The organism is Alcaligenes sp. WGS1538 (genome assembly GCF_043187505.1).
Taxonomy (GTDB): domain Bacteria; phylum Pseudomonadota; class Gammaproteobacteria; order Burkholderiales; family Burkholderiaceae_B; genus Alcaligenes.
The window spans coordinates 3427426-3539145 of record NZ_CP171109.1 but is presented as its reverse complement, the minus strand read 5'-3'; the positions used below and the strand labels follow the sequence as shown (position 1 = coordinate 3539145).

The following is a 111720-nucleotide window of genomic DNA, read 5'->3' as shown; positions in this document are numbered from 1 at the left end:
TGTGGAGCTTATTCCAGCCTGGACCAGATGCGGGAGGTTGTGCGCTGGTTGCATGCCGCGGGCCAGGATGTGCAGTTGCACACGCACCCGGAGACCTTGCCCAAGTCGTTCTGGCGCGAGCATGGCCTGGAGGCCGTGCCCAGGTACATGAACCTGTACCAGGATCAGGCGCGGGCCGAGTTCGTGCTGCGCCACTTCGGGAACTTGATCACCAACATCACCGGCAAGCCTGTTCTGGCGCATCGCGCCGGGTCGTTTCGTTGGAACGCTGTGACGATACGCGCCCTTCAGGCGGTAGGGATTCCGCTGTCTTTCAATCAGTCCATGCGCGCCCTGGAGGGCGGGCGCTGCGTGCATGGAGAGCCGGATTGTCTGCCTTATACATGGTCCAACGGCGTGATCGAGGTGCCGGTGACCGAGCGCTGGGTGCCGGGCGTGAAGGGCTTCCGGCCGGACCGCTGGGTCAGCCTCACCTACCCGGAATCGCCTTATTTTCGTTTCGGTTCGCGCCCGCGGCCGTTCTGGAAGCACCCGCTTGCGCCCAAGCCGGCCGTGACGGTGGTGCTGCTGCATTCCTGGTCCTTGCTGGAGCGAGACCAGGCCGGCCATGCGGTCTACAAGGACGACCGTCTGCTGGAAGGGTACCGCCAGTTCCTGCGTCGGCTTGTCAAGGACTGTGAGGTCATCACGACCGCCGATTTTCTCGATCTGCGCGCGCGGGGTAAAATCCAGCCTTTACGTACAATCAACTTAGAGCAGGTGGAACACAGGGGATGAGGGATCGCTACGCAATGATCACGGTGGATACGGAGGCGCTGCCCAAGCGCGCGTCTGCGGATCATGTCAATCGTCTGATCTGGGGGCGATTTCCGAAGGGGACGGCAGGCGTTGCCGAAATGTGCCGCATCGGCGACGAGTTCGGCGCCAAGCATGTGTTTTTCACGGATTTCTGCGGGGCCTATTCCTACCTGGACGAGGTCAAGGAGGTCGTGCGCTGGCTGGATGCGCAAGGGCAGGACGTGCAGCTGCACACCCATCCCGAATACTTGCCGGACAGTTTCTGGGAAGAGCATGGGCTGTCCAACCGGCCGCAGTACATGAATCAATACACCGACCAGGCTCGGGCCGAGTTCGTCCTGCGGCACTTCGGCGACCTGATGTCCGGCCTGACCGGCAAGCCGGTGCTGGCGCACCGTGCGGGCTCGTTTCGCTGGAATGCCGATACGATCCGTGCGCTCAAGGCGGTGGGCATGCCGCTGTCGTTCAACAATTCGGTGTGCGCCGTGCATAACGAACAGTGTATCTACAGCGAGCCCACGAACGAGCCCTACGCCTGGTCCAACGGCGTGATCGAAGTGCCCATGACCGAAAAGCGGATTCTGCCCAAAGTGGGCAAGCCGGAATGGTGGGCCCGCCTGACGTATCCCGAATCCAGCTATTTCCGGTTCCGGCCCTGGTGGGGGCGCTTGCTGCTCAACGCGTTCAGCGGCAGTCCGCCATTTGCTGTATTTCTGCTGCACTCCTGGTCTCTGCTGTACTGGGACGAGAACGGCCTGGGTGAATATCGTGACGATAAGCGCCTGGAGGGGTATCGCAAGCTGTTGTCGCAGCTGACCAAGGATTATGATGTGATCACCACCGCGGATTTCCTGGACTTGCAGGCGCGCGGCAAGATTGCACCCACGCATACCGTGGATCTGTCTTTGGCGGAGTATGCGCCGCCTCCAAAAAAGACCAAGAAGAAAAAGGCCTGAGACAATAATGTCCGCAAAGTTCTTGCAAAGGCTGCTGGGCGAGCCCTGGCTGGCCTTCAATCGGCTATTGACGGTTCGCCTGTTGCGAAGAAAGACGCAACGGCGCGAGCAGGCCGAGCCCCCTTACGAGCCCGTGCCGGGCCGGCTGCTCTATGTGGCCGCCAGCGCCTTGCCCTATCACATCAGCGGCTATACGACGCGCACGCACGAGATCGTCCGGGCGCTGCAGCAGGCCGGCGGCGACGTGCGCGTACTGACTCGGCCGGGCTATCCCTGGGACCGCAAGGACAGGCTGGACGATGCCGAACACGAAGAAACCTGGGTGGATGACGTTTGCTATGGCCATGCGCGCCGTCCGGCCAACAACCGGCCTGTGCTGCAATTTGCCGTCGAAGCCGCCGCGGCTGTGGTGCAGGCGGCGATCAGGCATCGCGTGGCGGTCATCCACGCCGCTTCCAATCATGTCAATGCCTTGCCCGCATTGCTGGCGGCGCGCCAGCTGGGTATTCCGTTCCAGTACGAAATGCGCGGCCTGTGGGAGTTGAGCCGCGCTTCCCGCATGCCGGACTTCCGGGACTCCCAGGGGTTCAAGCAAGGCTTGCAGCTGGAAGGCCTGGTGGCCGAACAGGCGGATCGCCTGTTCGTCATTTCGGAACAATTGGGGCGCTATGCTCACCAACGCTGGGGCGTCCAGACCTCGCGCATGTTCCTGCTGCCCAATTGCGTCGATCCCGCTCGTTTCGAACCCGCGGATCCACAGGATGTGGCGCCGGACACCATCGTCTATGCGGGCTCCCTGATTGTCTACGAAGGGCTGGACGTACTGATCGATGCCATTGGCGATCTGCGTGACCGGGGCAGGCAGGTGACCTTGACCATCATTGGTGATGGAGAGGCTCGCGCCCAGCTGCAGGCGCAGGTGCAGCAACTGGGATTGGACGGCCATGTCACGTTCCTGGGGCGCGTGCCGCCGCAGGAGGCCCGCGCCTTGCAGGCGCGTTCCGCCTTGGTCTGCATTCCCCGCCGGCCCTTCGAGGTTTGCCAGATCGTGCCGCCCATCAAGCTGGTGGAGGCAATGGCCATGGGCAAGCCGGTCGTGGTGCCTGATCTGCCGGTGTTTCAGGACGAGGTCGGCGGATGCCGCTCGGTGCGTTTCTTCCAGGCCGGCGATTCCGCGGATCTGGCGCGTGTTCTGGATGCTGCCTTGCTGGACCGCCAGGCGCTGACGGATGCCGGCGCGCAAGCCCGGCAGGACGCTGTAAGTCGCCGCAGCTGGCGCGATTTTGTTGGCGATGTATTGCCGGTTGGACTGGATAAGGAAGAAAAATGATCGGTCGAGCCATCCGGGCGCTGGGTGCGCGGGTCTACACGCATCCCTCGGTCTCCGAAGAAGGAACGCCGCCGGGCCCCTTCGGGAAGCTGAAGATCGCTTTGGTGTCGGACTACTTCACGGCGGATTGCCTGTCCGCCGAGTGCCGCATTCGCGTGATGACGCCGACCAATTTCCGGGAGGTGATTGCGACCTGGAAGCCGGACCTGGTGTTTGTGGAGTCTGTCTTCCATGGGCTTGGGGGTGCCTGGCGCTACGAGCTGGCCAGGCAGTCGCGCTGGATGCGCCTGCGCAAGCCCCGCGCCATCTACCAACTGGTGGATTTCGCCCGGAGCCAGGGGGTGCCGACGATATTCTGGAACAAGGACGACGGGGCCTTCTTCGATGCGTTCATCGATGTGGCCCAGATATTCGATTATGTGTTCACCACGGACAGCGATTGCGTGGACCGTTACCGACAGCGCGTGCCCGCCCATGTGCCCGTGAACACGCTGAGCATGCCTTATCAGCCTGCCTTCCATAACTTCACAGGCTTTGGGTTCTTACGCAATGAAGGTTGCTTCACGGGCAGCTACTACCGCCGAATATTGAACGAGCGCCGAAGCTTCCTGGACATGGTGTTCGCCGCTTGCGAGGACGCGCAGTTGCGCCTGAATGTGTACGACCGGAACCATCATCGCATGTCCCGGCATTTCGAATTCCGCTTTCCGTCGGGGCCGCAGTTGCAGGTCCACGGCAGCGTGCCGCATCGCGAGACCGCGCGCATCTACAAGGAGCACGTGATGTCCTTGAATGTGAATTCGGTCACGGACTCGGACACCATGTGCTCCCGGCGTCTGCTGGAGATCCTGGCCTGTGGCGGGATCGTGGTGACCAATCCGGGCCGCGCTGTGGACCGCTATTTTCGCGACTACTGCCATGTGGTCCATACGCGCGAACAGGCGGTCGAGCTGTTCGCGCGCCTGCGAGACGGGCCTTCGTCCGAGGATTACGAGCGGGCCGCGGCCGGCGCGACCTATGTGCGGCAGTTCCATACCTGGGAGCATCGTCTCCAGGAGTTGGCCGACGTGGTTCGTTTCTAGGTACGGACGCCCATGATTGTCAGTTTGTTTTCGTATCTGGTCCAGGCCCTGTTCTTGCTGGTGGTCTGTGCGTTTGCCCTGTATGTGTTCCTGGAGCTTCGGGTCCTGCTGATTTCCCGGCGTGTGGAGCGGCGCAAGCTGACCGAGCTGGCGAATGCCCTGCCGGGAGCCGGGGACGCGTTTTTTCCTGCCGTCAGCGTGCTGCTGCCGATCTGCAATGAAGCGGCGGTGGTCGAGCGCCTGATCGATGCCGCCAGCCGCTTGCAGTACCCGGCCTCGGCCCTGGAAATCCTGGTCCTGGATGATTCGTCCGATGCCACTTCCAAGCTGGCGCAGCGCAAGGTCCGGCAACTGGCCGAGCAGGGCGTGCCCATACGATTCGTGCGCCGCAAGGATCGATCCGGCTACAAGGCGGGCAACCTGGTGCACGGCATCAAGCATTCGCGGGGTGAGTTCTTCGCCATCTTCGATGCGGACTTTGTGCCGCCCCAGGACTTCCTGCTCCGGACCATCCCGCAATTCAAGGATCCCAAGCTGGGCTTCCTGCAGACAGGCATAGGCTACGAAAACCGCGACGCCTCGTTCCTGACCCGCTTTCAGGCGATGGAAATGGGGCATCAGCAGTATGTGACGGTGGGCCTCAGCGAGGACGGCGACATGGCCTCGCTCAGCGGCAGTTCCTGTGTATGGCGCCGCACCTGCGTGGAGGCCCTGGGCGGATGGAACGCTTCGACGGTGACCGAGGACGTCGATCTAGGTTATCGCGCCCAGTTCGGGGACTGGAAATACGCCTATCTGCGCGATGTGGTGTCGATGTCCGTGCTGCCGGAAAGCATCAGCGCGTTCCGCGTGCAGCGCGAGCGCTGGGGGCGCGGGCTGATACATAGCGGCTTCAAGCACGTCGGCCAGATGTGGCGGCAACGCATGCCGCTGATGAAGCGGCTGCACGCCTTCTCCATGATGTTTTCCTCCGTGATGCTGGCCGCCATCTACGTGCTGGTGCTCTTGAGCCTGCCCTTGAACTACCTGGTCGATTTCGACACGGAAACCTTGCAGTGGGGGGCGCCGCTATTCTTTCTGCTGGTGGCGGTATGGGCCCTGGACAATGCCTTCGGCGCCCGCAAGGGGGCGCGTTTCGAGGATCGTCCGGGCGTGTTGAGCACCTTGTGGCATACCTATCTGTACGTGGCGATGTTTCCGCCCATGGCTTGGTATTATTTTGCCGGCGGGGTCCGGGCCTTGTTCGGCGTGTATGGCGAATTCCACCGTACGCCCAAGGGCAAGGACGAGCAACGCTCCCGCCAGCCCCGCATCAATACGGTGCTGCTGGCGGGCGAGGTCTTCACCTTCCTGTACTCGGCCCTGGCGCTGTGCGTGGCCGTGCGCATGGGCAACTACTTGCTGGTCCCCTTGAATGCGACCGTGTGCGTGGGGTTCGGCATGGTGCTGTACTGGTCCTATCGAGAAAGATATGCACGTGGACGCGACTGAAGCCGGCTGCCGGCGCATCCTGATCACCGGCGCCACCAGCGCCATCGGCTCGGCCTTGGCGGACTACTACGCCTGCGCGGGGGTGGAGCTGGTCTTGCACGGGCGCAATGAAGCCATTCTGGACCAGGTCGCCGAACGCTGCCGGCGCGCGGGAGCGCGGGTTGCCACGCAGCGCCTGGATCTGCGGGAGCTGGACGCCTTGCATCAATGGCTGTCTGAAAGCGAGGCCTTCGACCTGGTGATCGTGAATGCCGGCATGAATACCCATGTCGGTCCCCATGGCGAGCCCGAGCCGTGGCCGGAGTGCGAGGCGTTGCTGGACCTGAATGTGAAGGCGACGATGCGTCTGGTGCAATCGGTGCTGCCGGCCATGCGACGCCGCGGCACGGGGCAGATTGCCTTGCTCAGCTCCCTGGCGGCTTATTTCGGCCTGCCCTCCACCCCGTCCTACAGCGCCAGCAAGGCGGCCGTGAAGGCGTATGGCGAAGCCTTGCGCGGCTGGCTGGCGCCCGAGGGCATACGCGTCAATGTGATCATGCCGGGCTACGTGCGCTCTCCCATGTGCGACGACATGCCCGGACCCAAGCCGTTCCTGTGGTCGCCCGAGCGCGCCGCCCGGGTCATCGGGCGCGGACTGGCGCGCGACAAGGCGCGCATCAGCTTCCCCTTCCCATTGAATCTGGGGTGCTGGTTCCTGGCGGTGCTGCCGGCGCGTCTTTCCGTATACATCCTGGGCAAGCTGGGTTATGGTGCCTGACGCGGGTTTCTGGACCGCCATTCTGGCAGCCCTGGCCGGCCTTGGCCTGTCCGTGGGGATAGAGCGCCTGATGAGGCCGGCCACGCCCCTGGCCCGCCCCTGGGCGGCCTGGGCGCTGCATGCCGGGCTCTGGCTGCTGGCTTACGATGTGTTCGTATTGCTGCTGGGCCGTCCCGTGTTCGCCGTCGCGCTTGTGTCCGCTTTTCTGCTGATGCTCGTGCTGGTCAACAATGCCAAGTTCAAGGCCCTGCGCGAGCCCTTCGTGTTCCAGGATTACGAATATTTCACCGATGCCATCCGCCACCCCCGGCTCTACATTCCATTCCTGGGATGGGGCAAGTTCCTGTTGGCGGCGGCGGGATTCGTGTCCGCCGTGGCGATCGGCTTGTGGGGGGAGCCGGTTCCCGCGCTGCGCTGGTCCTGGTTTGGCCAGGGCGGGGCGCTTGCCGCACTGGGCGGGCTGTCGCTGGTCCTGCTGAGTTGGGGAAGCCGGCGGCGCCTGCCTGTCAGCCTGTCGCCTGAACGGGATCTGCCTGCACTGGGCTTATTGGCAAGTCTTTGGCGCTATTGGCAGCAAGGGCGCCGGCGTCCCGATGCGCAGTCCCCTATGGGAGCCCTGGAGGGGGCCGGGCATGCCCCGGTCCTGCCGCACCTGGTGTCCGTGCAGAGCGAGTCGTTCTTTGATGCCAGGACGCTGTGGGACGGCATCCGGCAGGACATCCTGGCCGAATTCGACCGTTTCAAGGCGGAAGCGGCTGTCCAGGGCGGCTTGCGCGTGCCGGCATGGGGGGCGAACACGGTCCGTTCGGAGTTTTCTTTCCTGAGCGGCATAGCCAACCATGCGCTGGGAGTGCATCGCTTCAACCCTTATCGGGCCGTGTCCGCGGGCTGGCAGGTGGAGACACTGGCTTCCTGGCTCAAAGGCCGGGGCTATCGCACGATTTGCATCCACCCCTATCCCGCCAGCTTCTATCAGCGCGATCGCGTCTATCCACGTTTCGGGTTCGATGAGTTCCTGGATATACGCGCCTTCGCGGATGTCGCCCTGACCGGGCCGTACGTGGGAGACATCGCCGTGGCTGAAAAAGTGGCGAGCCTGCTGAGCCAGGCTCGGGAGCCGGTCTTCATCCATGTCATCACCATGGAAAACCACGGTCCGCTGCATCTGGAAAAAGTGGCGCCGGAAGACGTGGAGCGCCTGTATTCGCGGCCGCCGGAGGCGGGGTGCGACGACCTGACCATTTACCTGCGGCACGTGCGCAATGCCGATGCCATGCTGGCCCGTTTGCGGCAAAGCCTGATGAACTGCGGCCGGCCCGCCAGTTTGTGCTGGTACGGCGATCACGTGCCCATCATGCCGTCGGTCTACGCGGCCTTGGGGACACCGTCTGGAGAAGTGGATTTTTTCCTGTGGAATACAGGCTGTGGAGCATCCACGCAAATACGGGCGGATCTGGACGTGCATGAGCTGGCGCAGCAGTGGATGCGGGCCAGCGGAGTATCAATCTGAGTATGTCCTAGCACAAATAGGGCGACACTTGTAGCTGTCAGATATGACATAAATGTCGCCGGCTTACGATTGAGCCGGCGCAAGCCTTGCCATTCTTGGCCATGGTCATATTTCCTCGCTGATCATTGCGTGGAGAATGACATGACTGTAATTCGGAATCTGGGGTTTTTTATTGCCTGGCTGATCGGCCTGGCAGGGCTGTGCGCGTCCGCCGCCGTGGCGGAGGGCAGACGGGCGGTGATGGATTCGGACCTGGGAGCCCCGGGGCGGCCTTATGTACTGGATGCAGCGCCTTTGTCCATCCAGGGCAGTTTCCGTACGGAACGCATCGCCTGGATCGCCGGAGCGGCAACCGTTGATGTGGCGCCGGGCGTGTGGTTCGAAAGCGCGGGCGAGCTTGGGACGGACGCCGTTTTCTATGCGCCGCTGCGCAAACAAGGGGGCGGACAGTGGATCATTTCGGCGCCCAACCGGGTATGGGGGCCTTTGCAATTGCTGGAAGGCGGTTTGTCTTTGCGTCATCCCCAGGCGGTAGGCCCGAATTCGCATCTGGACGTCATGGCGGGCGCCCGGCTGGAGTACGCCTCCGGCCTGCTTGCCGACTTTCCGGTGCAGGGGCATGCGCGATCGGGACAGCCCGCCATCGATTGGCATGTGGCCCGGGGCGAGGCCACGCAGCGCGGTCCCGTGTTCGGCAATGCTGTCTGGATGAAATCCGGGCAGGGCCTGCTTTGGCTGGATCAACGGCAAGGAGGCAGCTTGAACGGCCGCTTTCGGGTGCGGCAGGGCGCGCTGGGGCTGCGCGGCGATGTGCCCGCGCATGTGCAGGTGGCGGATGGCGCCGTCCTGCGGGCCCAGGATGCGCTGGTGCGCGCCCTGGCCGTGCTGCCGGGCGGCAGCCTGCACCTGGACAGTCCGGGGCGACCTTTGCGGGTGCTGGAGGACCTGCGGCTGGATTCGGGTTCCGTGCTGCGCATGCGCGTGTTGGGCGATGGCCGCTTCGATCAGTTGCATGTCCAGGGCAAGAGCTTGCTGGCCGGCGCCTTATGGGTGGAGCTGGCATCTGCGGGGCTGGATGGCGATTACCGCATTGTGCAGGCCGATGGCGGGCTGGCCGGTCGTTTCGAGTCCTTGCACCTGGATCGGGACGCCGCCCTGGCAGGACTGGACTACGATCCGCAGGGCGTGACCCTGCGTCTGCGGCCGCTTGGGGTCGAAGGCGGGCCGGCTGGTCCGCGCGTCTGGTTGCGTCACCCCCTGAACGTCTGGCGGGCGCAATTGATGCAGGACGCCGGGTACGCCATGCAGGCATGGCGCGATACATCGCACAAGCCCGCATCGGGAGGGGCATGGGCAAGCTATCGTCATGCCGGACAGCAGGGCCTGCAGGCGGCGGGCATGGAGCTGGACCGGCAACTGGACCAGTTGATCATGGGCGTGGAGCGTCCGTGGCGCCGGGGGCGCCTGGGCGGTATGGCGGTCTATCAGACTTCGCGCTTGCGGGCGCCTTAGAAGCGGTGCGCAGCGACACCCGTTCCTACTATATCGGCGTCTATGGGCAGCAGCCTTGGCATGGGCTGGAGACACGGCTGACCTTGATGGCGGGCCGTCATCTTGTACGGCATGCCTGGCCGCATCGGCAGGGGCGTGGTCGTGCCGACAGCGTCCAGCTGTTGCTGGGCGCGGCGTATCCGATATGGCGGCAGGGCGGGCACGCCTGGAGCGTGGAGGCTGACTGGCGCGCCATGCGCATCAGGCAGTCAGGATTGGAGCTGGAGGCCAGGGAGCGCTGGCAGGCAGGCGCCCAGCGCAATCACGCGCTGGATAGCCGGCTGCTGCTGACCTGGCGTTTCGACGATGAGGATTCGCAGGCTGCGAGTTGGCGCGCATGGCTGGGCTGGGAGCGCCAATGGAACCGGCCCGCCGCCACGCACGACTGGCAGGTGAACGGCTTGCCCGCCGGCGACGCAGCCCCGTATCGCAGCGCCCGTCACGCATGGCTGATGGGCCTGCGCATGCAGGCCCCCTTGTCGGATTCCTCCTGGCTGACCCTGTCCTATCAGGCCCGCCGCTCAGGACACCTGCAGGACCACGGCTTTGAACTGCAGGGGCGGTGGCTGTTCTAGCTTTTTTGTGCCTGCTACAGGCGTATCTGTTCAAACCGACCTGTGCCAAAACGCCATGGGACTCTGACGGCAGCACCACCACGCACGCGTTTCACATAATCTTCGATGGACGGCCACCAGCGAATCAAATTGTGCGCCTTGTCCCAGTAGGGTTGGCGGCTCCGCTGTCTGGACAGGACAAAGATGGGCAAACCGCATGCACGCAGAGCTTCCCTTTCCAGATCGTTCTTTCGGATGCCATCCTGGGAAACGATGGCCCATCCGCCCTCCGAGGCCAGTGCGTTGATCCAGATGTGGTCGGCGGTGGTTTGCGGGAATTTGGATTTGAGGTGATGGACCTGGTTGCCGGTCCCGCTACCGCGACACAATGCGTCAAGTCCCGCAGCCAATGCGGGAGAAAGATTGTTGTCCAGGAAGAACTTCAAGCGGCGAGCGGTTGCTCTTCGAATTTCACCGCTGCCCGCACATCGGCGACGGGAATTTCGAACTGGGCCGCAACCGCTTTGGCGTTATTGCTTTCGGCTCGCATGGCTTGAAGGATAATTTCCGTGGGTATCCCGAATTTTGTCAGCACTGGGCGGCCAAACGATAAGTCTGGATCCAATACGATGGTTTTGTGTTTTTCGGGAAACCATCGTACGGCAGCGCCGTCCGATGAAAATTCGATACCTTCATAAAGCTGGGGTCTGATGATCTGTTCAAAGACCAGTTGGCGCCGGACGAGATCTGTCATTTCCATGCTTTCGCGGTCAATCGCCTCATGGAAAATAGTACGTCCGTCGGTCAGGAATCGATGAGAGGTAAAGGGATAGTGGGCGCCAAAAATTTCCTGGGCATGTTTGAGTGCGGTTCGGATCACGCGAAGCGGAACGCCATGTTTTACAAAGGCTTTGACCACTCGCAGCTCCATCAGGTCCCGGAACCCAATGACTTTTTCGTCACAGCCTTCCAATTGGGTGGACCACAAAGGGGCGTGGACTTTGCCTTGACTGGTTTTGTACCCGAACAGCCAGCGGCTGACTTCCGGGGCTGAGGCTCCAGATAAGCGTGCCGCCTGCTGCAGTGTGTAGAGTCCAACCCCGATCAGCTTCATAAGTGTCCAAATGCCGGAAAATTGGCTTTAAAATTCTTTAACTCTACTTTAAATGGATTGAATAGGTAATATGGCCCGGTTAGGGGCCAAGTGCTTCGCGTCTTATCCAAACTTGTTCCACAGGCGCTCAAAGGCGGTGGCTGTTCTAGCCCCTGAAGGCGCGTATCCAGTGGCTGGTGGAGGCGTCGTGCTTGTTCTGCACGGGCTGTTCGCCGGACAGCTCGTCCATGATGCCGCTGGCCAGCACTTTGCCGTATTCCACGCCCCATTGATCGAAGGGGTTGATGCCCCAGATCAGGCCCTGGACGAAGATCTTGTGTTCGTACATGGCCAGCAGGGCGCCCAGGGCGAAGGGGGTCAGGCGAGGCAGCACGATCAGGGTGTTGGGGCGTCCGCCCGAGTGCACGCGGTGGTGCGCCAGCTGGGCGGCGTCTGCGTTTGCGCCGCCGTTGCGGCATTCCGCCAGGGCTTGCTCGTAGTTCTTGCCGCGCATCAGGGCTTCGCGCTGCGCCAGGCAGTTGGCCAGGAGCAGGCGGTGGTGTTCCTGGTTCTCGTGGTCGGCTTGCTGGCAGATGATGAAGTCGACCGGCGCGCCGTCGCTGCCCTGGTGCAGCCATTGGTAGAAGGTGTGCTGGGCATCCGTGCCGGCCAGACCCCACACCGCCGGGCCGGTCGGCACGCCTACGGGCTGGCCGTCCAGGGTGACGGATTTGCCCAGGGACTCCATGTCCAGCTGCTGGATGTAGGGCACCAGATTGCCCAGGCGGAAATCGTAGGGCGAGATGTTCAGCGAGCCATAACCCAGCACGCTGCGGTTGACGATGCCGGCCAGCGCCATCTGCACCGGCACGTTCTGGGCGATGGGCGCTTCGAGGAAATGCTGGTCCATGGCGGCGGCACCCGAAAGCATGCCGGCCACCACGTCGGCGCTGACAGCCAGCGCCGTGGTCAGGCTGACGGCGGACCACAGGGAGAAGCGACCCCCCACCCAGTCCCAGAACTGGAAGATGTGGCCTTGGGGCACGCCCCAGCGGGCCGCGGCGTCGGGCCGGGCCGTGATGGCTACGATCTGCTCGTAGGGGTTGGCGACGCCGGCCGCCTGCAGCCATTCCAGCGCGCGCTGGCCGTTTTGCAGTGTTTCGGTGGTGGTGAAGGACTTGGAGGCGATGACGACCAGGGTGTCGTGCGGGTCCAGCCCCGACAAGGCGTGCTCCAGGGCGTGTCCGTCGATGTTGGCCAGGAAGCGCACATTGCGCCAGCTGCGGCGGTAGCCGAAGGCCGCCAGGGACAGGCGCACGCCCCAGTCGCTGCCGCCTATGCCAATGTGCACGATGTTGCGCCAGCGGCGCTCCGAATCCGCGACGCGCACGAACTCGTTCATGCGTTCCCTTTCCTTGATCACCTCCGCAATGGGCGCCGGAGCGCGCAGCGCGCTGTGCCAGGCGGCGCGCTGCTCGGTCGGGTTGGCGATCCCGCCTTGCAACAGGTTGGCGCGCGCCGCTTCAAAATTGCGCGCCGCCAGCAATTGCGCGCCGGCTTGTTGCAGTTCGGGCGAATAGCGCTGGCCGCTCAGGTCCACCTGGATGCCGGCGGCCTTCAGGCAATGCAGTTCGAAGGCGTATTGATTGGCTTTATGAGCGGCGTCGCAGAAACACTCCCATTCCGGCAGGGTAGGCAAGGGAGGCGTGGGCCGCGTGACAGAAGGGGCGTCGGGCAGGGCGTCTGTATGTGCGTTCATGGCATGAGATTGTGCTGGCGTCGTCGCCATTGTACGAGGCTTTGCGGACTGAACGGCGATAGGATGTTGCGGGCCGTATCGCTTGTTGCCCAGATGTTTACATGGGCGGTATCTGCGCCTGCCGCACCAGTTCCCGGTTGCGTTCCTGGGTGCGTATGATGGTGCGGGCAAAGGCATCGGGACTGTCGCCGATGGGGCTGGCGCCCAGTTGTTCAAGCCGGTTCTGGACGGCGGGTTCGGCCAGGGTCTGCACCACGGCCTGATGCAGCAGCGCCAGCTTGTCGTCCGGCAGGCCTATGGGCGCGACCAGTCCGAACCAGGACGCGTCGTTCACGGCCTCCAGGTCCAGTTCGGCGAAGGTGGGCACGTCCGGCAGGGAGGCGACCCGTTCGGGCGAGGCCACTGCCAGGGCATTGAGCTTGCCGCTCTGGATGTGGGGCAGGGCGGAGGGCAGGTTGTCGAACATCAACTGGACCTGGCCGGCCAGGGTGTCGGTCAGCGCCTGTCCCGAGCCTTTGTAGGGCACGTGCAGCAGGTCGGTGCCCGAGGCCGATTGAAAGAGCTCGCCCATCATGTGGGCCACCGAGCCATTGCCGGCGGAGGCATAGCTGAGCTTGCCCGGTTCCTTGCGCGCGCGCTCCAGCAGGGCGGGCATGTCCTTGATGCCCAGCTTGGGCGTGGCCACCATCACATTGGGCACGGCGGCCAGATTCGTGATGGGCTGGAAGTCCTTCAGGGCGTCGAAGGGCAGTTTCTTGTAGACCACGGGATTGATGCCATGTGTGCTGACGGTGGCCAGGCCCAGGGTGTAGCCGTCCGGCTTGGCGGCGGCCACCGCGGCGGTGCCGATGGAGCCGCCCGCGCCGGCGCGGTTCTCCACCACGACCGGCTGCCCCAGCTTGCCGCCCAGGTGCTGGGCGACCAGCCGCCCGATCAGGTCGGTGGTGCCGCCCGGCGCGAAGGGCACGATCAGGGTGATGGGTTTGTCGGGATAGGCGGCCAGGCCGGTCTGGGCGGCCAGGGCAAGCACGGTGCCGCCCAGACATCGGATCAGGAAAGATCGGATCAGGAAAGAGGTGATTCGCATGGCATCTCCGCGGGTTGGAAGGCGGCGGGCCGCCCGTGGTCGGAAAAAGCAGCGTGGTCAAGCCTGCGTCAGCCCTTAGTAATAACAGCAAACCGGGGGCCAGGGAAAGGCCGGTCAGTCCTGGGTGATGCGGTTCCTGGCTCCATGCTGGACGATTCTGGGGTCGGGCGCATCGGCCACGCGCCGCCAATGCAGCGAGTTGTCCGCGCCGTCCAGGGCGATGTCGGCCTGCGAGGCGACTTGCAGGTTCACGCGGTGCCCCGCGCCCTTGATGCGGGCCTGAACGGCGTCCGAAGGCTGGCGCAGCGTCAGCTCCAGCGTGTTGTCCTTGCCGAAGGCCTCCAGTTCCTGGGCCGTGCCGCCGCTGACGTGGTGGCGTACGCCGTGTACGGCCAGACGGTCGGCCTGGGTGAAGCTGACGGTGTTGTCGGCCCCCTCCACCCGGATCTCGGCGCAGTGCCCCTGTATGGTGGCCGTGTTGCGCTCGCCGGCGATCAGCAGGGCGTCGTTCTGGCAGGTGATGGTCTGCGTCTGGTCCGAGCCGTGAATCTGGATTTCCGAGGCCTGCGCGCCGGCCTGGGCGCAGGCGAGCAACGTCAGCCCGAACGCGATGTTCTTGTACATGGTTCTGTCCTTCGGGTCCCGGGGCAGGACCCTCGCGCCGGCCATTATGGCCGCAAGCCCCGGCAGCGGGTGTAGCGTTTTGCTACCGGGCCTGCGCGGTCTGTTCCTGGGCCGCCGTGGCGCGCAGAGCCTGCACCAGCGCCTGTACGCTGCGGCGCGGCACGCCGTTCTTCAGGGTGACGATGGTCAGGGCGCCCAGGAGCTGGCCCAGCTCAAAGGGCAGGATGCGCAGCAGGCCTTGTTCTTGCAAGGCCTGGGCCGTGGTGCGCGGCAGGATGGCCAGGCACTGCATTTCCTGCAGCAGCACCTGGTTGAAGGACAAGGACACGGAATCGATGACCCGGCCGGGCGTCTGCTGGATGTTCTTGATGAACAGGCTGTCGATCACGTGCCGGATCGGCGTGGACCTGGGCGGCAGCACCCACTGTTCGTCCGCCAGTTCCCGGGCGTCGATCTGCTTGCGGCCGGCGAAGGGATGCCGGCAGTTGGCCACCACCACAAAGGGTTCGGTGCTGATGATGTCCACGTTCAGGTCGTGGTGGGAGGAGCCTGTGCTCAGCCGGCCCACCACCAGGTCCAGCTTGCCGGCGCGCAGGGCGTCGATCAGCATGTGCGATTCGCCTTCCTGCACGGAAATGTGCAGGCCGGGGTGCAAGCGCAGCAGGCGCGCCACGCTGCGCGGCAGGATCTGGCTGGCCGAGGACTGCACCGATCCCACCAGTATGCTGCCGGCCAGGCCCTGGTCCAATTGCTGGATTTCGCTTTGCGCGGCAAGCAGGTCGTGGATCATGCGGCGAGCGTAGCGGATCATCAATTCCCCCTCCGGGTTGGGGCGCAGGCCGTGCTTGCCGCGCTCGAACAGGGGCAGGCCCAGCAGCCCTTCGATGTGCTTGAGCATGCGGCTGGCCGCCGGCTGGGTCATGTGCGTGTGTTCCGCCGCCAGGCGCAGGTTCCGCAGTTCGCCGATGGCGTCCAGCAGCACCAGGTGGCGCAGCTTGAAGCGGGCGACCTGGTGCCAGCGTTGGCGCGCCTGCTGCAGGGCCGGATCCAGGGGCTCAGACATATCAATTCCGGTATGGATAAGGGTTGAAATGTAAATAGTCAGTCAACAAATCAAATTCTAGACTGATCCTGCGCAATTCAATAACGAGCATTCAGGAGACAAGCATGGCGCACTATCGGGATCAGTTTTTTCCCAATACGGAAGAGCTGGGCAAAGACGAGATGCGGATCACCGCATTGGGCACCGGACGCCCCTTTCTGCGGCCGTCGCAGGCCAATGCCGGATGGCTGGTGGAGCTGGGCAACGGCGACAAGTTCCAGTTCGATTTCGGCTATGGCACGCAGACCAATTTCGGCGCGCTGGAGATTCCCTACCAGAAGATGACGGCGTATTTTGCGACCCATCTGCACACGGATCACGTGGGCGATTTCGCGCAGATCTGGATCGGCAGCTGGGCGGGCGGCCGCACCCGCCCGCTGGAGGTCTACGGGCCGTCGGGGCCGATCGAAAAATATGGCATGAAGCACTTCGTGACCAAGCAGATGGAGTCCTACGCCTGGGACACCGACACGCGGGTGGGCCTGCTGCCGGCCGTGGGGGCGGAGGTGAACGTACACGAATTCGATTATTCCAGGGCGCACGTGGTCTATGACCGTAACGGCGTCAAGGTCACGAGCTTTCCGGCCGTGCACATCTACGATGGGGCGGTCAGCCTGCGCCTGGACTGGAACGGCCTGTCCTTCGTGTATTCGGGCGACACCACGCCCAGCTACTTCTTCGTGGAGAACGCGTGCAATGCGGACGTGGTGGTGCACGAGACTTTCAACACCCGCCAGCAGTTGATGGAGCGTTCCGGCTATGACGAGCGCACGGCCATCGGCGTGGGCAGCATGGCGCATTCGGATCCGGTGGAGGCGGGCAAGGTGTTCGCGCTGTGCGAGCCGCGTCTTGCGGTGGCCTATCATTTCTTCAATGATTTCGACACCGCGCCCGAGATGGAGCAGGCCATACGCACGCACTACAAGGGACCGCTGGCGCTGGCCAAGGACATGATGGTCTTCAATGTCACGCGGGAACGGATCGTGACGCGCATGGCGGTGACCAGCGCCGACGTCTGGCCCAACAAGGAGCATCACGAAGACTTCAAGAAAGCGCCTCGCAAGGAGCGCATGAAGATGTCGCCCTGGTTGGCCGAAAAGCAGATCTTCCCCAAGTTCTAGGAACCGTCATGACCAACACCCTCGTAGCGCTGCACCGTGCGGGCCGCCGGTGTGGTGTCGTCTTGCGCCGTCTTGCCCTGGCAGGCGGCATGGCCGTGTCCTGTACGGCGGCGCTGGCTGCCGACGCCTATCCAAGCCAGCCGGTGCGCATCGTGGTGCCCTACGGCGGGGGCGGCATTGCCGACCTGGTGCCCCGCCTGCTGGGCAATCAGTTGCAGCGCAATCTGGGACAGCCGTTCATCATCGAGTCCAAGCCGGGTGCGGGCGGGTTGATCGGCGCGGACCATGTGCTGCGCCAGCCCGCCGATGGCTATTCCGTGCTGTCGGCCGCCACCAACAACCTGGTGATCAATCAGTTCCTGTTCCCGGACCAGAAGCTCGATCCTCTGGCGCAGTTCGTGCCGGTTGCCAAAGTGGTGTCCGTCCCTTTGCTGATCGTGGTCAACGCCCAGCTGTCCATACGCTCGGTGGACGAGCTGGTGGCCTACCTGAACGTACAGAAGGGCAATGCCAATTATGGGTCGCCCAGCGCGGGCACCGTGCCGCATCTGGCCGGGGCGCTGTTCCTGCAGGCCGGCGGAGCCAAGGCCGTGCATGTGCCGTACCGGGGCGGAGGCGCCCTGGCCACGGCGCTGGGTGCGGGAGAGGTGCAGTTCGCCGTCATCGGCTATTCCTCGGTCCAGGCCTTGCTGCAATCGGGGCGTGTCCGGGCCCTGGCCGTGGTGGCGCCCCAGCGTCTGGCCATGCTGCCAAACGTGCCTACAGTGCAGGAGGCGGGGTGGGGCAAGCTGCTGCAGGCCATACCCGACAACTGGTGGATGCTGGTGGCGCGCAAGGACACCCCGCCCGAGCGCATCGCCGCCTTGTCCGCGGCGGTGCAGGCGGCCCTGAAGGAGCCGGAGCTGGTACGCCTGTATGAAGACGCCGGCCTGCAGGTCAATGCGCAGGTCGGGCCCGGCCTGCAGCAGGAGTTGCTGGCCGAGGCCCGGGCCTGGCAGGAACGGCTCAAGGGGCTGGAGTTGAATATGTAGATCGGAAGCTGCCAGGTCCTCAGTTCCGCGCGGCCGTCTCCTGCAGGCACTGCACTCCCGTCACGGCGATGACGTTGTAGATGTCCTGCGTGGAACAGCCGCGCGACAGGTCGTTGGCGGGCTTGCTCAGGCCTTGCAGCAAGGGGCCGATGGCGATGGCGCCGCCCAGACGCTCGGCCATCTTGTAGCCGATGTTGCCCGCTTCCAGGTTGGGGAAGATCAGCACGTTGGCCTTGCCGGCCACGGCCGAGCCGGGCAGCTTGCGGGCGGCCACTTCTTCGATCAGGGCGGCGTCCAACTGCACGTCCTCGTCAATGGCCAGGTCGGGGCGGCGCGCCTTGATCTGGCGCGCGGCCTGCACGACCTTGCTGACCCGTTCGTGCTGGGCGCTGCCGGCCGTGGAAAAGCTCAGCATGGCCACGCGCGGGGTTTCGTTCAACAGAAGCTGCGCGCTGTCGGCCGCGGCCAGGGCGATGTCGCACAGCTGCTCGGCATCCGGATCGATCACCAGACCGCAATCGCTGAAGATCAGTCCGCCCTTGCGCGGATGATCCTGCTTGCACAGCATCATGATGAAGAAGCTGGACACCAGCCTGGCGTGAGGCGCCTTGCCGATCAGTTGAAGGGCGGTGCGCACCACGTCGGCGGTGCTGTGCACGGCGCCCGCCACCGAGCCGTCGGCCAGTCCGGCATGCACCATCATGTTGGCGTAGCACAGCGGCTCGTCCAGCCAGCGCTGCGCCTGTTCGTCCGTCAGCCCCTTGTCCTTGCGGCGTTCCAGCAGGGCCGCCAGCAGGGCGGGCCGATTGGGCGAATTGCAGGGGTCTTCGATCCGGACATCCCCCGGATCCAGGCCGAGTTCAACGAAGCGGGCGGCGATGCGCCGGGGATCGCCCACCAGCGTGATGTGGGCGACGGCATCCCGGCTGGCCTGGCAAGCCGCTCGCAGGATGCGTTCGTCGTCGGCTTCGCACAGTACGATGCGGCGGGGCCGGGCCTGGGCGGCGGCGATCAGATGTTCGATGAGCTTCATGCCCTGTCTCCGTGGTATTCGTGTTTATGGAACTTTTTGTTTTGTTTTTCGAGATATATGGCAAAATCTAGCGGTAAAAGCCGAGACAGTCAATGATCGGTTCCATTTACTGGTATAGAATTTTGTGAAAATTGCCCCGATACGAGAGCTTCTTTATGTCCGAGATCCAAACCGACGTCGCTGAAGGCGCGCGCCTGAGCGGCGATACGCCCACCATGCGCCTGTTCGCGTTGCTGGAAGTCATGGCGGGCCAGGACCGGCGCTACACATTGCAGGACCTGGTGGAGCTGACCGGCCTGCCCAAGCCCACTGTGCACCGCATGCTGCAGCAGCTGGAAGGCAGCGGGCTGCTGCTGCGTGAAAGCGATGGCCGGCATTACGGGATCGGTTCGCGCCTGCGCCGCCTGGCGGAAAACCTGCTGCTGCACGATGCCAAGCACGGCGCGCGCCATGCCGTGCTGCGCCATCTGGTGGACGAGCTGGGCGAGACCTGCAATCTGACGGCCCTGTCGGGCACGGACGTGCTGTACCTGGACCGCGTGGAAACCGCCGCGCCGTTGCGCTTCTATCTGTATCCGGGTTCGCGCGTGCCGGTGCACTGTTCGGCCAGCGGCAAGGTGCTGCTGGCGCAGCTCAGCGCCGCCCAGCGCAAGCGCCTGCTGTCGCACACGCCCATGGAGCGCTACACGCCCAACACGCTGACTTCGGTCGAGGACTACGAAAAGGACATCGCCCAGGTCAAGCTCAACGGCTATGCCTTCGACAACGAAGAGTTCCTGTCCGGCCTGTTCTGCGTGGCGGTGCTGGTGCCGCGCAAGGACGGCAAGTCCAACATGGCCGTGGCCACCCAGGCGCCCATCATGCGCATGACGCCGGAAAAGGCCTTGCAGTGCCTGCCCGCCCTGCAGCGGGCCGCCGCCGCCCTGGCGCGCATCGAAGAAGACTTCTGATCTCGCGCGGCCCTTGCCGGGGGGCATGGGGCCGCCCGGCCCCGGTCCGTACCGCCTAGCGGAGCAGGCGGCGGGGCGCCAGGCTGGAGATGAAATCATCCAGGAATTGCTGGTCCAGCCCTTTCTCCATGTGGGCGATCAAGGTGTGCCGGTACAGCGCGCCCAGATCCAGCCCCAATCCTATGCCCGTGATTTCCACACCCTGGCGCTCGTAGGCGCGCATCACCTGCAGCAGATGCTGGTCCAGGTAGTCCGGGCCGTTGGCCAGCACCGTGGCGCTGTCCATGGGGCTGGCGTCCGAGATGACATACACCAGGCGGCGCCGCGCCGTCAGCGCCAGGCTGCGCTGGCAGGCCCAGGCCAGCGCCTCTCCGTCCACGCCTTCGCGGTACAGGTCCTGCTTGAGCAGTGCGGCGATGGCCGGACGCGATTGCCGCCAGGTGGATGCTGCGCTTTTAAAAATGCGATGGCTGATCTCGTTCATCCGGCCGGGCTGGGCGGGCTTGCCGCGCGCCAGCCAGCGGCGGTAGGGCCGCCCGCCGTTCCAGGCCTGCGTGGAGAAGCCCAGCACTTCGGTCTGTGCGCCGCTGCGCTCCAGGGCGCGGGCCAGCACGTCCACCATGACGGCCAGAGTCTGCGCCTGATCCTTCATGGAGCCTGAGCAGTCCAGCAGAAAGGTGACCGCGCACTGATTGCGCAAGGGCTCGTCCACCTGCTTGAACAGGCGGCGCTCCTGGGGGGAGCTGATCAACTGGGCCAGCCGCCGGCCATCCACCAGCCCCTCGGTCTGGCCGTACTGCCATTGATCGCGCACGGGCTGGCGCAGCACTTTGCGCATGCGCGCCACCAGCCGCGGCAGCGGAATGGCATAGGCGGCGATGGCCTGGTCCAGTTGCTCGCGCAACTGGCGCAGCAGGGGCGCCCGCACCAGGCAGGCCATGTGCTCTTCCTTGTCGCCGCTGCGGTCGAACACGCGATAGCCGCCCTGGGCCGCTTCCCGCGCGGCGCGGTCCTGGTCGTGGCGCACGCCTCCGTAGCTGGGTTCGTCGCTGTCGGGCAGCAGCAGGGCGAAGGCTTGCAGTTCGGGCGCATCCCCGCCTTCCTGGCGCGGCCTGGACGGGCGCAGCCCCTGCACGGTCAGGCCTATGCGTCCGGCCAGCTCCAGGGCGGCCAGCCCGTAGCGGTCCTGGTCGGGGGCGCTGCGCTTCAGGGTCTGCAACAGCCCTCCCGTCATGGGGGCGATGCCCGCGCGCGTGGATTCGATCAGGTCTTCGGTTTCTTCCAGGACGGGCCAGCCGTTGAGCCGGCTCCACACCATCTGCGCCACCGTGTAGACCAGCAGCCCCAGTTCGCTGCGGGTGTGGCCGTGGTGGTGGTAGCCGGCCGACCAGCGTTCGAAGCGCGCCCGCAGGTTCCTGCGCACGCCCGGCCAGTGTCGTGCGGCCAGGGTCTCGGTGCGCAGCAGTTCCAGCCAGTCGAAGAACAGGCGGGCCACGGGCTCGTCGGGCAGGCGCGCGGCATGCAGGGCGCGGTCGGTATGCAGCAGGCGCAGGGCCAGGCTGTCCGCGACGCCGCGCAGGCTGTGCGCATCGTCCTGCGGATCGGGGCGCAGGTGGGGCGCCAGGCTGGCCAGGCGCAGCTCGCCTCGGTAAAGCGCCTGCTGGCGGTGGTGGACCAGCGGGTCGTCCGTCAGCGCGCGGGCCACGGCCGCGCCCAGCTCGTGGGCGCGGTGCAGGCGGCGCAGGAGCGTGGGATCCCTCATCCGGCGTGCTCCCCGGCCAGAGGTTCCAGGGCCAGCTCCCGGCCAAAACAGCGTTGATAGTATTCCGCGATCAGCGCGTGTTCGGACAGGTCGCACTTGTTCAGGAAGCTCAGCCGGAAGGCCAGTTCCAGGTCGTGGAAGATTTCTTCGTTCTGCGCCCAGGTGATGACGGTGCGCGGGGACATCAGCGCCGACAGGTCGCCGCAGGCGAAGCCATGGCGCGTCATGGCCGCCAGCGCCACCATGGCTTGCACCTGTTCGCGCCCGGCCGGCGTGTCCTTGCCCGGCACACGCGCCAGCACGATGTCCGTTTCCTGGTCCGGATGCAGGTAGTCCAGCCGCGCCACGATGTTCCAGCGGTCGAGCTGGGCGTGGTTGAGCAGCTGCGTGCCGTGATACAGGCCGCTGGTGTCGCCCAGGCCCAGCGTGTTGGCCGTGGCGAAGATGCGGAATTGCGGATGGGGGCGGATGACGCGGTTCTGGTCCATCAGGGTCAGGCCGCCGTCCTGTTCCAGCAGTTGCTGCACCACGAACAGGATGTCGGGGCGCCCGGCGTCGTACTCGTCCAGGATCAGCGCCATGGGGCGCTGCATGGCCCAGGGAATCAGGCCTTCCTGAAAGCCCGTGACCTGCAGGCCGTCCTGGATCTGGATGGTGTCCTTGCCCACCAGGTCCAGGCGGCTCAGGTGCCCGTCCAGGTTCACGCGCAGGCAGGGCCAGTTCAGGCGGGCGGCGACCTGTTCGATATGGGTGGATTTGCCGGTGCCGTGGCGGCCCTGCACCAGGACGCGGCGGTTGTGCGTGAAGCCGGCAAGGATCGCCCGGGTGACTTCCGGATTGAAGCGGTAGGCCTCATCGCGCGCGGGCACCTGGGCGGCGCCGGCCTGCAGGGCCAGGGCCTGGCCGTCCAGGGGCAGGCCGAAGGTGTCGCGGATGCCGACCATGCGGTCGGGCAATGTGGTGATGGTCATGGAACCCCCATTTCGTGCGGGCCGGCGGGCGGCGCGGCGTGATTGTGCGTACGTCGATATGCAAAAATAAAACAAAAATCGGTACATTGAATATCGATAATTGAGATTCTATGTTGACACTGGGCATTTGTCTCGATAAAGTTCATGAAAAATCTCGAAAAACAAGATTTTTGACTTTATGACCGGGCCGCTCCTGGCCCGTCGCGCAATGGAGACTGAAACATGAGCCAGGCCAATACGGACAATCGCAGCGTGGTCAGCGGACCAACCAAGATGACGCCTTCCGAGGCATTTGTGGAAACCATGGTGTCCTACGGGGTCACCGATATGTTCGGCATCATGGGCTCGGCCTTCATGGATGCCATGGACATTTTTGCTCCCGCCGGCATCCGCCTGATCCCCGTGGTGCACGAGCAGGGCGCCGCCCACATGGCCGACGGCTACGCCCGCGTATCGGGCCGCCACGGCATGGTGATCGGCCAGAACGGCCCCGGCATCAGCAACTGCGTGACGGGCATCGCCGCGGCCTACTGGGCGCACAGCCCCGTGGTCATCGTCACCCCTGAAACCGGCACCAATACGCAAGGCCTGGGCGGCTTCCAGGAATGCAACCAGCTGCCCATGTTCCAGGAGTTCACCAAGTACCAGGGGCATGTGACCAACCCCAATCGCATGGCCGAATTCACGGCGCGCTGCTTTGACCGCGCCGTCAGCGAAATGGGTCCCACCCAGCTGAACATCCCCCGCGACTATTTTTACGGCGAAATCACTTGCGAGATCCCCAAGCCCGCCCGTGTGGACCGCGGCCCCGGCGGCGCGCGCAGCCTGGACGAGGCGGCCGATCTGCTGGCCCAGGCCAAGTTCCCCGTCATCATCTCGGGCGGCGGCGTGGTCATGGCCGACGCCGTGGAAGAGTGCAAGGCCCTGGCCGAGCGCCTGGGCGCGCCGGTGGTCAACAGCTACCAGCACAACGATTCCTTCCCCGCCAGCCACCCCCTGTGGTGCGGCCCGCTGGGCTACCAGGGCTCCAAGGCCGGCATGAAGCTGATTTCCCAGGCCGACGTGGTGCTGGCGCTGGGCACCCGTCTGGGACCATTCGGCACCTTGCCCCAGCATGGCATGGACTACTGGCCCAAGAACGCCAAGATCATCCAGGTGGACGCCGACCAGAAGATGCTGGGCCTGGTCAAGAAGATCGCCGTGGGCATCTGCGGCGACGCCAAGGCGGTGGCCCAGGAACTGGCCGAGCGCTTGAATGGCCGCGATCTGGCTTGCGACGCCACCAAGGCCGAGCGCGCCGACAAGATCGCCTTGGAGAAGGCCGCCTGGGAGAAGGAGCTGGACGAATGGACCCACGAGACCGACCCCTACAGCCTGGACATGATCGCTGAAAACGCCAAGGAGAAGCCCTTCAGCGGCGGCGAATACCTGCATCCGCGCCAGGTGCTGCGCGAGCTGGAAAAGGCCATGCCCAAGGACGTGATGGTGTCCACGGACATCGGCAACATCAACTCGGTGGCGCACAGCTACCTGCGCTTCGAGCGTCCGCGCAGCTTCTTCGCGCCCATGAGCTTCGGCAACTGCGGCTACGCGCTGCCCACCATCATCGGCGCCAAGACGGCCGCGCCCGAGCGTCCCGCCATTGCCTACGCCGGCGACGGCGCCTGGGCCATGAGCATGATGGAGATCCTGACGGCCGTGCGTCATGACATCCCCGTGACGGCCGTGGTCTTCCACAACCGCCAGTGGGGCGCCGAGAAGAAGAACCAGGTCGAGTTCTACAACCGCCGTTTCGTGGCGGGCGAACTGGACAGCCCTTCTTTCGCCGGCATCGCCCAATCCATGGGCGCCGAAGGCATCGTGGTGGACAAGCTGGAGGACGTGGGCCCGGCCCTGAAGCGCGCGATCGACATGCAGATGAACGAAGGCAAGACCTGCGTCATCGAGATCATGTGCACCCGCGAGCTGGGCGACCCGTTCCGCCGCGACGCCCTGGCCAAGCCCGTGCGTCTGCTGGAGAAGTACAAGGACTACATCTGATCGTGTCCCTGGCCTGGCCGGCTCCGCCGGCCAGGCGCTTGATTCATCTGTAGGAGCAGGGCCATGAACGACCCATTGATCATTGCCGGCAAGTCGTACCAGTCGCGCCTGCTGGTAGGAACAGGCAAATACAAGGATTTCGAGCAGACCCGCGAGGCCATCGAGGTCAGCGGCGCGGAAATCGTCACGGTGGCCATCCGGCGCACCAATATCGGCCAGGATCCGGGCGAGCCCAGCCTGCTGGATTACGTGAGCCCCGAGCGCTACACCTACCTGCCCAACACGGCCGGCTGCTTCACCGCGGAAGACGCGGTGCGCACCCTGCGCCTGGCGCGCGAACTGCTGGACGGCCACCCGCTGGCCAAGCTGGAGATCTTCGGCGACGCGCAGAACCTGTATCCCAACATGCCCGAGACCCTGAAGGCGGCGCGCACGCTGGTGCAGGAGGGCTTCCAGGTCATGGTGTACTGTTCGGACGATCCCATCCAGGCGCGCATGCTGGAGGACATGGGCTGCGTGGCCATCATGCCGCTGGCTTCCATCATCGGTTCCGGGATGGGCATCCTCAATCCCTGGAACACGCGCCTGATCATAGACACCATTTCGGTTCCCGTCCTGCTGGACGCGGGCGTGGGCACGGCTTCGGACGCGGCCATCGCCATGGAGCTGGGCTGCGACGCGGTGCTGATGAATTCCGCCATTTCCTATGCCCAGGATCCGGTGCGCATGGCGCGCGCCATGCGGCGCGCGGTGCAGGCCGGGCGCGACGCCTACCTGGCCGGGCGCATGCCGCGCAAGGCCTACCAGGCCCAGGCGTCCTCTCCCATGACCGGCTTGATAACCCCGGCGACGACCTAGCTGTTTTCCCCTTGGCGGCGGAAACAGGATAGTGTGTCGGACTCACAAGAAAAACACATCCGTCCAGAGACGCTGTACATGGCAAGGAGGAGACATGAATTCACGATCCAGCGGCATCATGTGGCGCCAGCTGTTCCTGCGCGGCGCCGATTCGGGCCTGAGCCTGCAAGGCCAGATCCGGCAGATGATGGTTTCCCTGGTGCTGGACGGCCAGCTGCCCGAGGACCTGCCCATTCCGTCCAGCCGCGACATGGCCGCCATCCTGGGCGTGGCGCGCAACACGGTGGTGATCGCCTATCAGAACCTGGTGGACGAAGGCTATCTGGTCTCGCGCGAGCGCCGGGGCTATTTCGTCAATCCCATGATGCTGTCGGGTCATGTGCCCGTTCCCTTGCCGCCGGCCGCCGCCCCGCAGGGATTGGCGCCCGACTGGGAGAGGCGTTTTCGCTTCGCGCCCGCGCGCCAGCGCAACATCCGCAAGCGCGCCAACTGGCGCAGCTACCCCTACCCCTTCATCTACGGCCAGTTCGACGCCGACCTGTTTCCCATCTCCGCCTGGCGCGATTGCTGCCTGCGCACGCTGAGCGCGCTGGAAGTGGGCGAGTGGGCCCAGGACATGATCCTGCGCGACGATGATTCCCTGATCAAGCAGCTGCGCAGCCGCGTACTGCCGCGTCGGGGCGTGTGGGCGGGCGAGGACGAAGTGGTCATCACCGTGGGGGCGCAGCACGCCCTGTACCTGATCGCGGACCTGCTGCTGGGACCGGACACCCCGGTAGGCATCGAGGATCCCGGCTACCCCGATGCGCGCAATATCTTCGCCAGCCGCAGCAACAAGCTGGTGCTGCTGCCCGTGGACGAGGACGGCCTGATTCCGGGCGAGGCCCTGCGCGGTTGCGACTACGTGTATGTGACGCCCAGCTACCAGTGCCCGACCACCGTCAGCATGTCGCTGGAGCGGCGCCGGCAATTGCTGCAGATGGCCGATGAATTCGATTTCGTCATCATCGAGGACGACTACGAAAGCGAGTACCGCCTGGACGGCGAGCCCCTGCCGTCGCTCAAGAGCATGGACACCAGCGGGCGGGTGATCTACATCGGCAGCTTCTCCAAGCAGCTGGCCCCGGGCGTGCGCCTGGGCTATGTGGTGGGCTGCTCCGCCTTGATCGAGCAGCTGCGCGCCGTGCGGCGCCTGAACATACGCCATCCCACCGCCTACCTGCAGCGGGTCTTCGCCCTGTTCATGTCGCTGGGGCACCTGGATGCGCTGCTGCGCCGGCGGGCCGGCGTGCAGCAGGAAAGGGCGGTCATCCTGATGAGCGCGCTGGATCGGTATTTACCCGGCCTGCGCTATACGCCCATACGCGGCGGGGCCTCCTGCTGGGTGGAAGGGCCGGCCTGGCTGGACGCGGCCGCGCTGGCGGCGCGAGCCGAGGAGCTGGGCGTGCTGATCGAGTTGGGAGAGGTGTTTTTCGCCGACGATCAAGCCAATAAACGGTTTTTCCGCCTGGGATTCGCCTCCATCCCCATGTCGCACATCGAACCCGGCATCGCCCGTCTGGCGCAGGCGCTGCGGGACATTGCGCCCATGGCGGACAGGCCTGCTTCCAGGCCCGTTCTGCTGGACCAATAGATAGCATCCAGCTGGTGCTATGGGGCTTTGCGCGAATTGCGTATCTTGCTCAAAACATCTCTTCAAACGCTAGAGGTTGAAGGATGAACAAGATACACATGGAGGAAACAATGTCCCAACAAGAACAGCTTCTGCAACTGCTGAAGGATTTTGGAAAAGCCTGGAACGACCATGACCTGGATGCCTTGATGAGCATGGTCACCGAGGATTGCGAGTTCCACACCGTGGCCGGCCCCGGCGTGCTGGGCGCCAGCCACAAGGGCGCCCAGCAGGTGCGCGCCGCCTTCGAGCAGGCCTGGATCACCTTCCCCGATGCCGCCTGGCTGGACGGCGAGCATTTCGTGACGGGCGATCGCGGCGTGTCGGAAACCACGTTCCAGGGAACCGCGGCCGACGGCTCCCGCGTGCAGGCCCGCATGGTGGACGTATTCACCTTCCGCGACGGCAAGATCGCCGTCAAGAACGCCTTTCGCAAGCAACGCCCCGTATTGCCAGCCGGGAAATGAGCCATGGATCTTGCCGACAAAGAAGTGGCCCGGACCCTGAGCGCCGCCACGGCGCCCCGGGCGGCCTACGACCCCGCCTATGACCCCTTGCTGGATGCCACGCCCGGGCAGGGGCGCGACTACGCGCCCACGTACTGGATAGGAACGGCGGGCGAGCCGCCGGGCGATGACGGCCCGGTCACGAAGGACATGGATGCCGACGTGGTCATCATAGGCTCGGGCTTCACCGGGCTGACCACCGCCATCTTCCTGGCCCAGGAATACGGCATCAAGGCCACCGTCCTGGAGGCCAACCGCACGGCCTGGGGCTGCAGCACGCGCAACGGCGGCCAGGCGCAATGCGCTTCCGGACGCCTGAAGCGCTCGCAGTGGATCGCCCGCTGGGGCCTGGACACGGCGCTCAAGATGCACCGCGAATGCGTCGAGGGCATGGAGAACTTCAAGGAGCTGATCAAGGACATAGACTGCGATCCGCAGCCGGGCGGCCACTTGTATGTGGCGCACCGGGCCAAGGTCATGCCTGTACTGGAAAAAGAAGCCGCGCTGCTGCGCGAGACCTTCGGCTACAACGCACGCATCTTCGATGCGCAGACGGTACGCAATGAATGGGTGGACGATCACGAAGCCCAGGGCGCCATGCACGAGCCCGAGGGCATAGGCGTGCATGCCGCCAAGCTGGCCTTCGGCTACCTGAAGAAGGCCCGGGCGCTGGGCGTCAAGGTGCACCCGGCCAGCCCCGTGCAGGGCTGGGAAACCCGCAACGGCCAGCACTACCTGCGCACGCCCGGCGGCATCGTGCGGGCCCGCGCGGTCGGCGTGGCCACGGGCGGCTACACGGCCAACGCCCTGAACCCGGAATTCCGCAACCGCCTGTTCCCCATCCTGTCCAATTCCATGGTGACGCGGCCGCTGACCCAGGCCGAGATCGAGGCCTGCAATTTCCGCACGCACCAGGTGCTGACCGATACCCGCGTGCTGCGCAACTACTATCGGCTGCTGCCGGACAATCGCCTGCAGATCGGCAGCCGCAGCGCGATCACCGGCCGGGACGCGCCCCAGGCGCAATACCGCCGCAACCTGGAAGAGGCCATGGCGCGCAAGTTCCCCGCGCTCAAAGGCATCCAGATCGACTATTCCTGGTGGGGCTGGGTGGATGTCAGCCATGACATGATGCCGCGCATCGTCCAGCCCAACAAGGACGAGACCCTGTACTACGCCATGGGCTACGGCGGCAACGGGGTGATGTACTCGGCGCAGGCCGGCCGGCGCCTGGCCCAGCTGATCGCCGGCAAGGGCGGCGAGCTGGACCTGCCCATCTTCCAGTCCCGGCTGCCTTTCCCCAACGTGCGCGAGATGGTGACCTCGGAGGTGTTCGCCCCCTTCCGCCGTCTGGGCCAGCGATTCCTGTACCGCTGGTATTACTTGAAGGATGAAGTCTTGTAAGCAGTCATTCCCTGTTGTTGCGCCTCATACCATCAATAAATAAACCTCCCAAGAGGAGGACGGAGACAAGTATGAAATTTGTGCGAAAAATGATCCTGCCCGCGCTGCTGGCCGTGGGCGCCGCGATGGCCGTTCCGGCCGCCCACGCCGCCGCGTTCAAGGTGGCCATCGGGGACGCCGCCGGCGGCACCCAGTACGAGCTGGGCAAGGCCTTTGCCGAAAGCCTCAAGGCCAAGACCAACGGCCAGGCCACGGCGGACCTGTTCCCCAACAGCCAGTTGGGCGATGAGCAGGATACGGTCAACAACGCCGCCATGGGCCTGCTGGATTTTTCCATCCTGGCCATCAACAACATCACGCCCTTCTCGCCGTCCGTGGCGGTGCTGACGCTGCCCTACGTGATCCAGAGCCCGGAAGACGCCCGCCAGCTCACGCAGGGCGAGGTGGGCAAGCAATTGACCGAGAACACCATACGCGATGCGCAGGTGCGCATCATAGGCTGGTCGTATTCGGGCTTTCGCGTGCTGACCAACTCCAAGCGCCCGGTGTCCACCCTGGACGATCTGAAGGGCCTGGTGATCCGCGTGCCCAAGAACGAGCTGATGATCGCCACCTACAAGGCCTGGGGCATCAATCCCAGCCCGCTGGCCTGGTCCGAGACCTTCACCGCCCTGCAGCAGCGCGTGGTCGATGGCCAGGACAATCCCTACATCACCGTCTCGGCCATGAAGTTCAACGAGGTGCAGAAATACATCACCCCGATCCGCTATCTGTTCTCGCTGGAACCCCTGATCGTCAGCGAGCAGGTCTTCCAGTCGCAAAGCCCCGAGATGCAGAAGGCCATCCTGGCAGCCGGCCAGGAGGCGACGGAGCATAGCTTCAAGTACCTGCAGGACACGGAAGAGCGCATCAAGAAGGAGCTGGTGGCCGCGGGCATGGAGATCACCGAACCGGCCGACGGCGAGAAGGCCTGGATCGAGGCTGCGCAGACCAAGGTCTGGCCGCAGTTCTACGATGCGGTGGGCGGCAAGGAAAAGCTGGACGCCGTGCTGGCTTCGCTCAAGCGTTAAGACTGGACGCCCCGGCCCGCTGCGGCGGGCGGGGCGCCCCGGATCCCCCTTCACTGAAGATCGTTGCAGGAGGTCGCCATGAGTCTTAAGCGCGTCTTGATTCACCTGGTCAACCATATCGAAGAATACGTCTGCGGCCTGTTGCTGGCTGCGTTTGTCACCTTGTTGTTCGTGCAGATTCTGGTGCGCCAGTTTTTTGCCTACTCCATTCCCTGGGGCGAGGAAGTCGCCACCTATATGTTCGTCTGGTTCGCCTATCTGGGCGCCGTGGTGGCGGCCAAGATGCAGGCGCACAACCGGGTCACGTTCCAGTTCATGTTCTTTCCGCCCATCGTGAAAAAGGTGTCCGAGGCCCTGGCCGACCTGATCTGGGTGGCGTTCAACCTGTATTTCGCCTGGCTGGCCTATGACTTCGTGTTCAATCGCATGAACCTGTTCTGGAAGTCGCAGACCACGGGCATCCCCATGAAGTATTTCTTCATGATCCTGCCGGTCGCCTTTGTGCTGATGTCGCTGCGCATCCTGTGGAACAACTACCTGACCCTGTTCAAGTCGGTGCGGATCGTTGATCCCGAGCAGGCCGAGATCGAGGCCATCAAGCGCGCCGCGGCGCAGCAACAGCCGGCGGCCGGCCTGCAAGGAGGTCAATGATGGAACAGTCCGTCGTAGGCATCTTGTTCGGCAGCTTCCTCGTCCTGCTGCTGATCGGCGCGCCCATCACCGTGTCGCTGGCCGGCGCGGCCATGGCGGCCTTCCTCATCCTGGGCAAGAACCCCATTTCCTTCGTGCAGATCGCCTTCACGTCCGTGGGCAGCTTCCCGTTGATGGCCCTGCCGGCCTTCGTGCTGGCCGGCGCCTTGATGGAGGCGGCGGGCATATCGAAACGGCTGGTGGACATTGCCGAGAGCCTGGCCGGGCCCATTACCGGCGGCCTGGGCGTGGCCACCGTGCTGGCCTGCCTGTTCTTCGGCGCCATCTCGGGTTCGGGCCCCGCCACCACGGCCGCCGTGGGCATGCTGATGATCCCGGCCATGACGCGCCGCCAGTACGACCTGCGCTACGCCTCGGCCGTGACGGCTTCGGCGGGCGGCCTGGGCATCATCATTCCCCCGTCCATCCCCATGGTGATCTTCGGCATCTCGGCCCTGGGCATGGCCCCGCCGCCGGACGCCATCGCCAAGCACGGCGCCTTTGCATCGGTGTCCATCTCCAAGCTGTTCATCGCCGGGGTGATCCCGGGACTGGTCATGGCGGCCAGCCTGCTGATCCTGAACTACATCATTTCCCGCAAGCAGGGCTACAAGGGCCTGAGCGAAGGCTGGAGCCTGGGCGAGGTGGGACAGGCGCTGCGCCGCGGCGTGTGGTCCATCCTGGCGCCCGTGTTCATCCTGGGCGGGATCTACGCCGGCATCTTCACGCCCACCGAATCGGCCGTGGTCGCCATCTTCTACACCTTGTTCGTGGGCCTGTTCATCCATAGGGAGCTGACCTTCAAGTCCCTGTTCAATTCGCTGCGCACGACCACCTGGATCACCGGTCGCGTGCTGCTGATCCTGTTCGCGGCCACGGTGTTCGGCCGCCTGCTGGTCGAGCAGCGCATCCCCGCCACGATCGCCGATTCGCTGCTGGGCTGGACGGACAATCTGTACCTGATCTGGGTCATCCTGATCGTGTTCCTGCTGTTCGTGGGCATGTTCATGGAGACGCTGGCCGCCATCATGATCCTGGTGCCCGTGCTGCTGCCGGTCACCTACATGCTGGGCGTCGATCCCACGCACGTCGGTATCGTGGTGATCTGCGCATTGTCGGTGGGCTTCATCACGCCGCCGCTGGGCGAGAACCTGTTCGTGGCCTCGGGCATAGGCGGGGCCTCGGTCGAGTCCATCGTGGGCAAGGCGCTGCCGTTCATCTTCGCGCTGACCGTGGCCATCTTCATCATTGCTTTCGTGCCCGCCATTTCCCTGTGGCTGCCGACGAAAATGGGGTACTGACATCATGAGCACTGATTTTCGCAAGACCTGGCTGGCCGGCGCCGCGTTGTCGGCGGGCCTTGGGCTGGGCGGCGCGGCCTGGGGGCAGGAGGCGCCGCAGGCCGCGCCACAGGCCGCCGCGCCGGCCGGCATCGAGCAGCGCGTGCAGGACCTGCTGGCCCGCGCCGTGGAGCACGTGCGCAAGAACGGTCCGGCCGCCGTCAATGACTTCAATCGCGACGCCCGCTTCACCGACAAGGACCTGTACGTATACGCCTTGAGCCGCGACGGGATGATGCTGGCCAGCGGCGGCTGGTCGGCCACGCTGATCGGGCAGTCGGTGCTGGAGGAAACCGACGCGCGCAACCGGCCTTTCTTCAAGGAGATGCTGGAACAGGCGCAGCGCCAGCCGGCCGGTTCCCTGGAGTACTACTGGTTCAATCCGGCCGAAGGCCAGCCCGAAGTGAAGCTGGCCTACTACCAGGACGTGGACGGTGTCGTGGTGGCTACGGGCTACTTCCCCGCGCGCGCCACCGAGAACCAGGCCAAGGAGCTGCTGGACCAGGCCGTCAGCAGTTATTTCCAGGATCCGGAGCAGGCGCTGCGGCGCTTTGCCAACCGCCAGGGCCAGTTCACGCGGCGCGATCTGTACGTCTTCGTGCTGGACATCCCCAGCCGCACGGTGGTGCTGAACGGCGCCAACCGCCGTTTCGACGGCAAGCCCATCGCGGACTTCAAGGACCTGCACGGCAAGGCCTTCCTGGAGGACATGCTGGCGGACGTGGATCGCAACGTCATCCATGCCATCGACTACGACTGGATGAATCCGCAGACGCGCCGCGTCGAGCGCAAGCGCGCTTTCTACCAGCGCGTGGGCGATGCGCTCATCGGGGTGGGCAGCTATTATCCGGGGGGCGTGGCGCCCAAGCCGTGAATGGCCGCTAGAAAAAAATATTGATGCTGTTTGCTTTCTGTTTGTCGCGGGCGCAAGCCTGTTGACCGCCCCTGCTTCAGGGGCGGCTTTTTTTTATACGCTGATCACCGGGCGCGTCTTATGAATTCCGGCGCAGGTAGTCCAGCACGGCGGGGGCGTCGCCCTGGAAGATCACGCGGCCGGCTTTTTGCTGGCGCTGGTAGGCGTACATGGGGTCGTAGTATTGGATCAGCAGGCCGCTGATCCAGTCGCGGTGTCCGTCCACCATGCCGCTGCGCCTTTGCTCGGCCAGGGCGGCGTCCATGATGGCGGCCAGCTGCTCGTGGCGCTGGCGGCCCAGGCGCTTGACGATGCGGTCCAGACTCTGGCGCAGACGCTGGGCGAACAGCTCGAACCCGGCATCCTCGCCGTGGGCGGCCGTGAATTCGGCCCGCAGATCCACCACATAGTCGCGCAGGATGCGCTCGATGCGGTTCTCCAGGCTGTCTTCCAGCCAGACGATGGGCCATTCCTGCATGCCCCGGTACAGCTCCAGGGGCAGGCTGCAGCTGCCGATGAGCTGGCTTTCGTCTTCCAGCACGAAGTGCCGGTGGCCGCGGGCGGATTTCTTCAGCATGTCGATGGACAGCCGGTTTTCGAAGTCGATCTGGGCCGGCTGCGGCGCGGCGTGCTTGCCGAAGCTCGATCCGCGGTGATGGGCGTGGCCTTCCAGGTCCAGGCTGTGGTCCAGCTGCTTGAGCACGTCCGTCTTGCCGGTGCCCGTCATGCCGCCCAGCACGGTGAAGCGGGCGGCGGCGATGGTTTGATCGATATTGTCCAGCAGGAAGCCGCGCATGGCCTTGTAGCCGCCGATGACGCGCGGGTAGGCCACGCCGGTCTCGGCCAGCAGCCAGGCCTGCGTGATCTGGGAACGCAGGCCGCCGCGAAAGCAGTACAGGTAGCCGTCCGGGTGCGCCTGGACGAATTGCGCCCAGGCCTGGAGGCGCCGGCGCTTGATATCGCCGCTGACCAGCTGGTGGCCCAGCTCCATGGCGGCGTTCTGGCCGTGCTCCTTGTAGCAGATGCCGACCTGACGGCGTTCCTCGTCGTTCATCAGGGGCAAATTGACGGCGTTGGGAAAGGCGCCCTTGCTGAATTCGATCGGCGCGCGGGCGTCCATCAGGGGAACGTCGTTCAGGAACAGCTCGCGGTAATTCTGGGTGTTCTGGCGCATCAACGGACTTCGACGGCGTGGGCCTGTTGCCGAACCAGTTCGCCGATGGGCTCCAGCGCCAGGCCCAGTTCGGCCGCCGCGGCCAGGAACTCGGCCTCGCCGGACGGCTCCACGGCCACCAGCAGCCCGCCGCTGGTCTGCGGATCGCACAGCAGGTCGACCTGATCCTGGCTGATGGCGGCGATGCGGTGGCCGTAGCTGTCGAAGTTGCGGCCGGTGCCGCCGGGCACGCAGCCCTCGGCCAGGTAATGTTCTATGCCGGGCAGGCGCGGGACGCGGTCCACGTCCAGGCGCGCGGTCAGGCCGCTGCCGTCGGCCATCTCGACCAGGTGGCCCAGCAGACCGAAGCCGGTCACGTCCGTCATGGCCTTGACGCCGGCCAGGCGGCCGAAGCGGCTGCCGGGCTTGTTCAGGGTGCACATCCAGTCGCGCGCCAGGTTGACGTCCTGCGGACGCAGCTTGACCTTCTTCTCCGCGGTGGTCAGGATGCCGATGCCCAGCGGCTTGGTCAGGTACAGCCGGCAGCCTTCGGTGGCGGTGTCGTTGCGCTTCATGCGGGCCTTATCCACCACGCCGGTCACGGCCAGGCCGAAGATGGGTTCGGGAGCGTCGATGGAGTGGCCGCCCGCCAGCGCGATGCCGGCGGCGTCGCAGGCGGCCCGGCCGCCGCGCACCACTTCGCGGGCCACTTCCGGCGGCAGCACATTGACCGGCCAGCCCAGGATGGCGATGGCCATCACGGGGTCGCCGCCCATGGCGTAGATGTCGCTGATGGCGTTGGTCGCGGCGATGCGGCCGAAGTCGAAGGGATCGTCCACGATGGGCATGAAGAAGTCCGTGGTCGAGACCACGCCGCGTTCCTCGTCCAGCCCGTACACGGCCGCGTCATCGCGCGAGGCGTTGCCCACCCACAGGCGCGGATCCAGGTTCTGGGCGCCGCTGCCCGCCAGGATCACGTCCAGCACCTTGGGCGAAATCTTGCAGCCGCAGCCGGCTCCATGACTGTATTGGGTCAGGCGAATGGGAGTATCCATGAGGTGTGCACGCAATGAGTGGGGTGAAGTTGAAATGATACTAAATTGCTTGCCTTCCAGTTTGGAAACAAATTCCTCTACTTGACACATTGTGTCTTTGAAAGAAGAATGTGTCTTGAACAATTCAAAATTCAAAAGTTCAGGAGACATCACATGAAGAAGACTGTGCGGATGCTGGCGGCCGGGTGGGCGGTCGCCATGGCCATGGGGACGGCGCAGGCCGCGGAATTCCCGAGCCAGCCCTTGAGGCTGATCGTGCCCTTCGGGGCCGGCGGCATCACGGACCTCATCGCGCGCCAGCTCGCCCAGCAGATGGGGCAGCAGCTCGGGCAGACGGTGATCGTGGAAAACAAGGCGGGCGCGGGCGGCATGATCGCCGCCCAGGCGGCGCAGAGCGCCAAGCCGGACGGGTACACCATATTCATGGGCACGGTGGGCACGCAGGTGGTCAATCCCCTGATCATGTCCAGGGTCAGCTACGATCCGCAGGCCTTTGCGCCCATAGGCATGGTGACGGGCTCGCCCTACGTGCTGGCGGTGCGCTCGGACCTGGGCGTGGACAGCTACGCCCAACTGGTCGACAAGGCCCGCCATGCGCCGGGCAGTCTCAATTTTGGTTCGGCCGGGGTGGGCAGTTCGCCGCATCTGGGCATGGAACTGTTCAAGCTGACCGGACAGGTCGATGTGCTGCACATTCCGTTCAAGAGCGGCGGCGAAGCCGTCAGCGCCGTGGTCGGCAGGCACGCGGACATGGTGATGGACGCCATTCCCGTGGTCATGCCGCAGGTCCAGGCGGGCAAGCTCAAGGCCCTGGTGCTGGCCGACGGGCAGCGTTCCGCGGCTGCGCCCGAGGTGCCGTCCAGTGCGGAACTGGGCGCGCCGGACCTGCAGATCAGCTCCTGGAATGCCTTGCTGGCGCCGCCGGGCACGCCGCCGCAGGTCGTGGCCGCGTTGGGCCAGGCCCTGCAGCGGACCCTGGCCGATCCGGATTTCAAGGCGCGCATGGCGCAGCAGGGCAGCCAGGTCTATGCAGGCACGCCCCAGGAATACCAGGACTTCATCGCCGCCGAGCGCCGCAAGTGGCGGCACATCGTGCAGACGGCCCGGATCACCCTTGATTGAGGAACGAGTCATGACGACACCCGTCCTGGAATTGGTCGACACCGTTTATTCCGGCAATGGCTGGAAGGTGCGCCTGCTGTGCGGCTACCTGGGCTTGACCGTGCGGCGCCGCAGCCTGTCCATCGTGGACGGCGACCTGGAAACGGAGGATTTCCGACGCATCAATCCCTGGGGACAGGTGCCGGTGCTGCGCACCGCCGAGGGGCCATGGCTGGCGGAATCCTGCGCCATCCTGTGGCATCTGGCCCAGGACACGGACTTCCTGCCCAAGGACAGGCTGGGCCAATCGCAAGTGCTGCAATGGCTGTCCTTCGAGCAGACCCAGCACATGGTCAATCTGGCCCAGCCGCGCCTGTGGGTGCATCTGCGCCGCACCATGTCGCCGGATGATCCACGGGCGGTGGCGTGGCGGGAGCAGGGCCGCCGGGCCCTGGCGCACATGGACAGCCATCTGCGGACCCGTTCCTGTTTCGTGGGCGAGGCGCCCAGCATCGCGGACGTCGCCTTGTTTCCCTACACCTATATGGCGGGTGAAGGCGGCTACGATCTGCAGCCGTATCCGCACGTGCGCGACTGGCTGGCGCGCATGCAGGCCCTGCCGGGCTATGTCCCGCTGCTATGAAGACCTTGAACAGGTTTCAAGACATCCATTTGTTGAAGGAGTTGATATGAACGACACCATGAGCCTGCCCAAGTCGGTATTGATTGCGCAGGCGCAAAGCCAGATGCAGGCCCAGTTCGAGATACCCGAACGTAGCGTGCGCGAGAAGCTGGCCCTGACCTGCCGAATCCTGTTCGACGGCGGCCACGATTCAGGGCTGGCCGGGCAGATCACGGCCAGAGGCGAGCAGGACGGCGTCTATTTCACGCAGCAGCTGGGCTTGGGGTTCGACGAGATAACCGCATCCAACATCCTGCTGGTGGACCAGGACCTGAACGTGCTCGAAGGTCGGGGCATGCCCAATCCGGCCAACCGCTTCCATTCCTGGATCTACCAGGTCCGGCCGGACGTCAATTGCATCATCCACACCCATCCCCTGCACGCCGCCGCCTTGTCCATGCTGGAAGTCCCGCTGGAAGTGTCCCACATGGACAACTGCCCCTTGTACGAGGACTGCGCTTTCCTGAAGGACTGGCCGGGCGTGCCCGTGGGCAATGAGGAAGGCCGGATCATCTCGCAGGCTCTGGGGGACAAGCGGGCCATCCTGCTGTCGCACCACGGCATGCTGGTGGCCGCTGAGTCCATCGAGGAGGCCTGCGTACTGGCCCTGCAGTTCGAGCGCGCCGCTCGCATGCAGTTGCTGGCCATGTCGGCGGGCCGCATCAAGCCCATCGCGCCGGAGCTGGGGCGGGAGGCGCACGATTGGATCCTGAAGCCGCGGCGCTCGCAGATCGGGTTCGAGTATTACGCCCGGCAGGCTTTGAAACGCCACGCGGACGTTCTTGAGTAGAATAAGAGGCTGCTTTTTACACGGGCGCCCCGGCCGGCCTGTTTCAGGCCGGCGCCGGGCGCCATGCCTTTTGTTCGCCCATGACCAATCTTCCTTTCCGGCTGCGCGCCCTGCGCCGCCAACACAGCTTGTCGCTGGAGCAGCTGGCCCAGCGCACCGGCCTGACCAAAAGCTATCTGTCCAAGCTGGAGCGGGCCGTCAGCGCGCCATCCATCTCCACCGTGGTCAAGCTGGCCCAGGCGTATGGCATGGGCGTCTCGCAGCTGATCGGCGAGGCCGACCTGGATCAGGACGAAAGCGTGTGCATCGTGCGCCGGGCCGACCGCCTGCCGCTGCCGGGCCATCGAGGCCAGGACGCCTATCGCTACGAGGCCATGGCGGGGCGGCGGCGTTTCCGCCTGATGAATCCCTTCATCATCTATCCGCCCCATGAAAAGCAGGAGCAGGCTTCCACCTTCCCGCACTCGGGCGAGGAGTTCGTCTTCGTGGTCGCGGGGCGGATCCAGGTCACCATCGCCGAGCACAGCTTCACGCTGGAAGAAGGGGATTCGGTGTACTTCGATTCCGAGCTGCCTCATAGCGTGCTCAGCCTGGGGCCCGAACAGGCCCAGGTGCTGGCGGTCACCTGTTCAGAAGCTGGCGCAATAGGGGGGCCTGCGACGGGCGGGGACGATCAGGCTCAATTGGCGCCCTGATCGTCCAATCCCAGGTAGGCGGCCAGGGCCGGGTCCCGGACCGCCAGCACCTCGAATAGTCCCAATGCCTGCAGCGCGGGCAGGATGGCCCGCATGTCCCGGCCGGCGCGTCCGCGTTCCGGTTCAGGGGCGGCGGGGTCGGCCCACAGTCGGGCGCTGGCCAGGAACGCGCCCACGCTGCCTTTGCGTATGACGACGCCGTTGCGGCTCACGTGATTCTGGTCGTCGGGCAACATGTCTTCGGCTCGCATGATGTTCTCCACTGAAAAAGATTCCATCATGTTAGGTAGCAGGCCATGGCTTGTGTGCGTTATAAAAGCCAATCTATAGCTCATTCACGCCAATTCATGACTTTGCCGCTTATTTCGCCTTTGCTGGCCGGTTCCGAAGATGGGCCCGCCGTGCTGGCGGTGGCCCGGCAATCCGGCGAGCAGCGCGCCACGCCGGCGCATCGCCATGCGCGCGGCCAGTTGCTGGGCGCATCGCAAGGGCTGTTGACGGTGGAGGCGGGACGCCACCGCTGGGTGGTGCCGGCCACCCATGCCGCCTGGGTGCCGCCGGGGATGATGCACAGCCTGCGTTCGCATGGTCCGTTCGCCGGCTGGAGCGTCTATGTGCAGCCGCAGGCGTGCCGGCTCCTGTCCAGCAGCGCCTGCGTGCTGCAGGTGTCCGGCTTGCTGCGGGAGGCGGTGATCCGGGTCGCGACCTGGGAAGGGCAGGCCTGGACGCCGGAGCGGCAGCGTCTGGCAGCGGTGTTGCTGGACGAGATACGCGCTTTGCCCGAGCAGGACCTGGGCTTGCCCCTGCCGGCCGATGCGCGCCTGCTGCGCATTGCCCAGGCCTTGATCGACCGGCCGGGCGATGACCGCAGCCTGAACGCCTGGGCGCAGTGGGCGGGCTTGGCGCCGCGCACGCTCAGCCGTCGTTATGTCATGGAGACCGGCTTCAGCCTGACGGCTTGGCGTCAGCGCGTGCGTCTGTTGCGCGCGCTGGAATTGCTGGCGCAGGGCCGGGCGGTGGGAAGCATTGCCCTGGAGCTGGGCTATGACAATATCAGCGCCTTCATTGCCTTGTTCCGGCGAGAGTTCGGCGTGACGCCGGGCCGCTGGCGTGAAGGGAAAGTTGGCGGAAAGCAGCAGGAGTCGAACCTACCTGGGAACGTCTGACGCCCCCAACCGGGTTTGAAGCCCGGCCGTGCCACCGGGCACGGATGCTTTCCGCGAAGCCCACATCATACTTTAGGGCAGGTCGGCCTTCAAATTCGTCTCGGGCTTATCCGGCCAGGCCTCGCCGCGCAGGACGTGGCGATCGCGCAGGCGGCGGGTGTAGCCGATGCGGTCGAAAAACTCCAGGATCTGGATGGCGCGCTTGCGGCCCAGGCCGGTGGCGTCGCGAAACTGCGCGGCGCTCACGCCCTTGCCCGCGTCCAGCTCGGCGACGACAAGGGCCAGCCGCGCCGTCTGGTCGCGGTGGTAGAACAGGTCATGCACGATCTGGAACAGCTCGCCCTGGCGCACCAGCCGGCGCAGCAGGGCGCGCACGCGCTCTTCCGGCTCGCCCAGCTCGCGGGCCAGGTCGCGCATCCAGGGGGGATCGAAGCCGCCGGCCTCGATGCGCGGCAGCAATTCTTCCGCCAGGGCGGCGTCCTCGGCCGTCAGGGCGACGCGGTGCCCCGGACGATGCAGCCAGGCGCCTTGGCGGACCAACCGGCCCTGGGCCAGCAGTTGTTCGCAGACCAGCTGCCAGACGGCATCGGGCATGGTGGGAGCCGCCATGCGCCGCAGCCGGCTGGGGGACAGGCCGGGCTCGTCGGGGTTGCGCTCATGGAAATCCAGCGCGGTGTTTTCCACCTGTGCACAGAGCGCCTCCAGGCGCGCATCGCTCAAGAGGATGCGCTCGCCTTGCGGGCGGGCGGGTTCGTGCCACCGCGCCCGAGGCGGCGGGGCCAGTCGGTCGGCGCGACCGCCCGCCAGGCGCAGCAGGGCGGATTCCTCCAGCCCGTAGGGCGCCTGGTCCAGCAGGCCGGCCAGGTCGCCGCCGCGCGCCCAGCCCGCCAGGGCGTCCAGCCAGGCCAGCCGGCCCGCGGAGCGGCGCTTGCGGTCCGGCGCGCCGGGGTCCAGCACGATGCCGCCGCCCACGGTCTCGCGGGCCTGTGCGTTGCGCAGGATGAAGCGTTCGCCCGTCACCGTGCAGATCGCCCGTTCAAAAACCAGTTGGACCTTGCCGGTCTGGCCGGGCTGCAGCGCCTCGCCGACCAGCGGCACGGCGTGCGCGGTCAGGTGGGCGGCCCCCAGATGCACGTGCCAGGGGGACCAGGCGCGCAGCGGACCGTCGGCCTTGTCCAGCAGCGTCAGCTCCACGTCGATGCGCGCCGATGGGACGAAGCAGCGCGCATCGGCCAGCCAATCCCCCCGCGAGATGTCCTGCACGTCCACTCCGCCCAGGTTCAGGGCGCAGCGCTGGCCGGCCACGGCCTGGCGGGCCGGCCGGTTCTGGGCATGGATGCTGCGCACGCGCACGGGCCTGCCCTGGGGCATCAGGCGCAGGTCCGGAAGCGGGCCGTCCAGGTCCAGCAGGCCGCCGTGCACGGTGCCGGTCACGATGGTGCCGTGCCCCTGCAAGGTGAAGACGCGGTCGATGGCCTGCCGGAAGTAGCCTTCCCTGCCCTGCACGGCCGACTGCATGGCGCGCTCGTGCAGGTGGCGGCGCAGCGGCTCCACGCCGGGCGCGCCGCTGGAGACGGCATCCACCACGAAGACAGGCGCATCCTGCAGAAACGTCGATTGCACCAGCGCGGCGACCTCGGAGCGTACCTGGGCGATGCGCTGTTCGTCGGCCCGGTCGGCCTTGCTCAGCACGATGGCGCCTTCCCGCAGGCCCAACAGTTCCAGCACGGCCATGTGCTCGCGCGTCTGCGGCATCACGCCGTCGTCGGCCGCCACGATGAGCAGGCCGAAGTCTATGCCCGTGGCCCCGGCCACCATGGTGTGGACCAGGCGTTCGTGGCCGGGCACGTCGATGAAGCCCAGCACTTCGCCGTTGGCCAGCGGCGTGTAGGCATAGCCCAGTTCGATGGAGATGCCGCGTTTCTTCTCTTCCTGCAGCCTGTCGGTGTCCACGCCCGTCAGGGCGCGCACCAGGGTGGTCTTGCCATGGTCGATGTGTCCTGCCGTGCCGACGATCATGTGCTTTGTTCTGCAGTCAGTTGCGCGGTGAAATCGGGCTCCTGGCTTTCTTCCAGGCAGCGCAGGTCCAGCCACAGCGCATCGTCGGCGATGCGTCCGATGACGGGCCTGGGCAGTTCGCGCAGCCGGGTTTCCAGGCGTGTCAGGTGCCGTCCCGGACGGCCCGGCCCCGCATGGCGGATGCGCAGGCCGCAACTGGGCAGCACGTCCTCGGGCAGGGCGCCGCTGCCGATCTGGCTGAACAGCGCGGCCGGCTCCACGGCGAAGTCCGCGCCCGCCCAGGATTGCAGGACGGGCGCCAGGCGGGCGGCCTGTTCTTTCATGGCCGAGGAGGGGCGGGTGAACAGGCGCAAGGTGGTCAGGCGTTCGGGCAGCAGCTCGGGCGCGCGGTACAGGGCCAGCACGGGCTCCAGGGCGGCCAGGGTCAGCTTGCCCACGCGCAGGGCGCGCTTGAGCGGGTTTTTCTTGATCTTGCGGATGAGTTCGGCGCGTCCCACGATCAGGCCGGCCTGCGGGCCGCCCAGCAGCTTGTCGCCGCTGAAGGTGACGATGTCCGCGCCCGCCTGTATGGTTTCGCGCACGGTGGGCTCGGGCGGCAGCCCCCATTGCGCCAGGTCCACCAGCGTGCCGCTGCCCAGGTCCACGCTGGCGGGCAGGCCGCGCGCATGCGCGATGTCGGCCACCTGGCCCACATCCACGCTCTTGGTGAAGCCCTTGACCGCGTAGTTGCTGCAATGGACTTTCATCAGCATGGCCGTGCGTGGGCCGATGGCGTTTTCATAGTCGGCGGCATGGGTGCGGTTGGTCGTGCCGATCTCCACCAATCGCGCGCCCGCGCGCTTCATGATGTCGGGAATGCGGAAGGCGCCGCCGATCTCGACCAGTTCGCCGCGCGACACCACGCTTTCGCGCCGGTCGCTGAGCGTATTGAGCATCAGTAGAACGGCGGCGGCATTGTTGTTGACCACGGTGGCGGCCTCCGCGCCGGTCAGCTCGCACAGCAGCGGCTCGATCAGGTCGTCGCGGTCGCCCCGTCCGCCGGTTTCCAGGTCGAATTCCAGGTTGGCGGGGGAGGTCAGCGCGCGGACCACGGCCTGCACGGCCTGGTCCGGCAGCAGGGCGCGGCCCAGATTGGTGTGCAGCACGGTGCCGGTCAGGTTGTAGACCGGGCGCAGCCGGGATTCGTTGCGGGCCGCCAGGCGGGCCTGCAGGGCCCGGGCCAGGGCCGGCGCGTCCAGGGCGCGCCGGTCCAGCTTTCCTTGCAGGGCGGCTTCGCGCAGGTCCTGCAGGCAGGCGCGCATGAGCTGGCCGACCTGGGTGTGGCCGTAGGCCTGGAGCAGCGGTGCGAACTCGGGCGAGCGCAGCAGGCGATCCAGCGATGGGATGTCTTTGGCGCCGGCCGGCGCCTCGGGGGAAAGAGTCGCAGTGTTCATCGTGCAAAGGCTACCACGGAGTCCGGGGCAGATCGACCTTCAGGCGCGCCGTGCGCGGCCTGCAGGCCGACTCATCTCAGGACTGCTGCCACAGCAGGGGATTGCCGCTGGAGCGGGAGTAGCCTTCCTCGCCCATGAGCACGTCCAGGGCCAGGCTGGCCAGGTCGTCGGCCACCGGGTCCACGCCTAGCTGCTTTTCCTGGTAGAAGATCTTGCGATAGGTATGGCAGTTGTCGCAGGATTCGGCCTTGATGCCTTCGGGGCCGTCCTCGATGGCATGGTAGGCCACGCTCTTGGTGCTTTCGCAATGCGAGCAGGTGACGCGCACCAGGTGCCATTCCAGCGAGCAGCGCGGGCAGCACAGATAGCGGCATCCGTCCTCGCGTCCGCCCACGCGCACGATGCTGGCCACGGGCAGGCTGCCGCAGGCCGGGCAGACGCCGAAGGGGCTGGTGACCGGGAGCTGGCTTTCGTCCAGCGAGCAGGCCAGGTGGGTCCAGTAGACCTGCAGGGCCGCCATCACGAAGGGGGCGGCGGCGCCCTGGTCCTCGGCCAGTTGTTCGGCCAGCAGGGCGTCGGCCAGTTCTTCAATGGCTTGCGGCTGCTCCTGCAATTGCGCCAGCAGGCCCCGGCACACGTTCACGGCGGCTTCAGGCACGCCCGGCGCCTGCGTCATGTGGGTCAGCAGGCCGGTCAGGATGGCGCGCCACCGGGCGTCGCGCTTCCAGCCGGAGGCCAGCAGCGGCGGCATGCCGTGGGTGCGGGCGGTCTCGATCAGCTCGGCCGGCAGCGGCGTGTCGGGCAGGGCGGCCAGTTCGCGGTGCTGGCCGTCCACCAGGACGGCCAGCAGGTTCAGGTAGGCGCCGGCGGGATTGTCGGCGGCCAGCTGGCGCAGGCGGGCGGCCCGGTCGGCAAAGACGCTGGCCCGCACCGGCAGGCGCAGCCGGGGGATGGACGTGTGGTCCAGACTTTCGATCTCGCCGCGCGGAAGGATGCGTTGCAAGGCAGACTCCTGAAACAAGGCAGCCATGCGCGCATGCGGGCATGGCTGCCGGTGGTCGGCCCGGGATCACCGGGCCGGTGACGACCTACTTGGGCTGGCGGGTGGGGCGCTTGCCCACTTCTTCGCGGAACCAGGCCCTGTGGTGCTTCCAGGCCCAGCCGCGGCTGACGGTGCCGCGCGTCATGGCCTTGACCGAGCCCTTGACCCAGATGCCGGCGTAGATGTGCACGATGATCGCGCAGATCATCAGCAGCGCGAAGACCGCGTGCAGCACCGAGGCCAGGCGTATGGCCCAGATGGGGAAGTAGAGCGAGAAATACTCGCGCCACATCACCACCCCGGTCACCAGCAGGCCCAGCACCAGCAGCACCAGCGCGAAGAACAGGACCTTCTGGCCGGCGTTGTAGCGACCCACGTCGGGGATGCGCTCGTCCCTGGCGTTGAGCACGTCGTTGAAATGGCGCAGCCAGGTCGCGTCGCCGCGGTCGAAGGTGTTGTGGCGCACCATGCGGGCGGCGAACACGAAGAAGCACACGAACAGCACCACGCCGATGAACGGGTGCAGGATGCGCGTCCAGGGGCCGCCGCCGAACAGGTTGCTCAGCCAGAACAGGGAAGGGTGGAACAGCGCCAGCCCCGACAGCGCCAGCAGCACGAAGCTGATGGCGATGATCCAGTGGTTGATGCGCTGGCCGGCGGTGTAGCGCACTATCATTCTGTCGCGTTTATGCTCAGTCATGATGGACCTCCTCGATCCGTCGTGCTTCCTCATCGGCGCGGCGTTCGTCTTCCTCGTCCGTCTCGTTCGGGCCGGTGCGGATGTAGTGGAAGAAGCCGAACAGGGCGGTCAATGCCATCGCGGCCACGCCCAGGGGCTTGGCCACGCCTTTCCAGAGCGAGACCATGGGGCTGATCTGCGGGTCCTTGGGCAGGTCGCTGTACAGTTCGGGCTTGTCGGCGTGATGCAGCACGTACATGACGTGCGTGCCGCCCACCCCGGCAGGGTCGTACAGGCCGGCGTTCTCGAAACCGCGCGACTTCAGGTCTTCGATGCGTTCGGAGGCGTGCTGCTTCATGTCCTCCTTGGTGCCGAAGACGATGGCCCCGGTCGGGCAGGTCTTGGCGCAGGCCGGTTCCTGCCCCACGGCCACCCGGTCCGAGCACAAGGTGCACTTGTAGGCCTTCTTGTCCTTTTCCGAGATGCGCGGGACGTCGAACGGGCAGCCCGTGACGCAATAGCCGCAGCCTATGCAGTTCTCCTCGTGGAAATCCACGATGCCGTTGGTGTACTGCACGATGGCGCCCGGCGAGGGGCAGGCCTTCAGGCAGCCCGGATCCTCGCAGTGCATGCAGCCGTCCTTGCGGATCAGCCATTCCAGGTCGCCGGCGGGGTTCTCGTACTCCGCAAAGCGCATGATGGTCCAGGACTTGTCGGTCAGGTCCGCGGGGTTGTCGTACACCCCCACGTTCTCGCCGATTTCGTCGCGCACGTCGTTCCACTCCATGCAGGCGACCTGGCAGGCCTTGCAGCCTATGCACTTGCTGGTGTCGATGAGCTTGGCCACCTCCCCGCCCACGGGCTCGCGCACGCTGGGCGAAGGGGTGGTGGTGGCGGAGCGCCGCTTGATATCCAATGATTGCAATGCCATGGCTTACTCCTATACCTTTTCAAGCTTGACCAGGAAGGACTTGGTCTCGGGGGTTTGCGAGTTGCCATCGCCCACCGGCGGGGTCAGCGTGTTGGCCAGGAAGCCCGGCTTGGCCAGCCCCACGAAGCCCCAGTGTATGGGAATGCCCACCTGGTGCATGGGCTTGCCGTCCACGGTCAGGGCCTTGATGCGCTTGGTGACCACGGCCACGGCCTTGATGTAGCCGCGGTTCGAGGACACCTTGACGCGGTCGCCGTGCGCGATGCCCACCTCCTTGGCCAGTTCTTCGCCGATCTCCACGAACTGTTCGGGCTGCACGATGGCGTTCAGGCGCACGTGCTTGGTCCAGTAGTGGAAGTGCTCGGTCAGGCGGTAGGTGGTGCCCACGTAGGGGAACTCCTCCACCTTGCCCATGGAGGCCAGGTCGTCCTTGAAGACGCGTGCGGCCGGATTGCTGACGGCGCGCGGCTCGTCGGGACTGAGCGGGTTGTAACCCAGCGGAGTCTCGAAGGGCTCGTAGTGCTCGGGGAAGGGGCCTTCGGCCATGCCCTTGCGGGCGAAGAAGCGCGCCACGCCTTCGGGGTTCATGATGAAGGGGGACATGCCGCCGGCCGGATCCTCGTCGATCTTGAAGTCGGGCACGTCGGCGCCCACCCAGCGCTTGCCGTTCCAGTTCACCAGGCTGCGGCGCGGATTGAAGGGCTTGCCTTCCAGGTCGCAGGAGGCGCGGTTGTACAGCACGCGACGGTTGGCCGGCCATGCCCAGGCCCAGTTCAGGGTCTGGCCTATGCCGGTCGGGTCGCTGTTGTCGCGCCGCGCCATCTGGTTGCCCTGCTGCGTCCAGGCGCCGGCGTAGATCCAGCAGCCGCTGATCGTGGTGCCGTCGTCGCGCAGTTCGGCAAAGCCGTCCAGCTGCTCGCCGGCCTTGCGCGTGACGCGGGTCGGATCGTTCGGATCGGTCAGGTCTGCAAGGGCGCGTCCCGAGTATTCCTTGGCCAGTTCGGCGGCGCTCGGGTCGTCCGGGTTCGAGTACGGCCAGTACAGGTTCAGGATGGGGTCCGGGTAGGCCCCGCCTTCTTTCTGGTACATGGCCCGCAGGCGGGTGAACAGCGTGCCCATGATCTCGATGTCGCTCTTGGCCTCGCCGGGCGGCTCGGCCGCCTTCCAGTGCCATTGCAGCCAGCGGCCCGAGTTCACCAGCGCGCCTTCCTCTTCGGCAAAGCAGGTCGTGGGCAGGCGGAAGACCTCCGTCTGGATGGAGGCGCTGTCCACGTCGTTGTGCTCGCCGTAGTTGCGCCAGAATTCCGACGTTTCCGTGACCAGCGGGTCCATGATGACCATGTACTTGAGCTTGGAGAAGGCGCGCAGCAGCTTCTTCTTGTAGGGCGCGGCGGCCAGGGGGTTGAAGCCCTGGCAGATGTAGCCGTTCATCTTGCCCTGGTCCATGAGCTCGAAGACCTGCAGCATGTCGTACAGCTTGTCCAGCTTGGGCAGGTAGTCGAAGGCCCAGTTGTTCTCGGCCTGCGCGGCATCGCCCCACCAGGCCTTCATCAGGCTGACGTGGAACTTCTTGTAGTTGCGCCAGTAGCTGAGCTGGTTGGGCCGCAGCGGCTGCTGGGCGCGCGCGGCGATGTAGCCGTCGAATTCCTTCTCCGCCTGGTTGGGCAGCGTCAGGTAGCCGGGCAGCAGGTTGGACATCAGCCCCAGGTCCGTCAGGCCCTGGATGTTGGAGTGCCCGCGCAGCGCGTTCATGCCGCCGCCGGCGATGCCGATGTTGCCCAGCAGCAGCTGCACCATCGCGCCGGTGCGGATGATCTGCGAGCCGATGCTGTGCTGCGTCCAGCCCAGCGCGTACAGGATGGTGCCGGCGCGATCGGGCGAGGCCGTGGAGGCCAGCATTTCACAGACCTTCAGGAACTTGTCCTGCGGCGTGCCGCAGACACGCTGCACCATCTCGGGCGTGTAGCGCTCGTAGTGCTTCTTGAGCAACTGGTACACGGTGCGCGGATGCTGCAGCGTGGGGTCGGTCTTGACGTAGCCGTCCTCGCCCAGTTCGTAGTCCCAGGATGTCTTGTCGTAGCTGCGCTTTTCCTCGTTGTAGCCGGAGTACAGCCCCTGCTCGAAGTCGAAGTCCTCGCGCACGATGAACGACATGTCCGTGTAGTTGCGCACGTATTCGTGCTGGATCTTGTCGTTGTCGAGCAGGTACTTGATGACTCCGCCCAGGAAGGTGATGTCCGTTCCGGTGCGTATGGGCGCGTAGAAGTCCGCCACGGACGCCGACCGCGTGAAGCGGGGATCCACGACGATGAGTTTCGCCTTGTTGTGCGCCTTGGCCTCCGTGACCCATTTGAACCCGCAAGGGTGGGCCTCGGCGGCGTTGCCGCCCATGATCAGCACGATATCCGCGTTCTTGATGTCGACCCAATGGTTCGTCATCGCGCCACGGCCAAACGTCGGGGCAAGACCTGCCACCGTCGGGCCGTGTCAGACACGAGCTTGGTTGTCGAACGCCAGTACGCCGAAGCTGCGGATGACCTTGTGCGTGATGTAGCCCACTTCGTTGCTGCTGGCCGAGGCGGCCAGCATGCCCGTGGTGAGCCAGCGGTTGACCACGGTGCCGTCGGCGGCGGTGGCCTCGAAGTTGGCGTCGCGGTCTTCCTTCATCAGGCGGGCGATGCGATTGAACGCATCTTCCCAGGAAATGCGTTCCCATTTGTCCGAGCCGGGGGCGCGGTATTCGGGGAACTTCAGGCGGTTGGGGCTGTGGATGAAGTCCACCAGGCCGGCGCCCTTGGGACAGAGCGTGCCGCGGTTGACCGGGTGATCCGCATCGCCTTCGATGTGCACCACGCTGGGCTGGGCGTTCTTGGCGCCGTCGCCGCGGGAATACAGCAGCACCCCGCAGGCGACTGAACAATAAGGACAGGTGTTGCGCGTCTCTGTCATGCGGGTCAGCTTGTATTGCCTGACTTCCGCCATGGCGGGGGTGGGCGCGGCGCCCAGCAGCACCATGCTGGAGCTGGCCAGCGAGGCCCCCGTCACTTTGAAGAACTGACGCCGACTCATGTTGACCATGCGGCTCTCCAATAGAGTGATTATTGGTGTTTCAAAATCGGACGGGCGCGGCCTTGTGAGCGTTGCAACCCGTTTCATGGTTAGACAGTATAAGCCTGGGGCAGTCGGAAAACGAAACGGCAGGGGTTTTCCTGTACTGAAAACGGCATTGATTTAATTGATGTTTTTGCAATTGGGAATCAATTGCATTGGTCTGCCGGTTATTGTCCTATGTTTTATAAGGACATTTGCTGTTTCATTCTGTCCTTTTACGGAATCCGATATATAACCGCCCGGAAGCTCGACCTGGACGCGGCAAACCGCCGGAGACTGGATCCCGGCGCTCAGCACGACGTCGATGGACGCCTACCTGGTCATGATGATCGCCGGAGCCCTCAACGTGGTGCTGGCGCCGCGGGTGCGGCAGTTGTTCTTCTAGCCCGCAGCGGTGCGCGCAACGTCCATGAAGGGGATGAAGCGGTCCAGGATGACGGCGTGGTCCTCGAACAGTTCTTCCTCGATCTCGGACAGGCGTTCCACGGGCCACCAGACGGCTTCCTTGGCGTCGTCCTCGCCGCGTACCTCGGGCAGGCGGTTCAGGGCCTGCCGGAAGTGGAAAGCCTTGGTGACCAGGCGGCCGCGCGGGCTGCGGGTCGGGTCGTCGAAAACGGCCTGGGCCTGCAGGGCGGCGTCCATGGTGGCGCGCAGGGGCTTGTAGCCGGTTTCCTCGCTCAGTTCGCGCAGGGCGGCCCGGTAGAAAGTCTCGTGCGGGTCGACGAAGCCGCCGGGCAGCGCCCATTGGCCGTGGCCGATGTTGCCGCCGCGCCGGATCAGCAGCACGTGGCCGTTGATCTCCAGCACGCTGTCCGCCGTCAGGTAGCAAGGCCCGGTGTACCTGGCCCTGTAGGCGTCCACCGCCTTCTTTTCCTCCAGCCGCTCTCGGTATTCGGGCAGGGCTTTCCAGGCCTGCAGGTAGGCGATCACGCCCGGGTGCACATAAGGCGCCAGGACGCGGGCAAAATCCCCTTCGCTGAAGAACACGTCGCGCAGGGCGGCGCCGTCCACTTTCATGGCGCTGCCCGAATCCACGAAGCGCCAGTTGGGGAACAGGTCCAGGTAGTAGCTGGATTCATTCTTGTTGAAGCCCACCAGGCAGATGTCCGGGCGGGGCGCCGCCTCGCGCGCCGCCAGGGCCTGCACGCCTTGCTGGACGGCGTGCACCCAGCGCTTGTCGTCGTAGTAGTCGCGCACCGGTAGAAAGCGCACGCGGGCGCGCTGCTCGTCCTCGAGCATGCTGTCCAGCATGGCCTGGCGTTCGACGGCCGTGAAGGGGTTCTTGGGATTGCGGGAGCGCCGGGCCGAGCCGATGACCACCACCACGGTATCGGCCAGCTCGAAAGCCTTGCGGATCAGGGCCAGATGGGCCAGGTGGGGCAATTGCCAGCGGCCTATGACCACGGCGATGGAATGCGGGTTGCGCATGGGGGTTCCTTATGTGCGCCGGGCTCAGAGCGGGTGCTTGAAGACCTGGCTCAGGTAATTCAGGAAAGTGATGTCGTCGCACAGCGTCTTGCCGGGCGAATCGGAAAGCTTGGCTACGGGCTGCTCGTTGCATTGCACCAGCTTCATGACGATGTTCAGGGGCGTGTGGCCCAGATCGTTGCTCAAGTTGGTGCCTATGCCAAAGCCCAGTTGCACGCGATCGCCGAAGTGGCGGTAAAGCGCCAGGGCGGTGGGCGCGTTCAGCCCGTCCGAGAAGGTCAGCCGTTTGGTGTGGGCGTCGATGCGCAGCCTGGCGTAGTGCGCCAGGGCTTTTTCGCCCCACAGGACGGGATCGCCCGAATCGTGGCGCAGCCCATCGAAGAGCTTGGCGAAGTACAGGTCGAAGTCGGCCAGGAAGGCGTCCATGCCGACCACGTCGGTCAGCGCCGTACCCAGGTCGCCGCGGTACTCCTGCACCCAGGCCTCCAGGGCGGCCTTCTGGAAGTGGCGCAGCTGGATGCCGACGGTCTGGAAGGTCTGCAGATATTCGTGCGCCATGGTGCCGATGGGCACCAGGTCGAACTTCCGGGCCAGGTATACATTGGAGGTGCCGCGAAAGCAGGCGGGCAGGGCGTCTTTCAGCGTGCCCACCACTTCTTCGTGCCAGGGGCCGCTGTAGCGCCGCCGCAGGCCGAAGTCGAAGAACTCGAAAGGATGGCGGCGCTGGTTCGCGGGATCTTCCAGCTCGCCGCGCAGCAGGGCGATTTTTTCCTTCAGGCGGATGCGGCCCGTCTCCAGGGTCTGCTCCTGGCTGTCATGCGTCAGACGCCTGAAGTAGAGCTCGTTGACGATGGCCAGCACGTAGATCTCGAACAGCATCACGTGGATCTGCGGGCCTTTGGCGACGATTGCCAATGCGTCGCCTTCGGCGCGCGCCTGGATGAAGGGGCGATGCAACTGGAAGATGCGCAGGAACTGGATGAAGTCGGGCTTGATGTAGCGGCGTTCGGCCAGGTAATCGAGTTCGTCGGGGGCGAAGCGCAGCGAGCACAGGTGGTCCAGCTGCGCATTGACCGCCTCGGCCAGCTCGGCCAGCGGGAAGGCCGGCGTGCTGCGGCATACGAAGCAATACTCCGCCGTGTTCATGGGGTAGGCGTGCAGGATGGCCTGCAGCATGGTGAACTTGTACAGGTCCGTCTCCAGCAGGGAGCGGATGACGGGAAGGTACAGGTCGGGCAAGGTGGCAGGCGCCATGCGCGCTCCTTCGGATAAGGTATCTTCACTATACCCGGAAGCGCCCGGGGATTTGCGCCGGTTCTCGAAGGAACAGGTCCCGGCTGCATGGCTATAGGCGTCGCAGGCTGATCGCCACGCCGGCCAGCAAGGCGGCCCCGGCCGCCCAGAGCGAGCCGTCCAGCGTCCCGTTCACTGCGAACAGGGCGTTGGCTGCCATGGGCCCCACGATCTGCCCTATGCCGTAGACCAGCGTCATGGCCGCCATCAGGTTCCCCCGCGCCTGGTCGGCCAGGCGTGCGGCGGGCATGGCGATGGTCACGGTCCCCATGAAGGTGCCGCCGACCAGCAGGGCGCTCAGCAAATAGGCGGCGGCATGATGCGCCGCGACGGGCAGCATGACTCCCAGGGCCTGCGCGCCCAGGTTCGTCGCCAGCGCGGAGCGCGTGCCAAGACGCATGTGCAGGCGATGCCAGAGAAAACAGGACGGCGCCGCGCCCAGTCCGAATACCGCCCATACATGCGCGGCGTCCAGCTCCGGCAGGGCGGCCCGCGCCAGCAGCGGCAGATAGGTTGCAGTGATGATGTAGCCGAAGCCGGCCAGGCCGTAGATGGCGACCAGGGGGCCGGGCCGCACGGGAGGCGGCGTCTGTGCGGCGGCAAGCCGTGTCGTCCTGCCGGGCGCGGCCCCCGACAGCAGGCCTGGCGCGATCGCCGCGCTCATGGCGGCGCTGACGGCGCCCAGCAGGAGCCACAGTGCCTTGCTGTCCAGTCCCGCGCCCGCGCCGGCGGCCAGCAACTCCGACGACAAGGCGATGCCTAGTCCGACCCCGGCATACAGCAGCGGCGCGCGGTGCATCTGCTGCTGGCGCTCCAGCAGCCATAGCGATGCCGCCACAATGGCCAGCGCGCTGAAGACGCCCGCCAGCCCGCGGACCGCCAGGATGATGGCGACCGATTCGACCGCTCCCAGGACGGCCAGGCAGGCGGCCGTGCCTGCGCTGGCCCACAGGCACAGGCGGTGGGCCGTGCGGGCTCTGAGCCTGAAGGCCAGCAGTGCGCCGAGCAGATAGCCGGCATAGTTGGCGGAGGCCGCCAGGCTGCCGTCGCGCAGGCTCAGCAGGTTTTCCTCGACCATGTGCGGGTAAATCGCCGTGAAGGCAAAGCGCCCGAAGCCCATGCCGATCGCCATGACCAGGGCGGCCTCGATGGCGGGGCGCCAGTTGGGTTCATGGACGGCGGCTGCGCGTCTCATGCCGGAATGCCTTCCAGCTGCTCGAGCAGATTCCGTAAGGCGGGCGTGTCGTAGCCTGTGCGCCAGGCCAGCCAGGTATGGGCGTGCCGGATGCTCAGGCACGTCAGGTCCGGCGGCATGCGGGTCAGTTCCAGCACGCTTCTGGGCAGGAGCGCGACGCAGGCGCCCGCGGCCACGCAGGCGACCATGCCGTGATAAGACCCGACCTCTTGAACCGACCATTCGGCGCTGCCGGCCATGCCCAGCCATTCCTCGGCCATGGCCCGGTAGGCGCAGCCTTGCTTGAACGCCGCCAGCGAACGGATCCGGATGTGCTTTGCGGTGCGCACCGGGGCGTGGCCGGCGGGCAGAAGCATCACCAGTTCTTCCTGCCAGACCTGTCTGGCCGACAGGCCCAGGTCGGCCAGCGCTTGCGCCTCGTCCAGAGGCGGCGCCAGGGCGACGAAGGCGCAATCCAGCCTTCCGTTGCGCACCTGCTCCAGCAACTGGCGGGACGGACCGGTATCGACTTCCAGTCGCGTCGCGGGAAAATGGGCATGGTAGCCCGCCAGCAGGTCAGGCAAGCGGCTGGCGGCCGTGCTTTCCATGCTGCCCAGATGAAGGACGCCGCCGTGCCGGCCGCCCGTCACCACTTGGCGAGCTTCTTCCTCGAGGGCCAGCATGCGTTGCGCATAATCCAGGAAATGTTCGCCGGCCATGGACAGGGCCATGCGCTTGCCGGTGCGCACGAACAGTTCGACTCCCAGGTCCGCCTCCAGCTGCTGGACGCGGGTGGTGACGTTGGACGGCGCGCGACCCAGCCGGGCGGAAGCTTGCGTGATGCTCAGCTCGGCAGCCACGGCCTTGAATATTCGGAGGGATTCCAGGTCCATTTTGTTCTTAAAAAAAGAATAATATTGAACTAATATTATCTAAACAAGAACAAAAAGGCAAGCTGCTTCGACAGGGCCATCTTGCCGCGGTCAAGAATCAGGGGGCGGGGTAAAAGTTCTGCCGGGCGCCTGCCGCAGCCGGCGCCCGGCAGAAGGCCTCAGCGCGCTTGCTCAGGCGCGTCTTCAGCCTGGAACTTCACGGCCTGCTTGGCCCGGGTGTCGACGTGCAGCGAGAAGATGTCGGGGCGGGAATAGTGGCCGCACACGTCGAAGTCCAGGTTGCCCTGTTTCAGCAAGCCCATGTCCAGCTCGGCATAGAGCTCGGTTTCCTCGTCGTAGACGGGGCCGGCCAGGACCTCGCCGACCGGACTGACGATCATGCTGCCGCCGTGCATGATGTAGCCGTCTTCCGATTCATGACCAGGCAGGTCGAACTCCCGACGGAAGGACTCGGGGTAGGCCGACAAGCGGATGGCCTGGCAAGCCGACAGTACGAATACCCGTCCCTCCAGCGCGATATGGACCATGGAACTGGGCCAGGTCTTGCGGTCGTCGGCGGTGGGGGTGCAATAGATTTCCGTGCCCTGGGCGTACATGGTCTGGCGCAGCGCCGGCATGTAGTTCTCCCAGCAGATCACATTGCCGATGCGGCCATGCGGCGTGTCCACCGTGCCCATGGTCGAACCATCCCCGAATCCCCATACCAGCCGCTCCTGGCCGGTGGGCATCAGCTTGCGGTGCAGGCCCACCACGCCCTTGCCGGGCGCCAGGGTCAGGGCCGTGCAGTACAGGGTGCGACCCATTTTTTCGATGACGCCCATGACGGTATGCACGCCGCTTTGCGTGACGGCGTCGGCCAGGGCCTGCAGCTCGGGGCCGTCCAGGGAGACGGCGCCGTCCACATACATCTGGTAGAGTTCGCGCCCTTCGGGGCGGCGGTTGCCCACGACGCTGCCAAAGCTGATGCCTTTGGGGTAGCCGCCCAGGAACGCTTCGGGAAAGACGGCGATGCGGGCGCCGTTCCCGGCCACGCGGTGCAGGATGTCGGCCGCTTTTTCCACGCTGCGGGCGGAATCGAAGGGAATGGACGCGGCTTGCACGACGGCGACTTTGGTCATAGTGGTCTCCATGGTTGATCAGCCTGCGGAAAGATCGATGTCTCTGGTTTCGGGCAGGCGGGTATACAGAATCAGAAAGCACACCAGGGATACGGCGGCCAGATACCAGGCGGGCACGTTGGGGTTGCCGGTGTACTGGATCAGCGCCGCCGCGATGAACGGGCCGGGGCCGGCCAGCAGCGCCGAGGATACGTTGTGGCCCAGGGCCGCGCCGGTGGAACGGATGGATGCCGGAAAGACTTCCACCAGCAGCACGACGTTCATGACGGCCGAGATGCTCACCAGGAAGGCCAGGATGATCAGGCCCAGCAGGATCAGGCCGGTCTTGCCGGAGTTCAGCATGAGGAAGACGGGGTAGGCCATCACGGTCAGCCCCAGCGCCGCGAACAAGGCCGGCTTGCGGCGGCCGTGGCGATCCGAGAAGCGCCCCACCAGCGGATGCAGCACGCAATACGCCACCAGCGAAATGCTGCACAGCCACAGCGCCGAGGTCTTGCTCATGCCCAATATGGAGACCAGATGATTGTTGGCGTAGGTGATGAAGTAGTAGAGCGAGACCAGGAACAGCGCGGAAAAGGCAAAGGACAGCAGGAAGGCATTGAACTTGTCTTTGCGGGAGACGCGCTCCAGGGTGTTGTTGGCTTTTTTCTCCTGCAGCTCGTGGTAGACCGGCGTATCGGACAGCTTGCGCCGGATGAAGACGGCCACGAAGGTCATGACGATGGACAGCACGAAGGGCAGGCGCCAACCCCAGCTGATGAGTTGTTCATCGCTCAGGGCGGTGCTGATCGCGGCGGCGGTTGCCGTGCCGGCCAGAAAGGCAATGCCGGCGGTGAAGGTCACGACGCTGGCGGCGCTGGCCCGACGGTTGGCAGGAGCGCTCTCCACCAGGAAGATGCCGGCGGCGGACCATTCGCCGCCCACCATCATGCCTTGAAGAAAGCGCAGGATCACCAACAGGATGGGCGCGGCGATTCCGATCGTGGCATAGCCGGGCAGCAGGCCGATCAGGGTGGTGAATACGCCCATGCCGAATACGGTGATCATCAGGACGATCTTGCGGCCGAAACGGTCGCCGATCGGGCCCAGGATGAGCGCGCCGAAGGGACGGGACATGAAGCCGACGGCAAAGACGGCCAGCGACGACAGCAGGGATACCCCGGCTGCGTCCGAGGGGAAGTAGATGCTGCCGATGATGGCGGCAAAGTAGCCATAGATGGCGAAGTCGAACCATTCCATGAAGTTGCCGATGCCGACCGCGACGACCTGTTTTCTGTTCAGGCCGGGACGGCCTGGGGCGGCGGCGGCGCCGTGGCGTGGGGCAGCAGTGATGCCCATGATAGTGCTCCTCGTGCAGAACAAGTTTGGGATGGCCTTTGTTGTGGTTGTGGCCGATTTTCAGTCTAATCACGTCAGGTAATTATTCAAACTAATTCGATAAATGACCTCGATAAACATTGCTAATATCAGGCGAGTTGATCTGAACCTGCTGCTGGTTTTCCAGTGCCTCATGAACGAGCGCAGCGTGACCAAGGCGGCCAACGTCCTGTTCGTGACGCAAGGCGCCGTCAGCGCTTCCTTGCGCAAGCTGCGCGTGATGTTCAACGACGAGCTGTTCACGCGCGGCTCCCACGGCATGGCGCCCACGCACAAAGCCCTGGAGATCGCGCCGCAGATTTCGGAGGCCTTGAAGAGCATCTCTGCGCTGGTGACGCCGGAGCAGCATTTCGACCCGCAACGCTCCAGCCGGGTATTTCGCATCGCCTTGTCCGACGATCTGGAGAACATGCTCGCCAAGCGCATGATCCGGGCCGTGGACCAGCGCGGCTGGTCCATCAGTTTTTCCTTCTATCAGACCAATAGCTATGTATGGCCGCAAAGCATGGCGGAGCATGATGCGGACCTGGTCATCTGTTCCAGTCCCAAGCACCTGAGCGCCGTGCACAAGTCACAGGTGTTGTTCTCGGCCTCTTACGCTTGTTTGTACGATCGCGAGTCGACGAACTTTTCCACGCCCATCAGCAAGCAGGAGTACCTGGAGGCGCAGCACGGGCGCGTCTCCTACGACGGCTTGCGCGGCTTTGTCGATGAACTGTTCGATGCCGAACATGTCCAGCGCAAGGTCAAGGCTTCGTTCACCCATTTTTCCGGCGCCGTCAATGCGGTGATCGGCAGCCGGCTGGTGCTGACCTTGCCGGATTACGCGGCGCATTCGTTCGCCGAGTCCAATCGCCGCCTGGCGGTGTCGGCGACGCCGCTGCGCGTGCCTTCCTTCATCGTCTCCATGATCTGGGACATCAATGCGGAACATGACGAGGAGAACCGCTGGCTGCGCCGTTTCGTCCTGGAGTTGACCGGCGAGCCCGCCGGGTCTTATTAAAATGAAGAAGAGGGGCGTCAGGCCCGGTCCTGGCTTTGTGGTTTTGCAGATGAACATATGGATTCGAATCGCCATCGGCTTCCCCTATCTGCTGTTTCGCTTGTCGAGTATTCCCTATCCCACGCTGGTGCTGGGGGTCAGCCCCGGCGGCATCGCGGAGATGGCCATCACCGCCAAGGTGCTGCAGCTCGGAGCGCCCATGGTCACCTCCTTCCAGGTGGCGCGCATGGTCTTCGTGCTGGTGCTGACCGGCCCCCTGTATCAAAGCGCGGCGCGGCTGTTGCGCGTATCCTGAGCGCGCGGCGTCGTCAGTCGCGCCGGCCCTTTTGCAAAGCCCAGTCCGCGGACTGGGCTTTTTCGTCGAGGGCATGGAACTTGCTGGTCTGGCAGTCGTTTCCGGGCCTATCGGCCGGCGTGTCTGTACTGGCTAAGCGGCATCTGGCAGGCATGGACGCGGCGCGGGCCGTCAAAGAGAACCAGGCCCCTGGTTTTGGGGTTTTGCACATGAATATATGGATTCGGGTCTGCATCGGCGTTTTCATAGCGCTGCTCGGCGCTCTGGGCGCGGGCCGGCTCCATATACCCATGCCCTGGATGCTGGGGGCGCTGGTCCTGACCGCCGTCGCCAAGATGGCGGGCAGCCCCGGCGTCTGTCTGCCGACGTTGCGCAATGCAGGTCAGTGGGTCATCGGCGCCTCGCTGGGACTGTATTTCACGCCGGCCATGGTGCGACTGATCGCCGGCAATGCGCCTTTCATCATGATGGGAATGCTGTTCGCTCTGGTGCTGTGCTGCCTGGGCACCTTCATGCTGACCCGCTTCGCAGGCCTGGATTTGCGCACGGCCTGGTTTTCCAGCGCGGTGGGGGGAGCCAGCGAGATGACCGGTCTGGCCGAACGCTATGGCGCGCGGCCCGACATGGTGGCCTCGGCGCAAGGCCTGCGCGTGCTGATGGTGGTGTTGATCATTCCTTTTGTCTTCGAGGCTCTGGGGGTTTCGGGCGAGCAGGCCGGCGCGTTGGTCAGGCCGGACTTCCTGTATCTGCCCGGCCTGGCGCTGCTGATGCTGCTCGGCGGCGCCGCAGGCTGGCTGTTCCAGGTGTTGAGCCTCCCCAATCCCTGGGTGCTGGGGCCTTTGCTGGTCGTGGCCTTGCTGACCGGCAACGATGTGGTGCTGTCGGGCCTGCCGGTGGAGATGACCAATCTGGGCCAGCTATGCATAGGCTGGTCGCTGGGCGACAAGTTCGGCTCGGACTTCTTGCGCCGGGCGCCGCGCTACCTGGGCGTGGTCGCGGCGGCCAACGTGCTGAACCTGGGTCTGGCCTTCGGCTTCGCCTACCTGCTGTTCCGTCTCTCGGACATTCCCTATCCCACGCTGGCCCTGGGCGTCAGCCCCGGCGGTATCGCGGCGATGGCCATCACCGCCAAGGTCCTGCAGCTCGGTGCGCCCATGGTCACGTCCTTCCAGGTGGCGCGCATGGTCTTCGTGCTGGTGTTGAGCGGCCCCTTGTATCAAGGCCTGGCGCGGCTGTTGCATGCGGATTGAGCGCAAGGCGCCGGCCGGCGCGCCGGTCCCTCGGAAAGTCCGGCCCCCGGGCCGGGCTCTGTCATCCAGGGCATGGAACTTGCTGGTGTGGCAGCCGTGCGCACCATGACCGCTATTTCAACCAGCAGGGAGAGAGTCTATGAGTTTATTGAACAATGTATGGGACCAGCCCGGCACGCCGCTGGACAGGCAGAAATTCACCTGGCGGGACATGGTGGGCCAACCCATCAGCAAGCTGGACGACGACGCCTTCACGCGGATCCGCATCATTTTGCTGAATGGGCTGGAGCTGGACGCGTTGCGCCTGAAGCACATCGCCTCGCGTTTCAACCGGGACCTGCGCTTGCCGCTGGCTCGCCTGCGGCGGGTGGAACAGCATCAGGCCACCCTGGTGAACTGGCTGCTGTCGGCCGACCATTCGCCCCTGGAGACCACGATCGCCTATGAGCAGGTGGCCATCGAGGTCACCGCCGCCGTCGCCAAGGCCGAGCTCGATCCTTACCAGGCGCAGACCTACCGCTTCGGCCTGTTGGAGGACTTCGACCACTTGTACCGCTACAGCGCCATGCTGGACAGGCTGGAGGGCAAGGACGCCAACAACATCATCCAGGGGTATACCGACATCGTGCCGGGAAGGCCCACTGCGGACGAGCACCGTCATCCCGACGACGACGTGCGTCAGCCTTATGATCGCGCGCAGGCTCATATCCTGACCAAGGTGCACGCCACGCTGATTACGGCGTCCGAGTATCAGACCCATGATTACTACATGAACATCGGTCCCTTGTTCGCCGATCCGGTGGCGCGCCAGCTTTATGCCGAGATCGCCTCCATCGAGGAGCAGCACGTCACGCAGTACGGCTCCTTGCAGGACCCGGAGGAGTCCTGGCTGGAGAAGATCCTGATCCACGAGGCCACCGAGGTCCACACCTACTACAGTTGCGTGGAATCCGAGACCAATCCGCGCATCAAGGCCATCTGGGAGCGTTTCCTGGATTATGAGCTGGGCCATCTGACGGAAGTGTGCGAGCTGTTCAAAAAGCATGAACGCCGCGATCCGGCCGAGGTGCTGGGTACGGCCATGCCCGCGCCTCTGGGTCTCAAGCCGCAGCGGGAATTCATCCGCGGCGTGCTCGAGGCCGAAGTGGACCTGCGCGCCAAGGGGACGAACTACGTGCCCCTGGAGCAGGAAAGCCCCCAGTCCCTGCGCCAGCGTGCCATTCTGAACGCCGACGGCTCGCCGACCAACACGGTGTCGGCCGGATATCAATGGGCGCCGGGTACGCAGTTGAACCATCGCATTCAGATCGATACGACAAGGAGCTGACATGGAAAACCAGACCAAGGTAGGGATGAATCGCACCGGCATCCAGATGGCGCCGGTCATGGGGCCCGATCAGATCGAGTATGCTCGGACCTGGCCCGCCCAGCCTCTGGAGGGCGATGAAGACGCCATCGCCGCCCTGCGGGGCGACTACATCCGTCACGCCGAACGCGTGGGCGCGGTGCCCATGCCCGTGACCGGCAGGGGAATCGCCACCACCGCGGTGGGAGAGCTGATGGGCCGCCGCCCCGCCGTCCTGTTCGACAAGCTGGGCGAGCGGGCGGCCTACGAGCGCAGCGGCGTACGGCTCTACCAGGCCATGATAGGCAAGGTGAAGGCGTGCGAGTATGCCGAGAAGACGGCCCTGCTGGCCGACCTGCACTACATCATGAACGAGGAGCTGCATCATTACCAGCTGGTGGTCAGGGCGATCAAGGAGCTGGGCGGCGACCCTACCGCGCAGACTCCGTCGGCCGACGTGAGCGCCGTGGCGTCCATGGGCATCATCCAGGTGCTGACCGATCCGCGCACCACGCTGGCGCACGGGCTGCAGGTTCTTCTGACGGCGGAGATGACGGACAAGGCCTGCTGGGAGCTGCTGGTCGAACTGGTGCGCGAAGCGGGCCAGGAAGATATGGCGGCTTTGTTCCAGGACGCGCTGGAGATCGAGCGCGAGCACGAGATCCGGGTCAAGCGCTGGCTGCAGGTGCTGCTGAGCGACGAAGGCGCGTAAGCGGGCGACTGCGAAAACGGAACAGCCCAGCTCGACGGCTGGGCTGTTCGGGCTGATTCCGGGCAAGTCTAGTCGATCTTGCCGTGCTTGCCCATGTCGGCGGGACGCTCGCCCATGATGGCGGCCTTGACCATCTTGGCCATCTGGGTCAGCTTTCCTTCTTCCACATTCCAGTATTCGGCGGAATGGATCTGCACGCAGACCAGGGTCAGGTCGGGATCCTCGATGCCTTTGGGAAACCAGGCCTCGGTCATGGTATTCCAGAAGCGTTCCTTGTGGTCCATGTCGTCGACCAGGCTGGCCCTGCCGGCCACGGAAACGTAGGTGTCGTGCCTGCTGTCCGCATAGCTGACATTGACGCGCGGGTCGGCCAGCAGCTCTGCCACGGGCTCGCTCGAGCGCGACATGAAGAACCAGAGCTTGTCGTCGTCGTCCGGCCGCTCCACCTTTGCCTTCTGGGTCGTCATGGGCCGGGCATGCAGGACATCGCCGGCGCCGTGAGTGGTGAACATCGCGAAACGGATGTCCTTGATGAGGTCCTGCAGGCGTTTAAAAGAAGCTTCCACTTGTCCGTTCATAACGTCTCCTTGGAGAGGTTGAAAAAAGTCGGACGCCTATTTTTCAATGACGCCGCACGCGATCCGGCCGGCGCCTCCGCCAAGCGGTTCGGGATGGTCGGAATGGTTGTCGCCGCCTTCGTGGATCATCAGGGCGCGGCCGCGGATCTGATCCAGCGACTTCAGGCGCGGAGCCAGCACGGGCGTTGTCGCCGTCCCATCCGCGCCGACGTACAGCGCCGGCAGGTCGCCCAGGTGGCCATCGCCCCAGGGAAAGCCATGCTTGCCCGTCTTTTCGGGATCCAGGTGACCTCCCGCCGCCCCGGCCGGCGTCACTTTGCCTTCTTTTTCGGCAGGATCGCAGTCGGGTTTTTCATGGACGTGGAACCCATGTATTCCGGGTTTCAGCCCCTCGAGCTCCGGCGTGAAGACCAGGCCGTAGTTCGTCTGGCTGACGGACACCTGCCCAATCTTGTCCGCAGATCCATCCTTGGTGGCCAAGGCCATGGGAATCGTGATGTCGTCGGCCAGGGCCGGCGCCGCCAGCCCCAGGCTTGCGGCCGCGCCAGCCGCGACGAATGCGTGTCGAACATAGACTGAAAAAAGACGCATGATTCTGGCTCCTCTTGAAAGGCAAACAGATATCAGGCCAGCCTAGCATCGATCGCAGCCGCACATTTAAGTAGACGTTTCTCTTTGTCAGCAAAGCCCGAATCGGGGGCGGCCTTACTCCAGAGTCTGAGGCGGGGCCGTTGCGTTAAAACGCGAACTTCGTTCTTCCAGGAGATCGGCATGGCCAGTAGCAATGTGTCGAGAGGCGGATGATCGAAGCCCTCGCCAGCCAGTTTTCCCGTCGCCAGGAGTACACGAGGAGCATCTGGCGGCAGTGCTTTCAGATCGTCCACCAGTGCTGCTCGCTGCTTTTTCGACATGCGGCCGCGCAAGACAAAGGATGCTGGTTTCAAGTTGTCGAGTTCGACTCATGGCATTGAGGTGCTCCGTGCGTTCGTTCAGAACCAACACCTTCCGATCCTGCATGCGCGCATCGCGGATTTCGGCTGAGATGGCTGCTGTGTACCGGAGAACCCGCACCAACTGGCGCAGCCACTTTGGCCAAATGGGGTTGTACCTGAGTTGGCCCTGAAGACGCCACAAAAACTTGAAAAAGCGCTTCTCTTGTAGTAATGTACCTACATGTCATTTTGGTGCAGGAGACATCGCCATGACCATCACGACCCTATCGAGCAGAGAGCTGAATCAAGACGTGACCCGTGCTAAGAAAGCAAGCAAAAGCGGCCCCGTGTTCATCACGGATCGCGGTAAACCGGCGCATGTGCTTTTGAGTTTCGAGGAGTACCAACGGCTGACCAAGCAGCGACGTAACATCGCAGATGCGCTGGCAATGCCAGATGCAGCGGACATTGATTTTGAGCCGCCGCGTGCAGACCTTAGGATCCAACCGGCTGATTTCTCATGATGTATGTGCTCGATACCAATGTGGTGTCCGAATTACGCAAGGTGCGACTTGGCAAAGCGGATGTGAACGTTGCCGCTTGGACGGAAAGTGTCGATGCAGCAGACCTCTTCGTGTCAGCCATCACCATCATGGAGCTGGAGCTTGGCATTCTGTCCATCGAACGCAAGGATCCAATCCAAGGTGCCATGTTGCGTTCTTGGCTAGAGCAACATGTCTTGCCGGAGTTCTCCAGCCGCACGTTGCCGGTTGACACAGCCGTAGCGCAACGCTGCGCCCGATTGCACGTGCCTGACAAGCGAGGTGAGCGCGACGCGCTGATTGCGGCAACGGCGCTCGTTCATGGCATGACGGTCGTTACGCGCAATGTGCCGGATTTCAAAAATACCGGCGTGACCATTATTAACCCCTGGGTATGAGCGCATTGCGCCAGGCGGTCCGAGAGAACGACCGCATGCTGGTCTTAGCCCAGTGCGGCTGTTTATGGGGTAGAGCCAAAGTCAGCCCGAGCCGATCAAGCTGACAACAAAAAGCCCAGCGGTTAAGCTGGGCTCTTTGAAGCGATTCTGGTGGCCTGGGGCGGAATCGAACCACCGACACAAGGATTTTCAATCCTCTGCTCTACCGACTGAGCTACCAGGCCATGTGCTGCTCGGTAAAAACGAAACTATAACACAGGTTTTGAAGTGTGCGTGCGAAACAACAAAAAATTTTGCGCTTTCCTTGTTTCGCTTCCTGGAGAAGGTCGATCGTGACGTCAAACCGGTCCTTTCGCAGGAGGGCAGATTATAATCATAAAAAACGGCGTCGCGGAGCATTTTTGTCAAAAAGCATCCCGGCGGCGTAAAATCAGGTGCATCGCACGCGGCTTGCCCAGGCAGGGCCGCCTGTTTCGGTCTTTTCAGGGCCTCGGCCCCTATCGCTCATGTCAGTAGATGTCCTCACCTTCGGTCTGAATCACGTGTCCGCGCCGGTCTCCGTGCGCGAGCGCGTGGCGTTCCCGATCGACGTGTTGAAGCCGGCGCTGGACACCTTGCGTTCCACGTTCGGCAACGGCGTGCGCGAAGCGGCCATCCTGTCCACCTGCAACCGCACGGAAATCTATTGCGCAGCCGAGCCGCATGTGGCTGAACGCCTGCCTGAATGGATAGCGGACTTCAACAGCCTGCGTTCCACCGAACTGACTCCGCACCTGTACCGTTACAACCAGAACGAAGCCGTGCGCCACGCCTTTCGCGTGGCCAGCGGCCTGGACTCCATGGTGCTGGGCGAGCCCCAGATCCTGGGCCAGATGAAGGACGCCGTGCGCGCCGCCAACGAGGCCGGTTCGCTGGGCACCTTGCTGCACCAATTGTTTCAGCGCACCTTCTCCGTCGCCAAGGAGGTCCGCACGCAGACCGCCATCGGCGCGCATTCGGTGTCCATGGCGGCCGCCGCCGTGCGCCTGGCCGAACGCGTCTTCGGCGACCTGTCCCAGGCCAAGGTGCTGTTCATCGGCGCCGGCGAGATGATCGAGCTGTGCGCCACCCACTTCGCGGCGGTCAACCCCTGTAGCATCGTGGTGGCCAACCGCACGCAGGAGCGTGCGGAAACCCTGGCTTCGCGCTTCCTGGCCACCACCATGAAGCTGGCCGACATCCCCGACCGCCTGGCCGAGTTCGACGTGGTCGTCTCCTGTACGGCCAGCACCCTGCCCATTCTGGGCCTGGGCATGGTCGAGCGCGCCGTGCGTTCACGCCGCCACCGTCCCGTGGTCATGGTCGACCTGGCCGTGCCGCGCGACATCGAAACCGAGGTCGGCCGCCTGGACGACGTCTATCTGTACACGGTCGACGACCTGGGCCGCCTGGTCCAGCGCGGCACCGACGCCCGCCGTGCCGCGGTGGTGCAGGCCGAAGCCATCATCGACACCCAGGTGCAGCAGTACATGCACTGGCTGCGCAACCGGGCCATCGTGCCCACCATCCTGGATGTCCAGCAGTCGGCCGAGCAGGTCCGCCAGCACGAGCTCGACCGCGCCCGCCGCATGCTGGCCCGCGGCGACGATCCCGCCGACGTGCTGGAATGGCTGGCCCACGGCCTGACTCAGAAGTACCTGCACGGCCCCATGGCCGAACTGACCCGCAGCGAAGGCGCCGAGCGCGAGCAGCTGCTGGGCCTGTTGCCTCGCCTGCTGCCTTCCACCACGCGTCGGCGTTAGCGTTTCTGGCGGCTTGTTTCACCGACTTCCTGCGGTGCAGCCAGATGTGTAGCGTCGCCCTGCGCCCAGGCCTTCTGATTTCCCTTTAGGCTTTTCCCCTATGAAAGACTCTATGCGCAGCCGGCTGGAGCAACTGGCCCGCCGTCTCATCGAAGTGGATGCCATGCTGGCCGAGCCCGAGATCGCCGGCAACATGGACGAATTTCGCAAACTGTCGCGTGAGCGTGCCGAACTGGAACCCGTGGTGACCGCGTTTTCCGCCTATGAATCGGCCGAGCAGGACCTGCAGGCCGCCCAGGACATGATGTCCGATCCCGAACTGAAGGAAATGGGCGAGGAAGAATTCAAGCTGGGCAAGGAACGCATCCAGCAACTGGAAGACGAACTGCAGATCCTGCTGCTGCCGCGCGACCCGGACGACACCCGCAACGTGTTCATCGAGATCCGCGCCGGCGCCGGCGGCGACGAAAGCGCGCTGTTCTCGGGCGATCTGCTGCGCATGTACATGCGCTACGCGGAGAACTGCGGGTGGCGCACCGAGATCATGTCGGCCAGCGAGGCCGACCTGGGCGGCTACAAGGAAGTGGTGGTGCGCATCGAGGGCCAGGACGTCTACGGACGCCTGAAATTCGAGTCCGGCGCCCATCGCGTGCAGCGCGTGCCGGAAACCGAGGCGCAAGGCCGCATCCACACGTCCACCTGCACCGTGGCCGTGCTGCCCGAGGCCGAAGGCCTGAGCGAGATCGTCATCAACCCGGCCGACCTGCGCGTGGACACCTTCCGTGCCAGCGGCGCGGGCGGCCAGCACGTCAACAAGACCGACTCGGCCGTGCGCCTGACCCACCTGCCCACCGGGCTGGTGGTGGAATGCCAGGACGACCGCTCCCAGCATCGCAACCGCGAGAAAGCCATGCAGGTGCTGGCGGCCCGCCTGAAAGACAAGCAGCAGCGCGAGCAAGCCGACAAGGAGGCCGCCCAGCGCAAGAGCCTGGTGGGCACGGGCGACCGTTCCGAGCGCATCCGCACCTACAACTTCCCGCAGGGCCGCATGACGGATCACCGTATCAACCTGACGCTGTACAAGCTGGGATACATCATGGACGGCGATCTGGACGAACTGATCAAGGCCCTGTTGTCCGAGCACCAGGCCGAGCAACTGGCCGCGCTGGCGGAGGCATGAGCCTGACTCTGCGCGCCTTGCAGGCGGACAGCGCCTTGCCGCGCCTGGAGCGGGACATGCTCTGGATGCAGGTGCTGGGCGTTTCCCGTTCCTGGCTGATCGCCCACGACACGGACGAACTGCCGCAGGACAAGGTCCAGGCCTATCGCCGCCTGGAAGCGCGTCGCCTGGCGGGCGAGCCCATGGCCTACATCGTCGGCGTGCGCGAGTTCATGGGCCATGAATTCCTGGTCTGCCCGGACGTGCTGATTCCCCGTCCCGATACGGAAACCCTGGTGGAACAGGCGCTGGAGCGCCTGCGGGACGTCACAGCGCCGCGCATCCTGGACCTGGGCTGCGGCAGCGGCGCCATCGCCGTCTCGCTGGCCCTGGCCCGGCCGGATGCGCAGGTGGTGGCCACGGACATCAGCGCCCCGGCGCTGGAACAGGCCCGCCTAAACGCCCAGCGGCTGTGCGGGAAAGTCGAGTTTTGTCTGGGGAGTTGGTACGATGCCGTGTCGGGTCTGCCGCCCTTTGACCTGATCGTGTCCAATCCGCCGTACATCGCGGCGGACGATGCGCACCTGGACCAGGGCGACGTGCGCTTCGAGCCGCGCCATGCCCTGACGGACGGGGCTGACGGCTTGACGGATTTGCGTACAATAGTTCAAGGGGCCGGGTTGCATTTGCGCCCGGGGGGCAGTCTTCTCATGGAACACGGCTGGGATCAGGCCGACCATGTGCAGAATATGCTGCGTCACGCCGGATTCACCCAGATCGCCAGCCATGCCGATCTGGCCGGGATACGGCGGGTCACAGGCGGTCAACGTTAATTCTTTTCTTACGAGAACATCATGAGTGAAGTTCAAGATTTCATCCGCGAAACGGTCACGGAAAACCCTGTCGTCCTGTTCATGAAGGGCACCGCCCAGGCTCCCCAGTGCGGCTTCTCCGCCCGCACCGTGCAGATCCTGCGCGCCGTCGGCCTGAGCCAGGTGGTCATCGTCAATGTGCTGGACGACGCGGAAGTGCGCCAGGGCATCAAGGATTACTCCAACTGGCCCACGATTCCCCAGCTGTACATCAAGGGCGAATTCGTCGGCGGTTCGGACATCGTGTCCGAAATGTACGAGAACGGCGAACTGGAAGCCATGCTGCGCGAGGCCGGGGCCCTGGAGTGAGCGCCAGGCGACGCCTTGTCGTCGGCATGACCGGGGCCACGGGGGCCGTCTACACCGTGCGCCTGCTCCAGGTGCTGAAGACCTGTCCGGATGTCGAGACCCATCTGGTGATCTCGCCTTCCGGGGTGCTGAACATCAAGTACGAGCTGGACATAGGCCGGCACGACATCCAGGCCCTGGCCGACCAGGTCCATAATTTCCGGGACGTGGGCGCGACGCTGGCCAGCGGCAGCTTTCCCACGGCCGGCATGGTCATCGTGCCCTGTTCCATGCGGACCCTGGCGGCGGTGGCCCACGGGCTTTCGGACAATCTCATCACCCGCGCGGCGGACGTCACCCTGAAGGAGCGCCGCCGCCTGGTCATGATGGTGCGCGAGACGCCGTTCAATCTGGCGCACCTGCGCAACATGACGGCGGTCACGGAAATGGGCGGCATCATCTTCCCGCCCATGCCGGCCTTCTACCTGCGCCCCAAGAGCATAGACGACATCGTCGACCACACAGTGATGCGGGTGCTGGAGCTGTTCGACATCCAGGTGCCCGGCGAACGCTGGGACGGCTCGCAGAAGCCGGCCTGAAACAAAAAAACCTGGCCTTGCAGCCAGGTTTTTTTGTCTGCCGATCGGCCTATTGACCTGATCGACGCTTGCTGACGAAGATCATCTTCTGCTCGCCCGCGGCGGCCGGCTGGGCCGGGGTGAAGGCGTCCCTGCGGGCGTCCTCCTCGTCGGCCAGGACGGCAGGGCCCAGGCCCGCGGGCAGGTGGTCGTCGAAGTAATCCTGGTCGAAGCCCGTATCGCCGTCCGGATCGGCCTGGCCGGTCACCTTCAGATCGGTGAAGTTGTACAGCTGCGAGTCCATCAGGTGCGAGGGAATGACGCGCGTCAGCGCGCCAAAGACGTTCCAGGAGCGGTGCGGGAATTTCTTGTCCCATTCCGCGATCATGCGGTTGATCTCCTGGCGCTTCAGGTTTTCCTGCGAGCCGCACAGATTGCAGGGAATGATGGGAAACTGCTTGAGCTTGGCGTAGGCGATCAGGTCTTTTTCGGGCACGTAGGCCAGCGGGCGGATCACGATGTGCTCGCCGTTGTCCGACATCAGCTTCGGAGGCATGCCTTTCATGCGCCCGCCGTAGAACAGGTTCAGGAAGAAGGTGGCCAGGATATCGTCGCGGTGGTGGCCCAGGGCGATCTTGGTGGCGCCCAGCTCCTTGGCGACGCGGTACAGGATGCCGCGGCGCAGGCGCGAACAGAGCGAACACATGGTCTTGCCTTCGGGGATGACGCGCGTCACCACCGAATACGTGTCCTGGGTCTCGATGTGATAGGGCACGCCGAGTTTTTCCAGGTAGTCGGGCAGGATGTGGTCCGGGAAGCCGGGCTGTTTCTGATCCAGGTTGACGGCCACGATGTCGAATTTGATGGGCGCGCGCTTCTGCATGGTCATGAGCACGTCCAGCAGGCCGTAGGAGTCCTTGCCGCCGGACAGGCAGACCATGACTTTGTCGCCGTCCTCGATCATGTTGAAGTCCCCGATGGCGCGGCCCACTTCGCGCATGATGCGCTTGCTGAGCTTGTTGTCATCGACGCGCTGCTTGCGTTCGGCCTTGGTGGCGAAGGCGAGGGCGTCGGTCTCGGGAGCGGGAAGGGTGCTGGTGTCTTGGGACATAGGAAAAGCGATAGGAGTGTCATTCGCCCCGTCCCGCCGGCGGGCGGGGCGTACGCGCGCAATCAGCGGCTGCGTTCGATTTCAATGCCGACGGCGTCGCAGTCGGGGAAGGCCTGGGGCTTGCTGACCCGGATTTTAACGCGTTCTATGGCCGGAAATTCGTTCTGTATGCGGTCGGCCAGTTGTTCGACCAGGGTTTCCAGCAGATTGGTGTGATGCAAGGTGCTGACTTCGATCAGCGTCTGGCGCAATTGCCGGTAGTCCAGCACGCTGTCTATGTCGGCGTCGTCCACGGTACGGGTGATGGCGGCGTCGAATTCGGCGTCGATGTGCAGGGGCTGGCGGTGAGCCAGTTCGTGGTCCAGGATGCCGATGGAGGCGTCCACGACCAGGTTCTTGATGAAAATGCGGCGGGTGGGCATGAAAGGCAGGAAGCGGGAAGGGCGGCCGGGGAGACGGCCGCCGGGGTTGATCATCAGGCCGGCAGGCGGGCCAGGACGCATTCGTCCTGGGCGGGGCGGGCCAGCTGCAACGTGAAGCAGCGCAGCTCGTCACGGCGGAAGACGTGGATCTGCACGGTCTGGCCGGCTTCATAGGCGCCCAGCAGCCGCTCCAGGCCGGCGCTGTCGCTGATGCGCAGGCCGTCCAGCGCCACCAGCGTGTCGCCGGCCGACAGGCCGGCCTGGTGGGCTGCGCCGTCCGTGAATACCGTGGCCAGCTGGCACTGACCGCCGTTCTGGCGCAGGCGCGCCTGCAGGCTGGGCAGTTTCGAGGCGGCTTTCCAGTCCAGCTGCACGCCTTGTTTGGCCAGCCATGGCTTCAGGGGCAGGTCCTCGCGGCCGTCCACGTAGCGGGCGATGAAATCCGTCGCGTCAAAGCCCGTGGCCTCCAGGATCAGGGCGGGCATGGCGTCTTCCGGCATGCCTTGCGGCTTGCCTTGATAGAAATCGCGGCCATAGCGCTCCCACATCAGCCGCATGACGTCGTCCAGGCTTTTTTCCTGGCCGCTGTGGGCGCGTATGCACAGGTCCAGCCCCAGGGCGATCAAGGCGCCCTTGGTGTAGTAGCTGACCAGGGCGTTGGGGGAGTTCTCGTCCTGCTTGTAATAGCGCGTCCAGGCATCGAAGGAGCTCTCCGCCGCCGACTGCTTGAAGCGGCCGGGGCTGCGCTGCACGGCGCTGATGTTCTTGGCCAGCAGGCCCAGGTATTCGGGCTCCGAGACCACGCCCGAGCGCAGCAGCATCAGGTCGTCGTAGTAAGAGGTGAAGCCTTCGAACACCCACAGCAGGCGGGTGTGGTTCTCGCGGCTCAGGTCGTAGGGCGCGAAGGCGGCCGGCTTGATGCGCTTGACGTTCCAGGTGTGGAAGTACTCGTGGCTGACCAGTCCCAGGAAGGTCTGGTAGCCGGCGCTCTTGACAGCCTTGTCCTGGCCCTGGGCGGGCAGGTCGCGGCGCGAGGCCATCAGGGCGGTGGAGGCCCGGTGCTCCAGTCCGCCGTAGCCGTCGTCGGTCACCATGGTCATGAAGACGTAGCGCGAGCTGCTGTCCAGGAAGGGCGCGCGCCGGGTTTCGGGCTCGAAGAAGGCGATCTGCGCGGCGCAGATCTGCTCGACGTCGCGGGCGATGCGGGCCAGGTCCAGGTTGGGCAGCACGCCGGTGAAGACCAGTTCGTGTTCGGCGCCGTGGGCAAAGAAGCTGATGACCTGCGGCGTGCCCATTTCAACGGGATGGTCTATCAGTTCGTCGTAGTCGCGGGCGCGGTACAGGCCGAAGCCATGGCGCGCGGCCGCGCCGGGATGGCCCTGGGCTTCGGGCAGGCTGGTGTAGACGTTCCAGTGGGCGATCTGCTCGTTCTCGACCAGCTCCAGCAGGCAGGGGCGGTCGGTCCGGCCTTCCACGGCCAGCAGCGTGCCGGCGCCGTTGAAGAAGGCATGGGTCTCGTCGATGTGCGCGCCGCGCACCGACAGGTCCCAGGCATAGACCTGGTACTGGATGTGCAGCGGCCCCTGGCAGGGCGCGCATTGCCAGCGGTGATTGTCCAGCTTGCGCACGGGTACGGGCGTACCCTGGCTGGAGGCGGCGATGCTTTCGATCTGGCGCGAAAAGTCGCGGATCAGGTAGCTGCCGGGAATCCAGGCGGGCAGGCTCAGGATCTGGCCTTCGGGGTTGGGGGAAGTGATCTGTATCTGGACAGTCAGGCGATGGCCGGATAGATCTTCCGGCAGGGCGCGGTAAAGTACGGGTGTAGGTTCCATTGCCTTATTCTATTTAATTTTGTTGGGAGTCAGCATGAACGAACCCTTGGTCAAAGCAGAGGTGCATGGTCGTGTTGCTTTATTGACATTAAACCGGCCCAAAGCCCTGAACGCGCTCAGCAACGAAGTCATCGCCGAACTGTATGCATTGGTGCAGAAGTTCGAGGCCGACGACGGGATAGGCTGCCTGGTGCTGACCGGCAACGAAAAAGCCTTCGCCGCCGGCGCCGACATCGGCGCCATGAAGGACTGGAACTACCATGATGTGTCTTCCCAGGACTACCTGGGCGGCCACTGGCAGGAGCTGCGCCGCATCCGCAAGCCCATCATCGCCGCCGTGGCCGGCTATGCGCTGGGCGGCGGCTGCGAGCTGGCCATGCTGTGCGACTTCATCATCGCCGCCGACACGGCCCGCTTCGGCCAGCCGGAGATCAAGCTGGGCGTCATCCCGGGCTTCGGCGGCACGCAGCGCCTGCCGCGCGCGGTGGGCAAGGCCAAGGCCATGGACCTGGTGCTGACGGCGCGCATGATGAATGCTGACGAGGCCGAGCGCGCCGGGCTGGTCTCGCGCGTGGTGCCGGCCGACAAGCTGATGGACGAAGCGCTGGAGGCGGCCACGGTGATCGCGAGCATGTCGCTGCCTTCCGTGCTGATGGCCAAGGAGTGCGTGAACCGGGCGTTCGAGTCTTCGCTGGAGGAAGGCCTGCTGTTCGAGCGGCGCAACTTCCATGTCCTGTTCGCCACCGAGGACCAGAAGGAGGGCATGCGCGCCTTCGTGGAGAAGCGCAAGCCGGAATTCAAGCATCGCTAAACTGTTTAAAAGTCAATGAAAACATAGGGGTTGTTGTAAAGTTGCTGCGGTGCAACGTTACAAAATTTCCCGACCCCTTGTTCTCCTTGATTCTTCGTCTTCGAAATCCTGCGGCCAAGCTGAAACAAGCCTGACTCAATTTGCTTGCAACAAAAAAAAGACGCTATACTTTATGGGTTTGACGCCAGCGGCTTTTTAAGGGGCCGATAATTTTGCGCGGATGGGATGGGGCGGCCTTTTGGGCCTGTAGTTGTAGCACATCCATCCTCACAACTTTATCCGAGTTTTTCCTACTATGAATCAGCCGGTCGATCAGCAGACGGGCACCGGGGACACGGTGCAGGCAGCAGGGAAAGCCTCTTCCTTTCCAGAACCCGTGGTTCTCACACCGGAGCAGCGCGCCCGCATGGCGCGCCGGGCGGGCAAAGGAATCGTGCGCACCCTGATGGCCCAGGCCTTCATGGCCTTGTTGGCGATCGGTCTGTCCGCATGGGTTTCCGGCGCGAATGCAGCAGCCTCGGCACTGATTGGTGCGGCTGCTTATTTTGTGCCCAACGCTTTGTTCGCGCTGCGTCTCCTGCTGGGCTTGATGGGCGGCGGCAACGCCGGCGCGCTTTCCTTCTTCTGGGGGGAGGCCTTCAAGCTGGGCTTCGCAGTACTGACATTGGCGCTGGCCGCCTGGGCGAATACGGGCTGGCTGGTCTGGCCGGCCCTGCTGTTCGGCCTGCTGTGTGTCTTGAAGGGCTATGTGCTGCTGCTGGTTTTCCGCAAGCTGCCATAACGGATTTTTGTTTCACGGGCTTGTCCCTTAACGTATACATCACAGGGTAAATACAGATGGCTGCTGCTAGTGATATTTCGCCTCAGTCAGGGTACATCCAACACCATTTGGTTCACTTGAATAACCTGGGTGAAAAACAGGATGTTCTGGCCAACTTCGGTGTCATCAACTACGACTCCATGTTCTGGTCCCTGCTGATGGGCCTGGTCGTGGTCTTCTTCATGTGGCGCGCAGCCGTCCGCTGCACCGCCGGCGTACCCGGCCGCCTGCAGTCCTTCGTCGAAATCCTGGTCGATTGGGTCGAAGACCAGGCCAAGTCCATCGTGCACAATGCGGAATCGCGCAAGTTCGTCTCGCCGCTGGCCCTGACGGTGTTCCTCTGGATCGTCATGATGAACGTCCTGGATCTGGTCCCCGTCGACCTGCTGGCCTGGATCTTCCATTCGACCGGCCTGGGCACCGAGCACGGCGATCCGCTCTATTACCACCGTATTCTGCCGACCGCCGACCTGAACGTGCCCATGGGCATGTCCCTGGGCGTGCTGCTGCTGATGTTCTACTACGGCATCAAGATCAAGCACCCCGGCGGCTTCGTCAAGGAACTGTTCACTGCACCATTCACTGCCAGCGGCATCATGGCCGTCGTGCTTGCCCCCTTCAATTTCCTGCTGAACTGCATCGAGTACGCAGCCAAGTCGGTTTCCCTGGGCATGCGGCTGTTCGGCAATATGTTTGCCGGTGAGTTGGTCTTCATGCTGATCGCTCTGCTGGGCGGTGCATGGACTGGGTTTAATGGCGCCAGCCTCGGACTGGGCATCGGCCACGTTCTGGCCGGCTCTGTATGGGCGATCTTCCACATCATGATCGTTCTGCTGCAGGCATTCATTTTCATGATGCTTACCCTCGTCTACATCGGGCAAGCTCACGAAGGCCATTAATCAGTTTCCGGCCGGGCAATGGGGTCTGGCCGGGATGCAAGTTCGCTTGCTCACGCTTTTTTGATTTTTTGATTTACACCTGATTTTTAACCAAGGAGTTGTCATGACCAACGTCGCTCTCGTTGCTCTTGCTTGCGGTATCATCATCGGCCTGGGCGCTTTCGGCGCTTGCATTGGTATCGCCCTGATGGGTGGTAAATATCTGGAAGCATCGGCTCGTCAGCCTGAACTGATGAACGCCCTGCAGACCAAGATGTTCCTGCTGGCCGGTCTGATCGATGCTGCCTTCCTGATCGGTGTCGGTATCGCCATGCTGTTTGCATTCGCCAACCCATTCGTCGGGTAACAAGGCGGGTCCGCTGCGCTTCCGCATGCGGACAGGCAGTCGTTGGCGGTGCAGCGCTCGTTCGTGAACATGCACCGCTTCCGACTTGAACATACAGGTGTCGGGACGCAATCCAGCATCCGGCACAAGTGGTATTGAAGGGATACGACCGTGAACTTAAACGCGACTCTCTTTTTCCAGATGATCGTGTTTTTCGTTTTGGCCTGGTTTACGATGAAATTCGTATGGCCGCCATTGACGAAAGCAATCGATGATCGTCGTCAGAAAATCGCCGACGGCCTGGCCGCTGCCGACAAAGGCAAGGCAGACCTGGCCCAGGCTCAAGCGCGTATCAGCCTGATGGAAGCATCGGCCAAATCCGAAAATCATCAACGGATTGTCGACGCCGAAAAACAGGCGACTGCCCTGCTGGAGCAGGCCCGTCGTGAAGCTGAAGCCGAAAAGGCCCGCATCATCGCCCAGGCTCAGCAAGACGCCGCCCAGGAAGTGCAACGCGTGCGCGAAGGTCTGCGTGGCGAAGTCGCCGCCCTGGCCGTGAAAGGCGCCGAGCAGATCCTGCGCCGCGAAGTTGACGCAAAAGCGCACGCTGAGCTGCTTGAGCAGCTCAAGGCTGAACTTTAAAATCAAGGCAGGCCATGGCTGAACTATCGACTATTGCCAGACCTTACGCCGAGGCCCTGTTCGCCGCTGTGCGCGACGACAGTCTGGGCCTCGAATCGTGGTCGGCCCTGTTGTCCGAAATGGCTCAGGTGGCCGGTCTTCACGATGTGCGCGAGGCACTGAACGATCCGCGCCTGAACAATGGGCAGCGTCTCGAACTTTTTACAGGCCTGATCAAGTCCCAGGTCCCCGAAAAGGCTCGCAACTTTCTCGAACTGCTAGTGGACAATCAGCGCATCTTGCTGCTGCCCCAGATTGCAGAGCAGTTCGATCTATTGAAACACCAACTCGAAGGCACGGCTCAGGCGCAGATCACCAGCGCTTTCCCGCTCAGCGACGCTCAGGTCGGCGAGCTGGTCGCCGGCCTCGAAAAGAAGTTTGGCCTGAAGCTTAAGCCGACAGTGACCGTCGACGCTGATCTGATTGGCGGTATTCGGGTGGTCGTTGGTGACCAGGTGCTCGACACTTCCGTGCAGGCCCGGCTGGCCAGCATGCGCGATACGCTGACCGCATAAGCGCGAGTCAGTAAACAGGATTTCAGGAGTCTGAACATGCAACTTAATCCGTCCGAGATCAGCGAACTGCTCAAGAGCCGCATCGAAGGCCTGGGCGCGTCGACTGACGTTCGTACACAAGGTACGGTCGTATCCGTGACCGACGGTATTACTCGCATCCACGGTCTGTCCGATGTGATGCAGGGCGAAATGCTCGAATTCCCGAACAACACGTTCGGTCTGGCCCTCAACCTCGAGCGCGACTCCGTCGGCGCCGTGATTCTGGGTGAATACACCGGTGTTTCCGAAGGCGATCCCGTCAAGACGACGGGCCGCATCCTGGAAGTGCCCGTGGGCCCCGAGCTGCTCGGCCGCGTGGTCGATACGCTGGGCAACCCCATCGACGGCAAGGGCCCCATCAACGCCAAGCTGACCGACGTCATCGAAAAGGTCGCTCCCGGCGTGATCGCCCGTGAATCCGTGTCCCAGCCCATGCAGACCGGCACCAAGGCCGTGGACTCCATGGTGCCGATCGGCCGCGGCCAGCGCGAGCTGATCATCGGCGACCGCCAGACCGGCAAGACCGCCGTGGCCGTGGACACCATCATCGCCCAGAAGGGCAATGGCGTGAAATGTATCTACGTTGCCGTGGGCCAGAAGGCTTCCACGATCAACAACGTGGTGCGCAAGCTCGAAGAGCACGGCGCCATGGAATACACCATCGTCGTGGCCGCCTCCGCTTCGGAATCGGCCGCCATGCAGTACCTGGCTCCGTACTCGGGCTGCACGATGGGCGAATACTTCCGTGATCGCGGCGAAGACGCCCTGATCATTTACGACGACCTGACCAAGCAAGCCTGGGCCTACCGCCAGGTGTCCCTGCTGCTGCGCCGTCCTCCAGGCCGCGAAGCCTACCCCGGCGACGTGTTCTACCTGCACTCCCGCCTGCTGGAGCGCGCTGCGCGCGTCAACGCCGAATACGTTGAAAAATTCACCAACGGCGAAGTCAAGGGCAAGACCGGTTCGCTGACCGCCCTGCCCATCATCGAAACCCAGGCCGGCGACGTGTCCGCATTCGTGCCGACCAACGTGATTTCGATTACCGACGGCCAGATCTTCCTGGAATCGGACCTGTTCAACGCTGGTGTGCGTCCCGCCATCAACGCCGGTATCTCGGTGTCCCGCGTGGGCGGCGCCGCCCAGACCAAGGTCATCAAGAAGCTGTCCGGCGGTATCCGTACCGACCTGGCCCAGTACCGTGAGCTGGCCGCCTTCGCCCAGTTCGCCTCCGACCTGGACGACGCCACCCGTCGCCAGCTCGAGCGCGGCAAGCGCGTGGTTGAACTGCTCAAGCAGCCCCAGTACCAGCCTCTGGCCGTGTGGGAACTGGCCGTGAGCCTGTACGCCGTGAACAACGGTTACTTCGACGATCTGGACGTGTCTCAGGTCCTGCCTTTCGAGAAAGGCCTGAAGGATCACCTGCGCAACAAGTTTGACGCACTGGTCCAGCGCATCGAAAGCAAGAAGGAACTGGTTAAGGAAGACGAGGCTGAGCTGGTTGCAGCCATCCAGGACTTCAAGAAGCACGGCGCTTTCTAATCACTGCAGGCAGGCGCCGGAGTGCTTCCGGCGTCACGATTAGCGGGAGGCGGCGGCCTCGCCAGCCTCCCGACAATGCCCTTACAGGAAAGTGTGATGGCCGGAATCAAGGAAATTCGTACTAAGATCAAGAGCGTGCAAAACACGCGCAAGATCACCAAAGCCATGGAGATGGTGGCGGCATCCAAGATGCGCAAGGCGCAGGAACGGATGCGGGCCGGCCGTCCCTATGCAGACAAGGTGCGCGAGATCGCTTCGCACCTGATGCAGGCGCACCCCGACTACACTCACCCCTACATGGTTGAGCCCGCCGAAATCAAGGCTGTTGGCATCGTCGTGGTCAGCACGGACAAAGGTCTGTGCGGCGGCCTGAACACCAACATCCTGCGTCTGGTGCTTGCGCGACTGCGCGAGTTCGAGGACAAGGGCATTTCGGTGCAGACGACCGCTCTGGGTGGGAAGGCTGCCGGCACGTTGGCTCGTGTCGGCGCCAAGCTGGTCTCCCAGGAAGTCGGCCTGGGCGACGCGCCCAACCTGGAACGTCTGATCGGCGCCATCAAGGTGCAGATCGACGATTTCGTGGAAGGTCGCATCGACGCCGTCTATCTGGCGACCAGCCGCTTCGTCAACACGATGAAGCAGGACCCGACGTTCATTCGCCTATTGCCTCTGCCCACCGGCCTGAAGGATCCGTTCCAGGCCGGCGACCAGGTCAACGCAGAAACCGGCGTTGCCAATTCCTCCGAATACGGATGGGATTACATCTACGAACCCGATGCCAAGTCCGTGATCGACGACTTGCTGCTGCGTTATGTGGAAGGTCTGGTGTATCAGGCAGTCGCCGAGAACATGGCTTCCGAGCAGTCTGCCCGCATGGTGGCCATGAAGGCCGCTTCGGACAACGCGAAGTCCGTGATCGGCGAGCTCCAGCTGGTCTACAACAAGACCCGCCAGGCGGCGATTACCAAGGAAATCTCCGAAATCGTGGGGGGTGCCGCTGCGGTGTAAGGCACGGCAAGGCACACCATCAAAGTTATATTGCAAGGACTAAACATGAGCAACGGTACCATCGTTCAGTGCATCGGCGCCGTGGTGGATATTCAGTTCCCCCGCGACAGCATTCCAAAAGTCTACGACGCCCTGACGCTCGTTGACGAAAGCTCGGCCTTCGCTGAAAAAGGCCTGACGTTTGAAGTACAGCAACAATTGGGCGACGGCGTGGTTCGCACCATCGCCATGGGTTCCAGCGACGGTCTGCGCCGCGGCATGGAAGTGGCCGGCACCGGCGCCCCCATCTCCGTGCCCGTGGGCACCGGCACCCTGGGCCGCATCATGGACGTGCTGGGCCGCCCCATCGACGAAGTGGGCCCCATCCAGTCCGACGAGCGTCGCTCCATCCACCAGGAAGCCCCCAAGTTCGACGAACTGTCGCCTTCGGTGGAACTGCTGGAAACCGGCATCAAGGTGATCGACCTGGTCTGCCCGTTCGCCAAGGGCGGCAAGGTCGGCCTGTTCGGCGGCGCCGGCGTGGGCAAGACCGTGAACATGCTGGAACTGATCAACAACATCGCCAAGCAGCACAGCGGTCTGTCCGTGTTTGCAGGCGTGGGCGAGCGTACCCGCGAAGGTAACGACTTCTACCACGAAATGGCGGACGCCGGCGTGATCCAGATGGACAACCTGAGCGACTCCAAGGTCGCCATGGTGTTCGGCCAGATGAACGAGCCTCCAGGAAACCGTCTGCGCGTGGCGCTGTCCGGCCTGACCATGGCCGAGAAGTTCCGCGACGAAGGCCGCGACATCCTGTTCTTCGTGGACAACATCTACCGCTACACCCTGGCCGGTACCGAAGTGTCCGCTCTGCTGGGCCGTATGCCTTCGGCCGTGGGCTACCAGCCTACGCTGGCCGAGGAAATGGGCAAGCTGCAGGAGCGCATCACTTCCACCAAGACCGGTTCGATCACGTCCATCCAGGCCGTGTACGTGCCAGCCGACGACTTGACCGACCCTTCGCCCGCCACCACCTTCCTGCACCTGGACTCCACCGTGGTGCTGTCGCGTGACATCGCTGCTCTGGGTATCTACCCCGCCGTGGATCCTCTGGACTCCACCAGCCGCCAGCTCGACCCCCAGGTCGTGGGCGAAGAGCACTACCAGGTCGCCCGCGGCGTGCAGCAGACGCTGCAGCGCTACAAGGAACTGCGTGACATCATCGCCATTCTGGGCATGGACGAACTGTCGCCGGAAGACAAGCAGATCGTGGCTCGCGCCCGCAAGATCCAGCGCTTCCTGTCGCAGCCTTTCCACGTGGCCGAAGTGTTCACCGGCGCTCCCGGCAAGTACGTTCCTCTGTCCGAAACCATCCGTGGCTTCAAGATGATCGTCGACGGCGAGTGCGACGCCCTGCCCGAGCAGGCGTTCTACATGGTCGGTTCCATCGACGAGGCTTTCGAGAAAGCCAAGACTATTCAGTAAGGATTGCTCATGGCTAAGCTTCATGTTGACGTGGTCAGTGCCGAAGAATCGATCTTCGCCGGCGAGGCGAAGTTCGTGGCGCTGCCCGGCGAGGCCGGGGAGCTGGGCATTCTGCCCGGCCACACCCCGCTGATCTCGCGGATTCGTCCCGGCACGCTGAAGATCGTTATGGACGATGGCCGTGAAGAGCACATCTTCGTGGCTGGCGGCATACTCGAAGTTCAGCCCGGGAAAGTCACCGTATTGTCGGACACCGCGATTCGCGCTCACGACCTGGACGAGGCCAAGGCACTTGAAGCCCGCAAGCGTGCGGAAGAAGCCCTGCGCAACACCAAGGACAAGGCCGACATCGCCGTGGTGGAAGCCGAGCTGGCCATGCTGGCCGCCCAGGCAGCCGCCGCCCGTCGTCTGCGTGACGTTCGCAAGCACTGATCCAGTCTGGCGACATCCACAAAAAAGGCACCTTCGGGTGCCTTTTTTGTTTGCAAAGCGTGCGCCTGCATCCGGGGCAAGAATAGGCGTCCCGGGCCTGCGGCTCCGGGACGCGCTTGCGCCCGCTGAAGTCATGCGAGTCGGAACGGCGTGCGCCGCAGGCGCTGTCCTGTGGCCGCATGAATGGCGTTGGCGATGGCAGGGGGGACGACTGAATTGGACAGCTCGCCAACGCCTGATGGACTCCTGCCGCTGGGCGGCATCAGAACAATGTCCACCGCAGGTACATCCGGCATGCGGGGAACGGGGTAGTCATGATAGTTGCTTTGCTTCACCTGGCCGTTTTCGATGTGGATGTCGTTTTGCAACGCCGTTGAAATGCCCCAGACGATGCCGCCGTACAATTGCTGCCTTACTGAACTGGGATCTATGGCCAGGCCGCAGTCCACCACGCAGCTGATGCGCTGGATGCGGATCTCCCCCTGTCGGATCATGACGTCCGCCACGACGGCAATGTAGCTTTTATAGCCCGCGTAGGTGGCGATCCCCATGCCTCGACCCGCCTGGCTGCGGTCTGGGCTGTCCCAGCCGGCGATGCTCGCAGCTTTGTCCAGCACAGCCAGGTGGTCCGGCCGGGCCGCCAGCAGCCGGCGCCTATACTGATAGGGGTCTTGCCCTGCCGCCAGCGCGGCTTCGTCTACCAGGCTTTCGATGGCGAATATGTTCGGTACATAGCTGACTGCGCGCCACCACCAGGTCGGCAAACCCGTCTCATGCCTTACCCAGGCCAGATCCAGTGCGTCCATGTCATAGTAAAAGTCGGAACGCATGGCTTCCGTGCAGCTGGGGTCCACAGGTACTTTCTTCAGAAAGCCGGGATCGTCGGGTTCCTTGATGGAGGGCACGACAGCGCGCAGGCTCAAGGCTTGCAGCGTGCCGTCCGAGCCCAGCGCCGCGCGGGCCTTGTGCACGCTGGCGGCGTGGTAATAGAACGCCTGCATGTCATCTTCCCGGCTGTAGAGCAGCTTGATCGGCGCACCGACCCGCTTCGAGATATAGGTCGCTTCCAGTATGGGATGCAGGCCCTCCCGATTGCCGAAGCTGCCGCCGGCTTCCGTGATATGGATAATGACTTTGTCAGCGCCGACCCCCGCAATGGTTTGCGCGGCTTGGGCGCAGCGCGAGGGCACCTGCACCCCGCCCCAGTACTCGACCTTGTCCTTCTGCACCCAGGCCACCATGCTGGTGGGTTCCATCTGCGCATGGGCTTTGTAGGGCATTTCGTAGACGGCCTCCACTGTCTGGTGCGCAGCGCCCAGGAGAGCCTGGGCATCTGCTTCGCGTCGAGACTGGAGACCGGGCTCATCGGCTCTTGCGCGCATGTCGTTCATCACATCGTTGGAATTGAATGTGCTGAAGCGGCTCTCGTTCCATTTGGCCTTGAGCGCGGCCCGCGCTTGTTGCGCAGCCCAGAAATGGTCGGCCACGATAGCGATGCCGGGCTGCGTGGCGCCGTTATCTGGAGCCGCCGGCGGCAGTTCGGGTCGGAAATGGGCGACGATCTGGGGAACATCCATGACAAAGGCATCTCTTACGCCGGGCAGCGACCGTATTTCGGCTTCATTGAACTGTCGCACGGTGGCATGGACCACGGGCGCGTGGACTACGATGGCCGTCAACAGGCCCGGTAGTTTGATGTCGATGGCGTAGCGGGCCCGGCCCCTGAGCTTGTCTTCGATTTGATAGCTAGCGCGTTGTTTTCCGATCAGCGTGTAGTGGTCGGGAGCCTTCAGCGGAACCTTGTCGGGAACGGACATGGCGGACGCTTTTTCCGCCAGTGCTCCGTAGCGCAGCACGCGTCCGCTGGCAGGGTGCTTCACGCGGCCGCTTTCCGTCAGACAGCTGGCGGGGTCCACCTCCCAGAGCGCCGCGGCCGCTTGCACCAGCATGGCGCGCGCCGTGGCGCCGGCCTTGCGTAGCGTATCCCACTCCAGGGATACGCTGGTGCTTCCGCCCGTGGCGTGCATGCCCCATAAGGGATGGATATAGACAGCGGCCAGCGGGTCGTCGGGCTGCACGACCTGGACGCGGTCCCAATCGGCGTCCAGCTCTTCGGCGACGATGAGAGCCAGCGCATTCTTGATGCCGGTGCCGCTGTCGAATTTGTGGACCACGAGAGTGACCCGGTCGTCCGGCGAAATGCGGATCCAGGCATTGGGGATGAACGGTTCGGCCTGAGTCTGTGCCGCCAGGGCGACCCGGCCGCAGGGCGACAGCTCCAGGACCAGCCCCGCCAAGGCAAGCGTACCTGCCTGCAGGAGTCTGCGGCGGCCTGGGTTTTCAGGCAGGGCATTCGTGATTGCGTGCGAGAGCGTCTTCATGTCGAAGCTCCTGGGCGTATCCGGGCGGTGGCGCGATGAATGGCTTTGCGGATGCGCTCATAGGTGCCGCAGCGGCAGATGTTGCCGGCCATGGCGCTGTCGATGTCGGTGTCGGTAGGCTCGGGAAGCCGCGTCAGCAGGGCGGCGGCCGTCATGATCTGGCCCGGCTGGCAATAGCCGCACTGCGGCACATCTTCATCAAGCCAGGCCTGCTGCACGACGTGCAGCGAGTCCGTTCCCAATCCTTCTATGGTAGTGATCCGGCGACCCTGCGCGGATTGTACCGTTATCTGACACGAGCGCACCGCGGCTCCGTCCAGGTGCACCGTACAGGCGCCGCACAGCCCGCGTCCGCAGCCGTACTTGGTGCCGGTCAGGCCCATGAGGTCGCGCAGCACCCAGAGCAGAGGCATCTCTGCCTGCGCCTCGCAGCTTATGTCCCTGCCATTGACATTTAATGTGTACATTGATCTTGTCTCCTTCGATGGGTTTTCGGAGTGCTTGCCGTTCTGCTGACGGCTCGTGAAAACGCGACGAGCGAGACAATAGGCTAGGAGCTGGATCTACATATGTACAATATTATTTTTTGTCATATTTCATATGCAAAATAATATGAATATTCGACAACTGCGCTATTTCATCTGCGTGGCCGAGGAGGCCAGCTTCGGCCGCGCCGCCGCGAAACTGCATATCTCCCAGCCTCCTCTGAGCCAGCAGATCAAGGCGCTGGAGAAAGACCTGCAGGCGGAGCTTTTTGTCCGGGGCCGTCACGGCGCCCGGCTGACCCGGGCGGGTCAGGCTTTGCTGGATCGCGCGCGAGCGCTGATCGCGGACTTCGAGGAGCTTTCGCCCATGGTGCAAAGAGTGGCGCGAGGCCTGGAAGGCACGCTGTACATCGGCATCATCAATTCGGTGATGTATGGCCCGTTGCCGAGCGCCTTGCGCACTTTTTCCATGGAGAACCCAGCCATTGAGTGGTCGCTGGAGGAGCTCCTGCCCCATCAGCAGTTCGAAGCTCTGCTGCATCACCGTATCGATGTCGGATTCTCGCGCCACATGAGCGACATGCCGGGCCTGAGCTGCGTACGGGTCTATTGCGAAGGACTGGCGGTGGCATTGCCGCAGGGGCATCCACTGGGCAAGGCCGAGCGGCTCACGCTGAAAGAATTGTCCGACGAACCTTTCGTATGCATGAGCACGCAGAGCCCGGTCATGGACTCGATTGTCCAGCGCTGCCTGCAGAACCAGTTTCAGCCGCATATCATTTATGAATCGGCCGATCCGCAGACATTGCTGCGCCTGGTACAGGCGCAGATCGGCATCAGCATATTGCCGCAATCGGTGTCGGGCAGCGCGCCAGAGGGCGTGCGCTTGATTCCGCTTTGCGAAGAGGGGCTGAATGCGGACCTGTACGCGGCCTACAGGACGGACGATATGCCGCCATCCTTGCCGGCCTTTATCGACATCATGGCGCCCTCAGGCATCGGGCGCGTTCAGCTGTAGCAGGCTCCGCAACACGCCGGCCTGCCAGTCCCTGGGTATCGCATCCTTGCCCAGCAGCGAGTCCAGCCTGTCCTGGCTCAAGGCCGACTGCGCCGGCCGGCACGCCGGGGTCGGGTATTGGCTGGTGGGGATCGGGGTCAGCGCGGGGGGCTTGGCCAGCACTCCCAGCTCCACCGCCTGACGAAAGATGTCCTTGGCGAAGTCGTGCCAGCTGACGGTCGGCTGCCCGGCGTAATGGTAAATTCCGGCTGGCGTGCAGGCTCCAGGGCGGGCTGGATCCCCTTGCTCTGCGCCGGCGCTCGGGCCTGCCTGCCCGGCGTCCTGGAAACGCGACTTCCGGTCCTCCGTCATCCTGCTGGCCAGTTCCAGCAAGACCTGGGCAATATGCGGGGCGTAGCTGGGGCCGCCAAGCTGGTCCGCCACGATGTTCAATTCGCTGCGCTCCCGGCCCAGGCGCAACATGGTCTTCAGGAAGTTATTGCCGAACTGGCTGAACACCCAGCTGGTGCGTAGCACGACGGCCGAGGGCAGGGCGGACAGGATGGCTTGTTCGCCTTCCAGCTTGCTGCGGCCGTAGGCGCTGATCGGCCCCGTCGGCGCGTCCTCCTCATAGGGCGTGGCCGCCTGGCCGTCGAAGACGTAATCCGTGGAAACATGCAGCAGCCCTATGCCGCGGCTGGCGCAGGCCTGCGCCAGCAGGCCGGGCGCGATGCCGTTGACGAGCCGCGCCAGTTCGGGCTCCGATTCGGCCTTGTCCACGGCCGTGTAGGCGGCAGCGTTGATCAGCACGTCGGGTCGGTGGCGCTCCAGGGCCTGCGCAATCGACTCCGAATCGGTAATGTCCAGCTCGGCACGGCCCAGCAGAATGGCATCCGTGGTCGGACTCGCCTGTTGCTGGAGCAGCCAGGAGAAGGATTGGCCAAGCTGTCCCTGGGCTCCGGTGATCAAGAATGTGGGGCGTGACATAGGTCTGCTCAACTCCTGCGCTGTGCCGCTAATTCGCTCAGGCCGGGGTAGCGTTTGTCTTTCTCGGATAGCTGAGGGTCGTGGATGGGCCATGCGATGCCGACTTCGGGGCAGTTCCAGGCAAGGCCGCCTTCGTCTTGCGGAAAGTAGTAGTCGGTGCATTTGTAGGTGAAGTCGGCGATGTCCGACAACACGCAGAACCCATGGGCGTAGCCTGGCGGGATCCAGAGCTGGCGATGATTGCTGTCGTTGAGTTCCACGCCGACGTAGGTGCCGAATGTGGCGGAGTCGGGATCGATGTCGACAGCGACGTCATAGACTGAGCCACGGGCCACCCCCACCAGCTTGCCCTGGGGGCGAGTCTTTTGGAAATGCAGTCCGCGCAGCACGCCCTTTTGCGAGCGGGAGTGGTTGTCCTGCACGAAATCCAGCGTCAGGCCCGCTTCGTCGCGATAGCGCTGCGCGCTGAACGTTTCCTTGAAGAAGCCGCGTTCATCGCCAAATACGCGCGGTTCGATGATGAGGACGCCTTTGAGCGCTGTCTCGATTACATTCATCTCATGCTCCCGCCAGCTTCAGCAGATATTGGCCGTAGCCGGTCTTGGCCAGGGCCTGGCCCTGCTCGCGTAGCTGGTCGCGGCTGAGCCAGTCCTGATTGAAGGCGATTTCCTCCAGGCAGGCCACTTTCAGTCCCTGGCGGTGTTCGATCGTGCGCACGAACGAACCTGCCTCTTGCAGGCTTTCGTGCGTGCCGGTATCCAGCCAGGCGAACCCCCGGCCCAGGAGGCTGACATGCAGCTCGCCCGACTGCAGGTAGGCGTTGTTGACGTCGGTGATCTCCAGTTCTCCGCGCGCCGAAGGCTTGACCTGACGCGCGATGTCCACCACCCGGTTATCGTAGAAATACAGGCCGGTGACGGCGAAGCTGGATTTGGGCTTCAGGGGCTTTTCTTCGATGGAGATGGCTTTGCCCTGTGCATCGAATTCGACTACGCCGAATCGCTCCGGGTCGTTGACCTGGTAGCCGAACACAGTGGCGCCCGTCTTGCGGGAAGCGGCCTCCCGCAGCATCTGGCTGAAGCCGTAGCCGTAGAAAATGTTGTCGCCCAGGATCAGGCTGACGTTGTCCTTGCCGACGAAGTCGGCCCCGATGATGAAGGCTTGCGCCAGCCCGTCGGGCGAGGGCTGCTCGGCATAGGAGAGCGCCAGGCCGTAGCGTGAACCGTCGCCTAGCAGCTTGCGGAAATTGGGCAGGTCCTCGGGGGTGGAGATGATCAGGATTTCCCTAATGCCCGCCAGCATGAGTACGGACAGGGGATAAAAGATCATGGGTTTGTCATAGATGGGAAGCAGCTGCTTGGATACGCCCATCGTGATCGGATGCAGGCGGGTACCCGAGCCGCCTGCCAGAATGATGCCTTTCATGCTTTGTTTCCTATGCGATCCAGGCGGTAATCGCCGCTCAGCACACGATCCCACCATTGAGTGTTTTCCAGATACCAGGCCACGGTCTTGCGCAGGCCGGTCTCGAATGTTTCCTGGGGCCGCCAGCTCAGCTCCCTGGCGATCTTGCTGGCATCGATGGCGTAGCGTTTGTCATGGCCGGGGCGGTCCGCAACAAAGGTGATCAGGTCGGCATAGTGCGCCACGCCTTGCGGCTTGTCGGGAGCCAGCTCTTCCAGGATCGCGCAGATGCTGCGCACCACGTCCAGGTTCTGTTTTTCGTTGTGGCCGCCGATATTGTACGTTTCGCCCACCGCGCCGTGTGTGACCACCTGCACGAGCGCGCGCGCATGGTCCTCGACATACAGCCAGTCCCGGATCTGGTCGCCTTTGCCGTAGACAGGCAGAGCCTTGCCTTTGAGCGCATTGAGGATGACGTGCGGAATCAGTTTTTCCGGAAAATGGTAAGGGCCGTAATTGTTCGAGCAGTTGGTGACCAGAACGGGCAGGCCGTAGGTGCGGTGCCAAGCTCGGACCAGGTGGTCGGAACTGGCCTTGCTGGCCGAATAGGGCGAGCTGGGTGCGTAAGGCGTCGTTTCCAGGAACAGGTCGGTGGTGCCGTCAAGGTCCCCATAGACCTCGTCCGTGGAAATGTGATGGAAGCGAAATGCGGCCTGGCGGCCTGGTTCGAGCGTCAGCCAATAATGGCGCGCCACTTCCAGCAGGGTATAGGTGCCGAAAATATTGGTGTGAATGAATTCGGCCGGGCCGTCGATGGAGCGGTCGACGTGGGACTCGGCCGCCAGATGCATGATGGCGTCGGGGCGGAAATCCTCCAGCAATTCGCGCATGGTTGCGGCATCGCAGATGTCGGCGCGCGCGAATCGATACCTTGGATCGTCGGCCACGGGAGCGACGGATTCCAGATTGCCCGCATAAGTCAGCTTGTCGACGTTAAGGACCGTGTGATCCGTGTCCTGGATCAAGTGGCGGACGACTGCCGAGCCGATGAAGCCAGCTCCGCCGGTTACTAGGATGCGCATGGAGTGATCTCGATAGTTCGGGTTGGACGAAATAATGAGGTTCGGTCGAAAGAAGGTCAACGGTATCGCCTGGAGAGCAGGACCAGGGCCAGGCAGTCTACGCCTACTCGCAAGGTCCAGGCCAGGGCGGCGCCGATGACGCCCCATTGGCTGATGAACAGGTACAGTAGGCCCAGATACGGCAGGATCTCCGCCAGGTGCAGCAAGGCGGTGACGCGCGAATGTCCGGCAGCTTGGATGACGGTGTACGGGATCTGGGCGATGGAATTGAAAAAGAAGCCCACCAGCAGTATCTGCAGCACAGGCACGGCAGCGCCCAGGAATTCCTTGCCCAGCCACAGCAGCAGTATCCACTTGGCCAGCAGGATGCCGACCACGGCGATCAAACCGCAGACGCCGCTGAGCAGCAGATAGGACAGCCTGGTTTCATGGCCTGCACCGCTGCGTGCGCTGAGCAGGGGAAAGATCACTCGGACCACGGAGCCTGGTATGGCCAGCAATCGGGAAATGGCTTCGGCGGGGCCGGTATAGAAGGCGACGACTTTGGCTCCATTCATGGTCGAGAGCAGAAAGCGGTCGAAATAGACCATGAGCGGGCTGATCACGTTGCTGACCGTCAGCCAGCCGCCGAAGCGAAAAAGAGCGACGGCCGTGGACGTTTCCCAGCGCAACAGATAGCGCTTGGGCGAGTCCGGCAGGCCCCAGAAATAGGCGATTACGACGGTCAGCAGGCGGCCGAAGAAAAGCCCCCATACGGCATGGCTCAAATCGGCCTGAATCGATACGCCGATGAGTGGGGAAACCGCCAGAAAAATCCCGCTGAGAGTGCGCAGGATATTGAGCAGCCGGAAGTTCGATATGCCTTCGAGATAGGAGAACCATACCGAGCTCAACAATACCAGGGGCAAGATGGCGGCCAGGATGGAAAAAGCGTGCGCGCTATCGGAATGCAACTCGGGGCTGATCGAGAGCCATTGCACCAGTGTGGTGTTGAAGCCCGCGATCACCAGCATGGCGAGCAGGCTGCTGGCGGCCACCAGCAAGGTGGAAGTTCCCAGGATGCGTTGGATGCCTTCTGCGTCGCCCTGTTCCATGGCGACTGCGCGGATGACGGCCCGGCTGATGCCCAGGTCGAAAAGGCTGGCGTAGCCGACGATGGCGAAAAATAAGGTGAAGATGCCGAACTGTTCGACACCCAGCAATCGGGCGATGATGCCCATCGCAGGGATGGCGATGACGAGTGGAGTCGCGTAGCCGGCCAGATTCCAGAAAGAGTTCTTTAGCAGGCTCATTGCACGGCTGCTGGCTGATTGACTGGCGAGCCGGTCTTGTTTTTGAACAGGCTCCAGAATGTCGCCAGGGCAATGAGGAAAAACAATAATGTATTATTTCTTTCCATCATGTTCTGGGTGAAGTTGGCAATGAAATAGACGAGTATCAAAATAGATCCATTGATCGCTGCCTGTTGGGAAATCGGATTGTCATGGCGAATGTGCCTGATGAATTGGGAAAAACAGTAAATCAGCAAGAGCAGCAGGAGAATCAGTCCGCTGATGCCAAGATATACCCAGCTCTCTATGTAGTTATTGTGCGAATTGGCCAGGTTCAGAACGACATTGGAGCTGTGCTTATCTCGGACTGCCTGCTCCAGCGCCTGTTCGTGGCCAGCCTGGGACCAGCCAAGGAGGGGGCTCTGTTTTATCAGCTGCCAATTGGCCTGCCAGATCGCCAGGCGTGCGCCGATGGATGTGTTGGCATTGCCTGCTTCGTACTGGGCAATGTCTTGCGTCGCCAGATCGTAGCGCTGTTGAATGAACGTGCTCTGGGACAGCAGAATGCCGGCGACGCCGGCGATGATCGCGCAAGCGGCGATGCACCGCATTGCGTAGCGCTTGGGCGTATACCCTGCCACCATCACCGCCAGGGCCAGCGGAGCGGCGATCCAGCCGCCCCGGCTGCCGGAGGCCAGCGAGGCGAAAAAGCCCGCGGCTGTGCCGGCGCCATACAGCAGGGCGAGCAGACGATCAAATGTTTTGGAGCGCCACTGCGAAATCAGGGCGGTCAGGCAGAACAGGCCCAGCAGCAGGGCGATATTGCCGAACTGGATGGCGCCGGTGTAGCCATAGACTCGGCCGTCGTATGCTTCTCCGCCCAGCTGCCGATGGACAAGCCAGAGCGATGACAGACTGCCCACTGCAAAGGATGCGGTAATCCAGGAGGGCTGCAGACGAGTCCGGCAGAGCGTGTACAGGACCGGAACCATGAGGGCATAGCGGCTCAACAGGTCCAACTGCCGCAGCGCATTATCATGGTACAGCCACATGCCCAGGCCATTGAGGAAGATGAGCAGCAGAATGGCGTAGAGAGCGCCGTTGGAAGGCTGGGCCGCAAGAGGATTGGGCGATGATCGGACACATTTGACCAGGCATGCGGCCAGCAGCAGTCCTGCGCCGATCGCATATACGCTGCGCGTGGACAGGATGCCGGCAAAAAAGAGGAACAGGCCTGCATTGACGCCTGTGTCCACTAGCCTTTCGGGGGGTGAAGAGTATGGTCGCATGATGGAGAATATTGTACGCGCAAGCATAATGCACGACAGGTTTCATTAATCGTCTGAGTAAGGGATGCCGTGAGTTACAATTTTCAGGATTCCGCATCTCACTGCAGCTTGGCAATGGGATAACTTAATGAGTTGTCATTTATCAGTAGCGCCACTTGCTTCCTAGTTAGTTGGCTTGATCTGTGCGTCCGGTATTTTTTTGTAACACCAGATGCGTATAATGCGCCCTGAATTCAACCTGGAATATTGGACTCCCGAACCCGTATGAGTCAGTTAAAAATCCGTCGGTTCCAGCGCATGCACGAAATGCTGCTGTTGTCCCTGCCTATGTCGCTGTTGTTGGGTGTGTTGTTGACCGTGGTTGCGCCTGCTTTGGGCTTATGGGGTCTGCGCGTGCTGCAGCATCCTGACGCGGGACAATTGACAGCATGGGTGCTGACAGGCTGCGCCTTCATGGTCAGCAAGCTGAGCATCAACAAGAGTTCGGCGCAATATCCCGGCGCCCGCAGCGCCTGGCTGATCGCCCCCACGGTATTGAGCGTGTATGGGCTGCTTTATATTGTTACTTTTTTCTTGCGGTTCGACGCCTCGCGCGCCCTGTTGCTGGGCAGCGGACTGCTGTCCATGGCGTGGCTGCATCTAGAGTATGTTGTGACCAGTCGATACCGCATTGTCAAGCTCGCGGTGATTCCCGGCGGGGAGGCCGATGGATTGATCGGCCTGTCGGGACTGGATGCGCGCTACATCTCGGAGTTTGATCTGGAAGGGCGCCGCTTCGATGGTGTTGTGGCGGATTTTTCCTGTCTGGATGCCGATGCGGAGCGTTTCCTGACGCATTGCGCGCTGGAGCGCATCGCCGTATACAGCGCGCGCCAGGTATTTGAATCCGTGACCGGGCGGGTCAAGATCGATCGCATGTCGGAAAACAACATCGGCTCCTTGCTGCCTTCGCGGCAGTACGAGATCGCCAAGGCCGTGTTCGATTACGGGATCGTCCTGCTCAGTTCGGTGATCGTCGTGCCGCTGTGCCTGCTGACCGCGCTGGCGATTCGTCTGGAGAGCCCCGGAAAAGCCATTTACACGCAAACGCGGGTTGGGCGGGGCAATCGCCCCTTCACAATCTACAAGCTGCGCAGCATGCGCTTTGACCGCGAGGCGCCCGAGCAGTTTGCCGGGGAGAACGATCCGCGCATCACCCGGGTGGGCAGGATCATCCGCAAGTTGCGCATCGACGAGCTGCCGCAGTTCTACAATGTGCTGCGCGGCGAAATGAGCCTGATCGGCCCAAGGCCCGAGCAGCCTTCCTTTGTGCGTGAATTCGATGAGCTGATTCCTTTCTACAGCTACCGACACGTGGTCAAGCCGGGCATCACCGGCTGGGCGCAGGTCAGGCACGGATACGTCTCCAATGCCGAGGATACCCGTGTCAAGATCCAGCATGATCTGTACTACATCAAGAACTGCTCGATGATGCTGGACCTGTACATTACCTTCCTGACCCTCAAGACCATGGCCACGGGCTTCGGCGCCCGCTAGGCGCCGCCTGGCCCAAGCCGCTTCTTGACCCAGGTCTTGACCGGCTGCAATGCGCCATGGATGAGGTGGTAGAGGCGGTGCAGCACGCGGCCCCGGCGTCCGTAGCGCTTGTCCAGGTAGACTTTCATGCCGTCGCTGTAGCAGCGTCCGCGAAACGAGGCATCGGTGAAGGTGCCGCCCGATTCGTGCAGATAGCGCGCCGCGGGAACATGGATGGAGGCGATGCCCTGTTCGCGCGCGCGGTACTGCAGGTCGGTTTCCTCGAAGTACAGGAAAAAGGCTTCGTCAAAGCCGCCGAGCCGTTCGAACTCCCGACGGCCGATCAGCAGCAGGGACCCCGAGACGTAGTCGACCGGATGTGGTTCGCGATGCGCGTACGAGGGTTCCAGCAATCGTCCCAGCCCGAGCGCCTTGAGCATCAGTGTGGCAGGGGTCGGGAAGCGCTCATAAGCATAGCTGGGCTTGCCTTGGGCGTCTACCGAAAGACCGCCCAGGATGGGTTGCGGATCGGCGGCGTGACCAGCCAGGTATTGCTGGAAGATCTCGATGACGTTGGTGAGCAGTTGCGCGTCGGGGTTGAGCAGCAGGATGTTGGGAGCCTGCGTGTGGCGGGCGCCGATGTTGCAGCCTTTGCCAAAACCGTTGTTGCTGCCTGTGCGCAGGACCTGGGTGTCCGGGTAGAGCCGTTCTATCTGATCGCAGCTTTCGTCGCTGGAGCCGTTGTCCACCACGGTGATACGGTACGAGCCAGCGGCGCTGTGCCGGTGGATGCTGGCGATGGTGTCCAGTATCTGGGCTCCGCCGTTGTAATTGACGAGCAGTATGTCCACCCAGGCCGAAGCGCAGGAAGAAGGATTCATGGTGTCAGAGCCTTTTGAGGACTGCCTTGGCCAGATAGTGCAGCATCAGATAGCCGCTGCGCGGAGCGGACAGGCCCAGGTGCCGGTGGTAGATGTCCCAAGTCCACTGGATGGATTTGAGTTTGTTGGATGACAGGGAGCTGTGGCCGACCCTGTAGGCGGCCAGCGGGGCGGGAACGGCACAGATGTCTCCCGCCTTGCGGGCGATCTCCAGCCACATCAGATAGTCTTCGTGGCGGACGGGCTGCTGATAGACTTTGCCCAGCTTTTCGCAGTCGTAGATGCCGGTCAGGTTGCCGATCACGTTGCCCTTGAGCAATTTTTTGTAGTTGGTGCGGGCTGGAGGACGGGACGTGCCCAGCCATTGTCCCGGAACTTGAAAGCGGTGGTAGGCCGACATGCACGCCAGGCAGCCTTGTTCTTGCATCAGAGCCAGTTGCCGTTCCAGTTTGTCGGGCATCCACAAGTCGTCCGAGTCCAGGAAGGCAATGTATTTTCCTTGCGCAGCCTGTATGCCGGCATTGCGGGCCTGGGCCACGCCCGCATTGTTTTCCTGGTGGATCAGGCGCACCCGGGGGTCCTGCCCAGCCAGGCTTTCCATGAGCTGCGCGGTGCCGTCGGTCGAACGGTCATTGATGATCAGGAGTTCAAGATGAGAGTAGCTTTGCTGCAGGACGGAATGGGCGGAGTCAGCCAGGGTGGCCTGGGCATTGTAGGCCGGCATGATGACGCTGACGAGGGCGGAATCGGTTCTGGAGGTCATGGATGTCGAGCGGGAAGTTGGCCGTCCCTGGTTTGGGCACGACGCGCTCCCGTATACTTGGCGGCCAGGTTGCGTCGGAAAGAGCGGCCCGGCGAGTGCCACGGCGGTGCGTCCGGCGATGCCGTGGAACACGCCACCCCGGGAGCGTGTCCGGCGATGGGCGCTCGCTGCCTTGCTGCCGTGACTGGGCCGGATGCGCGGGCGCAGATGTAATTGAGAGCGTATCGATACAAGTTGTAGGTGGGCGGCTGTGCCATACTCCGTTCAGCGAGACAGGCTACGCCCGTCGAGATGCATTGCCCCAGGCTTGGGATGATTAGCCAATCGAATTTTATAATATAGCGTACTTCGAAGTGGGTTATTAATGACTATGTCCGTGATTTCTCCGGTTGTGTTATGTGGCGGATCGGGAACCCGTTTGTGGCCGCTGAGCCGGAAAAGTTTTCCCAAACAGTTCGCCCCCGTCATCCGCAATCGCAGTCTGTTGAGGCTGACCCTGGAAAGGCTGGCCCCCTTCAAAGGGGATTTGCTGTGCATCGGCTCGGAGGAGCATCGCTTCCTGATCAGCAATGAGCTCGAGGCCGAAGCCATGCACGGCAGGATCATTCTCGAACCCGTGGCCAAGAATACCGCGCCGGCTGTCGCATTGGCCGCCTGCGCGGCCAATGCGGACGATCTGCTGCTGATATGTCCTGCTGATCATTACATTCCCGATGCGTCATTGTTCGAAGCGTGCATATGGCGGGCGGCGCCCGCCGCCGAGCAGGGCGCCATCGTGATCTTCGGCATACAGCCCACCTTTCCCAGCACTGCTTACGGCTATATCGAGAGCCAGGGCGAACCGGGCGATGCGCCAGCTATCCCGGTGAAGGCCTTCATCGAGAAGCCTTCGCTGGAAGTGGCTACGGAACTGCTGGCGAACCGCCAGGTGTTCTGGAACTCGGGCATGGTGCTGGCCAAGGCCAGCGTGCTGCGCCAGGAACTGGGGGCATTGGCCCCGGACATGCTCGACTGCGTGGCGCGAGCCTTGCAGGCCGGGCAGCCCGACGGGGGCTTCTTTCGTCCTGATGCGGGGGTGTTTTCCGATTGCCCCGAGGACAGTTTCGATTATGCCGTGCTCGAAAAGAGCGATCGAGTCGTCATGGCGGCGTTTCGCGGCGCGTGGAGCGATGTGGGCAGTTGGAATGCCTTGTCGGCCATCGACGAGCCGGATTCGGACAACAATCGTCTGTCGGGGCAGGCCTACGCCTACGAGTGTTCGGGCACGAGCATCCGCGCCGAGCATCGCGTCGTGGTCGGCTTGGGGCTGCAGGACCTGCAGATTGTCGAGACAGCCGACGCCGTACTGGTGGCCAAGGCCTCCGAGTCGGAGAAGATCAAGCATATCGTCGAAGACCTGCGCAAGGCCAAGGTGGCTCAGGCGGATGCGCATCGCAACGTGGTGCGGCCTTGGGGCTCGTACGACAGCATAGACAACGGCGACCGTTTTCAGGTCAAGCGCATCGTCGTCAAGCCCGGCGCCGCGCTCAGCCTGCAGAAGCATTACCAACGCTCTGAACACTGGATCGTGGTCAAGGGGACGGCCCTGGTGACCCGCGGCGAGGAGCAACACCTGTTGTCCGAGAATCAGTCCATCTACATACCGCTTGGAACCACGCATAGGCTTGAGAACGTGGGCAAGACCCAGCTCGAGCTGATTGAAGTGCAGACGGGAGCCTACCTGGGCGAAGACGACATCGTCCGTCTGGAAGATACCTACGGGCGGGTGTGATCGTCGTGAGCATCAATGTCCTGATTGTTTCCCTCAACGGCGTGCAGGAACTGTCCGGGGGCGGCTTGTACCTGCGTTCCGTGGTCTCGGCCTTTGCCGGCCTGGAGGGCGTGGTAGACAGGCTGACCGTCCTTTCCAAGGATGTCGGTGAGCAGAAAGTCGCCTTGCCGCAAGGCGCGCAGTACGTCTATCTGCAGAAGACCCTGAGCTCGGACGTTCTCTCGCGAGCGATGCTCAACCCCACTTTCCTGGGGACCAGCGTGGGGCTCATCGCCCGGCATGCGCGCGAGGCCGATTTGATCGTGCTGCACAATTCGCGCTGTGGCCGCATCCTGACGTCGTTGAAACGGCGTTTTCCCGGCAAGAAGTTCGGCATCATCTCCGACAACTCCGAGTACGACCTGCGCCGGCAGCACGAAGCGGGAAGCCTGCTGCGGCGGCTTGAGAAAGCCATCGACGTCCACGAAATCTACGCGGCCGAGCAGCGCTGCCTGAACGCGGACTTCATTTCGTTCATTACCCGCAAGGACCTGTCGGTGTTTGCCGCGCGTTACGGCCAGCCGCGCCTGCATGGCATTCTGCCCATCACTGTTGAGCCCGGCATGCAGGCGTCGGCGCTGCGGGGGCAGGAGCGGATCAGAGCGATATTTACCGGGCATTTCGGCTTTGCTCCTAATGTCGGCGCCCTGGAGACGTTCGCGCAAGTTGCCGCAAGCCACGCCGCTCGGGCGGGCCTCCCCGTGGTATTCGCAGCCGCGGGCGCAGGCGTTTCGCGCTGCGCCGTCCCGGGGGGGCAGGTCGAGAAGCTTGAGTCGCCGAGTGCCGCGCAGATGCAGGCGTTTTTTCGGAACGCTTCCGTATACCTGGCTCCGGTCAGTTGGGGCAGCGGCATGAAGACCAAGGTGGCCGAGGCCTTGTCGTACGGCCTGCCGGTGATCTGCCTGCCCAATGCGGCTGAAGGCTACGAGGACGTGCTGGCCTCCGAGCGCCATGCTCGTGTGATAGAGGTTGTGCACAATGGCGAGCAGATGGCCGATGCCCTGGGACGGCTGTTGGCCGACCCAGCCGAACTGATGCGGCGAAGGCAGCTGGCCCTGGAGGCCTTTGGCTTGTTCTTGTCGCCCGAATCTCAAGCCCGGCGCGTGCAGGCCTTGCTGGCCGCAATGGCGTTGGCGGAGCCCGCCGATCAGTCTTCGCGCTGAATTTCCGTCTGCAGCGATTTCTCGATGATGAAGTCGCGCTGGTACTTGTCCATGGCGAAAAATGGCTGGTACTGGTTCAGGAAGTCGCGTTCGGGATTTTTATAGGCCAGGAAAATGGACACGCTCATGATGGCCGTGCAGGCGGCGACGAACAGGAAATGGTCCGCAGCAGGCTTGCGGGCCAATATGACACCGAACAGCAAGGGATGCACCGCCAGCAGAGCCCAGCTGATCCTTGATATGTGAATGCCGAAGGGAAGCGCAGCCGAGAACAGCAAGATACCCAGAAAATAGCAGTTGAACAGAAAGATATGGTTGCCGTTCTCGAAGAGCAAGCGCCGATTGGCCAGGAAATAAACGAATATCAGGGACAGCAGGATGTAGATCTTGAAGCCGCTGCTGGACAGATGAAGCGTGAAATAACTGGAGTACAGACCGGTGTACAACGAGACGGTGGCAATGATGAGCGAGCCTATGCCCAGGAATCCGGTCCAGAGCGCAAGATAGATGAAGATGGTGCGCGGCGTGGAGAGGAATCTGCGCAACAATACCAGCGGCAGCAGGATGGTGATGGATTTGTGAAACAGGGCGGCGACCAGTAGCCATGCCAGGGAGTGCAGTGTATTTCTGTTGATGTTGCTGGCGACGTAGACGAATATCGCAATGGCCACGAACTGGCGTATCACGCCCAGGCTGTCCAGGTAGGCGATGGGCAGCCCCAGGAAGGCGAAGATCCCGACAGGATGCCACTGGTGGATTCGGCTGTAACGGTCGAAGGCAAGATAGTAGAAAAAGGCGATCAGCAGGCTGGACAGAGCGAAGAAGACGATGGGGTCGGTCTTGTGACCGATGTCCATGAGCACTCGCGACAGGGGCTCGAACCAGTCGTAGTCGTCTTTTCTGATCAGTTCGTAATAGACCGGATAGTCGTAGCCTGCATTGAAGCGGATGCCCGAAAAAACGGCAAGCGTCAGGAGCGACAAAAATACTTGGAACCTGCTCGAGATTCCAAGTTGGTGGATATAGAACAGCAGCAGAAAAAGAAAAAAATAATAGATCACATCATCTCTTGAACGGCTACAGGCTCCGATCCAGATTCCGCTGATGGAACTGGAACGACAGGCGAGTCAGCACGAACAGCAGGGCAAGCACCAGCCCGGCCGCCAGGCCTATGGCCAGGGCGACCAGCTTGCGCGGCTGGTAAGGCGTGGCCGGCTGGATGGCGCGCAAATCGATGGTGGCCAGCTTGCCTGACAGGTGAGCGATGTCCACGCTGGAGAGCAGATTTCTCTTGGTCAGCAGGGCGGGCAGGGCTTTGATGTAGGGATCGTTGTCCTTGCGGCTTTCAAGAATGTCCAGTTCGGCCTTGAGCGCCTTGGCGCCTCGCAGATACAGATTGTCGCCGGAATACGAGGTGATGAGATTGCCGGTGTTCGATGGCTGTTCCAGCTGGATCTGCTGCGCCAGTTCATATGCGTCGCGCACCCGGGTGATCTGGGCCAGGCGGTCGGCTTCAGCCGATTTGCGCAGCGAGGCAATCTGGGCATCGGTGATCTCCGTGCGCAGGCTTGCCGTGCTTTGCAGCGTATGCAGGACCTCTTCGCGGCTGCTCTGCAATGCCATGTCCACGAAGCGGTTGGTCCACTCCTGTGCCAGCTTGGGGTCCGCATGGCTGAGGGTGACGATGGAGGCGGGCACGCCGTCGCGGTCCACGTTCAGGATGGTGAGATCCTTGGAGAGACGCAGCCGCAGCAGTTCCCTGTCCTGGACCGATGGCGAAGGACTTTGGTGGGGCAGGTAGACGGTCTCGAAGAATTCGTCCAGATTATTTTGGGAGTTCAGGTGGCGGACAAAGATGCGGAACGCCGTCTCTGGCGTGAGTTCGACCAGATTGTTCTGGTCCAGGGCGCCGCTGACGACTTCGTTGATGGCTGGCCCCAGTGTCCGGATGGCGGTGTTGAAATTGGCCAGGTCCGCAGGCGTGGGAGGGATGACTTCGGAACGGGCGCGAAAACGTGGTTCCGTCACGGCAATGTAGACGATGGCGGCCAGCATGCCCAACAAGGTCAACAAGAGGATCGGCAGCTTGTTGTGCCGCAGGGCTCCCAGGACATCGAAGAACGTGGGAGCGGGCCGAGCGGAAGGGGTGTGAGCAGGCGGACTGGTCAAGCGGGAACTCCTCTCGTTGCGGATGTGATTAACGGTGATCGCACGTTCGTTCTATTGACGCCCAGTATTGTATAGCTGGAAGTAGAGCCGGATTGTATTGCGTCCGTTACGTGTTTAACCAAGTGTGGACGACGCATGCCGAAGTTTTTATTCGAATTGGTAATAAGCAAATAAAGATACGTCTCCCCAACAGGTTTATGCTTCAATTTTGGCCTGTTTTTCGAGTTCTTCATGTTTTTTCGTTATGTAGCCGCCAGCGTGCTGGCCTTGTCCGCTTCCCTGTCCGCCCATGCCGCGGAGCAGGCCCTGGAGATCGGCTATCTGCCCATCCTGCCGGCCGCCCAGTTGTTCGTGGGGCTGGAGTCGGGCGCCTTGCTGCCTGAAGGCGAGCCTGCGCCCAAGCTGGTGTCCTTCCAGAGCGGGCCGGCCCTGACCCAGGCGCTGATCGCCGGGCAATTGGATGTGGCGTACGTGGGCATCGGTCCCGCCCTGGTGGCCAAGGCCAAGGGCGCCGACGTCAAGGTGGTGGCTTCCAACATCGTGGAGCAGGTCAATGTGGTCGCCATCGGCGAGCTGGCGGCGTATTTCGATCCGGCCAAGCCTGTCGGCGCACCCGACTTCGCGGCGGCGGTGGCCCGCTTCACGCAGGAGAAGGGCCGCAAGCCCCTGATCGCCAGCTATCCCAAGGGCGCCGTGCCCGAGGCGGCCCTGCAGTACTGGCTGCGCAATGTGCTCAAGCTGCAGCCTGATGCCGTGGAACTGATCTACCAGGGCGAGGCCCAGATCCAGCAGGCGCTCAGCAATCATGCCGTGGATGCCGCCGCCATCCTGGAACCCACGGTCAGCCAGATCCTGAAGCGCCAGTCCGATGCCAAGGTGCTGGCCCGCGGAGCGGAGCTGTTTCCCAACCAGCCGGGTGCCGTCCTGCTGGTGCGCGAATCCCTGATCCAGGACAAGCCTGAACTGGTGCAGCATCTGGTCGACGCCCAGGTGCGGTCCACCGCCATGCTGCGTGATGACCCCGCCAAGGCCACGCCTTATGTGCAGAAGTACGTAGGCGGCGGGCGCCTGCCCAAGGACGTGGTGCAGGGCGCCATCGAGCGCTCCCACGACCAGTTTCAGGCCGATCCGGGCAGGATTATCGAAGCGACCCGGCAGCTGCAGGACTTCCAGGCCTCGCTGGGCACGCTGAACACCAAGCTGGATGATGTGCAAAGCCTGTTCGATACGCGCTTCTATCAGAAGGCGGTCAGCCAATGAGCATCGCCGGACAAGCCCCCGTGACGACATCCTCCGTGTCAGGGGCCGGAGCGGATGCCGCCGCCTTGTGGCAGCGCGGGCTGGAGCGGATCGTGTACGGCCTGGCCGGCCTGGCCCTATTCATCTTGATATGGCGCCTGGCCTACGTGCTGGACTGGGCGCCCAGGGGCACCTTGCCGGATCCTCTGGCCCTGCCGGCGGCCTTGCTGGCGGAGATCGAGTCCGGCCGTCTGTGGCCGGCCGCGCAGTCCAGCCTGGTGCATTATTTCTGGGGCCTGGGGCTGGGCACGGCGCTGGGCATCCTGTTCGGCCTGGCCTCGGCCACCTTGCGTCGCTTCGACCTGCTGCAGGCCTATCTGGTGCGTCTGCTGCGGCCCATCCCGCCCTTGGCCTGGGTGGTGTTCGCCATCGCCTGGTTCAAGGTCAGCCACGCCGGCGCGGCGTTCGTGATCGCCATCGGCGTGTTCTGGCTGAACTATTTCGCCACCTACAGCGCGGTGCGCTCAGTGGATCCGCGCTATTACGAGCTTGCTTCGGCCTTCGGGCATGGGTCGTATTTTGCGCGCGCCTGGACGGTGACCTTGCCGGCCATCGCGCCCGGCCTGCTCAGCGGCGTGCGCGCCGGCATCGGGCAGGCCTGGATGACGCTGATCGCCGCCGAGCTGCTGGGCGTGTCCGGCATGGGCCAGGAAATGAACGCCGCGGCCGGCGTCGGCGCCTATGACGCCGTGGTGGTGTACATGCTCATCATTTCCGTCGTCTACACCTTGTGCGACATGGTTTTTCTGACCTTCAACAAATGGATTCTGCAGTGGCAGCCTTGATTCAGTTCCAGGGGTTCGGCTTCCAGTACCCTGGCGCGCCGGCTCCCGTGATCCGCGATGTCAGCCTGGATGTGCAGGCGGGGCACTTCGTGGCCATCGTCGGCGGCTCGGGCGTGGGCAAAAGCACGCTGCTGCGTGCGGCCGCGGGTCTGAGCCGGCCCAGTTTCGGCCATCTGCGCTCCAGCCTGACGGACAGTCCCGGACGTCGATCCAACGCCTTCGTGTTCCAGGACAGCCGCCTGATGCCCTGGCGGCGAGTGGGGGCCAATGTGGCTTATGGCCTGGAAGGCCTGGGCCTGCCGCGGGCCGAACGCGAACGGCGCGTGGATGCGGCCCTGCGCCAGGTGGGGCTGGCCCATCTGAAGGATCGCTGGCCGCATCAATTGTCGGGCGGACAGGCTCAGCGCGTGGGCATCGCCCGAGCACTGGCGGTGCAGCCCGATCTGCTGCTCATGGACGAACCGTTTTCCGCGGTGGACGCCTTGACCCGGCAGGCGTTGCAGGACGAGCTGGTGCAGGTCTGGCAGCGCAGTTCCGCCGCCATCCTGTTCGTGACCCATGACATCGATGAGGCCGTCTTCCTGGCCGATACCGTCATCGTGCTGGGCGGCAGCCCGGCGGGCGTCAGCGCCCGCATCGACATCGATCTGCCGCGTCCGCGGGATCGGACCGCCGCCGAGTTCGCCGCCTATGTGAAAGAAGTGGGCGCAGGCTTGCAGGTCTGATCCCGGTGCACTTTTGCCGCTTTTCAGTACATACCCCAACTTGTAGCGGGTCCCGGTTCTTGGGCATCATGTAATTACTAAACAGGTTAATTAAAAACCTGGAACAACATGACCCGGAACGGGTGCGGAGACAGCTCATGAACACGTGGATGAAGCGGTATTCGATGTTGGGGGTGGCGGCAATCTGGGCGGCGACCTGCGCCGTTCCGGCACAGGCGCAGAGCGCCGCCGTCATGGACAGGCTGGCCCAGGGGGCGGCGGCCAACGGCAAGCAGATCACCTGGTACGAAAGTTCGCCCGAGGACCAGATTTCCAAGGTGCTGGCCGGGTTCAACCAGCGCTACCCGGATGTGAAGGTCCGCTACGTGCGCCTGGTCGGCGGCAATGAGCTGGCCTCCCGGGTGATCCAGGAGGAGCAGGCTTCGGGCAAGAGCGCGGACGTGTTGACCGGCGGGCCGGACCACCTGTGGCAACTGAACCACCGCGGCCTGCTCAAGGACTTGAGCGCCGAAAACCTGGATCTGCCGGCCAAGCTGCTGCCGGTGAACTATTCCGTGCCCACGACGGCCTCGGTCTATGTGGAGATCTGGAACACCCGCAAGGTCAAGGACGAGGAAGTGCCCGCGAGCTGGGACGAACTGATCAACGACAAGTGGCGCGGGCGCATCGGCAACTGGGTGCGGGCGGCGGCCTTTGCCCAATTGGCGCACACCTGGGGCGAGGAAAAGGCGGAACAGCAGTTGCGCAAGTTCGTCACGCTCAAGCCCTACCTGTTCAAGTCCACCTTCCCGCTGGCCCAGGGCGTGGCCTCCGGCGAAGTGGACATCGCCCTGGGCTTCTACCATTCCCTCCAGCCCATCCTGAAGGCCGGCGCGCCGGTCAAGTACCGCCTGCTCGACCCCACGCCCATGCACACCATCTCCACCGGCATCACCAAGTCCTCCTCCAATCCGGATGCGGCCATGCTGCTGGCCTTGTGGCTGACCACGCCGGAGGGCGCCAAGATCTACGAGGACGCGACGGCGCGGGGCAATCCCGTGGTGGAAGGCACGCAGACCCACCAGATGCTCAAGGACATGAAAGTGTCCGAATGGCCCTTCGACCAGAACGACAAGCTGGCCGAACTGAACGACAAGTTCAACGCCATCCTGGCCGAGGGCGCCAAGGTCAAGTGACCGGCGGCTGATTCCCCGTTTTTTCCAATCAGCCCGACCGCGCGCCGCCGCAGCGGCGCCGTGGGGCGGGCTGCGCCGTGCGCGGCGCAACCGACAAGGAGAAGAGCAATGGCGGTTGCAGTCGGACCTCGGGCAGGGCGGTTCAGCCTGCCTGTGCTGGCCTTGGTGTTCATCCTGGCCTATCTGGTGCTGGTGCCCCTGGGCATCTTGCTGATCAGCAGCCTGACGCCCTCGGGCCTGCCTTTCGATCCAGGCTGGACGTTGGGCAACTATTTAAGCGTCTACGGCGATCCGGCCTTCTGGCGCATGGTGTGGGTCACGGTGCAGTTCGCCGTGGGCTCCATGGCCGGCGCCATGGTTCTGGGCATCGCGCTGGCCTGGGTGGTGGAACGCACCGACCTGCCCGGCAAGCGCGGGCTGCGCATCTTCCTGGCCCTGCCCATGGCCATCCCGCCGTTCCTGCTGGCCATAGGCTGGATTTTGCTGCTGAGCCCGCGCATTGGCTTCTTGAACACTTTGCTGCAGGATTGGACCGGGATCGAGGGCATGGGCTTCGACATCTACACCCTGGGCGGCATGATCTTCGTGCAGTCCTTGTCGCTGGTGCCTTCCACCTTCCTGATCCTGTGCCCGGCGTTCCGCAACATGGATCCCAGCCTGGAGGAGGCCGCCATGACGGCGGGGGCGGGGCGCTACCTGCTGTTCCGGCGCATCTTCCTGCCGCTGCTGGCGCCCTCCCTGCTGGCGGCGGCTATCTTCATGCTGATGGTGGGCTTCCTGGTCTTCGACGTGCCCGGCACGCTGGGCATGCCGGTAAACATCTTCGTGCTGTCCAGCCGCATCGTCTACCTGGCCACGGACAGTGCCGGCGGCATGTCGGCCTATCACGTGATCAGCACCATCGCCGTGTTCTTCCTGCTCATCCTGCTGTTGCAGGCCATGGTCTATCACCGCCTGACGCGCAATGCGAACCGTTTCGTCACCGTGACGGGCAAGAACTTCCGGCCTCGCCTGCTGCCCTTGGGGCGGTGGAAGTGGCCTGTCCTGGCCTTGATCATGCTGTATTTCTTCCTGGCCACCATCCTGCCGTTGGGCATCCTCTTGTGGACCAGCCTGATGCCCTGGCTGATGCCGCCGTCCATGGAGGCCGTGGGCCTGATCAACTGGAGCAACCACCTGGCCTTCTTCACCAATCCCCTGACGCTAGGCGCCCTGGCCAATTCGCTGATCATAGGCGTGGTCGCGGCCACCGCGGTGGCGCTGTTCTCGGTGCTGATCTCCTGGGTCGTGGTGCGGCGCGGCGGCAAGAGCGCCAAGGTCGTGGACTTCCTGGCTTTCCTGCCCATCGCCATTCCGGGCACCATGATCGGCGTGGCCTTGATCTACGTCTACCTGAACCTGTCCTTCCTGAACATCTACGGCAGCATCTGGATCATCGCCATCGCTTACGTCACCACCTACATTCCCTTCGGCACGCGCAGCACCAACGGCGTGATGATGCAGCTGCACCGCGAACTGGAAGAGGCCGCGCGCGCTTCGGGCGCGTCCTGGCTGCGCGTGATGCGCCGGGTGGTGCTGCCGCTGACCTTGCCGGCGGTCATGGGCGTGTGGATCTGGGTGATCGCCCATTGCATACGCGAGCTGTCCTCGGCGCTGCTGCTGCAGGGGGGCGGCAACCAGACCCTGCCCGTGGTGCTGTGGAATTTCTGGGTCGGCGGCGAGCCGAACAAGGCGGCGGCCGTGGGCCTGTGGCTGGTGGTGCTGATGTTCGTGACCATGCTGGTCTGGCAGATGTGGGGCTCGCGCGGCTCCGCGAACAAGCGATAAGAGGGTAGTCATGTTGTCGATTTCGGATTTGCAAGTGCATTACGCCACCGAGCACGGCCTGGTGGAGGCGGTGAAATCCATCAGCCTGGAGATTCGCGAAGGCGAGTTCTGCACCTTTCTGGGGCCCAGCGGCTGCGGCAAGACGACCACGCTGCGGTGCATCGCCGGGCTGGAGGAGCCCACGCGCGGCCGCATCGCGCTGGGCGGGCAGGACATCTTCAATGATGCGGGCGGCGTCAACGTGCCCACCCACAAGCGGGACCTGGGCATGGTGTTCCAGTCCTATGCCATCTGGCCGCACATGACGGTGTTCGAGAACGTGGCCTTTCCGCTGGAGACGGCCGGCGTGCCTCGCGCGCAGCGCAGCGAGCAGGTGCTGTCGGCCCTGAAGATGGTGGGCCTGGGCGACTTCGCCCAGCGCTCGGCCACGCAGCTGTCGGGCGGGCAGCAGCAGCGCGTGGCTCTGGCGCGCGCCATCGTGCGCAACGGCAAGGTGCTGCTGCTCGACGAGCCGCTGTCCAACCTGGATGCCAAGCTGCGCGAACAGATGCGCGATGAACTGCGCGACCTGCAAAAGACCCTGAAGACCACCACCATCTTCGTGACCCATGACCAGGACGAGGCGCTGGCGATGTCGGACCGCATCGTGGTCATGGAAAAAGGGCGCATCGTGGAGCAGGGCACGCCCATGGACCTGTACCTGAAGCCGCGCCGGCATTTCACGGCGCAGTTCATCGGCAAGGCGGACGTGTTCGCCTGCGCGTCCGTCCAGCCCGACGGCGGCTTCGCGGCCGTGGACACGCCCCTGGGCCGCATCCGCGCCAGCGATCCTCACGGCCTGGGCGAACGGGCGGGCTTTTTGATGATACGTCCCGAATCGGTGGAGATCCTGCCCGAGTCGGCCCAGGGCCAGAACCTGGTGCCGGCGGCCGTCAGCCACAAGGTGTTCGTGGGCGACCGCACGCATTACAGCTTCGTGAGCGACTGTCAGCAACGCCTGTCCGCCGTGGCTTCGGCCTACCTGGACCTGCCGGTGGGCCGGGCCGTGAAGCTGTCCCTGCATCCGGAGCGCTGCGTGCTGCTGGAGCGCGAAGCGGCGCCGGCCGCCTGAACCCCGACAAGACCAGACACAAGGAGAAGACATGAACCAGGCTTTGCAGTTGAAACCCTACAACCAGGCCCTGCAGGTGCCGTACCGCTGGTCCAAGGGCACCCAGTACGTGCGCCGCGGCTTTCTGGTGCGCGCCGAGATCGACGGCCACGTGGGCTGGGGCGAGGCCGCCCTGCCGCCGCACGTCATCTATGACGGCTGGAGCTTCGCCGCCCACTGCGCGGCGCTCCTGCATGGACTGGACGCGGCGGACGAAGGCTTCTTCCACGAACTGGCCTTGCGGGAAGTATCGCCGCGCGTGCGCTGCGGCCTGGCTTCGGCCGTGCTGTCGGCCCGGGCCAGCGCCCAGGGCGTTTCGCTGGCGCAATACCTGGCGGGCGATGCCCGGCCGGCGGCGCGCGTGCCGGTGAATGACCTGATCGGCGATGCGGAGCCGGCCGCCTGCGTCGAGCGGGCGCGGGCCGCGCTGGAGCGCGGGCAGGACACGGTCAAGGTCAAGTGCACGGCCGAGCGCGCCCTGGACCTGGAGCGGGTGGCGGCCATACGCAGCGCCTTTCCCGCGCTGCGCATGCGCCTGGACCCCAACGAGTCCTGGGAGCTGGACTGGGCCCTGGAGCATATCCAGGCCATGGAGCGTTTCGACATCGACTACATCGAAGAGCCCTTGCCGCGCGGCACGGATCTGACGACGTATGCGCAGTTCGCCCGCCGCACTTCCATTCCCCTGGCGCTGGACGACTCCATACGCTCGCCTTTCCATGCCCTGCGCGCCATCGAGATGCAGGCCGCCAAGGTGCTGATCCTGAAGGCGCCGCGGGTGGGCGGGCCGGATGTGGCCGCCCAGATCATCGCGCAGGCGCGCGAGGCTGGCATGCGCTGCGTGGTCACGGCCAGCCTGGAGACGTCCATAGGGCTGCATGTGGCGCTGCATGCGGCCGCCTTGCTGGCCCAGCCGATCGAACCCTGCGGCATGGGCACGGCGCGGTTCTTCAGCAACGATGTGGCGGTGCCGCCGGCCATCGTCGACGGCTATATGACCGTGCCCCGGCAGCCGGGCCTGGGCGTGGATCTGCAGCCCTGGTGGGACGCCAACTGAGCCGGACGCGGGCGGATTTACTCCGCCTGCGCTAATAAGTTAACAGGTTAATTAAATTCTGCTACGATGAGGACATGAACCGCACGGCGGGAAGGGGGCTCAGCGCGCCTGGATGCGCTCGATCATGACATCCACGTTGTCATAGAGCGCGCGCAGCAGTTCCGGCCCGATGGCCTGCTCCAGGTCCTGGTAGATGGCCTCGATCCGCGGGCTCAGGCCGGCCACGGTGTGGCGGCCCTGCTCGCTCAGGCTGATGACCTGGCGGCGCAGGTCGTCCGGGTCGGCGCAGCGCTGGATCAGGTTCGCCTGTTCCAGCACCCGCAGCATGCGGGTCAGGCTGGGAGCCAGGATCTGGGCCTGCTGGGCCAGGGTGGCGGCGTCCAGGGAGTCGACGTCGTAGAGGGTGCGCAGGACGCGCCATTGCTGTTCGCTGATGCCTGCTTCGCTCAGAACAGGGCGGAACCGCTGCATCAGCACTTCCCGGGCGGACAGGAACAGATGGGGCAGGTTGCGATGTTTGAATGGGGTTGGCATGAAGTCAGGCTGACCGAGATAAAAAGGATTAGGTGATGGATTCTAAAGTGATTGAACAGATTGCGGCACAACTGGACGCCAGCGAGCAGTCCCGGCAGCAGATCCGCCAGGTGTCGCTGCAGCATCCCGACATGACCATGGATGACGCCTATGCCATCCAGCATGCCTGGGTCAGCCGCAAGGTGGCCGCAGGCCGCGTGGTGCGCGGCCACAAGGTGGGCCTGACCTCGCGCGCCATGCAGCTGGCCTCCAACATCAACGAGCCGGACTTCGGCGTGCTGCTGGACGATATGTTCTACACCGACGGCGCGGCCCTGCCCATGGAACGCTTCATTGTGCCACGGGTGGAAGTCGAGCTGGCCTTCGTCCTGGGAACGGATCTGAAGGGCCCAGGCGTGACGCTGATGGACGTGCTGCGCGCCACCGAATACGTGGTGCCCGCTCTGGAAATCATCGATGCGCGCTTCCATCAGGTGGATCCCGAGACCAAGGTCACCCGCAAGGTGCTGGACACCATTTCCGACAACGCCGCCAATGCGGCCGTGGTCACGGGCGGGCGTCCGGTGAAAGTGGATGAGGTGGACCTGCGCTGGGTGGGCGCCGGCCTGGTGCGCAACGGCGTCATCGAGGAGACCGGCCTGGCCCTGGGCGTGCTGAACCACCCCGGCAACGGCGTGGTCTGGCTGGCCAACAAGCTCGGGTCGCTGGGCGTGGCCCTGCGCGCAGGGCAGGTGATCCTGTCGGGCTCCTTCACGCGGCCCGTGTTCGCCCAGAAGGGCGATGTATTTTGCGCAGACTACGGCACACTGGGTACCATTAACTGTCGCTTTGAATGATTGCCACAGGAAAGGATGAGACATGAAACACCCCGTTAACGCGTTCAAGCAGGCCTTGCGCCAGGGTCGAGCCCAGATCGGACTGTGGCAGGGATTGGCCAGCCCCTATACGGCGGACTTGTGCGCCGGGCTGGGCTATGACTGGCTGCTGCTCGATGGCGAGCACGTGCCCAATAACGTGCAGACCCTGCTGGCGCAGCTGCAGGCCGTGGCGGCGCATCCGGTTGCGCCGGTGGTGCGCCCGAGCTGGAACGATCCGGTGCAGTTGAAGATGCTGCTGGACATCGGCGCGCAGAACCTGTTGATTCCCATGGTGCAGAATGCGCAAGAGGCCAGGGACGCCGTGGCGGCCGTGCGCTATCCGCCCCAGGGCATCCGCGGCGTGGGCACGGCCCTGGCGCGTGCGGCCCGCTGGGGCGGAACGCAGGATTACCTGGCGCGCGCGAACGAGGAAATCTGCGTGCTGTGCCAGGTGGAAACAGCGCAGGCGCTGGCCAATCTGGATGACATCCTGGCGGTGGACGGCGTGGACGGCGTGTTCATCGGCCCGGCCGACCTGGCCGCCAGCATGGGGTATCTGACCCAGCCCGGACATCCGGAGGTGCGCGCCGCCATCGAGGATGCCATCGTGCGCATCCGCAAGGCCGGCAAGGCGCCGGGCATCCTGCAGTCGGACGTGGCCACCGCCCGTCATTATCTGGAGCTGGGCGCGCAGTTCGTGGCCGTGGGCGTGGACGCCGTGCTGTTGCGCCGCGCCGCTACCGACCTGCTGGCGCAGTTTCGCGACGACGTGAGCAGTGCGCCCGTGCAGGCCGGCGCGGCCTATTAACGTCTATACAGGAGACAAGAATGGAACAATTGCAGCGCAAGGACCTGTTTCGCCAACAGTGTTTCGTGAATGGCCAGTGGCAGGATGCCGATTCCGGCAAGACCCTGGAAGTCCAGAATCCGGCCACCGGCAAAGGGCTGGGCACCGTGCCGCGCATGGGCGCGGCCGAGACCCGCCGGGCCATCGAATCCGCCCGCCAGGCCTGGGCCGGCTGGCGCGCCAAAACGGCCCAGCAGCGCAGCGTGATCCTGCGCCGCTGGTTCGAGCTGATGATGACGCACCAGGATGACCTGGCCGTGCTGATGACCCTGGAGCAGGGCAAGCCGCTGGCCGAGGCCAAGGGCGAGATCGCCTATGCGGCGTCCTATTTCGAGTGGTATGCGGAAGAAGGCAAGCGCGCCTATGGCGACGTCATTCCCGCCGCCTCGGGCGCCCAGCGCATCGTAGTGGTCAAGGAGCCCATCGGGGTGTGCGCGGCCATCACGCCGTGGAACTTCCCTTCGTCCATGATCACCCGCAAGGCGGGCGCGGCCCTGGCGGCCGGCTGCCCCATCGTGGTCAAGCCCGCCAGCCAGACGCCGTATTCGGCCCTGGCGCTGGCCGTGCTGGCGCAGGAAGCGGGCGTGCCCGACGGCGTGTTCTCCGTCATCACCGGCAGCGCCTCGGAAATCGGCGGCGAGATGACCGGCAACCCGGACGTGCGCAAGGTCAGCTTCACCGGCTCGACCGAAGTGGGCCGTACCCTGATGGCGCAAAGCGCGGAGCAGATCAAGAAGGTGTCGCTGGAGCTGGGCGGCAATGCGCCTTTCATCGTGTTCGACGATGCGGACCTGGATGCCGCCGTGGAGGGCGCCATCGCCAGCAAGTATCGCAACATGGGCCAGACCTGCGTGTGCACCAATCGTTTCTATGTGCACGAAAAAGTGTATGACGCTTTTGCGCAGAAGCTGGTGGCGGCCGTGGAAAAGCTCAAGGTCGGCAACGGCCTGGAGGAGGGCGTCACCCAGGGGCCGCTGATCGACCAGGCCGCCGTGGACAAGGTCAGCGAGCACGTGGCCGACGCCCTGAAGCTGGGCGGCCGCGTGCTGACCGGCGGCAAGCAGCCCGAGCTGGGCGGGCAGTATTACCTGCCCACGGTGGTGGCGGACGCCACGCCCGCCATGAAAGTGGCGCAGGAAGAGACTTTCGGCCCCATGGCCCCGCTGTTCCGCTTCAGCAGCGACGCGGACGTCATCGCCCAGGCCAACGACACCATCTTCGGCCTGGCCGCTTATTTCTACAGCCGCGACATCGGCCGCGTCTGGCGCGTGGCCGAGGCTCTGGAATATGGCATGGTGGGCATCAACACCGGCCTGATCTCCAATGCCGCCGCTCCCTTTGGCGGAGTCAAGCAGTCGGGCATGGGCCGCGAAGGCTCGTTCTACGGCCTGGATGACTACATGGTCGTGAAGTATCTGTGCATGGGCGGCGTCTGAGCCGTTCCCTGCGCCTGCGCGGTCCGCTTGCGGTCCGCCTCCAAGCCCGGCTGCGCGCCGGGCTTTTTTTCGTCCAGCCTCTTTGCGCCCGGGACGATGCCGCGGCGTTCCGGACAAGGGGCTATTCCGGTCAATCAGTCAGCCTGCTGACTATCTAATAACTGTAAGCCTTTGATAGAAAAGATGTAGGTGCAAAAAATTAACTAGGGTATTCACTATATTTTTATTTATTAATCGTTTAGTTAATATTTTTCCGACAGCAATTCCAAGACTTACAAACATCCTTCAGGAGACAAGAATGCGGAAGACAACGCTGATGACCGTGGCCGGATTGGCGCTCGGCATGGGGGCGGCGGCGCAAGCCGAGAGCATCAGGATCGGCGTCATCCAGCCTTTGACCGGCTCGGTGGCGTACAACGGGGTGGCGGACGTGAATGGTTCGCGCCTGGCCGTCCAGCAGCGCAACGCCAGGGGGGGCGTGCTGGGGCAGCAGGTGGAGCTGGTGGTGGAGGATGGCGAATGCCAGCCGTCCAAATCGGTGAACGCCGCCGAAAAGCTGATCCAGAAAGACAAGGTCGCGGTGATGTCCGGCGCATTCTGCAGCTCGGCCACCATCGCCGTCATGAGCGTGGCCCAGAAGTACCAGGTGCCGCTGCTGTCCGGGGTGTCTTCCAAGAGCGACCTGACGGAGCGGGGCAATGAATGGTTCTTCCGCACGGCGGAGACCGACGGCCTGCTGGCGCATGCCTTTGCCAAGCTGCTGGTCGAGCAGCTCAAGCTCAAGCGCATCGCCTACATCGGCGTGAACGACGACTGGGGCCGGGGCGGCATGGAGGAGTTCTCGCGCCAGATCGAGGCGCTGGGCGGCGAGACGGTGGAGAAGCTGTATTTCGATCACGGCGCCACGGACTTCTACACCATGCTGACGCGCCTGCGCGCCCAGAAGCCGGACGGCATCTTCGTGGCCGCAGAGACCCAGGACGGCTCCATCCTGGTCAAGCAGATGAAGGAAGTGGGCCTGCAGTCGCGCATCTTCGGCGTGGGCAGCTGGGCCACCGCGGACTTCGTGGGGCTGGCCGGCGAGGCGGCCGAGGGCATCTACGCCGCCGTGCCCTACGCGCATACCATCAAGCGCGAGCAGAACCAGCAGTTTGTGAAGGACTACCAGGCTGCGTACAAGGAGCTGCCCGGCAAGTACTCGGCGGCCGGCTACAACGCGCTGAACATCATCATGGACGCGATCGAGCGCGCGGGCGCCGCCGATCCCGACAAGATCCGCCAGGCGCTGGCCGCCACGGACTACCAGGGGCCCAACGGCAGCTTCACGTTCAATGACAAGCGCCAGGCCTATGGGTTCGACGCCGTGCTGGTCCAGCTGCAGGGCGGACAGCCGCAGATCGTGGCCGAAACGTCGGTGACCAATGACTGATCGGCCCGGACTTCGTTCTGGCTTTGTTGAGGAGATAGCAAAGTGCTGGACCTAACGTTGCAGTTCATCGTGAATGGGCTGGTCAATGGCACGTTCTACGCCTTGTCGGCCCTGGGCTTGACCCTGATCTTCGGCTTGATGAGGCTGGTGAACTTCGCGCATGGCGAGTTCTACATGATAGGAGGGCTGCTGGGCTGGATCGTCACCCAGCAGCTGGGCTTGAACTTCTTTGCCGGGCTGGCCCTGGTCATCCTGGTGATGGCCGCCTTCGGCTGGCTGCTGGATCGCTTCCTGATCGAGCGCATCCGTGACAAGGGGCCCGAGCCGGGCATCCTGCTGACCATAGGGATGTCCATATTCCTGGCCAACACCGCCTTGATGCTGGTGGGCACGGCGCCGCAGAAGGTCCTGGCGCCGGTGCCCAGCGCGCCCCTGTTCGTCGGCCCGGTGTTCATCACCGAAGTGCGCCTGTTCGCCATCGCCATGTCGGTGCTGGCCATCGTCGCGGTGCGCCTGCTGATCCAGAAGACCAAGCTGGGCAAGGCCATGCGGGCGACCTTCCAGGACCCGACC

Annotated in this window: 107 protein-coding genes and 2 tRNA genes (2 of these 109 cut by a window edge); 64 read left to right on the top strand and 45 right to left on the bottom strand. The window is 64.0% G+C overall.

Translation table 11 applies throughout. The annotated features are described in order from the left end of the window. From ACF3ND_RS16490 to ACF3ND_RS16450, 9 genes are all read left to right on the top strand, one after another. Window positions 1–777, top strand: partial view of a polysaccharide deacetylase gene (locus ACF3ND_RS16490; protein ID WP_394062388.1) — the 3' portion only. 180 nt of this gene lie to the left of the window's left edge; 777 of the gene's 957 nt are visible here — the last part of the coding sequence; its start codon lies off the left edge, out of view; it ends in the stop codon at window positions 775–777. Beyond that, a complete protein-coding gene (locus ACF3ND_RS16485; protein ID WP_394062386.1) occupies window positions 774–1754 on the top strand; it encodes a polysaccharide deacetylase in 981 nt (326 codons plus the stop codon). Before ACF3ND_RS16490 ends, ACF3ND_RS16485 begins: the two co-directional genes overlap by 4 nt. Before the next feature lie 7 nt (window positions 1755–1761). Next, window positions 1762–3084, top strand: a complete 1323-nt coding sequence (locus tag ACF3ND_RS16480) for a glycosyltransferase family 4 protein (protein ID WP_394062384.1) — start codon at window positions 1762–1764, stop codon at window positions 3082–3084. Further along, window positions 3081–4166 carry a glycosyltransferase gene (locus ACF3ND_RS16475; RefSeq protein ID WP_394062382.1) on the top strand — a complete coding sequence of 362 codons (1086 nt, stop codon included), beginning with the start codon at window positions 3081–3083 and terminating at the stop codon, window positions 4164–4166. Before ACF3ND_RS16480 ends, ACF3ND_RS16475 begins: the two co-directional genes overlap by 4 nt. Window positions 4167–4178: 12 nt before the next feature. Further along, window positions 4179–5657 (top strand): glycosyltransferase, encoded by a 1479-nt coding sequence (locus tag ACF3ND_RS16470; RefSeq protein WP_394062380.1) that lies wholly within the window; start codon window positions 4179–4181, stop codon window positions 5655–5657. Continuing rightward, complete coding sequence (locus tag ACF3ND_RS16465; RefSeq protein ID WP_394062378.1) at window positions 5638–6414, top strand: SDR family NAD(P)-dependent oxidoreductase; 777 nt, start codon at window positions 5638–5640, stop codon at window positions 6412–6414. The genes ACF3ND_RS16470 and ACF3ND_RS16465 overlap by 20 nt, the downstream gene beginning before the upstream one ends. Then, on the top strand, window positions 6404–7924 hold the full coding sequence (locus ACF3ND_RS16460; RefSeq protein ID WP_394062376.1) for an LTA synthase family protein: 1521 nt from the start codon (window positions 6404–6406) through the stop codon (window positions 7922–7924). The genes ACF3ND_RS16465 and ACF3ND_RS16460 overlap by 11 nt, the downstream gene beginning before the upstream one ends. A gap of 141 nt (window positions 7925–8065) precedes the next feature. Next, window positions 8066–9436, top strand: a complete 1371-nt coding sequence (locus tag ACF3ND_RS16455) for a hypothetical protein (RefSeq protein WP_394062374.1) — start codon at window positions 8066–8068, stop codon at window positions 9434–9436. A gap of 5 nt (window positions 9437–9441) precedes the next feature. Further along, on the top strand, window positions 9442–10050 hold the full coding sequence (locus ACF3ND_RS16450; RefSeq protein ID WP_394062372.1) for a hypothetical protein: 609 nt from the start codon (window positions 9442–9444) through the stop codon (window positions 10048–10050). A gap of 14 nt (window positions 10051–10064) precedes the next feature. Here the strand turns inward: ACF3ND_RS16450 and ACF3ND_RS16445 are convergent, their stop codons facing one another. From ACF3ND_RS16445 to ACF3ND_RS16420, 6 genes are all read right to left on the bottom strand, one after another. Next, window positions 10065–10475: a hypothetical protein gene (locus tag ACF3ND_RS16445; protein WP_394062370.1), complete on the bottom strand. Its 411-nt coding sequence runs from the start codon at window positions 10473–10475 to the stop codon at window positions 10065–10067. Further along, window positions 10472–11143 (bottom strand): DUF433 domain-containing protein, encoded by a 672-nt coding sequence (locus ACF3ND_RS16440; RefSeq protein WP_394062368.1) that lies wholly within the window; start codon window positions 11141–11143, stop codon window positions 10472–10474. Before ACF3ND_RS16440 ends, ACF3ND_RS16445 begins: the two co-directional genes overlap by 4 nt. Window positions 11144–11288: 145 nt before the next feature. Further along, window positions 11289–12881 carry a glucose-6-phosphate isomerase gene (pgi, locus tag ACF3ND_RS16435; protein ID WP_394062366.1) on the bottom strand — a complete coding sequence of 531 codons (1593 nt, stop codon included), beginning with the start codon at window positions 12879–12881 and terminating at the stop codon, window positions 11289–11291. 97 nt (window positions 12882–12978) lie between these two features. After that, window positions 12979–13968 (bottom strand): Bug family tripartite tricarboxylate transporter substrate binding protein, encoded by a 990-nt coding sequence (locus ACF3ND_RS16430; protein ID WP_394062364.1) that lies wholly within the window; start codon window positions 13966–13968, stop codon window positions 12979–12981. 114 nt (window positions 13969–14082) lie between these two features. Then, a complete protein-coding gene (locus tag ACF3ND_RS16425) occupies window positions 14083–14592 on the bottom strand; it encodes a DUF3060 domain-containing protein (protein ID WP_394062362.1) in 510 nt (169 codons plus the stop codon). Window positions 14593–14674: 82 nt separating this feature from the next. Next, window positions 14675–15655 (bottom strand): LysR substrate-binding domain-containing protein, encoded by a 981-nt coding sequence (locus ACF3ND_RS16420; protein ID WP_394062360.1) that lies wholly within the window; start codon window positions 15653–15655, stop codon window positions 14675–14677. Between the two features lie 104 nt (window positions 15656–15759). On the opposite strand from ACF3ND_RS16420, the gene gntH reads away from it, so the two are divergent. Then, the gene (gntH, locus tag ACF3ND_RS16415; RefSeq protein ID WP_394062358.1) at window positions 15760–16815 is read left to right on the top strand and encodes a guanitoxin biosynthesis MBL fold metallo-hydrolase GntH; all 1056 of its coding nucleotides are present in this window, start codon (window positions 15760–15762) and stop codon (window positions 16813–16815) included. Window positions 16816–16823: 8 nt separating this feature from the next. Next, window positions 16824–17846 (top strand): Bug family tripartite tricarboxylate transporter substrate binding protein, encoded by a 1023-nt coding sequence (locus ACF3ND_RS16410; RefSeq protein ID WP_394062356.1) that lies wholly within the window; start codon window positions 16824–16826, stop codon window positions 17844–17846. 19 nt (window positions 17847–17865) lie between these two features. Here ACF3ND_RS16410 and pta read toward each other — a convergent pair whose 3' ends face one another. Then, window positions 17866–18879 carry a phosphate acetyltransferase gene (gene pta, locus ACF3ND_RS16405; protein ID WP_394062354.1) on the bottom strand — a complete coding sequence of 338 codons (1014 nt, stop codon included), beginning with the start codon at window positions 18877–18879 and terminating at the stop codon, window positions 17866–17868. Between the two features lie 155 nt (window positions 18880–19034). Between pta and ACF3ND_RS16400 the strand changes: the two genes are divergently transcribed. Next, complete coding sequence (locus tag ACF3ND_RS16400; RefSeq protein ID WP_394062352.1) at window positions 19035–19829, top strand: IclR family transcriptional regulator; 795 nt, start codon at window positions 19035–19037, stop codon at window positions 19827–19829. A gap of 55 nt (window positions 19830–19884) precedes the next feature. On the opposite strand, the gene ACF3ND_RS16395 is transcribed toward ACF3ND_RS16400, so the two are convergent. Then, on the bottom strand, window positions 19885–21591 hold the full coding sequence (locus ACF3ND_RS16395) for a cobalt chelatase (RefSeq protein ID WP_394062350.1): 1707 nt from the start codon (window positions 21589–21591) through the stop codon (window positions 19885–19887). Continuing rightward, window positions 21588–22562 carry an AAA family ATPase gene (locus tag ACF3ND_RS16390; RefSeq protein WP_394062348.1) on the bottom strand — a complete coding sequence of 325 codons (975 nt, stop codon included), beginning with the start codon at window positions 22560–22562 and terminating at the stop codon, window positions 21588–21590. The genes ACF3ND_RS16395 and ACF3ND_RS16390 overlap by 4 nt, the downstream gene beginning before the upstream one ends. Before the next feature lie 222 nt (window positions 22563–22784). On the opposite strand from ACF3ND_RS16390, the gene xsc reads away from it, so the two are divergent. From xsc to ACF3ND_RS16345, 9 genes are all read left to right on the top strand, one after another. Beyond that, a complete protein-coding gene (gene xsc, locus ACF3ND_RS16385) occupies window positions 22785–24602 on the top strand; it encodes a sulfoacetaldehyde acetyltransferase (RefSeq protein ID WP_394062346.1) in 1818 nt (605 codons plus the stop codon). 63 nt (window positions 24603–24665) lie between these two features. Continuing rightward, complete coding sequence (locus tag ACF3ND_RS16380; protein ID WP_394062344.1) at window positions 24666–25460, top strand: thiazole synthase; 795 nt, start codon at window positions 24666–24668, stop codon at window positions 25458–25460. Between the two features lie 94 nt (window positions 25461–25554). Further along, window positions 25555–27093, top strand: a complete 1539-nt coding sequence (locus ACF3ND_RS16375) for a PLP-dependent aminotransferase family protein (RefSeq protein WP_394062342.1) — start codon at window positions 25555–25557, stop codon at window positions 27091–27093. 110 nt (window positions 27094–27203) lie between these two features. Beyond that, window positions 27204–27599, top strand: coding sequence for a nuclear transport factor 2 family protein (locus ACF3ND_RS16370; protein WP_394062340.1), 396 nt, complete (start codon window positions 27204–27206; stop codon window positions 27597–27599). Window positions 27600–27602: 3 nt separating this feature from the next. Then, window positions 27603–29042: an NAD(P)/FAD-dependent oxidoreductase gene (locus tag ACF3ND_RS16365; protein WP_394062338.1), complete on the top strand. Its 1440-nt coding sequence runs from the start codon at window positions 27603–27605 to the stop codon at window positions 29040–29042. Window positions 29043–29113: 71 nt separating this feature from the next. Further along, window positions 29114–30112: a TRAP transporter substrate-binding protein gene (locus tag ACF3ND_RS16360; RefSeq protein WP_394062337.1), complete on the top strand. Its 999-nt coding sequence runs from the start codon at window positions 29114–29116 to the stop codon at window positions 30110–30112. A 78-nt stretch (window positions 30113–30190) separates the two neighbouring features. Continuing rightward, window positions 30191–30763 (top strand): TRAP transporter small permease, encoded by a 573-nt coding sequence (locus ACF3ND_RS16355; protein WP_394062335.1) that lies wholly within the window; start codon window positions 30191–30193, stop codon window positions 30761–30763. Further along, window positions 30760–32103: a TRAP transporter large permease gene (locus ACF3ND_RS16350; RefSeq protein ID WP_394062333.1), complete on the top strand. Its 1344-nt coding sequence runs from the start codon at window positions 30760–30762 to the stop codon at window positions 32101–32103. Before ACF3ND_RS16355 ends, ACF3ND_RS16350 begins: the two co-directional genes overlap by 4 nt. Before the next feature lie 4 nt (window positions 32104–32107). Beyond that, a complete protein-coding gene (locus ACF3ND_RS16345) occupies window positions 32108–33016 on the top strand; it encodes a cache domain-containing protein (RefSeq protein ID WP_394062331.1) in 909 nt (302 codons plus the stop codon). 118 nt (window positions 33017–33134) lie between these two features. Here ACF3ND_RS16345 and mnmH read toward each other — a convergent pair whose 3' ends face one another. Together mnmH and selD are read right to left on the bottom strand one after the other, a co-directional pair. Continuing rightward, complete coding sequence (gene mnmH, locus ACF3ND_RS16340) at window positions 33135–34229, bottom strand: tRNA 2-selenouridine(34) synthase MnmH (protein WP_394062329.1); 1095 nt, start codon at window positions 34227–34229, stop codon at window positions 33135–33137. Then, window positions 34229–35263 (bottom strand): selenide, water dikinase SelD, encoded by a 1035-nt coding sequence (gene selD, locus ACF3ND_RS16335; protein ID WP_394062327.1) that lies wholly within the window; start codon window positions 35261–35263, stop codon window positions 34229–34231. The genes mnmH and selD overlap by 1 nt, the downstream gene beginning before the upstream one ends. 153 nt (window positions 35264–35416) lie before the next feature. Here selD and ACF3ND_RS16330 point away from each other — a divergent pair, with 153 nt between their 5' ends. The 4 genes from ACF3ND_RS16330 (at window position 35417) to ACF3ND_RS16315 (ending at window position 38531) form a co-directional block, all read left to right on the top strand. After that, window positions 35417–36385, top strand: coding sequence for a Bug family tripartite tricarboxylate transporter substrate binding protein (locus tag ACF3ND_RS16330; protein ID WP_394062325.1), 969 nt, complete (start codon window positions 35417–35419; stop codon window positions 36383–36385). A 10-nt stretch (window positions 36386–36395) separates the two neighbouring features. Beyond that, window positions 36396–37007: a glutathione S-transferase family protein gene (locus tag ACF3ND_RS16325; RefSeq protein ID WP_394062323.1), complete on the top strand. Its 612-nt coding sequence runs from the start codon at window positions 36396–36398 to the stop codon at window positions 37005–37007. 46 nt (window positions 37008–37053) lie between these two features. Continuing rightward, window positions 37054–37836 (top strand): aldolase, encoded by a 783-nt coding sequence (locus ACF3ND_RS16320; RefSeq protein WP_394062321.1) that lies wholly within the window; start codon window positions 37054–37056, stop codon window positions 37834–37836. An 80-nt stretch (window positions 37837–37916) separates the two neighbouring features. After that, window positions 37917–38531: a helix-turn-helix domain-containing protein gene (locus tag ACF3ND_RS16315; RefSeq protein ID WP_394062319.1), complete on the top strand. Its 615-nt coding sequence runs from the start codon at window positions 37917–37919 to the stop codon at window positions 38529–38531. On the opposite strand, the gene ACF3ND_RS16310 is transcribed toward ACF3ND_RS16315, so the two are convergent. Continuing rightward, window positions 38516–38782 carry a hypothetical protein gene (locus ACF3ND_RS16310; RefSeq protein WP_394062317.1) on the bottom strand — a complete coding sequence of 89 codons (267 nt, stop codon included), beginning with the start codon at window positions 38780–38782 and terminating at the stop codon, window positions 38516–38518. The two genes, ACF3ND_RS16315 and ACF3ND_RS16310, sit on opposite strands and share 16 nt — an antisense overlap. Window positions 38783–38878: 96 nt before the next feature. Here ACF3ND_RS16310 and ACF3ND_RS16305 point away from each other — a divergent pair, with 96 nt between their 5' ends. Next, window positions 38879–39697 carry an AraC family transcriptional regulator gene (locus ACF3ND_RS16305; protein WP_394062315.1) on the top strand — a complete coding sequence of 273 codons (819 nt, stop codon included), beginning with the start codon at window positions 38879–38881 and terminating at the stop codon, window positions 39695–39697. Here the strand turns inward: ACF3ND_RS16305 and ACF3ND_RS16300 are convergent. From ACF3ND_RS16300 to ACF3ND_RS16240, 13 genes are all read right to left on the bottom strand, one after another. Next, a tRNA-Sec gene (locus ACF3ND_RS16300) sits at window positions 39655–39750 on the bottom strand. The genes ACF3ND_RS16305 and ACF3ND_RS16300 overlap by 43 nt on opposite strands. Before the next feature lie 19 nt (window positions 39751–39769). After that, complete coding sequence (gene selB, locus ACF3ND_RS16295; RefSeq protein ID WP_394062313.1) at window positions 39770–41716, bottom strand: selenocysteine-specific translation elongation factor; 1947 nt, start codon at window positions 41714–41716, stop codon at window positions 39770–39772. Then, window positions 41713–43149: an L-seryl-tRNA(Sec) selenium transferase gene (selA, locus tag ACF3ND_RS16290; RefSeq protein ID WP_394062311.1), complete on the bottom strand. Its 1437-nt coding sequence runs from the start codon at window positions 43147–43149 to the stop codon at window positions 41713–41715. Before selA ends, selB begins: the two co-directional genes overlap by 4 nt. A 76-nt stretch (window positions 43150–43225) precedes the next feature. Further along, the gene (fdhE, locus tag ACF3ND_RS16285) at window positions 43226–44152 is read right to left on the bottom strand and encodes a formate dehydrogenase accessory protein FdhE (RefSeq protein ID WP_394062309.1); all 927 of its coding nucleotides are present in this window, start codon (window positions 44150–44152) and stop codon (window positions 43226–43228) included. An 85-nt stretch (window positions 44153–44237) separates the two neighbouring features. After that, window positions 44238–44891: a formate dehydrogenase subunit gamma gene (locus ACF3ND_RS16280; protein WP_394062307.1), complete on the bottom strand. Its 654-nt coding sequence runs from the start codon at window positions 44889–44891 to the stop codon at window positions 44238–44240. Next, the gene (gene fdxH, locus ACF3ND_RS16275) at window positions 44884–45801 is read right to left on the bottom strand and encodes a formate dehydrogenase subunit beta (RefSeq protein WP_394062305.1); all 918 of its coding nucleotides are present in this window, start codon (window positions 45799–45801) and stop codon (window positions 44884–44886) included. The genes ACF3ND_RS16280 and fdxH overlap by 8 nt, the downstream gene beginning before the upstream one ends. A gap of 9 nt (window positions 45802–45810) precedes the next feature. Continuing rightward, window positions 45811–48879, bottom strand: coding sequence for a formate dehydrogenase-N subunit alpha (fdnG, locus tag ACF3ND_RS16270; protein WP_394062303.1), 3069 nt, complete (start codon window positions 48877–48879; stop codon window positions 45811–45813). Window positions 48880–49293: 414 nt separating this feature from the next. After that, window positions 49294–50340, bottom strand: a complete 1047-nt coding sequence (locus ACF3ND_RS16265; protein ID WP_394062301.1) for an NUDIX domain-containing protein — start codon at window positions 50338–50340, stop codon at window positions 49294–49296. Window positions 50341–50364: 24 nt separating this feature from the next. Further along, window positions 50365–51594, bottom strand: coding sequence for a nicotinate phosphoribosyltransferase (pncB, locus tag ACF3ND_RS16260; RefSeq protein ID WP_394062299.1), 1230 nt, complete (start codon window positions 51592–51594; stop codon window positions 50365–50367). A 91-nt stretch (window positions 51595–51685) separates the two neighbouring features. Further along, entirely contained in the window at window positions 51686–52828 is a 1143-nt protein-coding gene (locus ACF3ND_RS16255; protein ID WP_394062297.1) for a YbfB/YjiJ family MFS transporter, read from the bottom strand. Beyond that, the gene (locus tag ACF3ND_RS16250; protein ID WP_394062295.1) at window positions 52825–53700 is read right to left on the bottom strand and encodes a LysR family transcriptional regulator; all 876 of its coding nucleotides are present in this window, start codon (window positions 53698–53700) and stop codon (window positions 52825–52827) included. Before ACF3ND_RS16250 ends, ACF3ND_RS16255 begins: the two co-directional genes overlap by 4 nt. Window positions 53701–53858: 158 nt before the next feature. Next, window positions 53859–54818 (bottom strand): carbon-nitrogen hydrolase family protein, encoded by a 960-nt coding sequence (locus ACF3ND_RS16245; RefSeq protein ID WP_394062293.1) that lies wholly within the window; start codon window positions 54816–54818, stop codon window positions 53859–53861. A gap of 18 nt (window positions 54819–54836) precedes the next feature. Then, the gene (locus tag ACF3ND_RS16240; protein ID WP_394062291.1) at window positions 54837–56156 is read right to left on the bottom strand and encodes an MFS transporter; all 1320 of its coding nucleotides are present in this window, start codon (window positions 56154–56156) and stop codon (window positions 54837–54839) included. Window positions 56157–56259: 103 nt separating this feature from the next. On the opposite strand from ACF3ND_RS16240, the gene ACF3ND_RS16235 reads away from it, so the two are divergent. From ACF3ND_RS16235 to ACF3ND_RS16215, 5 genes are all read left to right on the top strand, one after another. Beyond that, window positions 56260–57198, top strand: coding sequence for a LysR family transcriptional regulator (locus ACF3ND_RS16235; protein WP_394062289.1), 939 nt, complete (start codon window positions 56260–56262; stop codon window positions 57196–57198). Between the two features lie 49 nt (window positions 57199–57247). Further along, a complete protein-coding gene (locus ACF3ND_RS16230) occupies window positions 57248–57493 on the top strand; it encodes an AbrB family transcriptional regulator (protein WP_394062287.1) in 246 nt (81 codons plus the stop codon). 209 nt (window positions 57494–57702) lie between these two features. Next, window positions 57703–58743, top strand: a complete 1041-nt coding sequence (locus tag ACF3ND_RS16225; RefSeq protein WP_394062285.1) for an AbrB family transcriptional regulator — start codon at window positions 57703–57705, stop codon at window positions 58741–58743. Window positions 58744–58882: 139 nt separating this feature from the next. Further along, window positions 58883–60070 carry a hypothetical protein gene (locus ACF3ND_RS16220; protein WP_394062283.1) on the top strand — a complete coding sequence of 396 codons (1188 nt, stop codon included), beginning with the start codon at window positions 58883–58885 and terminating at the stop codon, window positions 60068–60070. A 1-nt stretch (window position 60071) separates the two neighbouring features. Next, complete coding sequence (locus tag ACF3ND_RS16215) at window positions 60072–60800, top strand: ferritin Dps family protein (RefSeq protein WP_394062281.1); 729 nt, start codon at window positions 60072–60074, stop codon at window positions 60798–60800. A gap of 68 nt (window positions 60801–60868) precedes the next feature. On the opposite strand, the gene ACF3ND_RS16210 is transcribed toward ACF3ND_RS16215, so the two are convergent. Genes ACF3ND_RS16210 through ACF3ND_RS16200 form a run of 3 tightly spaced genes read right to left on the bottom strand, consistent with a single transcriptional unit; the run spans window position 60869 to window position 62322 of the window. After that, on the bottom strand, window positions 60869–61378 hold the full coding sequence (locus ACF3ND_RS16210) for a pyridoxamine 5'-phosphate oxidase family protein (protein WP_394062279.1): 510 nt from the start codon (window positions 61376–61378) through the stop codon (window positions 60869–60871). Window positions 61379–61414: 36 nt separating this feature from the next. Next, on the bottom strand, window positions 61415–61969 hold the full coding sequence (gene sodC, locus ACF3ND_RS16205) for a superoxide dismutase [Cu-Zn] SodC (RefSeq protein ID WP_394062277.1): 555 nt from the start codon (window positions 61967–61969) through the stop codon (window positions 61415–61417). A gap of 32 nt (window positions 61970–62001) precedes the next feature. After that, a complete protein-coding gene (locus tag ACF3ND_RS16200) occupies window positions 62002–62322 on the bottom strand; it encodes a hypothetical protein (RefSeq protein ID WP_394065879.1) in 321 nt (106 codons plus the stop codon). Between the two features lie 257 nt (window positions 62323–62579). Here ACF3ND_RS16200 and ACF3ND_RS16195 point away from each other — a divergent pair, with 257 nt between their 5' ends. Next, entirely contained in the window at window positions 62580–62834 is a 255-nt protein-coding gene (locus tag ACF3ND_RS16195) for a type II toxin-antitoxin system Phd/YefM family antitoxin (RefSeq protein WP_394062275.1), read from the top strand. Beyond that, entirely contained in the window at window positions 62831–63250 is a 420-nt protein-coding gene (locus ACF3ND_RS16190) for a type II toxin-antitoxin system VapC family toxin (RefSeq protein ID WP_394062274.1), read from the top strand. The genes ACF3ND_RS16195 and ACF3ND_RS16190 overlap by 4 nt, the downstream gene beginning before the upstream one ends. 148 nt (window positions 63251–63398) lie before the next feature. Here ACF3ND_RS16190 and ACF3ND_RS16185 read toward each other — a convergent pair. Then, window positions 63399–63474, bottom strand: a tRNA-Phe gene (locus ACF3ND_RS16185). Window positions 63475–63756: 282 nt separating this feature from the next. On the opposite strand from ACF3ND_RS16185, the gene hemA reads away from it, so the two are divergent. The 5 genes from hemA (at window position 63757) to ACF3ND_RS16160 (ending at window position 67949) form a co-directional block, all read left to right on the top strand. Continuing rightward, window positions 63757–65031, top strand: coding sequence for a glutamyl-tRNA reductase (gene hemA, locus ACF3ND_RS16180; protein ID WP_394062272.1), 1275 nt, complete (start codon window positions 63757–63759; stop codon window positions 65029–65031). Between the two features lie 100 nt (window positions 65032–65131). Further along, a complete protein-coding gene (gene prfA / locus ACF3ND_RS16175) occupies window positions 65132–66211 on the top strand; it encodes a peptide chain release factor 1 (RefSeq protein ID WP_394062270.1) in 1080 nt (359 codons plus the stop codon). After that, complete coding sequence (gene prmC, locus ACF3ND_RS16170; RefSeq protein ID WP_394062268.1) at window positions 66208–67023, top strand: peptide chain release factor N(5)-glutamine methyltransferase; 816 nt, start codon at window positions 66208–66210, stop codon at window positions 67021–67023. Before prfA ends, prmC begins: the two co-directional genes overlap by 4 nt. A gap of 21 nt (window positions 67024–67044) precedes the next feature. After that, complete coding sequence (gene grxD, locus ACF3ND_RS16165) at window positions 67045–67371, top strand: Grx4 family monothiol glutaredoxin (RefSeq protein WP_394062266.1); 327 nt, start codon at window positions 67045–67047, stop codon at window positions 67369–67371. After that, on the top strand, window positions 67368–67949 hold the full coding sequence (locus ACF3ND_RS16160) for a UbiX family flavin prenyltransferase (protein ID WP_394062264.1): 582 nt from the start codon (window positions 67368–67370) through the stop codon (window positions 67947–67949). Before grxD ends, ACF3ND_RS16160 begins: the two co-directional genes overlap by 4 nt. Before the next feature lie 49 nt (window positions 67950–67998). Here ACF3ND_RS16160 and ttcA read toward each other — a convergent pair whose 3' ends face one another. From ttcA to ACF3ND_RS16145, 3 genes are all read right to left on the bottom strand, one after another. Continuing rightward, entirely contained in the window at window positions 67999–69039 is a 1041-nt protein-coding gene (ttcA, locus tag ACF3ND_RS16155) for a tRNA 2-thiocytidine(32) synthetase TtcA (RefSeq protein ID WP_394062261.1), read from the bottom strand. Between the two features lie 62 nt (window positions 69040–69101). Next, a complete protein-coding gene (folB, locus tag ACF3ND_RS16150) occupies window positions 69102–69461 on the bottom strand; it encodes a dihydroneopterin aldolase (protein WP_394065856.1) in 360 nt (119 codons plus the stop codon). A gap of 53 nt (window positions 69462–69514) precedes the next feature. Continuing rightward, complete coding sequence (locus ACF3ND_RS16145) at window positions 69515–71293, bottom strand: M61 family metallopeptidase (protein ID WP_394062259.1); 1779 nt, start codon at window positions 71291–71293, stop codon at window positions 69515–69517. A 34-nt stretch (window positions 71294–71327) separates the two neighbouring features. Between ACF3ND_RS16145 and ACF3ND_RS16140 the strand changes: the two genes are divergently transcribed. The 10 genes from ACF3ND_RS16140 (at window position 71328) to ACF3ND_RS16095 (ending at window position 79829) form a co-directional block, all read left to right on the top strand. Further along, complete coding sequence (locus tag ACF3ND_RS16140; protein ID WP_394062257.1) at window positions 71328–72104, top strand: enoyl-CoA hydratase; 777 nt, start codon at window positions 71328–71330, stop codon at window positions 72102–72104. A gap of 295 nt (window positions 72105–72399) precedes the next feature. Next, a complete protein-coding gene (locus ACF3ND_RS16135; RefSeq protein ID WP_394062255.1) occupies window positions 72400–72885 on the top strand; it encodes a hypothetical protein in 486 nt (161 codons plus the stop codon). 56 nt (window positions 72886–72941) lie between these two features. Beyond that, complete coding sequence (atpB, locus tag ACF3ND_RS16130) at window positions 72942–73823, top strand: F0F1 ATP synthase subunit A (RefSeq protein ID WP_394062253.1); 882 nt, start codon at window positions 72942–72944, stop codon at window positions 73821–73823. Between the two features lie 103 nt (window positions 73824–73926). Further along, window positions 73927–74169 carry a F0F1 ATP synthase subunit C gene (atpE, locus tag ACF3ND_RS16125; protein WP_009464117.1) on the top strand — a complete coding sequence of 81 codons (243 nt, stop codon included), beginning with the start codon at window positions 73927–73929 and terminating at the stop codon, window positions 74167–74169. A 150-nt stretch (window positions 74170–74319) separates the two neighbouring features. Further along, entirely contained in the window at window positions 74320–74790 is a 471-nt protein-coding gene (locus tag ACF3ND_RS16120) for a F0F1 ATP synthase subunit B (protein ID WP_394062249.1), read from the top strand. 14 nt (window positions 74791–74804) lie between these two features. Further along, the gene (locus ACF3ND_RS16115; RefSeq protein WP_394062247.1) at window positions 74805–75344 is read left to right on the top strand and encodes a F0F1 ATP synthase subunit delta; all 540 of its coding nucleotides are present in this window, start codon (window positions 74805–74807) and stop codon (window positions 75342–75344) included. Window positions 75345–75380: 36 nt separating this feature from the next. Next, window positions 75381–76922, top strand: coding sequence for a F0F1 ATP synthase subunit alpha (atpA, locus tag ACF3ND_RS16110; RefSeq protein ID WP_394062245.1), 1542 nt, complete (start codon window positions 75381–75383; stop codon window positions 76920–76922). 96 nt (window positions 76923–77018) lie between these two features. Further along, complete coding sequence (gene atpG, locus ACF3ND_RS16105) at window positions 77019–77930, top strand: F0F1 ATP synthase subunit gamma (protein ID WP_394062243.1); 912 nt, start codon at window positions 77019–77021, stop codon at window positions 77928–77930. A gap of 45 nt (window positions 77931–77975) precedes the next feature. Then, entirely contained in the window at window positions 77976–79397 is a 1422-nt protein-coding gene (gene atpD, locus ACF3ND_RS16100; protein WP_394062241.1) for a F0F1 ATP synthase subunit beta, read from the top strand. Window positions 79398–79406: 9 nt separating this feature from the next. Beyond that, window positions 79407–79829, top strand: a complete 423-nt coding sequence (locus ACF3ND_RS16095; protein WP_394062239.1) for a F0F1 ATP synthase subunit epsilon — start codon at window positions 79407–79409, stop codon at window positions 79827–79829. Window positions 79830–79960: 131 nt separating this feature from the next. Here ACF3ND_RS16095 and ACF3ND_RS16090 read toward each other — a convergent pair whose 3' ends face one another. Further along, entirely contained in the window at window positions 79961–82210 is a 2250-nt protein-coding gene (locus ACF3ND_RS16090; RefSeq protein WP_394062237.1) for a molybdopterin cofactor-binding domain-containing protein, read from the bottom strand. After that, window positions 82207–82677: a (2Fe-2S)-binding protein gene (locus ACF3ND_RS16085; RefSeq protein WP_394062235.1), complete on the bottom strand. Its 471-nt coding sequence runs from the start codon at window positions 82675–82677 to the stop codon at window positions 82207–82209. The genes ACF3ND_RS16090 and ACF3ND_RS16085 overlap by 4 nt, the downstream gene beginning before the upstream one ends. A 145-nt stretch (window positions 82678–82822) precedes the next feature. Between ACF3ND_RS16085 and ACF3ND_RS16080 the strand changes: the two genes are divergently transcribed. Then, entirely contained in the window at window positions 82823–83713 is an 891-nt protein-coding gene (locus tag ACF3ND_RS16080; RefSeq protein ID WP_394062233.1) for a LysR substrate-binding domain-containing protein, read from the top strand. On the opposite strand, the gene rfbD is transcribed toward ACF3ND_RS16080, so the two are convergent. From rfbD to ACF3ND_RS16050, 6 genes are read right to left on the bottom strand one after another with little or no spacing between them, the layout of a single operon-like run. Next, window positions 83687–84679, bottom strand: a complete 993-nt coding sequence (gene rfbD / locus ACF3ND_RS16075; RefSeq protein ID WP_394062231.1) for a dTDP-4-dehydrorhamnose reductase — start codon at window positions 84677–84679, stop codon at window positions 83687–83689. The genes ACF3ND_RS16080 and rfbD overlap by 27 nt on opposite strands. Before the next feature lie 8 nt (window positions 84680–84687). Then, window positions 84688–85236 carry a dTDP-4-dehydrorhamnose 3,5-epimerase gene (gene rfbC, locus ACF3ND_RS16070; protein ID WP_394062229.1) on the bottom strand — a complete coding sequence of 183 codons (549 nt, stop codon included), beginning with the start codon at window positions 85234–85236 and terminating at the stop codon, window positions 84688–84690. Window position 85237: 1 nt separating this feature from the next. Next, the gene (gene rfbA, locus ACF3ND_RS16065) at window positions 85238–86104 is read right to left on the bottom strand and encodes a glucose-1-phosphate thymidylyltransferase RfbA (RefSeq protein WP_394062227.1); all 867 of its coding nucleotides are present in this window, start codon (window positions 86102–86104) and stop codon (window positions 85238–85240) included. Beyond that, complete coding sequence (gene rfbB / locus ACF3ND_RS16060) at window positions 86101–87165, bottom strand: dTDP-glucose 4,6-dehydratase (protein ID WP_394062225.1); 1065 nt, start codon at window positions 87163–87165, stop codon at window positions 86101–86103. Before rfbB ends, rfbA begins: the two co-directional genes overlap by 4 nt. A 56-nt stretch (window positions 87166–87221) precedes the next feature. Then, window positions 87222–88457, bottom strand: a complete 1236-nt coding sequence (locus tag ACF3ND_RS16055) for a flippase (protein ID WP_394062223.1) — start codon at window positions 88455–88457, stop codon at window positions 87222–87224. Next, window positions 88454–89692 carry an O-antigen ligase family protein gene (locus ACF3ND_RS16050; RefSeq protein ID WP_394062221.1) on the bottom strand — a complete coding sequence of 413 codons (1239 nt, stop codon included), beginning with the start codon at window positions 89690–89692 and terminating at the stop codon, window positions 88454–88456. The genes ACF3ND_RS16055 and ACF3ND_RS16050 overlap by 4 nt, the downstream gene beginning before the upstream one ends. A gap of 297 nt (window positions 89693–89989) precedes the next feature. Between ACF3ND_RS16050 and ACF3ND_RS16045 the strand changes: the two genes are divergently transcribed. Continuing rightward, window positions 89990–91261 (top strand): exopolysaccharide biosynthesis polyprenyl glycosylphosphotransferase, encoded by a 1272-nt coding sequence (locus tag ACF3ND_RS16045; RefSeq protein ID WP_394062219.1) that lies wholly within the window; start codon window positions 89990–89992, stop codon window positions 91259–91261. Here ACF3ND_RS16045 and ACF3ND_RS16040 read toward each other — a convergent pair. Both ACF3ND_RS16040 and ACF3ND_RS16035 read right to left on the bottom strand, forming a co-directional pair. After that, window positions 91258–92121, bottom strand: a complete 864-nt coding sequence (locus ACF3ND_RS16040; protein ID WP_394062217.1) for a glycosyltransferase — start codon at window positions 92119–92121, stop codon at window positions 91258–91260. The genes ACF3ND_RS16045 and ACF3ND_RS16040 overlap by 4 nt on opposite strands. 4 nt (window positions 92122–92125) lie before the next feature. Next, window positions 92126–92884 (bottom strand): glycosyltransferase family 2 protein, encoded by a 759-nt coding sequence (locus ACF3ND_RS16035; RefSeq protein ID WP_394062215.1) that lies wholly within the window; start codon window positions 92882–92884, stop codon window positions 92126–92128. Between the two features lie 364 nt (window positions 92885–93248). Here ACF3ND_RS16035 and ACF3ND_RS16030 point away from each other — a divergent pair, with 364 nt between their 5' ends. Next, the gene (locus tag ACF3ND_RS16030; RefSeq protein ID WP_394062213.1) at window positions 93249–94655 is read left to right on the top strand and encodes a mannose-1-phosphate guanylyltransferase/mannose-6-phosphate isomerase; all 1407 of its coding nucleotides are present in this window, start codon (window positions 93249–93251) and stop codon (window positions 94653–94655) included. Between the two features lie 5 nt (window positions 94656–94660). Beyond that, on the top strand, window positions 94661–95857 hold the full coding sequence (locus ACF3ND_RS16025; RefSeq protein ID WP_394062211.1) for a glycosyltransferase: 1197 nt from the start codon (window positions 94661–94663) through the stop codon (window positions 95855–95857). Here the strand turns inward: ACF3ND_RS16025 and ACF3ND_RS16020 are convergent. Both ACF3ND_RS16020 and ACF3ND_RS16015 read right to left on the bottom strand, forming a co-directional pair. Then, complete coding sequence (locus ACF3ND_RS16020; protein WP_394062209.1) at window positions 95842–96840, bottom strand: EpsG family protein; 999 nt, start codon at window positions 96838–96840, stop codon at window positions 95842–95844. The genes ACF3ND_RS16025 and ACF3ND_RS16020 overlap by 16 nt on opposite strands. 94 nt (window positions 96841–96934) lie before the next feature. Continuing rightward, the gene (locus ACF3ND_RS16015) at window positions 96935–98026 is read right to left on the bottom strand and encodes a Wzz/FepE/Etk N-terminal domain-containing protein (protein WP_394062207.1); all 1092 of its coding nucleotides are present in this window, start codon (window positions 98024–98026) and stop codon (window positions 96935–96937) included. Window positions 98027–98257: 231 nt separating this feature from the next. Between ACF3ND_RS16015 and ACF3ND_RS16010 the strand changes: the two genes are divergently transcribed. From ACF3ND_RS16010 to ACF3ND_RS15980, 7 genes are all read left to right on the top strand, one after another. Further along, complete coding sequence (locus tag ACF3ND_RS16010; protein WP_394062205.1) at window positions 98258–99286, top strand: ABC transporter substrate-binding protein; 1029 nt, start codon at window positions 98258–98260, stop codon at window positions 99284–99286. An 89-nt stretch (window positions 99287–99375) separates the two neighbouring features. After that, on the top strand, window positions 99376–100110 hold the full coding sequence (locus ACF3ND_RS16005; protein ID WP_394065855.1) for an ABC transporter permease: 735 nt from the start codon (window positions 99376–99378) through the stop codon (window positions 100108–100110). Then, window positions 100098–100835, top strand: a complete 738-nt coding sequence (locus ACF3ND_RS16000; protein WP_394062203.1) for an ABC transporter ATP-binding protein — start codon at window positions 100098–100100, stop codon at window positions 100833–100835. Before ACF3ND_RS16005 ends, ACF3ND_RS16000 begins: the two co-directional genes overlap by 13 nt. 137 nt (window positions 100836–100972) lie before the next feature. After that, window positions 100973–102010 carry an ABC transporter substrate-binding protein gene (locus ACF3ND_RS15995; RefSeq protein WP_394062201.1) on the top strand — a complete coding sequence of 346 codons (1038 nt, stop codon included), beginning with the start codon at window positions 100973–100975 and terminating at the stop codon, window positions 102008–102010. Between the two features lie 108 nt (window positions 102011–102118). Then, window positions 102119–103837, top strand: coding sequence for an ABC transporter permease (locus ACF3ND_RS15990; protein WP_394062199.1), 1719 nt, complete (start codon window positions 102119–102121; stop codon window positions 103835–103837). 10 nt (window positions 103838–103847) lie between these two features. After that, complete coding sequence (locus tag ACF3ND_RS15985) at window positions 103848–104948, top strand: ABC transporter ATP-binding protein (protein ID WP_394062197.1); 1101 nt, start codon at window positions 103848–103850, stop codon at window positions 104946–104948. A gap of 31 nt (window positions 104949–104979) precedes the next feature. Then, window positions 104980–106044: a mandelate racemase/muconate lactonizing enzyme family protein gene (locus tag ACF3ND_RS15980; RefSeq protein ID WP_394062195.1), complete on the top strand. Its 1065-nt coding sequence runs from the start codon at window positions 104980–104982 to the stop codon at window positions 106042–106044. Between the two features lie 99 nt (window positions 106045–106143). On the opposite strand, the gene hpaR is transcribed toward ACF3ND_RS15980, so the two are convergent. After that, window positions 106144–106578, bottom strand: a complete 435-nt coding sequence (gene hpaR, locus ACF3ND_RS15975) for a homoprotocatechuate degradation operon regulator HpaR (RefSeq protein ID WP_394062193.1) — start codon at window positions 106576–106578, stop codon at window positions 106144–106146. Window positions 106579–106610: 32 nt separating this feature from the next. Here hpaR and hpaH point away from each other — a divergent pair, with 32 nt between their 5' ends. From hpaH to ACF3ND_RS15950, 5 genes are all read left to right on the top strand, one after another. Further along, window positions 106611–107414, top strand: a complete 804-nt coding sequence (hpaH, locus tag ACF3ND_RS15970) for a 2-oxo-hept-4-ene-1,7-dioate hydratase (protein ID WP_394062191.1) — start codon at window positions 106611–106613, stop codon at window positions 107412–107414. 22 nt (window positions 107415–107436) lie between these two features. After that, window positions 107437–108243: a 4-hydroxy-2-oxoheptanedioate aldolase gene (hpaI, locus tag ACF3ND_RS15965; RefSeq protein WP_394062189.1), complete on the top strand. Its 807-nt coding sequence runs from the start codon at window positions 107437–107439 to the stop codon at window positions 108241–108243. A gap of 20 nt (window positions 108244–108263) precedes the next feature. Then, the gene (gene gabD / locus ACF3ND_RS15960) at window positions 108264–109718 is read left to right on the top strand and encodes an NADP-dependent succinate-semialdehyde dehydrogenase (protein WP_394062187.1); all 1455 of its coding nucleotides are present in this window, start codon (window positions 108264–108266) and stop codon (window positions 109716–109718) included. Between the two features lie 298 nt (window positions 109719–110016). Beyond that, window positions 110017–111147 carry an ABC transporter substrate-binding protein gene (locus tag ACF3ND_RS15955; RefSeq protein WP_394062185.1) on the top strand — a complete coding sequence of 377 codons (1131 nt, stop codon included), beginning with the start codon at window positions 110017–110019 and terminating at the stop codon, window positions 111145–111147. 42 nt (window positions 111148–111189) lie between these two features. After that, on the top strand, window positions 111190–111720 hold the 5' portion of the coding sequence (locus tag ACF3ND_RS15950) for a branched-chain amino acid ABC transporter permease (RefSeq protein WP_394062181.1). It continues 345 nt past the right edge of the window; 531 of the gene's 876 nt are visible here — the first part of the coding sequence; it begins with the start codon at window positions 111190–111192; its stop codon lies beyond the right edge, outside the window.

Coding starts and splice junctions, on each gene's coding strand:
- prfA (WP_394062270.1), top strand. CDS start 65,132: ATGAAAGACTCTATGCGCAGCCGGCTGGAGCAACTGGCCCGCCGTCTC.
- ACF3ND_RS15955 (WP_394062185.1), top strand. CDS start 110,017: ATGCGGAAGACAACGCTGATGACCGTGGCCGGATTGGCGCTCGGCATG.
- ACF3ND_RS16475 (WP_394062382.1), top strand. CDS start 3,081: ATGATCGGTCGAGCCATCCGGGCGCTGGGTGCGCGGGTCTACACGCAT.
- ACF3ND_RS16045 (WP_394062219.1), top strand. CDS start 89,990: ATGAGTCAGTTAAAAATCCGTCGGTTCCAGCGCATGCACGAAATGCTG.
- ttcA (WP_394062261.1), bottom strand. CDS start 69,039: ATGTCCCAAGACACCAGCACCCTTCCCGCTCCCGAGACCGACGCCCTC.
- atpD (WP_394062241.1), top strand. CDS start 77,976: ATGAGCAACGGTACCATCGTTCAGTGCATCGGCGCCGTGGTGGATATT.
- atpE (WP_009464117.1), top strand. CDS start 73,927: ATGACCAACGTCGCTCTCGTTGCTCTTGCTTGCGGTATCATCATCGGC.
- ACF3ND_RS16395 (WP_394062350.1), bottom strand. CDS start 21,591: ATGAGGGATCCCACGCTCCTGCGCCGCCTGCACCGCGCCCACGAGCTG.
- selA (WP_394062311.1), bottom strand. CDS start 43,149: ATGAACACTGCGACTCTTTCCCCCGAGGCGCCGGCCGGCGCCAAAGAC.
- ACF3ND_RS16140 (WP_394062257.1), top strand. CDS start 71,328: ATGAACGAACCCTTGGTCAAAGCAGAGGTGCATGGTCGTGTTGCTTTA.
- ACF3ND_RS16350 (WP_394062333.1), top strand. CDS start 30,760: ATGATGGAACAGTCCGTCGTAGGCATCTTGTTCGGCAGCTTCCTCGTC.
- ACF3ND_RS16215 (WP_394062281.1), top strand. CDS start 60,072: ATGGAAAACCAGACCAAGGTAGGGATGAATCGCACCGGCATCCAGATG.
- prmC (WP_394062268.1), top strand. CDS start 66,208: ATGAGCCTGACTCTGCGCGCCTTGCAGGCGGACAGCGCCTTGCCGCGC.
- ACF3ND_RS16115 (WP_394062247.1), top strand. CDS start 74,805: ATGGCTGAACTATCGACTATTGCCAGACCTTACGCCGAGGCCCTGTTC.
- ACF3ND_RS16250 (WP_394062295.1), bottom strand. CDS start 53,700: ATGGACCTGGAATCCCTCCGAATATTCAAGGCCGTGGCTGCCGAGCTG.
- ACF3ND_RS16090 (WP_394062237.1), bottom strand. CDS start 82,210: ATGAAGACGCTCTCGCACGCAATCACGAATGCCCTGCCTGAAAACCCA.
- pta (WP_394062354.1), bottom strand. CDS start 18,879: ATGAAGCTCATCGAACATCTGATCGCCGCCGCCCAGGCCCGGCCCCGC.
- ACF3ND_RS15985 (WP_394062197.1), top strand. CDS start 103,848: ATGTTGTCGATTTCGGATTTGCAAGTGCATTACGCCACCGAGCACGGC.
- ACF3ND_RS16370 (WP_394062340.1), top strand. CDS start 27,204: ATGTCCCAACAAGAACAGCTTCTGCAACTGCTGAAGGATTTTGGAAAA.
- sodC (WP_394062277.1), bottom strand. CDS start 61,969: ATGCGTCTTTTTTCAGTCTATGTTCGACACGCATTCGTCGCGGCTGGC.
- gabD (WP_394062187.1), top strand. CDS start 108,264: ATGGAACAATTGCAGCGCAAGGACCTGTTTCGCCAACAGTGTTTCGTG.
- ACF3ND_RS16470 (WP_394062380.1), top strand. CDS start 4,179: ATGATTGTCAGTTTGTTTTCGTATCTGGTCCAGGCCCTGTTCTTGCTG.
- xsc (WP_394062346.1), top strand. CDS start 22,785: ATGAGCCAGGCCAATACGGACAATCGCAGCGTGGTCAGCGGACCAACC.
- ACF3ND_RS16095 (WP_394062239.1), top strand. CDS start 79,407: ATGGCTAAGCTTCATGTTGACGTGGTCAGTGCCGAAGAATCGATCTTC.
- ACF3ND_RS16320 (WP_394062321.1), top strand. CDS start 37,054: ATGAACGACACCATGAGCCTGCCCAAGTCGGTATTGATTGCGCAGGCG.
- ACF3ND_RS16195 (WP_394062275.1), top strand. CDS start 62,580: ATGACCATCACGACCCTATCGAGCAGAGAGCTGAATCAAGACGTGACC.
- ACF3ND_RS16055 (WP_394062223.1), bottom strand. CDS start 88,457: ATGAGCCTGCTAAAGAACTCTTTCTGGAATCTGGCCGGCTACGCGACT.
- ACF3ND_RS16310 (WP_394062317.1), bottom strand. CDS start 38,782: ATGCGAGCCGAAGACATGTTGCCCGACGACCAGAATCACGTGAGCCGC.
- ACF3ND_RS16030 (WP_394062213.1), top strand. CDS start 93,249: ATGACTATGTCCGTGATTTCTCCGGTTGTGTTATGTGGCGGATCGGGA.
- ACF3ND_RS16390 (WP_394062348.1), bottom strand. CDS start 22,562: ATGACCATCACCACATTGCCCGACCGCATGGTCGGCATCCGCGACACC.
- ACF3ND_RS16035 (WP_394062215.1), bottom strand. CDS start 92,884: ATGACCTCCAGAACCGATTCCGCCCTCGTCAGCGTCATCATGCCGGCC.
- ACF3ND_RS16305 (WP_394062315.1), top strand. CDS start 38,879: ATGACTTTGCCGCTTATTTCGCCTTTGCTGGCCGGTTCCGAAGATGGG.
- ACF3ND_RS16325 (WP_394062323.1), top strand. CDS start 36,396: ATGACGACACCCGTCCTGGAATTGGTCGACACCGTTTATTCCGGCAAT.
- pncB (WP_394062299.1), bottom strand. CDS start 51,594: ATGGCGCCTGCCACCTTGCCCGACCTGTACCTTCCCGTCATCCGCTCC.
- grxD (WP_394062266.1), top strand. CDS start 67,045: ATGAGTGAAGTTCAAGATTTCATCCGCGAAACGGTCACGGAAAACCCT.
- folB (WP_394065856.1), bottom strand. CDS start 69,461: ATGCCCACCCGCCGCATTTTCATCAAGAACCTGGTCGTGGACGCCTCC.
- ACF3ND_RS16010 (WP_394062205.1), top strand. CDS start 98,258: ATGTTTTTTCGTTATGTAGCCGCCAGCGTGCTGGCCTTGTCCGCTTCC.
- ACF3ND_RS16080 (WP_394062233.1), top strand. CDS start 82,823: ATGAATATTCGACAACTGCGCTATTTCATCTGCGTGGCCGAGGAGGCC.
- atpG (WP_394062243.1), top strand. CDS start 77,019: ATGGCCGGAATCAAGGAAATTCGTACTAAGATCAAGAGCGTGCAAAAC.
- ACF3ND_RS16330 (WP_394062325.1), top strand. CDS start 35,417: ATGAAGAAGACTGTGCGGATGCTGGCGGCCGGGTGGGCGGTCGCCATG.
- ACF3ND_RS16410 (WP_394062356.1), top strand. CDS start 16,824: ATGACCAACACCCTCGTAGCGCTGCACCGTGCGGGCCGCCGGTGTGGT.
- ACF3ND_RS16425 (WP_394062362.1), bottom strand. CDS start 14,592: ATGTACAAGAACATCGCGTTCGGGCTGACGTTGCTCGCCTGCGCCCAG.
- ACF3ND_RS16085 (WP_394062235.1), bottom strand. CDS start 82,677: ATGTACACATTAAATGTCAATGGCAGGGACATAAGCTGCGAGGCGCAG.
- ACF3ND_RS15980 (WP_394062195.1), top strand. CDS start 104,980: ATGAACCAGGCTTTGCAGTTGAAACCCTACAACCAGGCCCTGCAGGTG.
- rfbD (WP_394062231.1), bottom strand. CDS start 84,679: ATGTCACGCCCCACATTCTTGATCACCGGAGCCCAGGGACAGCTTGGC.
- ACF3ND_RS16265 (WP_394062301.1), bottom strand. CDS start 50,340: ATGCGCAACCCGCATTCCATCGCCGTGGTCATAGGCCGCTGGCAATTG.
- rfbC (WP_394062229.1), bottom strand. CDS start 85,236: ATGAATGTAATCGAGACAGCGCTCAAAGGCGTCCTCATCATCGAACCG.
- ACF3ND_RS16380 (WP_394062344.1), top strand. CDS start 24,666: ATGAACGACCCATTGATCATTGCCGGCAAGTCGTACCAGTCGCGCCTG.
- atpA (WP_394062245.1), top strand. CDS start 75,381: ATGCAACTTAATCCGTCCGAGATCAGCGAACTGCTCAAGAGCCGCATC.
- ACF3ND_RS16480 (WP_394062384.1), top strand. CDS start 1,762: ATGTCCGCAAAGTTCTTGCAAAGGCTGCTGGGCGAGCCCTGGCTGGCC.
- ACF3ND_RS16360 (WP_394062337.1), top strand. CDS start 29,114: ATGAAATTTGTGCGAAAAATGATCCTGCCCGCGCTGCTGGCCGTGGGC.
- ACF3ND_RS16220 (WP_394062283.1), top strand. CDS start 58,883: ATGAGTTTATTGAACAATGTATGGGACCAGCCCGGCACGCCGCTGGAC.
- ACF3ND_RS16465 (WP_394062378.1), top strand. CDS start 5,638: ATGCACGTGGACGCGACTGAAGCCGGCTGCCGGCGCATCCTGATCACC.
- ACF3ND_RS16040 (WP_394062217.1), bottom strand. CDS start 92,121: ATGAATCCTTCTTCCTGCGCTTCGGCCTGGGTGGACATACTGCTCGTC.
- ACF3ND_RS16400 (WP_394062352.1), top strand. CDS start 19,035: ATGTCCGAGATCCAAACCGACGTCGCTGAAGGCGCGCGCCTGAGCGGC.
- ACF3ND_RS16430 (WP_394062364.1), bottom strand. CDS start 13,968: ATGCGAATCACCTCTTTCCTGATCCGATCTTTCCTGATCCGATGTCTG.
- ACF3ND_RS16230 (WP_394062287.1), top strand. CDS start 57,248: ATGAACATATGGATTCGAATCGCCATCGGCTTCCCCTATCTGCTGTTT.
- mnmH (WP_394062329.1), bottom strand. CDS start 34,229: ATGCGCCAGAACACCCAGAATTACCGCGAGCTGTTCCTGAACGACGTT.
- ACF3ND_RS16440 (WP_394062368.1), bottom strand. CDS start 11,143: ATGAAGCTGATCGGGGTTGGACTCTACACACTGCAGCAGGCGGCACGC.
- ACF3ND_RS16355 (WP_394062335.1), top strand. CDS start 30,191: ATGAGTCTTAAGCGCGTCTTGATTCACCTGGTCAACCATATCGAAGAA.
- pgi (WP_394062366.1), bottom strand. CDS start 12,881: ATGAACGCACATACAGACGCCCTGCCCGACGCCCCTTCTGTCACGCGG.
- ACF3ND_RS15995 (WP_394062201.1), top strand. CDS start 100,973: ATGAACACGTGGATGAAGCGGTATTCGATGTTGGGGGTGGCGGCAATC.
- hpaR (WP_394062193.1), bottom strand. CDS start 106,578: ATGCCAACCCCATTCAAACATCGCAACCTGCCCCATCTGTTCCTGTCC.
- rfbB (WP_394062225.1), bottom strand. CDS start 87,165: ATGCGCATCCTAGTAACCGGCGGAGCTGGCTTCATCGGCTCGGCAGTC.
- atpB (WP_394062253.1), top strand. CDS start 72,942: ATGGCTGCTGCTAGTGATATTTCGCCTCAGTCAGGGTACATCCAACAC.
- selB (WP_394062313.1), bottom strand. CDS start 41,716: ATGATCGTCGGCACGGCAGGACACATCGACCATGGCAAGACCACCCTG.
- fdxH (WP_394062305.1), bottom strand. CDS start 45,801: ATGGCATTGCAATCATTGGATATCAAGCGGCGCTCCGCCACCACCACC.
- hemA (WP_394062272.1), top strand. CDS start 63,757: ATGTCAGTAGATGTCCTCACCTTCGGTCTGAATCACGTGTCCGCGCCG.
- ACF3ND_RS16190 (WP_394062274.1), top strand. CDS start 62,831: ATGATGTATGTGCTCGATACCAATGTGGTGTCCGAATTACGCAAGGTG.
- ACF3ND_RS16460 (WP_394062376.1), top strand. CDS start 6,404: ATGGTGCCTGACGCGGGTTTCTGGACCGCCATTCTGGCAGCCCTGGCC.
- ACF3ND_RS16375 (WP_394062342.1), top strand. CDS start 25,555: ATGAATTCACGATCCAGCGGCATCATGTGGCGCCAGCTGTTCCTGCGC.
- ACF3ND_RS16245 (WP_394062293.1), bottom strand. CDS start 54,818: ATGACCAAAGTCGCCGTCGTGCAAGCCGCGTCCATTCCCTTCGATTCC.
- gntH (WP_394062358.1), top strand. CDS start 15,760: ATGGCGCACTATCGGGATCAGTTTTTTCCCAATACGGAAGAGCTGGGC.
- ACF3ND_RS16240 (WP_394062291.1), bottom strand. CDS start 56,156: ATGGGCATCACTGCTGCCCCACGCCACGGCGCCGCCGCCGCCCCAGGC.
- hpaI (WP_394062189.1), top strand. CDS start 107,437: ATGAAACACCCCGTTAACGCGTTCAAGCAGGCCTTGCGCCAGGGTCGA.
- rfbA (WP_394062227.1), bottom strand. CDS start 86,104: ATGAAAGGCATCATTCTGGCAGGCGGCTCGGGTACCCGCCTGCATCCG.
- ACF3ND_RS16345 (WP_394062331.1), top strand. CDS start 32,108: ATGAGCACTGATTTTCGCAAGACCTGGCTGGCCGGCGCCGCGTTGTCG.
- ACF3ND_RS16145 (WP_394062259.1), bottom strand. CDS start 71,293: ATGGAACCTACACCCGTACTTTACCGCGCCCTGCCGGAAGATCTATCC.
- ACF3ND_RS16455 (WP_394062374.1), top strand. CDS start 8,066: ATGACTGTAATTCGGAATCTGGGGTTTTTTATTGCCTGGCTGATCGGC.
- ACF3ND_RS16235 (WP_394062289.1), top strand. CDS start 56,260: ATGACCTCGATAAACATTGCTAATATCAGGCGAGTTGATCTGAACCTG.
- ACF3ND_RS16135 (WP_394062255.1), top strand. CDS start 72,400: ATGAATCAGCCGGTCGATCAGCAGACGGGCACCGGGGACACGGTGCAG.
- ACF3ND_RS15990 (WP_394062199.1), top strand. CDS start 102,119: ATGGCGGTTGCAGTCGGACCTCGGGCAGGGCGGTTCAGCCTGCCTGTG.
- ACF3ND_RS16280 (WP_394062307.1), bottom strand. CDS start 44,891: ATGACTGAGCATAAACGCGACAGAATGATAGTGCGCTACACCGCCGGC.
- ACF3ND_RS16315 (WP_394062319.1), top strand. CDS start 37,917: ATGACCAATCTTCCTTTCCGGCTGCGCGCCCTGCGCCGCCAACACAGC.
- ACF3ND_RS16255 (WP_394062297.1), bottom strand. CDS start 52,828: ATGAGACGCGCAGCCGCCGTCCATGAACCCAACTGGCGCCCCGCCATC.
- ACF3ND_RS16365 (WP_394062338.1), top strand. CDS start 27,603: ATGGATCTTGCCGACAAAGAAGTGGCCCGGACCCTGAGCGCCGCCACG.
- ACF3ND_RS16420 (WP_394062360.1), bottom strand. CDS start 15,655: ATGTCTGAGCCCCTGGATCCGGCCCTGCAGCAGGCGCGCCAACGCTGG.
- selD (WP_394062327.1), bottom strand. CDS start 35,263: ATGGATACTCCCATTCGCCTGACCCAATACAGTCATGGAGCCGGCTGC.
- ACF3ND_RS16225 (WP_394062285.1), top strand. CDS start 57,703: ATGAATATATGGATTCGGGTCTGCATCGGCGTTTTCATAGCGCTGCTC.
- ACF3ND_RS16210 (WP_394062279.1), bottom strand. CDS start 61,378: ATGAACGGACAAGTGGAAGCTTCTTTTAAACGCCTGCAGGACCTCATC.
- ACF3ND_RS16485 (WP_394062386.1), top strand. CDS start 774: ATGAGGGATCGCTACGCAATGATCACGGTGGATACGGAGGCGCTGCCC.